Annotated in this window: 102 protein-coding genes, 1 tRNA gene and 1 pseudogene (1 of these 104 running past the window's edge); 61 read left to right on the forward strand and 43 right to left on the reverse strand. The window is 65.9% G+C overall.

Going from position 1 to position 113,994, the window contains the following annotated elements; all coding sequences use genetic code 11:
- The 10 genes from pdxA to IB273_RS26700 all read left to right on the forward strand — a co-directional run.
- Positions 1-703, forward strand: partial view of a 4-hydroxythreonine-4-phosphate dehydrogenase PdxA gene (pdxA, locus tag IB273_RS26655; RefSeq protein WP_151189146.1) — the 3' portion only. 299 nt of this gene lie to the left of the window's left edge; only the last 703 of its 1,002 coding nucleotides appear in the window; its start codon lies beyond the left edge, outside the window; it ends in the stop codon at positions 701-703.
- A gap of 116 nt (positions 704-819) precedes the next feature.
- Positions 820-1,647: a 16S rRNA (adenine(1518)-N(6)/adenine(1519)-N(6))-dimethyltransferase RsmA gene (rsmA, locus tag IB273_RS26660; RefSeq protein WP_081520795.1), complete on the forward strand. Its 828-nt coding sequence runs from the start codon at positions 820-822 to the stop codon at positions 1,645-1,647.
- The gene (gene apaG, locus IB273_RS26665) at positions 1,644-2,024 is read left to right on the forward strand and encodes a Co2+/Mg2+ efflux protein ApaG (RefSeq protein ID WP_054908027.1); all 381 of its coding nucleotides are present in this window, start codon (positions 1,644-1,646) and stop codon (positions 2,022-2,024) included. The genes rsmA and apaG overlap by 4 nt, the downstream gene beginning before the upstream one ends.
- Positions 2,024-2,848 carry a symmetrical bis(5'-nucleosyl)-tetraphosphatase gene (locus IB273_RS26670; protein ID WP_081520796.1) on the forward strand — a complete coding sequence of 275 codons (825 nt, stop codon included), beginning with the start codon at positions 2,024-2,026 and terminating at the stop codon, positions 2,846-2,848. The genes apaG and IB273_RS26670 overlap by 1 nt, the downstream gene beginning before the upstream one ends.
- A gap of 46 nt (positions 2,849-2,894) precedes the next feature.
- The gene (gene glpE / locus IB273_RS26675; protein ID WP_081520797.1) at positions 2,895-3,224 is read left to right on the forward strand and encodes a thiosulfate sulfurtransferase GlpE; all 330 of its coding nucleotides are present in this window, start codon (positions 2,895-2,897) and stop codon (positions 3,222-3,224) included.
- 288 nt (positions 3,225-3,512) lie between these two features.
- Positions 3,513-5,435: a PrkA family serine protein kinase gene (locus IB273_RS26680; protein WP_045212719.1), complete on the forward strand. Its 1,923-nt coding sequence runs from the start codon at positions 3,513-3,515 to the stop codon at positions 5,433-5,435.
- Between the two features lie 104 nt (positions 5,436-5,539).
- Complete coding sequence (locus tag IB273_RS26685) at positions 5,540-6,811, forward strand: YeaH/YhbH family protein (RefSeq protein ID WP_045212721.1); 1,272 nt, start codon at positions 5,540-5,542, stop codon at positions 6,809-6,811.
- Entirely contained in the window at positions 6,808-8,361 is a 1,554-nt protein-coding gene (locus IB273_RS26690; RefSeq protein WP_081520798.1) for a SpoVR family protein, read from the forward strand. The genes IB273_RS26685 and IB273_RS26690 overlap by 4 nt, the downstream gene beginning before the upstream one ends.
- 58 nt (positions 8,362-8,419) lie before the next feature.
- Entirely contained in the window at positions 8,420-8,929 is a 510-nt protein-coding gene (locus tag IB273_RS26695; protein ID WP_081520799.1) for a DUF4136 domain-containing protein, read from the forward strand.
- A gap of 210 nt (positions 8,930-9,139) precedes the next feature.
- The gene (locus IB273_RS26700; protein WP_151189145.1) at positions 9,140-10,369 is read left to right on the forward strand and encodes a multifunctional CCA addition/repair protein; all 1,230 of its coding nucleotides are present in this window, start codon (positions 9,140-9,142) and stop codon (positions 10,367-10,369) included.
- Positions 10,370-10,511: 142 nt separating this feature from the next.
- On the opposite strand, the gene folK is transcribed toward IB273_RS26700, so the two are convergent.
- Together folK and folB are read right to left on the reverse strand one after the other, a co-directional pair.
- Entirely contained in the window at positions 10,512-11,048 is a 537-nt protein-coding gene (folK, locus tag IB273_RS26705; protein WP_081520801.1) for a 2-amino-4-hydroxy-6-hydroxymethyldihydropteridine diphosphokinase, read from the reverse strand.
- Positions 11,039-11,392 carry a dihydroneopterin aldolase gene (gene folB, locus IB273_RS26710; protein WP_192225430.1) on the reverse strand — a complete coding sequence of 118 codons (354 nt, stop codon included), beginning with the start codon at positions 11,390-11,392 and terminating at the stop codon, positions 11,039-11,041. Before folB ends, folK begins: the two co-directional genes overlap by 10 nt.
- Before the next feature lie 80 nt (positions 11,393-11,472).
- Between folB and plsY the strand changes: the two genes are divergently transcribed.
- Positions 11,473-12,042, forward strand: coding sequence for a glycerol-3-phosphate 1-O-acyltransferase PlsY (gene plsY, locus IB273_RS26715; RefSeq protein ID WP_081520802.1), 570 nt, complete (start codon positions 11,473-11,475; stop codon positions 12,040-12,042).
- Positions 12,043-12,136: 94 nt separating this feature from the next.
- On the opposite strand, the gene tsaD is transcribed toward plsY, so the two are convergent.
- Complete coding sequence (gene tsaD, locus IB273_RS26720; RefSeq protein WP_151189144.1) at positions 12,137-13,162, reverse strand: tRNA (adenosine(37)-N6)-threonylcarbamoyltransferase complex transferase subunit TsaD; 1,026 nt, start codon at positions 13,160-13,162, stop codon at positions 12,137-12,139.
- Positions 13,163-13,362: 200 nt separating this feature from the next.
- On the opposite strand from tsaD, the gene rpsU reads away from it, so the two are divergent.
- The 9 genes from rpsU to IB273_RS26765 all read left to right on the forward strand — a co-directional run bounded on the left by rpsU (position 13,363) and on the right by IB273_RS26765 (position 27,272).
- Entirely contained in the window at positions 13,363-13,578 is a 216-nt protein-coding gene (gene rpsU / locus IB273_RS26725; protein WP_003085057.1) for a 30S ribosomal protein S21, read from the forward strand.
- 200 nt (positions 13,579-13,778) lie between these two features.
- On the forward strand, positions 13,779-15,815 hold the full coding sequence (gene dnaG, locus IB273_RS26730; RefSeq protein WP_192225431.1) for a DNA primase: 2,037 nt from the start codon (positions 13,779-13,781) through the stop codon (positions 15,813-15,815).
- Positions 15,816-15,893: 78 nt separating this feature from the next.
- Positions 15,894-17,747, forward strand: coding sequence for an RNA polymerase sigma factor RpoD (rpoD, locus tag IB273_RS26735; RefSeq protein ID WP_054908018.1), 1,854 nt, complete (start codon positions 15,894-15,896; stop codon positions 17,745-17,747).
- Between the two features lie 103 nt (positions 17,748-17,850).
- Complete coding sequence (locus IB273_RS26740; RefSeq protein WP_192225432.1) at positions 17,851-21,585, forward strand: bifunctional diguanylate cyclase/phosphodiesterase; 3,735 nt, start codon at positions 17,851-17,853, stop codon at positions 21,583-21,585.
- Positions 21,586-21,601: 16 nt separating this feature from the next.
- Positions 21,602-21,678, forward strand: a tRNA-Ile gene (locus tag IB273_RS26745).
- Positions 21,679-22,103: 425 nt separating this feature from the next.
- Positions 22,104-22,589 (forward strand): Bro-N domain-containing protein, encoded by a 486-nt coding sequence (locus IB273_RS26750; protein WP_174824615.1) that lies wholly within the window; start codon positions 22,104-22,106, stop codon positions 22,587-22,589.
- Between the two features lie 432 nt (positions 22,590-23,021).
- Positions 23,022-23,360, forward strand: a complete 339-nt coding sequence (locus tag IB273_RS26755) for a hypothetical protein (protein WP_225610310.1) — start codon at positions 23,022-23,024, stop codon at positions 23,358-23,360.
- A gap of 166 nt (positions 23,361-23,526) precedes the next feature.
- Positions 23,527-25,707: a putative bifunctional diguanylate cyclase/phosphodiesterase gene (locus tag IB273_RS26760; protein WP_192225433.1), complete on the forward strand. Its 2,181-nt coding sequence runs from the start codon at positions 23,527-23,529 to the stop codon at positions 25,705-25,707.
- On the forward strand, positions 25,704-27,272 hold the full coding sequence (locus tag IB273_RS26765; protein ID WP_192225434.1) for a PAS domain-containing methyl-accepting chemotaxis protein: 1,569 nt from the start codon (positions 25,704-25,706) through the stop codon (positions 27,270-27,272). The genes IB273_RS26760 and IB273_RS26765 overlap by 4 nt, the downstream gene beginning before the upstream one ends.
- Here the strand turns inward: IB273_RS26765 and IB273_RS26770 are convergent.
- The 5 genes from IB273_RS26770 to IB273_RS26790 all read right to left on the reverse strand — a co-directional run bounded on the left by IB273_RS26770 (position 27,269) and on the right by IB273_RS26790 (position 31,692).
- The gene (locus IB273_RS26770) at positions 27,269-27,427 is read right to left on the reverse strand and encodes a YqaE/Pmp3 family membrane protein (protein WP_003084988.1); all 159 of its coding nucleotides are present in this window, start codon (positions 27,425-27,427) and stop codon (positions 27,269-27,271) included. The two genes, IB273_RS26765 and IB273_RS26770, sit on opposite strands and share 4 nt — an antisense overlap.
- Before the next feature lie 143 nt (positions 27,428-27,570).
- The gene (locus IB273_RS26775; RefSeq protein ID WP_192225435.1) at positions 27,571-28,920 is read right to left on the reverse strand and encodes a glutamine synthetase family protein; all 1,350 of its coding nucleotides are present in this window, start codon (positions 28,918-28,920) and stop codon (positions 27,571-27,573) included.
- Positions 28,921-28,996: 76 nt separating this feature from the next.
- Positions 28,997-29,548, reverse strand: coding sequence for a helix-turn-helix domain-containing protein (locus IB273_RS26780; protein ID WP_081520812.1), 552 nt, complete (start codon positions 29,546-29,548; stop codon positions 28,997-28,999).
- A gap of 14 nt (positions 29,549-29,562) precedes the next feature.
- On the reverse strand, positions 29,563-30,867 hold the full coding sequence (locus IB273_RS26785) for an NAD(P)/FAD-dependent oxidoreductase (protein ID WP_192225436.1): 1,305 nt from the start codon (positions 30,865-30,867) through the stop codon (positions 29,563-29,565).
- 105 nt (positions 30,868-30,972) lie between these two features.
- The gene (locus tag IB273_RS26790) at positions 30,973-31,692 is read right to left on the reverse strand and encodes a hypothetical protein (RefSeq protein ID WP_192225734.1); all 720 of its coding nucleotides are present in this window, start codon (positions 31,690-31,692) and stop codon (positions 30,973-30,975) included.
- A 323-nt stretch (positions 31,693-32,015) separates the two neighbouring features.
- On the opposite strand from IB273_RS26790, the gene fnr reads away from it, so the two are divergent.
- Entirely contained in the window at positions 32,016-32,717 is a 702-nt protein-coding gene (gene fnr / locus IB273_RS26795) for a fumarate/nitrate reduction transcriptional regulator Fnr (protein ID WP_139791708.1), read from the forward strand.
- 347 nt (positions 32,718-33,064) lie between these two features.
- On the opposite strand, the gene IB273_RS26800 is transcribed toward fnr, so the two are convergent.
- Together IB273_RS26800 and IB273_RS26805 are read right to left on the reverse strand one after the other, a co-directional pair.
- Positions 33,065-35,038 (reverse strand): PhoX family protein, encoded by a 1,974-nt coding sequence (locus IB273_RS26800; RefSeq protein WP_192225437.1) that lies wholly within the window; start codon positions 35,036-35,038, stop codon positions 33,065-33,067.
- A 206-nt stretch (positions 35,039-35,244) separates the two neighbouring features.
- Positions 35,245-35,952 (reverse strand): MOSC domain-containing protein, encoded by a 708-nt coding sequence (locus IB273_RS26805; protein ID WP_192225438.1) that lies wholly within the window; start codon positions 35,950-35,952, stop codon positions 35,245-35,247.
- A 100-nt stretch (positions 35,953-36,052) separates the two neighbouring features.
- On the opposite strand from IB273_RS26805, the gene IB273_RS26810 reads away from it, so the two are divergent.
- Positions 36,053-36,931, forward strand: a complete 879-nt coding sequence (locus tag IB273_RS26810) for a LysR family transcriptional regulator (protein WP_081519682.1) — start codon at positions 36,053-36,055, stop codon at positions 36,929-36,931.
- Between the two features lie 530 nt (positions 36,932-37,461).
- Here IB273_RS26810 and IB273_RS26815 read toward each other — a convergent pair.
- From IB273_RS26815 to bioB, 10 genes are all read right to left on the reverse strand, one after another.
- A complete protein-coding gene (locus tag IB273_RS26815) occupies positions 37,462-39,240 on the reverse strand; it encodes an acyl-CoA dehydrogenase C-terminal domain-containing protein (protein ID WP_081519681.1) in 1,779 nt (592 codons plus the stop codon).
- A 208-nt stretch (positions 39,241-39,448) separates the two neighbouring features.
- Entirely contained in the window at positions 39,449-41,245 is a 1,797-nt protein-coding gene (locus IB273_RS26820; protein WP_192225439.1) for an acyl-CoA dehydrogenase C-terminal domain-containing protein, read from the reverse strand.
- Between the two features lie 119 nt (positions 41,246-41,364).
- A complete protein-coding gene (locus IB273_RS26825) occupies positions 41,365-42,645 on the reverse strand; it encodes a sensor domain-containing diguanylate cyclase (protein ID WP_192225440.1) in 1,281 nt (426 codons plus the stop codon).
- A gap of 171 nt (positions 42,646-42,816) precedes the next feature.
- Positions 42,817-44,622 carry a phenylacyl-CoA dehydrogenase gene (locus IB273_RS26830; protein ID WP_081519678.1) on the reverse strand — a complete coding sequence of 602 codons (1,806 nt, stop codon included), beginning with the start codon at positions 44,620-44,622 and terminating at the stop codon, positions 42,817-42,819.
- Between the two features lie 309 nt (positions 44,623-44,931).
- A complete protein-coding gene (locus IB273_RS26835; protein WP_081519677.1) occupies positions 44,932-45,162 on the reverse strand; it encodes a hypothetical protein in 231 nt (76 codons plus the stop codon).
- Positions 45,163-45,236: 74 nt separating this feature from the next.
- Complete coding sequence (gene bioD / locus IB273_RS26840) at positions 45,237-45,920, reverse strand: dethiobiotin synthase (protein ID WP_192225441.1); 684 nt, start codon at positions 45,918-45,920, stop codon at positions 45,237-45,239.
- An 11-nt stretch (positions 45,921-45,931) separates the two neighbouring features.
- Entirely contained in the window at positions 45,932-46,729 is a 798-nt protein-coding gene (gene bioC / locus IB273_RS26845) for a malonyl-ACP O-methyltransferase BioC (protein WP_192225442.1), read from the reverse strand.
- Positions 46,722-47,447: an alpha/beta fold hydrolase gene (locus IB273_RS26850; RefSeq protein ID WP_081519674.1), complete on the reverse strand. Its 726-nt coding sequence runs from the start codon at positions 47,445-47,447 to the stop codon at positions 46,722-46,724. Before IB273_RS26850 ends, bioC begins: the two co-directional genes overlap by 8 nt.
- Positions 47,440-48,645: an 8-amino-7-oxononanoate synthase gene (bioF, locus tag IB273_RS26855; protein WP_192225443.1), complete on the reverse strand. Its 1,206-nt coding sequence runs from the start codon at positions 48,643-48,645 to the stop codon at positions 47,440-47,442. Before bioF ends, IB273_RS26850 begins: the two co-directional genes overlap by 8 nt.
- Before the next feature lie 97 nt (positions 48,646-48,742).
- Positions 48,743-49,798 (reverse strand): biotin synthase BioB, encoded by a 1,056-nt coding sequence (gene bioB / locus IB273_RS26860; RefSeq protein WP_192225444.1) that lies wholly within the window; start codon positions 49,796-49,798, stop codon positions 48,743-48,745.
- 241 nt (positions 49,799-50,039) lie between these two features.
- On the opposite strand from bioB, the gene IB273_RS26865 reads away from it, so the two are divergent.
- From IB273_RS26865 to rarD, 6 genes are all read left to right on the forward strand, one after another.
- Positions 50,040-50,333: a hypothetical protein gene (locus IB273_RS26865; RefSeq protein WP_081519671.1), complete on the forward strand. Its 294-nt coding sequence runs from the start codon at positions 50,040-50,042 to the stop codon at positions 50,331-50,333.
- A 39-nt stretch (positions 50,334-50,372) separates the two neighbouring features.
- On the forward strand, positions 50,373-51,095 hold the full coding sequence (locus IB273_RS26870) for a ComF family protein (protein WP_192225445.1): 723 nt from the start codon (positions 50,373-50,375) through the stop codon (positions 51,093-51,095).
- A gap of 93 nt (positions 51,096-51,188) precedes the next feature.
- Positions 51,189-51,953 (forward strand): TOBE domain-containing protein, encoded by a 765-nt coding sequence (locus tag IB273_RS26875; protein ID WP_138213040.1) that lies wholly within the window; start codon positions 51,189-51,191, stop codon positions 51,951-51,953.
- A 121-nt stretch (positions 51,954-52,074) separates the two neighbouring features.
- Positions 52,075-52,455, forward strand: a complete 381-nt coding sequence (locus IB273_RS26880) for a substrate-binding domain-containing protein (protein ID WP_192225446.1) — start codon at positions 52,075-52,077, stop codon at positions 52,453-52,455.
- Positions 52,456-52,523: 68 nt separating this feature from the next.
- A complete protein-coding gene (locus tag IB273_RS26885; protein WP_192225447.1) occupies positions 52,524-53,498 on the forward strand; it encodes a serine/threonine protein kinase in 975 nt (324 codons plus the stop codon).
- Positions 53,499-53,750: 252 nt separating this feature from the next.
- A complete protein-coding gene (gene rarD / locus IB273_RS26890; RefSeq protein ID WP_081519666.1) occupies positions 53,751-54,638 on the forward strand; it encodes an EamA family transporter RarD in 888 nt (295 codons plus the stop codon).
- A 647-nt stretch (positions 54,639-55,285) separates the two neighbouring features.
- Here the strand turns inward: rarD and IB273_RS26895 are convergent.
- Positions 55,286-55,804: a glycine cleavage system protein R gene (locus IB273_RS26895; RefSeq protein WP_045212798.1), complete on the reverse strand. Its 519-nt coding sequence runs from the start codon at positions 55,802-55,804 to the stop codon at positions 55,286-55,288.
- A gap of 19 nt (positions 55,805-55,823) precedes the next feature.
- Positions 55,824-56,273 carry a GNAT family N-acetyltransferase gene (locus IB273_RS26900; protein WP_081519665.1) on the reverse strand — a complete coding sequence of 150 codons (450 nt, stop codon included), beginning with the start codon at positions 56,271-56,273 and terminating at the stop codon, positions 55,824-55,826.
- A gap of 294 nt (positions 56,274-56,567) precedes the next feature.
- Here IB273_RS26900 and IB273_RS26905 point away from each other — a divergent pair, with 294 nt between their 5' ends.
- Together IB273_RS26905 and IB273_RS26910 are read left to right on the forward strand one after the other, a co-directional pair.
- Complete coding sequence (locus tag IB273_RS26905) at positions 56,568-58,745, forward strand: malate synthase G (RefSeq protein ID WP_192225448.1); 2,178 nt, start codon at positions 56,568-56,570, stop codon at positions 58,743-58,745.
- A gap of 407 nt (positions 58,746-59,152) precedes the next feature.
- Positions 59,153-60,682: an NCS1 family nucleobase:cation symporter-1 gene (locus tag IB273_RS26910; RefSeq protein WP_192225449.1), complete on the forward strand. Its 1,530-nt coding sequence runs from the start codon at positions 59,153-59,155 to the stop codon at positions 60,680-60,682.
- 46 nt (positions 60,683-60,728) lie between these two features.
- Here IB273_RS26910 and pcaD read toward each other — a convergent pair whose 3' ends face one another.
- Positions 60,729-61,526 carry a 3-oxoadipate enol-lactonase gene (pcaD, locus tag IB273_RS26915; protein WP_192225450.1) on the reverse strand — a complete coding sequence of 266 codons (798 nt, stop codon included), beginning with the start codon at positions 61,524-61,526 and terminating at the stop codon, positions 60,729-60,731.
- Positions 61,527-61,621: 95 nt separating this feature from the next.
- Between pcaD and IB273_RS26920 the strand changes: the two genes are divergently transcribed.
- A complete protein-coding gene (locus IB273_RS26920) occupies positions 61,622-62,497 on the forward strand; it encodes a LysR family transcriptional regulator (protein ID WP_192225451.1) in 876 nt (291 codons plus the stop codon).
- On the opposite strand, the gene IB273_RS26925 is transcribed toward IB273_RS26920, so the two are convergent.
- Complete coding sequence (locus IB273_RS26925; protein WP_192225452.1) at positions 62,498-63,250, reverse strand: glutathione S-transferase family protein; 753 nt, start codon at positions 63,248-63,250, stop codon at positions 62,498-62,500.
- A 187-nt stretch (positions 63,251-63,437) separates the two neighbouring features.
- Here IB273_RS26925 and IB273_RS26930 point away from each other — a divergent pair, with 187 nt between their 5' ends.
- The 3 genes from IB273_RS26930 to IB273_RS26940 all read left to right on the forward strand — a co-directional run bounded on the left by IB273_RS26930 (position 63,438) and on the right by IB273_RS26940 (position 67,492).
- Positions 63,438-63,941 (forward strand): RNA polymerase sigma factor, encoded by a 504-nt coding sequence (locus IB273_RS26930; protein WP_412548100.1) that lies wholly within the window; start codon positions 63,438-63,440, stop codon positions 63,939-63,941.
- A complete protein-coding gene (locus IB273_RS26935) occupies positions 63,938-64,900 on the forward strand; it encodes a FecR domain-containing protein (RefSeq protein WP_081519658.1) in 963 nt (320 codons plus the stop codon). Before IB273_RS26930 ends, IB273_RS26935 begins: the two co-directional genes overlap by 4 nt.
- 192 nt (positions 64,901-65,092) lie before the next feature.
- On the forward strand, positions 65,093-67,492 hold the full coding sequence (locus IB273_RS26940; protein ID WP_192225453.1) for a TonB-dependent siderophore receptor: 2,400 nt from the start codon (positions 65,093-65,095) through the stop codon (positions 67,490-67,492).
- Positions 67,493-67,630: 138 nt separating this feature from the next.
- Here IB273_RS26940 and IB273_RS26945 read toward each other — a convergent pair whose 3' ends face one another.
- Positions 67,631-68,488, reverse strand: a complete 858-nt coding sequence (locus tag IB273_RS26945; protein WP_192225454.1) for a protein phosphatase 2C domain-containing protein — start codon at positions 68,486-68,488, stop codon at positions 67,631-67,633.
- Between the two features lie 81 nt (positions 68,489-68,569).
- Here IB273_RS26945 and IB273_RS26950 point away from each other — a divergent pair, with 81 nt between their 5' ends.
- Together IB273_RS26950 and IB273_RS26955 are read left to right on the forward strand one after the other, a co-directional pair.
- The gene (locus IB273_RS26950) at positions 68,570-69,535 is read left to right on the forward strand and encodes an SMP-30/gluconolactonase/LRE family protein (RefSeq protein WP_151189086.1); all 966 of its coding nucleotides are present in this window, start codon (positions 68,570-68,572) and stop codon (positions 69,533-69,535) included.
- 31 nt (positions 69,536-69,566) lie between these two features.
- Positions 69,567-70,190 carry a glutathione S-transferase family protein gene (locus IB273_RS26955; RefSeq protein ID WP_192225455.1) on the forward strand — a complete coding sequence of 208 codons (624 nt, stop codon included), beginning with the start codon at positions 69,567-69,569 and terminating at the stop codon, positions 70,188-70,190.
- A 290-nt stretch (positions 70,191-70,480) separates the two neighbouring features.
- Here IB273_RS26955 and IB273_RS26960 read toward each other — a convergent pair whose 3' ends face one another.
- The 5 genes from IB273_RS26960 to IB273_RS26980 all read right to left on the reverse strand — a co-directional run bounded on the left by IB273_RS26960 (position 70,481) and on the right by IB273_RS26980 (position 75,141).
- Positions 70,481-70,777: a hypothetical protein gene (locus IB273_RS26960; protein ID WP_192225456.1), complete on the reverse strand. Its 297-nt coding sequence runs from the start codon at positions 70,775-70,777 to the stop codon at positions 70,481-70,483.
- An 11-nt stretch (positions 70,778-70,788) separates the two neighbouring features.
- Entirely contained in the window at positions 70,789-72,231 is a 1,443-nt protein-coding gene (gene creD, locus IB273_RS26965) for a cell envelope integrity protein CreD (protein WP_192225457.1), read from the reverse strand.
- A 200-nt stretch (positions 72,232-72,431) separates the two neighbouring features.
- Positions 72,432-73,850, reverse strand: coding sequence for a two-component system sensor histidine kinase CreC (creC, locus tag IB273_RS26970; RefSeq protein WP_192225458.1), 1,419 nt, complete (start codon positions 73,848-73,850; stop codon positions 72,432-72,434).
- Positions 73,850-74,539 carry a two-component system response regulator CreB gene (creB, locus tag IB273_RS26975; protein ID WP_192225459.1) on the reverse strand — a complete coding sequence of 230 codons (690 nt, stop codon included), beginning with the start codon at positions 74,537-74,539 and terminating at the stop codon, positions 73,850-73,852. The genes creC and creB overlap by 1 nt, the downstream gene beginning before the upstream one ends.
- A 65-nt stretch (positions 74,540-74,604) precedes the next feature.
- On the reverse strand, positions 74,605-75,141 hold the full coding sequence (locus tag IB273_RS26980) for an ATP-dependent zinc protease (protein WP_081519648.1): 537 nt from the start codon (positions 75,139-75,141) through the stop codon (positions 74,605-74,607).
- Between the two features lie 134 nt (positions 75,142-75,275).
- On the opposite strand from IB273_RS26980, the gene IB273_RS26985 reads away from it, so the two are divergent.
- Positions 75,276-76,160, forward strand: a complete 885-nt coding sequence (locus tag IB273_RS26985; protein ID WP_192225460.1) for an acyltransferase — start codon at positions 75,276-75,278, stop codon at positions 76,158-76,160.
- A 6-nt stretch (positions 76,161-76,166) separates the two neighbouring features.
- Here IB273_RS26985 and IB273_RS26990 read toward each other — a convergent pair whose 3' ends face one another.
- On the reverse strand, positions 76,167-76,727 hold the full coding sequence (locus tag IB273_RS26990) for a DUF2780 domain-containing protein (protein ID WP_192225461.1): 561 nt from the start codon (positions 76,725-76,727) through the stop codon (positions 76,167-76,169).
- 97 nt (positions 76,728-76,824) lie between these two features.
- Positions 76,825-77,367, reverse strand: a complete 543-nt coding sequence (locus IB273_RS26995; protein WP_081519645.1) for a DUF2780 domain-containing protein — start codon at positions 77,365-77,367, stop codon at positions 76,825-76,827.
- Between the two features lie 286 nt (positions 77,368-77,653).
- Between IB273_RS26995 and mdtD the strand changes: the two genes are divergently transcribed.
- Positions 77,654-79,090, forward strand: a complete 1,437-nt coding sequence (gene mdtD, locus IB273_RS27000; RefSeq protein ID WP_081519644.1) for a multidrug transporter subunit MdtD — start codon at positions 77,654-77,656, stop codon at positions 79,088-79,090.
- Here the strand turns inward: mdtD and IB273_RS27005 are convergent, their stop codons facing one another.
- Positions 79,091-79,600: an ATP-dependent zinc protease gene (locus IB273_RS27005; RefSeq protein ID WP_192225462.1), complete on the reverse strand. Its 510-nt coding sequence runs from the start codon at positions 79,598-79,600 to the stop codon at positions 79,091-79,093.
- A 95-nt stretch (positions 79,601-79,695) separates the two neighbouring features.
- The gene (locus tag IB273_RS27010) at positions 79,696-79,905 is read right to left on the reverse strand and encodes a cold-shock protein (protein WP_081519642.1); all 210 of its coding nucleotides are present in this window, start codon (positions 79,903-79,905) and stop codon (positions 79,696-79,698) included.
- 321 nt (positions 79,906-80,226) lie between these two features.
- Here IB273_RS27010 and dbpA point away from each other — a divergent pair, with 321 nt between their 5' ends.
- Positions 80,227-81,603, forward strand: a complete 1,377-nt coding sequence (gene dbpA, locus IB273_RS27015) for an ATP-dependent RNA helicase DbpA (protein ID WP_192225463.1) — start codon at positions 80,227-80,229, stop codon at positions 81,601-81,603.
- A 186-nt stretch (positions 81,604-81,789) separates the two neighbouring features.
- A complete protein-coding gene (yccS, locus tag IB273_RS27020) occupies positions 81,790-83,985 on the forward strand; it encodes a YccS family putative transporter (protein WP_192225464.1) in 2,196 nt (731 codons plus the stop codon).
- 185 nt (positions 83,986-84,170) lie between these two features.
- Here yccS and IB273_RS27025 read toward each other — a convergent pair whose 3' ends face one another.
- The 6 genes from IB273_RS27025 to rpmE all read right to left on the reverse strand — a co-directional run bounded on the left by IB273_RS27025 (position 84,171) and on the right by rpmE (position 89,786).
- Positions 84,171-84,905 (reverse strand): substrate-binding periplasmic protein, encoded by a 735-nt coding sequence (locus IB273_RS27025; RefSeq protein ID WP_192225465.1) that lies wholly within the window; start codon positions 84,903-84,905, stop codon positions 84,171-84,173.
- A 62-nt stretch (positions 84,906-84,967) separates the two neighbouring features.
- Positions 84,968-85,741, reverse strand: coding sequence for a phosphatase PAP2 family protein (locus IB273_RS27030; RefSeq protein WP_167523250.1), 774 nt, complete (start codon positions 85,739-85,741; stop codon positions 84,968-84,970).
- 180 nt (positions 85,742-85,921) lie between these two features.
- Entirely contained in the window at positions 85,922-87,190 is a 1,269-nt protein-coding gene (locus IB273_RS27035) for a malic enzyme-like NAD(P)-binding protein (protein ID WP_045212856.1), read from the reverse strand.
- A gap of 103 nt (positions 87,191-87,293) precedes the next feature.
- Positions 87,294-88,745 carry a M48 family metalloprotease gene (locus IB273_RS27040; RefSeq protein WP_081519638.1) on the reverse strand — a complete coding sequence of 484 codons (1,452 nt, stop codon included), beginning with the start codon at positions 88,743-88,745 and terminating at the stop codon, positions 87,294-87,296.
- Positions 88,742-89,494, reverse strand: a complete 753-nt coding sequence (locus IB273_RS27045) for a thermonuclease family protein (protein ID WP_225610311.1) — start codon at positions 89,492-89,494, stop codon at positions 88,742-88,744. The genes IB273_RS27040 and IB273_RS27045 overlap by 4 nt, the downstream gene beginning before the upstream one ends.
- A 76-nt stretch (positions 89,495-89,570) precedes the next feature.
- A complete protein-coding gene (gene rpmE, locus IB273_RS27050; protein WP_024766509.1) occupies positions 89,571-89,786 on the reverse strand; it encodes a 50S ribosomal protein L31 in 216 nt (71 codons plus the stop codon).
- 175 nt (positions 89,787-89,961) lie between these two features.
- Here rpmE and IB273_RS27055 point away from each other — a divergent pair, with 175 nt between their 5' ends.
- From IB273_RS27055 to IB273_RS27100, 10 genes are all read left to right on the forward strand, one after another.
- A complete protein-coding gene (locus IB273_RS27055; protein WP_151189075.1) occupies positions 89,962-92,223 on the forward strand; it encodes a primosomal protein N' in 2,262 nt (753 codons plus the stop codon).
- Positions 92,224-92,426: 203 nt separating this feature from the next.
- Positions 92,427-94,166 carry an arginine--tRNA ligase gene (gene argS / locus IB273_RS27060; protein WP_081519635.1) on the forward strand — a complete coding sequence of 580 codons (1,740 nt, stop codon included), beginning with the start codon at positions 92,427-92,429 and terminating at the stop codon, positions 94,164-94,166.
- A gap of 6 nt (positions 94,167-94,172) precedes the next feature.
- Positions 94,173-94,985, forward strand: a complete 813-nt coding sequence (locus IB273_RS27065) for an SPOR domain-containing protein (RefSeq protein ID WP_192225467.1) — start codon at positions 94,173-94,175, stop codon at positions 94,983-94,985.
- 144 nt (positions 94,986-95,129) lie between these two features.
- Positions 95,130-95,666 (forward strand): ATP-dependent protease subunit HslV, encoded by a 537-nt coding sequence (gene hslV / locus IB273_RS27070; RefSeq protein WP_017520170.1) that lies wholly within the window; start codon positions 95,130-95,132, stop codon positions 95,664-95,666.
- A 28-nt stretch (positions 95,667-95,694) separates the two neighbouring features.
- The gene (gene hslU / locus IB273_RS27075) at positions 95,695-97,035 is read left to right on the forward strand and encodes an ATP-dependent protease ATPase subunit HslU (protein WP_045212875.1); all 1,341 of its coding nucleotides are present in this window, start codon (positions 95,695-95,697) and stop codon (positions 97,033-97,035) included.
- Between the two features lie 92 nt (positions 97,036-97,127).
- Entirely contained in the window at positions 97,128-97,499 is a 372-nt protein-coding gene (locus IB273_RS27080; protein ID WP_081519633.1) for a gamma-butyrobetaine hydroxylase-like domain-containing protein, read from the forward strand.
- Between the two features lie 644 nt (positions 97,500-98,143).
- Entirely contained in the window at positions 98,144-99,823 is a 1,680-nt protein-coding gene (gene phaC / locus IB273_RS27085) for a class II poly(R)-hydroxyalkanoic acid synthase (protein ID WP_081519632.1), read from the forward strand.
- Positions 99,820-100,824 carry a poly(3-hydroxyalkanoate) depolymerase gene (gene phaZ, locus IB273_RS27090; RefSeq protein WP_225594821.1) on the forward strand — a complete coding sequence of 335 codons (1,005 nt, stop codon included), beginning with the start codon at positions 99,820-99,822 and terminating at the stop codon, positions 100,822-100,824. The genes phaC (IB273_RS27085) and phaZ overlap by 4 nt, the downstream gene beginning before the upstream one ends.
- 333 nt (positions 100,825-101,157) lie before the next feature.
- Positions 101,158-102,840: a class II poly(R)-hydroxyalkanoic acid synthase gene (phaC, locus tag IB273_RS27095; RefSeq protein ID WP_192225468.1), complete on the forward strand. Its 1,683-nt coding sequence runs from the start codon at positions 101,158-101,160 to the stop codon at positions 102,838-102,840.
- A gap of 274 nt (positions 102,841-103,114) precedes the next feature.
- Positions 103,115-103,729 (forward strand): TetR/AcrR family transcriptional regulator, encoded by a 615-nt coding sequence (locus IB273_RS27100; RefSeq protein ID WP_081519630.1) that lies wholly within the window; start codon positions 103,115-103,117, stop codon positions 103,727-103,729.
- A gap of 78 nt (positions 103,730-103,807) precedes the next feature.
- Here IB273_RS27100 and IB273_RS27105 read toward each other — a convergent pair whose 3' ends face one another.
- The 3 genes from IB273_RS27105 to IB273_RS27115 all read right to left on the reverse strand — a co-directional run bounded on the left by IB273_RS27105 (position 103,808) and on the right by IB273_RS27115 (position 105,621).
- Positions 103,808-104,755 (reverse strand): phasin family protein, encoded by a 948-nt coding sequence (locus IB273_RS27105; RefSeq protein ID WP_151189073.1) that lies wholly within the window; start codon positions 104,753-104,755, stop codon positions 103,808-103,810.
- Between the two features lie 10 nt (positions 104,756-104,765).
- Positions 104,766-105,176 (reverse strand): phasin family protein, encoded by a 411-nt coding sequence (locus IB273_RS27110; protein ID WP_192225469.1) that lies wholly within the window; start codon positions 105,174-105,176, stop codon positions 104,766-104,768.
- Positions 105,177-105,345: 169 nt separating this feature from the next.
- Positions 105,346-105,621 carry a polyhydroxyalkanoic acid system family protein gene (locus tag IB273_RS27115; RefSeq protein ID WP_138213081.1) on the reverse strand — a complete coding sequence of 92 codons (276 nt, stop codon included), beginning with the start codon at positions 105,619-105,621 and terminating at the stop codon, positions 105,346-105,348.
- Between the two features lie 141 nt (positions 105,622-105,762).
- On the opposite strand from IB273_RS27115, the gene ubiE reads away from it, so the two are divergent.
- The 11 genes and pseudogenes from ubiE to IB273_RS32025 all read left to right on the forward strand — a co-directional run bounded on the left by ubiE (position 105,763) and on the right by IB273_RS32025 (position 113,985).
- A complete protein-coding gene (gene ubiE, locus IB273_RS27120; RefSeq protein ID WP_151189072.1) occupies positions 105,763-106,545 on the forward strand; it encodes a bifunctional demethylmenaquinone methyltransferase/2-methoxy-6-polyprenyl-1,4-benzoquinol methylase UbiE in 783 nt (260 codons plus the stop codon).
- Positions 106,545-107,168 carry an SCP2 domain-containing protein gene (locus IB273_RS27125; protein ID WP_081519625.1) on the forward strand — a complete coding sequence of 208 codons (624 nt, stop codon included), beginning with the start codon at positions 106,545-106,547 and terminating at the stop codon, positions 107,166-107,168. Before ubiE ends, IB273_RS27125 begins: the two co-directional genes overlap by 1 nt.
- A complete protein-coding gene (gene ubiB / locus IB273_RS27130; RefSeq protein WP_192225470.1) occupies positions 107,165-108,772 on the forward strand; it encodes a ubiquinone biosynthesis regulatory protein kinase UbiB in 1,608 nt (535 codons plus the stop codon). The genes IB273_RS27125 and ubiB overlap by 4 nt, the downstream gene beginning before the upstream one ends.
- A gap of 95 nt (positions 108,773-108,867) precedes the next feature.
- A complete protein-coding gene (hisI, locus tag IB273_RS27135; protein ID WP_045212898.1) occupies positions 108,868-109,281 on the forward strand; it encodes a phosphoribosyl-AMP cyclohydrolase in 414 nt (137 codons plus the stop codon).
- On the forward strand, positions 109,271-109,609 hold the full coding sequence (locus tag IB273_RS27140; protein WP_192225471.1) for a phosphoribosyl-ATP diphosphatase: 339 nt from the start codon (positions 109,271-109,273) through the stop codon (positions 109,607-109,609). The genes hisI and IB273_RS27140 overlap by 11 nt, the downstream gene beginning before the upstream one ends.
- A 27-nt stretch (positions 109,610-109,636) precedes the next feature.
- Positions 109,637-109,885: a twin-arginine translocase TatA/TatE family subunit gene (locus IB273_RS27145; protein WP_017520155.1), complete on the forward strand. Its 249-nt coding sequence runs from the start codon at positions 109,637-109,639 to the stop codon at positions 109,883-109,885.
- Positions 109,886-109,888: 3 nt separating this feature from the next.
- Entirely contained in the window at positions 109,889-110,392 is a 504-nt protein-coding gene (gene tatB / locus IB273_RS27150; RefSeq protein ID WP_192225472.1) for a Sec-independent protein translocase protein TatB, read from the forward strand.
- Positions 110,389-111,183 carry a twin-arginine translocase subunit TatC gene (tatC, locus tag IB273_RS27155; protein ID WP_045212907.1) on the forward strand — a complete coding sequence of 265 codons (795 nt, stop codon included), beginning with the start codon at positions 110,389-110,391 and terminating at the stop codon, positions 111,181-111,183. The genes tatB and tatC overlap by 4 nt, the downstream gene beginning before the upstream one ends.
- Positions 111,180-111,887, forward strand: a complete 708-nt coding sequence (locus tag IB273_RS27160) for a 16S rRNA (uracil(1498)-N(3))-methyltransferase (RefSeq protein WP_192225473.1) — start codon at positions 111,180-111,182, stop codon at positions 111,885-111,887. Before tatC ends, IB273_RS27160 begins: the two co-directional genes overlap by 4 nt.
- 184 nt (positions 111,888-112,071) lie before the next feature.
- A pseudogene (locus IB273_RS32020) lies at positions 112,072-113,112 on the forward strand (methyl-accepting chemotaxis protein); the annotation flags it as partial.
- A 159-nt stretch (positions 113,113-113,271) separates the two neighbouring features.
- Positions 113,272-113,985, forward strand: a complete 714-nt coding sequence (locus IB273_RS32025; protein WP_412547965.1) for a methyl-accepting chemotaxis protein — start codon at positions 113,272-113,274, stop codon at positions 113,983-113,985.
- The last annotated feature ends 9 nt before the right edge of the window (positions 113,986-113,994 follow it).

Consider the following 113,994-nt stretch of genomic DNA (forward strand, 5'->3'; position numbering starts at 1 on the left):
GACCCTGACCCGCGCCGGCCAGGGCTGCCTGGACGGGCATTTCGCGGGGATGATCACCGCGCCGGTGCACAAGGGTGTGATCAACGAAGCCGGAATCGCCTTCTCCGGCCACACCGAATTCCTCGCCGACCTCACCCGCACCGCCCAGGTGGTAATGATGCTCGCCACCCGCGGCCTGCGCGTCGCGCTGGTGACCACCCACCTGCCGCTTCGGCAGATCGCCGATGCCATCACTCCGGATCGCCTGGAGCGTGTCACCCGCATCCTGCACGCCGACCTGCGCGACAAGTTCGGCCTGGCCAATCCGCGCATCCTGGTCTGCGGCCTGAACCCCCATGCCGGCGAGGGCGGCCACCTCGGCCATGAAGAAATCGACGTGATCGAACCGACCCTGGAACGCCTGCGCACCGAGGGCATGCAACTGATCGGCCCGCTACCGGCCGACACACTGTTCACCCCCAAGCACCTGGAACATTGCGATGCCGTGCTGGCGATGTACCACGACCAGGGCCTGCCGGTGCTCAAGTACAAGGGCTTCGGCGCGGCGGTGAACGTGACGCTGGGCCTGCCGATCATCCGCACCTCGGTGGACCACGGCACGGCGCTGGATCTGGCCGGCACCGGTCGGATCGACAGCGGCAGCCTGCAGGTCGCCCTGGAAACCGCCTACCAGATGGCCGAAGCCGGCGCTGGCGCGCGCTGATCGGGGGCATTCCGTTCGACCAGCGTTTCGTGCTGGCCGCGCCGGACTGGTAAACTGATGGTTTTTCCGCCTCCAGCCGGCCGCCACAGGCGCCCGGCTGCTCTCCGGAGCCTTCGATGTCCGAACTCTTCCAGCACCGCGCCCGTAAACGCTTTGGGCAGAACTTCCTGCATGACGCCGGGGTGATTCACAAGATCCTGCGCGCCATCGCCGCCAAGGAAGGCCAGCACCTGCTGGAAATCGGCCCGGGCCAGGGTGCCCTGACCGAAGGCCTGGTGGACAGCGGCGCGAAGCTCGACGTGATCGAGCTCGACCTGGACCTGATCCCGCAACTGAAATGGCGCTTCGGCCTTAAGCCCAACTTCAGCCTGCACCAGGGCGACGCCATGAAGTTCGACTTCGCAACCCTCATGGCCTCTCCGGAGGACAAGCTGCGCGTGGTCGGCAACCTGCCCTACAACATCTCCACCCCGCTGATCTTCCACCTCCTGGACCATGCCTCGCTGATCCAGGACATGCACTTCATGCTGCAGAAGGAAGTGGTGGAGCGCCTGGCCGCCGAGCCGGGCAACGGCGACTGGGGCCGTCTGTCGATCATGGTGCAGTACTTCTGCCGCGTAGATTACCTGTTCACCGTCGGCCCCGGCGCGTTCAACCCGCCGCCCAAGGTGGAGTCGGCCATCGTCCGCCTGGTGCCCTACGCCGAACCGCCGCATCCGGCCAAGGATCACCGAGTGCTGGAGCGCATCGTCCGCGAAGCCTTCAACCAGCGCCGCAAAACCCTGCGTAATACCCTGCGCACGCTGATGAGCGTCGAGGACATCGAAGCCGCCGGCGTCGACCCGACTCTGCGCCCCGAGCAGCTGAGCGTTGCCGACTTCGTCAGCCTGGCCAACCGCTACAGCGAAACCAACCCGGAAGCCGAGCAAGGACCGAGCGCATGAGCGACCCCCGCTACCAGGTCAGCGTCAGCGTCACCACCCGCCACCTGCCCGAGCAATCCCAGCCGGAACAGCAGCGCTACGTGTTCGCCTACACCGTGACCATCCACAACCACGGCGAACTGGCCGCCAAGCTGCTGACCCGCCACTGGATCATCACAGACGGTGACGGCCATGTGCAGGAAGTGCGCGGCGCCGGGGTAGTTGGCGAGAAGCCGCTGATCGAGCCGGGCGCCAGCCACACCTACACCAGCGGCACCGTGATGGCGACCAAGGTCGGCAGCATGCATGGCAGCTACCAGATGGTCGCCACCGACGGGCACCACTTCGATGCCGAGATCCCGGCGTTCCGCCTCGCCGTACCGGGGGCGCTGCACTGATGGCCACTTACGCCGTCGGCGACTTGCAGGGCTGCCTGGAACCGCTCAAGTGCCTCCTGGAGCAGGTGAAGTTCGACCCGTCCCGGGACAAGCTGTGGCTGGTGGGCGACCTGGTCAACCGCGGCCCGGCGTCGCTGGAGACCCTGCGCTTCCTTTATGGCATGCGCGATTCGCTGGTCTGCGTGCTGGGCAACCATGACCTGCACCTGATCGCCGTCGCCTACAACGCCGAGCGCCTGAAGAAGAACGACACCCTGCGCGAGATCGTCGAGGCGCCGGACTGCGCGCAACTGATCGAATGGCTGCGGCAGATGCCGCTGGTGCACCACGACGCCCAGCGCGACATGACTCTGGTGCACGCGGGCATCCCGCCGCAATGGGACATCGACAAGGCCCTGCAGCGCGCCGCCGAAGTCGAAGCTGCCCTGCGCGACGACGCCCAGCTACCGATGTTCCTCGATGGCATGTACGGCAACGAGCCCGCCAAGTGGGACAAGAAACTCACCGGCATCGCGCGCCTGCGGGTGATCACCAACTACTTCACGCGCATGCGTTTCTGCACGCCCGACGGCAAGCTCGACCTGAAATCCAAGGAAGGCCTGGACACCGCGCCCCCCGGCTACGCCCCCTGGTTCAGCTACGCCGAGCGCAAGGCCGCCGGGCGCAAGATCATCTTCGGCCACTGGGCCGCGCTGGAAGGCCAGTGCGACGTCCCCGGCCTGTTCGCACTCGACACCGGCTGCGTGTGGGGCGGCAGCATGACGCTGATGAACATCGATACCCTTGAGCGCATCCACTGCAGCTGCGCCGATAAACCAGAATGAATGATTGCAGCGCAGCCACAGGCTGCGCGCCTTGCGAGGTAACCCCATGAGCGACTTCAAGCGCATCGCCCCCGACCAGGCCCAGCAACTGCGCGAAAGCGGCGCCCAGGTCGTCGACATCCGCGACCCGCAAAGCTACGCGACGGGCCACATCAGCGGCTCGCGGCACATCGACAACTACTCGGTGGCCGACTTCATCCGCGAGGCCGACATGGACGCACCGCTGGTCGTGGTCTGCTACCACGGCAACTCCAGCCAGAGTGCGGCAGCCTATTTCGTCCAGCAGGGCTTCTCCGAGGTCTACAGCCTCGATGGCGGCTTCGAACTGTGGCGCAACGTCTATCCCGCGGATACCAGCGCTGGCGGCTCTGACTGAAAGCCCCTACGAAAGGGGCGGATTAGCCCCTTCAAAAAATCTGTAACTTCTCGCTCTTTCGTCCTTTACACACCGAAGAACGAACTATCCTTTCCCTCAGGCCATCCAAAAAAGGGAGAGCCGGCACACCGGCTTCCGGTTAATCGGCAGTGACCATTGGGGCGGATCAGGGCAGTGGCCAGGTTCCGTTGGAGTTCTGGGGGATTCTCGCCGGTAAGCACTGGCAGCCCGACCGCACCCGCACAGACCGATCCGGCGCCGGCTCCATGCATCGAGCGAGGAGACGTCATGAGCATTTTCAGTCACTTCCAGGAACGCTTCGAAGCGACCCGTCAAGAAGAGTACTCCCTCCAGGAGTACCTGGATCTCTGCAAGCAGGACAAGATCGCCTACGCCACCGCCGCCGAGCGGATACTGATGGCCATCGGCGAGCCTGAACTACTCGACACATCCGTCGATTCCCGCCTGTCGCGAATATTCTCCAACAAGGTGATCCGCCGTTACCCGGCCTTTGCCGACTTCCATGGCATGGAAGAGTGCATCGACCAGATCGTCTCTTTCTTCCGCCACGCCGCCCAAGGCCTGGAAGAGAAGAAACAGATCCTTTACCTCCTGGGCCCGGTCGGTGGCGGTAAATCCTCCCTCGCCGAGAAGCTCAAGCAATTGATGGAGCACGTGCCCTTCTACGCCATCAAGGGCTCACCGGTGTTCGAATCGCCCCTGGGGCTGTTCAACCCGGACGAAGACGGCGCCATCCTCGAGGAAGACTACGGCATCCCGCGCCGCTACCTGCGCTCGGTGATGTCGCCCTGGGCAACCAAGCGCCTCAACGAATTCGGCGGCGACATCAGCCAGTTCCGCGTGGTCAAGCTGCACCCCTCGATCCTCAACCAGATCGCCATCGCCAAGACCGAACCGGGCGATGAGAACAACCAGGACATCTCCGCGCTGGTCGGCAAGGTGGATATCCGCAAGCTGGAAGAATTCCCGCAGAACGACGCCGACGCCTACAGCTACTCGGGCGCGCTGTGCCGGGCCAACCAGGGCCTGATGGAATTCGTCGAGATGTTCAAGGCGCCGATCAAGGTCCTGCACCCCTTGCTCACCGCGACCCAGGAAGGCAACTACAACAGCACCGAAGGCCTCGGTTCTCTGCCCTACAGCGGCATCATCCTCGCCCACTCCAACGAATCGGAATGGCACAGCTTCCGCAACAACAAGAACAACGAGGCCTTCATCGACCGTATCTACATCGTCAAGGTGCCGTACTGCCTGCGCGTCTCCGACGAGATCAAGATCTACGACAAGCTGCTCATCAACAGCTCGCTGGCGCACGCCCACTGCGCGCCGGACACCCTGAAGATGCTCTCGCAGTTCTCCGTGCTGTCGCGTCTGAAGGAGCCGGAAAACTCCAACATCTACTCGAAGATGCGCGTCTACGACGGCGAAAACCTCAAGGACACCGATCCCAAGGCCAAGTCCATCCAGGAATACCGCGACACCGCCGGTGTGGACGAGGGCATGTCCGGGCTTTCCACCCGCTTCGCCTTCAAGATCCTTTCCAAGGTGTTCAACTTCGACCCGCATGAAGTCGCCGCCAACCCGGTGCACCTGCTCTACGTGCTGGAACAGCAGATCGAGCAGGAGCAGTTCCCGCCGGAGACCCGCGAGCGCTACCTGCGCTTCCTGAAGGAATACCTGGCCCCGCGCTACGTCGAGTTCATCGGCAAGGAAATCCAGACCGCGTACCTGGAGTCCTACAGCGAGTACGGCCAGAACATCTTCGACCGCTACGTGCTGTATGCCGACTTCTGGATCCAGGACCAGGAATACCGCGACCCGGAGACCGGCGAAATCCTCAACCGCGCCGCCCTCAACGAGGAGCTGGAGAAGATCGAGAAACCGGCTGGCATCAGCAACCCGAAGGATTTCCGCAACGAAATCGTCAACTTCGTGCTGCGCGCCCGCGCCGGCAACAACGGCAAGAACCCCAGCTGGCTGTCGTACGAGAAGCTGCGTGTGGTGATCGAGAAGAAAATGTTCTCCAACACCGAGGACCTGCTGCCAGTCATCAGCTTCAACGCCAAGGCGAGCAAGGAGGATCAGCAGAAGCACAACGACTTCGTCAAACGCATGGTCGAGCGCGGCTACACCGAGAAGCAGGTGCGCCTGCTGTCGGAATGGTATCTGCGGGTTCGCAAGTCGCAGTAGTCTGCCATCGGCGCGGCGGCATTCCCGCCGCGCCGGTCGCCGTCGCATTCGGACCTGTCCGTGGCGGCTCCACGCCGCTGCGCAGTAGGTCCTGAGGAGCATTCATGAGCTACGTCATCGACCGGCGTCTGAACGGCAAGAACAAGAGCACGGTGAATCGCCAGCGCTTCCTGCGGCGTTACCGTGAGCACATCAAGAAGGCCGTCGAAGAGGCCGTCAGCCGCCGCTCCATCACCGACATGGAACACGGCGAGCAGATCAGTATTCCTGGCCGCGATATCGACGAGCCGGTTCTGCATCATGGCCGTGGCGGTCGCCAGACGGTGATCCACCCCGGCAACAAGGAATTCACCACCGGCGAACACATCCCGCGCCCCCAGGGCGGCGGCGGTGGCCGTGGCGCCGGCAAGGCCAGCAACCAGGGCGACGGGATGGACGACTTCGTCTTCCAGATCACCCAGGAGGAATTCCTCGACTTCATGTTCGAGGACCTGGAGTTGCCCAACCTGGTCAAGCGCCACCTTACCGGCAGCGACACCTTCAAGACCGTGCGCGCCGGCATCAGCAACGAGGGCAACCCCTCGCGCATCAACATCGTGCGCACCCTGCGCTCGGCCCACGCACGGCGCATTGCCCTCTCCGGCTCCACCCGCGGCAAGCTGCGCGCAGCGATAGCGGAGCTGGATCGCCTGAAACGCGAGGAACCGGACAACCTCGGCGACATCCAGGAGCTGGAGCAGAAGATCGCCGGCATGCGCGCGCGCATCGACAAGGTGCCGTTCCTCGACACCTTCGACCTCAAGTACAACCTGCTGGTGAAGCAGCCCAACCCGACCTCCAAGGCCGTGATGTTCTGCCTGATGGACGTCTCCGGCTCCATGACCCAGGCCACCAAGGACATTGCCAAGCGCTTCTTCATCCTTCTCTACCTGTTCCTCAAGCGGAACTACGAGAAGATCGAGGTGGTGTTCATCCGCCACCACACCAGCGCCCGCGAGGTGGACGAGGAAGAGTTCTTCTATTCCCGCGAGACCGGCGGGACCATCGTCTCCAGCGCCCTGAAACTCATGCAGGAGGTGATGGCCGAGCGTTATCCCACCAACGAGTGGAACATCTACGCCGCCCAGGCCTCGGACGGCGACAACTGGAACGACGACTCGCCGGTCTGCCGCGACATCCTGATGAAGCAGATCATGCCCTTCGTCCAGTACTACACCTACGTCGAGATCACCCCGCGCGAGCACCAGGCGCTGTGGTTCGAGTACGAGAAGATCCGCGATACCTTCGAAGACAGCTTCGCCCAGCAGCAGATCGTCTCCGCCTCGGACATCTACCCGGTGTTCCGCGAGCTGTTCCAGAGGAGGCTAGTCGCATGAGCAAGCGCCAGCCGATCGCCACCGGCTCGGAGTGGACCTTCGAGCTGATCCAGCAGTACGACCGCGAAATCAGTCGCCTCGCCGAGCGCTACGCGCTGGACACCTACCCCAACCAGATCGAAGTGATAACCGCCGAGCAGATGATGGATGCCTATGCCTCCGTCGGCATGCCCATCGGTTACAACCACTGGTCCTACGGCAAGCACTTCCTCAGCACGGAAAAGAACTACAAGCGCGGTCAGATGGGCCTGGCCTACGAGATCGTGATCAACTCCGACCCGTGCATCGCCTACCTGATGGAAGAAAACACCCAGTGCATGCAGGCGCTGGTGATCGCCCACGCCTGCTACGGGCACAACAGCTTCTTCAAGGGCAACTACCTGTTCCGCACCTGGACCGACGCCACCTCGATCATCGACTACCTGGTGTTCGCCAAGTCCTACATCAACAAGTGCGAGGAACGCTACGGCATCGACGCCGTGGAAGACCTGCTGGACTCCTGCCACGCCCTGATGAACTACGGCGTGGACCGCTACAAGCGGCCCTACCCGATCTCCGCCGAAGAAGAGAAGCAGCGCCAGAAGGAACGCGAGGAACAGATCCAGCGCCAGGTCAACGACCTCTGGCGGACCATTCCCAAGGCCGGCGGCAAGGACAAGGAACAGGGCCTGGCCCGCTACCCCAGCGAGCCGCAGGAAAACATCCTCTACTTCATCGAGAAGAACGCCCCGCTGCTTGAGCCCTGGCAGCGCGAAGTGGTGCGCATCGTGCGCAAGGTGGCGCAGTACTTCTACCCGCAGCGCCAGACCCAGGTCATGAACGAAGGCTGGGCGACCTTCTGGCACTACACCCTGATCAACGACCTCTACGACGAAGGCCTGGTCAGCGATGGCTTCATGATGGAGTTCCTCCAGTACCACACCAGCGTGGTCTACCAGCCCGGCTTCGACAGCCCCTACTACAGCGGCATCAACCCCTACGCGCTGGGCTTCGCCATGTACCGCGACATCCGCCGCATCTGCGAGAACCCCACCGAGGAAGACAAGCGCTGGTTCCCGGACATCGCCGGCAGCGACTGGTTGGCCACCATCAAGTTCGCCATGAAGAGCTTCAAGGACGAGAGCTTCGTCCTGCAGTTCCTCTCGCCCAAGGTGATCCGCGAATTCAAGCTGTTCAGCATCCTCGACGACGACCAGAAGGACGACATGCTGGTCGACGCCATCCACGACGACGACGGCTACCGCAAGATCCGCGAAACCCTGGCTGCGCAGTACAACCTCGGCAACCGCGAGCCGAACATCCAGATCTGGGACGTCGACCGTCGTGGCGACCGCTCGCTGACCCTGCGCCACCAGCAGCACGACCGCAAACCGCTGGGCGAATCCACCGACGACGTGCTCAAGCACCTGCACCGCCTGTGGGGCTTCGACATCCACCTGGAGACCCTGCAGGGCGAGAACATCGTCAACACCTTCCACATGCCCCCAAAGGGTGAACGCGACAGCGAGGAGGGCTACCCGCGTCTCGACCTGATCATCCCACCCATTTGATCGGTTGACCGTGGCAGCAGGCGTGACAAGCATGGCGGCAACCCCGCTGGAGACCGCCATGCGTCTGTTCGCCATTCTCCTGCTTTGCCTTGCTGTCGCGACCTGCAGCAACCCCGTCCCGCACGCCCAGGTCGCGCATCCCGCCGATGCGCGCCTGGCCGGGCTGCGCGACTTCCAGCTGATGCCCCCGGAAAACGCCGTCGACGCCCTGCCCTACCGCAGCCGTTACCCCCTGATCAACGCCCAGGTGCGCCAGGGCCTGATCGAGCGCGGCTACCGCGAAAGCGCCACTCCGCAGCTGCGCGTCTACTACTGGCTGGCGCTGCAGGACGCGCCGCTGGAATTCAAGGTCGACGTACCGCCGCCCGATCCGCTCGGCCCCTATCTCGCCATCCACCGTCTGCGCGATGAGACGGGCACCCTGCGCCTGCGCCTGACCGATGCGCAGGAGCAGACGTTGTGGGAAGGCACCGTCAGCACCGGCCTGAGCCCCGCGCACTCCAGCGCCGCCCTGCTGCAGGACGCCATCGGCGCGTTGCTCCAGCAGGTCCCCGTCGCCGCGCCGTAATTCCAGATGTCGCAGGAGCGGACTCCGTCCGCGATTGGCCCGCATCGCGCCGGAAAGCATCGCGGACGAAGTCCACTCCTGCGCAAATCCTGGCCGCACTTGGAGGAGCGGGCCATGCCCGCGATCGGCGCCGCAGGCGCCCCTTCCCTGCCGAGCTTGCCCCACCCGCCGCAAACCCCGAAGCTATCCCCCAGAACAGGAGACAGCTTCATGCAGATCTACAAGGTGGGCGGCGCCGTGCGCGACCGCCTGCTCGGCATCCCCTTCAGCGACACCGACTGGGTGGTGGTCGGCGCCAGCGCCGACGAGATGCTCACCCAGGGCTACCGCCCGGTGGGCGCCGACTTCCCGGTCTTCCTCCACCCCAAGACCGGCGAGGAATACGCCCTCGCCCGCACCGAGCGCAAAAGCGGGCACGGCTATGGCGGCTTCACCTTCTACGCCAGCCCCGACGTCACCCTGGAAGAAGACCTGATCCGCCGCGACCTGACCATCAACGCCATGGCCGAGGACAATGACGGCCAGATCGTCGATCCCTACCACGGCCAGAAAGACCTCGAAGCCCGCCTGCTGCGCCACGTCTCCCCGGCCTTCGCCGAAGACCCGTTGCGCGTGCTGCGTGTCGCGCGCTTCGCCGCCCGCTATGCGCCGATGGGCTTCAGCGTGGCGCCGGAAACCCTGGCACTGATGCGCGAGCTGTCGGAATCCGGCGAACTGGAAGCGCTGACCGCCGAACGCAGCTGGAAGGAAATCTCCCGCGCCCTGATGGAATCGCGCCCGGACGTGTTCATCCAGGTCCTGCGCGACTGTGGCGCCCTGGCCGTGCTGATGCCGGAAGTCGACACGCTGTTCGGCGTACCGCAACCGCCGCAGCACCATCCCGAGGTGGATACCGGCGAGCATGTACTGGCCGTGCTGCGCGAGTGTGCCAGGTACGATCAGCCGCTGAGCGTGCGCTGGGCCTGCCTGGTGCATGACGTAGGCAAGGGCGAGACGCGCGAGGAAGAATGGCCCAAACACCACGCCCACGAACATCTGGGCCTGCCGCTGATCGACGCGATCAACGCACGCTTCAAGGTCCCGCGGGAATGCCAGGAACTGGCGCGACTGGTCGGCGAGTACCACACCCACTGCCACCGCGCGCTGGAGCTGCGGCCGAACACCATCCTCGAGCTGCTGCAATCCTTCGACGTCTACCGCCGGCCGCAGCGCTTCGAAGAGTTTCTCGCCGCCAGCGAGATGGACGCCCGCGGCCGCCATGGACTGGAGGACCGCGAATACCCGCAAGCCGAGTACCTGCGCGGTGCAGCACAGGCTGCCCGCTCGGTCGCGGTGCAGCCATTGCTGGAAAAGGGATACAAGGGTGCCGAGCTGGGCGAAGCGCTCAAGCGTGAGCGGCTGACAGCACTGAAGGCCTACAAGGAAAGCCACGCCGCCTGACAGCACTGCGGAGGGACCGCACCTCTAACGACAGGCTCTCACTGTAGGAGCGGGCCATGCCCGCGATCGCGCCCATCGGGCGCTCCTACAGGTGGCGATCAGGCCGCAGCGCTTACCGAGGCCCGGAGAGACCCGAACCCCATCAAGCCGCCGGATGCGCCTCGATCAGCGCCGCCGGTGTCAGCTCCACACCGCGCCACTGGAAGGGCACCGGCCAGAGCTTCTGCGCGATCTGCGCGTCCGCCCACAGTTCGGCAAACGAACGCTGCGCTCCCGGATGCTTCACCTCGGGGGCCAGCAACGCCAGCGGCCAGAGTACGAAGGCATTCTTCAGCACCTCCGCGCGCGGCAGCGTCAGGCCGTCGAACTCCCCGTGCAGGTCGCCATACAGCAGCACGTCGATATCCAGCGGCAGACCCTTGCGCTCCGGCGCATAGCGACCGTTGTCCGCCTCGATGTGCTTGAGCCGCAGGCTCAGCTCCGCCAATGGCAGATCGGTACGTGCGACGATCACGAAGTTGTAGAAGGGGCCGCTGCGGATGCCCACCGGCTCGCTCTCGAACACCGGCGAGCAGTGGATGTCCTCGAGGAAGCCGTCCAGCGCCTCCAATCCGGCGAGCAGATGGCGCTCACGGTCGAAGTTGCTGCCCAACCCGAGGTAGACCGTCGTCAGCGGCATCCGCGTTCGATCTCCACACCCACGCCGATGGCAGCCGCGACGGCGCCGGGCTTGGTGACTTTCAGGCGCAGCCACTGAATGCCGAATTCCGCCATCAGCAGCTCGGCCAGGCGCTCGGCGAAGGTTTCCACCAGCTGGAAATGCGCGTCACGGGCGAAAGCCATGACCCGCTCGGAGAGCACGGCGTAGTCCAGGGCCTTGGCAATATCGTCGTCGGCCGCCGCCGGGCGGTTCTCCCAACCCAGCGTCAGGTCCAGGCGCAGGCACTGCCGGATACCCCTTTCCCAGTCGTAGACGCCGATCACGGTGTCCACTTCCAGCCCCTCGATGAAAACTCTGTCCACTGACTGCATGCTCCAAGGCGACACGACAAGCGGCCGGCGCCCCGTTAGAATCGGAAACGACCTCGTCTCCGGTGGAAACCATGTTCTGGTTCTTGGCGATCCTCGCCTACCTGCTCGGATCACTGTCCTTCGCGGTACTCCTCAGCCGCCTGTTCGGCACGGCCGACCCGCGCGCCAGCGGCTCGGGCAATCCCGGCGCCACCAACATGCTGCGCCTGGCCGGGAAGAAGATCGCCATCCTCACCCTGCTCGGCGATCTCGCCAAGGGGCTGGTTCCGGTTCTTTTCGCCCGGATGATCGGCCTGTCCGACGTTGAGCAGGCGTGGATCGGGCTGGCAGCGGTGATCGGCCACCTCTACCCGCTGTACTTCAACTTCCGTGGCGGCAAGGGCGTCGCCACCGCCGCCGGCATGCTGCTGGCGCTGTACCCGCCGGCCGCCCTGCTTGCGGCAGTGGCCTGGCTGGTGACCTTCAAGCTGTCGCGCACCAGTTCGCTGGCTTCCCTGGTGGCCACGCCACTGACCCTGCCGCTGCTGGCCTGGCAGGAGCCTTCGGCGCTGCTGCCGATGACTGTGCTCACCGGTCTGATCGTCTGGCGCCACCGCAGCAACCTGCGCGACCTGATCGCCGGACGCGAACGTCACTTCTAAAGCCGCGAGCTTCCCGGCCCGCGTAACGCGCTGCAAGCGAAAAAACGGCCCATGCCGCTCAGAGCATGGGCCGCGTCGTTTGCAGCTTCATTATTCAGATCGCTGGCAGCGACTCCATTGGCCAACGCGCCTGGACGCCGATCGACGGGCCGTCCTGCTGCCCGGCCACCAGCCGCTGGCAGCCAGCATAGGCGATCATCGCGCCGTTATCGGTGCAGAAGCGCGGGCGGGCGTAGAACACCTGGCCCTTCATCTCGCCGAGCATCTTTTCCAGATGCTGGCGCAAGGCCTGGTTGGCGCTGACGCCACCGGCGATCACCAGGCTCTTCAGGTGAGTCTGCTTGAGCGCGCGCTTGCACTTGATGGTCAGGGTCTCGACCACCGCCGTCTGGAACGCCAGGGCGATGTCGCAGCGGGTCTGCTCGCTGTCGTCACCTTCGGCCACGCAGCGCTGCCAGGTGTTCAGGGCGAAAGTCTTGAGGCCGCTGAAGCTGAAATCCAGGCCCGGACGGTCGGTCATCGGGCGCGGGAAGACGAAGCGACCAGCGGTACCGCTCTCGGCCAGACGTGCGATCTCCGGACCACCGGGATAGGCCAGGCCGAGCAGTTTGGCGGTCTTGTCGAAGGCTTCGCCGGCCGCGTCGTCCACCGACTCGCCGAGCACCTGGTACTGGCCGATGCCATCCACCCGCACCAGTTGGGTGTGGCCGCCGGACACCAGCAAGGCGACGAACGGGAACTGCGGCGGCTGCTCTTCGAGCATCGGCGCCAGCAGGTGGCCTTCCATATGGTGTACGCCGACAGCCGGTATGCCCCAGGCGAACGCCATGGCCTGGGCGCAGGAAGCACCGACCAGCAGTGCGCCCACCAGGCCGGGGCCAGCGGTGTAGGCGATGGCGTCGATGTCTTCGGCGGTGCGGCCGGAGTCGGCCAGCACCTGGCGAATCAGCGGCAGCATGCGCTTGACGTGATCACGGGAGGCCAGCTCGGGAACCACGCCGCCGTATACGCGGTGCAGGTCGATCTGGCTGAACAGCGCGTCGGCCAGCAGGCCTTTTTCGCTGTCGTACAGGGCGACGCCGGTCTCGTCGCAGGAGGTTTCCAACCCCAGCACTAGCATGGGTTTGAGCCTTTACTCTGGGCAAAATTGAAGCCGCGCATCATAATCGCCGGCTGGGCTTCGGACCAGTGCTTTTCGATCGGAGGCTTTGCATTCCTCCTTCCGAACGTTTAATATCCGCAACCCTTGAAAACCGCCGACTCCGAACAACCGTCAGGAGCGCGATAAATCCTCCGGTAATCATTGAAGGTACGACCTGGATGCCCGCCGTCAAAGTTAAAGAGAACGAACCCTTCGACGTAGCTCTGCGTCGTTTCAAGCGCTCCTGCGAAAAAGCAGGCGTACTGGCCGAAGTCCGTAGCCGTGAGTTCTACGAAAAGCCGACCGCCGAGCGTAAGCGCAAGGCCGCTGCCGCTGTTAAGCGTCACGCCAAGAAAGTGCAGCGCGAACAGCGCCGCCGCGAGCGCCTGTACTGAGTTACAGCGCCTCGTCGCACGCTTTCCGCATCGCCCGGCCCACTCGCCGGGCGAGTGCCTGAAACCAGGCACCCCACTCCGATTCGCATTCGCGGACTTCGGAGTTTTTGCTTTTCCAGCCCCATGCTTAGCCTCAAGCCTCGCTAGCGGCCTCAACGCCCCGCGCTATGCTTGGGTCCACCCTGCGTCCCGATGAGTCTATGGCCGGCCTGATTCCACAATCCTTCATCGATGACCTGCTCAACCGCACCGACATTCTCGATGTGGTGAGTTCGCGCATCCAGCTGAAGAAGACCGGCAAGAACTACAGCGCGTGCTGCCCATTCCACAAGGAGAAGACACCCTCCTTCACCGTCAGCCCGGACAAGCAGTTCTATTACTGCTTCGGCTGTGGCGCCGGCGGCAACGCGCTCGGCTTCATCATGGACCACGACCAGCTGGACTTCGTCCAGGCGGTCGAGGACCTGGCCAAGCGCGCCGGCATGGACATCCCCCGCGAGGAAGGCCGGCGCGGCAACAAGCCCCGACAGCCGGTCGACTCGCCGCTCTACCCACTGCTGGCTGCCTCCGCCGAGTTCTACCGCCAGGCGCTGAAAGGCCACCCCGCGCGCAAGGCCGCGGTGGAGTACCTCAAGGGCCGCGGCCTCACCGGCGAGATCGCCCGCGACTTCGGCCTGGGCTTCGCCCCGCCGGGCTGGGACAACCTGCTGAAGAACCTGGGTGGCGACAACCTGCAGCTCAAGGCCATGCTCGACGCAGGCCTTTTGGTGGAGAACCCCGACAGCGGCAAGCGCTACGACCGCTTCCGCGACCGGGTGATCTTCCCCATCCGCGACAGCCGCGGCCGGGTGATCGCCTTCGGCGGCCGGGTGCTGGGCGACGACAAGCCGAAGTACCTGAACTCGCCGGAAACCCCGGTCTTCCATAAAGGGCAGGAGCTCTACGGCCTGTACGAGGCACGGAAGAACAACCGGGATCTCGACGAGATCATGGTGGTCGAAGGCTACATGGACGTCATCGCGCTGGCCCAGCAAGGCATCCGCAATGCGGTCGCCACGCTGGGCACGGCCACCAGCGAAGAACACATCAAGCGGCTGTTCCGCATCGTGCCGAACATCCTCTTCTGCTTCGACGGCGACCAGGCCGGCCGCAATGCTGCCTGGCGCGCACTGGAGTCGGCGCTGAGCAACCTGCAGGACGGGCGCAAGGTGCGCTTCCTGTTCCTGCCCGAGGGCGAGGACCCGGACAGCCTGGTACGCGCCGAAGGCCCGGACGCGTTCCGCGCACGCCTCGCCCACCAGGCCCAGCCGCTGGCGGACTACTTCTTCCAGCAACTGACCCAGGAAGCCGACCCCAGCACGCTGGAAGGCAAGGCGCACCTGGCGACCCTGGCCGGGCCGTTGCTGGAAAAAATTCCCGGCAACACCCTGCGCCTGCTGATGCGCCAGCGCCTGGGCGAGATCACCGGGCTGTCCGCCGAGGCGCTCAGCCAGATCAGCGCGCCGCGCTCGGGCCTCACCGGCCAGGGCAAGCCCAGCCATGCGCCCGCTCCGGCCAAGGCACAAGGCACGGATCAGCACGCCCACGAGTACGCCGACTACGACATGGGCCAGTTCGCCGGCCAGTTCGCAGAGCATGGCGACAGTCATTACCAGGATGCTTCGAACTACTTCGAGGCGCCGCAGGAATTTTCCGCCGGCAACGGCGGCGCCAAGCAGGGCAAGAAGCCCTGGAAGGGCGATCGCAAATGGGACGGCAAGGGCAAGAAAGGCGACTTTACGCCGCGCCAGCCACGTACCGAGATCAGCGTCGAATCGCCGACGCTGATCGCGCTGCGCACCCTGCTGCACCATCCTCAACTGGCGCAGAGCGTCGAGGATGCGAGCCACTTCTCCAACGAGGGACAGACCTACTCGCAACTGCTCGCGGCCCTGGTCGAAGCGTTGCAGAAGAATCCGAAACAGAGCTCGATGCACCTCATCGCGCGCTGGCACGGAACACCCCAAGGGCGCCTGCTGCAGGTGCTGGCGGGGAAAGAATGGCTGATCGATGACGGCAATCTTGAAAAGCAGTTCGTCGACACCATTACTACACTTGCACACAACCAACTGCTCAGCAGCCGCGAAGCCCGCCTGCACAGTGTGCTGCGAAAGAACCCCAGTGAACTGACCGACGAAGAGAAAGCGTTACTGCGGGAGCACTACAGCACCCCCTCTTCAACAGGCAGCCAGAGCTGAACTGGCGCCTGAAGCCTCGAATCTGGTATAATCCTCGGCTTATTTCAGCCCGCCAAGACCTTCAGTGGATAGGGTGTTATGTCCGGAAAAGCGCAACAGCAATCTCGTCTCAAAGAGTTGATCACCCGTGGTCGTGAGCAGGGTTACCTGACTTACGCGGAGGTCAACGACCACCTGCCGGAGGATATCTCTGATCCGGAACAGGTAGAAGACATCATCCGCATGATCAACGACATGGGGATCAACGTATTCGAGACAGCCCCGGATGCGGATGCCCTGCTGCTGGCGGAAACCGATACCGATGAAGCTGCCGCCGAAGAAGCTGCTGCCGCCCTCGCTGCGGTAGAGAGCGACGTTGGCCGCACGACCGACCCGGTGCGCATGTACATGCGTGAAATGGGTACCGTGGAACTGCTGACCCGCGAAGGCGAGATCGAAATCGCCAAACGCATCGAGGAAGGCATCCGCGAGGTCATGAGCGCCATCGCCCAGTTCCCGGGCGCGGTGGACGGCATTCTCGAAGAGTACAACCGCATCGTCGCCGAAGGCGGCCGCCTGTCTGACGTCCTCAGTGGCTATATCGACCCGGATGACGGCACCCTGCCGGCCGAAGAAGTCGAGCCGGTCGGTCTGAAAGACGACGCCGAAGCCAAGGACAAGGATAAGGACGAAGAGGACGAAGAGTCCGACGGCGACAGCGAGGAAGAAGAAGGCGACGGCGGTCCGGATCCGGAAGAAGCCGCTCGTCGTTTCGGCGCCGTTTCCGAGCAGCTGGAAAAAGCCAAGAAGGCCCTGAAGAAGCACGGCCGTGGCAGCAAGCAGGCGACCGAAGAACTGGTCGCCCTGGCCGAACTGTTCATGCCGATCAAGCTCGTGCCCAAGCAGTTCGACGTGCTGGTCGCCAAGGTCCGCGATGCGCTGGACAGCGTCCGCCGCCAGGAACGCGCCATCATGCAGCTGTGCGTGCGTGATGCCCGCATGCCGCGTGCCGACTTCCTGCGCCAGTTCCCCGGCCACGAAACCGACACCGCCTGGGTCGACTCCGTACTCAAGGGCAAGCCCAAGTACGCCGAGGCCATCGAGCGCCTGCGTGACGACATCCTGCGCAACCAGCAGAAGCTGGTCGACCTGGAAACCAGCTCGCAGCTGACCGTTGCCGAGATCAAGGACGTCAACCGCTCCATGTCCATCGGCGAGGCGAAAGCCCGTCGTGCGAAGAAGGAGATGGTGGAGGCGAACCTGCGTCTGGTGATCTCCATCGCCAAGAAGTACACCAACCGCGGTCTGCAGTTCCTCGACCTGATCCAGGAAGGCAACATCGGCCTGATGAAGGCGGTGGACAAGTTCGAATACCGTCGCGGCTACAAGTTCTCGACCTATGCCACCTGGTGGATTCGCCAGGCGATCACCCGTTCGATCGCCGACCAGGCCCGCACCATCCGTATTCCGGTGCACATGATCGAGACGATCAACAAGCTCAACCGTATCTCCCGCCAGATGCTGCAGGAGATGGGCCGTGAACCGACCCCGGAAGAGCTGGGCGAACGCATGGACATGCCGGAAGACAAGATCCGCAAGGTCCTGAAGATCGCCAAGGAACCGATCTCCATGGAAACGCCGATCGGTGACGACGAAGACTCGCACCTGGGCGACTTCATCGAGGACTCCACCATGCAGTCGCCGATCGAAGTGGCGACCAGCGAGAGCCTCAAGGAAGCCACCCGCGAAGTCCTCGCCGGCCTCACAGCTCGCGAAGCCAAGGTCCTGCGCATGCGCTTCGGCATCGACATGAATACCGACCACACCCTCGAGGAAGTCGGCAAGCAGTTCGATGTAACCCGTGAGCGTATCCGCCAGATCGAAGCCAAGGCGCTGCGCAAGCTGCGCCACCCGTCGCGAAGCGAGCATCTGCGCTCCTTCCTCGACGAGTGACGAAGAACCCCCGGCCAAAACCGGGGGTTTTTCTTTGGGCCTTCCATCGGGCAAAGTGCCACGTCTACACTTCGGCATAGTCCCCCCTGGAATGAGGCCCTTCATGCCGCGTCTGCAGGCAGTTCTACTGTGGTGCCTCGCATTCTGGGCGGGACAGGCATTCGCCCTGAGCCTCACGCCCGAGGAGCAGCAGTGGCTGCAGGCACATCCCAGCCTGCGCCTGGGCGTCGATACCTCCTGGCCACCCTTTGAATTCCGTGACACCGAGGGCCGCTACCAGGGGCTCGCTGCCAGCTATGTGCAGCTCATCAGCCAACAACTCAAGATGAAGTTGCAGCCGGTCGAACCGGCCAGCTGGAGCGAAGTCCTGCAACAGGCGCGCGACAACCGCATCGACCTGCTGCCCGGCGTCATGGCTACGCCCAAGCGCCTCGACTACCTGACCTTCACCCGCCCCTACCTCGACTTTCCGATCATCATCCTCGCCCGCAAGGACGGCCCGGCCCCCGGCGGCCTCAAGGAACTCTACGGGCTCAAGGTCGGCGTCGTGGCCAACTACGCGGCTCACGAACTGTTGACCGCCAAGCACCCCGACCTGAACCTGCAACCCTTGCCGAGCGTCGCCGCCGGCCTGCAGGCCCTGGCCACCGGGCAGGTGGATGCATTCGTCGGCGATCTCGCCTCTGCCGTCTGGAACCTGCGCCAGCTCAAGCTCGACGGCCTGCAGATCAGCGGCGAAACGCCCTATCGCTACCAACTGGCAATGGGCGTGCCGAAGGACCAGGCGATCTTCGCCGGCATCATCGACAAGGTACTGGCCGACCTGACCGTCGAGCAGATCGATGCCCTCCAGGCGCCCTGGGTCGGGGGCCTGCTGGATCGCCGCTCGGTGTGGCGCGAAGTCCTGGAAATCGCCGTCCCCATTGCCCTCCTGACCGCCATCACCCTGCTGGTGCTGTTCACCATGAACCGCCGCCTGCGCGGCGAGATGCAGCGCCGCGAGAAGCTCGAACAGGCCCTGCGCGACAGCGAACAGCACTACCGCGGCCTGGTGGAAAGCCTCACCGCCATCGCCTGGGAAATGCGCCTGGCGGAAAACCGCTTCACCTACGTCTCGCCTCACGCCCAGCGGCTGCTCGGCTACCCGATCAAGGACTGGCTGGAACCCGGCTTCTGGCAGCGCACCCTGCACCCGGAAGACGCCGAGCGCGCCATCCACTTCTGCCTGAGCGAAAGCCAGGCCGGGCGCAACCACAGCTTCGACTACCGCATGCTCGCCGCCGACGGGCGGATCGTCTGGATTCGCGACATCGTCACGCTGATCCACCATGACGACGAAATGATCCTGCGCGGCCTGATGATCGACATCACCGACGCCATGCACACCGAGCAGGCGCTGCGCCTGTCCGAACAGAAATTCGCCTCGGTGTTCCACCACTGCCCGGACATCATCGTCCTCGCCCGCCGCGTCGACGGGCAGCTGCTCGCGGTGAACAGCACCTTCGAACAGCAGATCGGCATCCCCGCCAGCGAGGCGCTGGGCAAGACCTCCACCGAGCTGGGCATCTGGGGCGAACCGGGCATGGGCCCGGCGATGCTCGCGCGCCTGCAGGGCGAGCCGCTGAACAACGTCGAGATTCCGCTCAACCGCCGCGACGGCACGCGCTTCACCGCCCTGCTCTCGGCCCAGCACATCGTCCTCGACGACACCCCGGCGCTGGTGGTGGTGGTGCGCAACATCTCCCAGGTCAAGGAAACCCAGGAACAACTGCGCGTCTCCGAGGAAAAGTTCGCCAAGGCCTTCCACGCCTCCCCCGACGGCATGCTCATCTCGCGCATCAGCGACGGCCGGCTGGTGGAAGTGAACCAGGGCTTCACCCGCATCACCGGGTACAGTCGCGAAGAAGCCGCCGAGCGCTCCACACTGGACCTGCGCCTGTGGGCCAACCCGGCCGACCGCAGCAAGCTGCTGGGCATCCTCGACAACGCTTCCAGCGCCCCGGACTTCACCGCGCAGATTCGCACCCGCGACGGCAGCCTGCGCCTGTGCGAGCTGTCCGCCCACCGCATCACCATCGGCAACGACGACTGCATGCTGACCATCGCCCGGGACATCACCGAGCAGCAGCAGATGCAGGAAAAACTGCGCCTCGCCGCCACCGTCTTCGAAAGCACCGCCGAAGGCGTGATGATCACCGACGCGCACCAGCAGATAGTCGCGGTCAACCGCGCCTTCAGCGAAATCACCGGCTACAGCGAACAGGAAGCCCTCGGCAACTCGCCGCGCCTGCTTGCCTCCGGCCAGCATGACACCAGCTTCTACGTCGCCCTCTGGCACCAGCTCAACGCCGAAGGCCACTGGCAGGGCGAGATCTGGAACCGGCGGAAGAACCAGGAACTGTACCCGGAGTGGCTGACCGTCAGCGCCGTGCGCAACGCCGACGGCGAGCTGACCCACTACGTCGGCGTGTTCGCCGACATCTCCACCCTCAAGTACGCCCAGGCGCGGCTCGACTACCAGGCCCACCATGACCCGCTCACCGGCCTGCCCAACCGCCTGCTGTTCGAAAGCCGCCTGAACGCCTCGCTCAAGGAAGCCCAGGAAGACGATCACCAGGGCGCCGTACTGTTCCTCGACCTCGACCGCTTCAAGCACATCAACGACAGCCTCGGCCACCCGGTGGGCGACCTGCTGCTGAAATCCATCGCCACCCGCCTGCGCGAGCAACTGCGCGACGTCGACACCGTGGCCCGCCAGGGCGGCGACGAATTCATCATCCTGCTGCCCGGCCTGCACCACGCGCTGGACGCCGAGCACGTGGCGAACAAGCTGCTGGTCTGCTTCGACAAACCGTTCATCGCCGGCGAACAGGAGTTCTTCGTCAGCGCCAGCATCGGAATCTGCCTCTACCCCAGCGACGGTGGCGACGTCGCCACCCTGGTGAAGAACGCCGATGCCGCCATGTACCGGGCCAAGGCCCAGGGCCGCAACCGCGTCGAGTTCTACACCCGCGAACTGACCTTCCAGGCCACCGAACGCATGGCCCTGGAGCACGAACTGCGCCGCGCCCTGGAAAGCGACCAGCTCCAGCTCTACTACCAACCCAAACTGTCCCTCGCGAGCGGGCAGCTTGTAGGAGCAGAAGCGCTGATCCGCTGGAAACACCCGCAATTCGGCGCGATTTCTCCGGATCGCTTCATCCCTCTGGCCGAGGAAAACGGCCTGATCCTGCCGCTGGGCGACTGGGTGCTGCGCGAAGCCTGCCGGCAGATGAGCCGCTGGCAGGACAGCCACGCCGCCTTCGGCCCGCTCTCGGTCAACCTCGCCGGCGCCCAGCTGCGCCAGACCAACCTTGTCGAACGCATCCGCGAACTGCTCGCCCACTACAACCTGCAGTCCTCGCGCCTGCAACTGGAGATCACCGAAAGCTTCCTCATGCACCAGACCGAGGAAGCCCTGTCGATCCTGCACAGCCTCAAGCACCTGGGCGTGCAACTGGCCATCGACGACTTCGGCACCGGCTACTCCTCGCTCAGCTACCTGAAGCAGCTGCCACTGGACACCCTGAAGATCGACCAGTCCTTCGTCCACGGCCTGCCGGACGACCCCCACGACGCCGCCATCGCCCGCGCCATCATCGCCCTGGGCCGCAGCATGAACCTCACGGTGATCGCCGAAGGCGTGGAGCACGAAGCCCAGGAACGCTTCCTAGAAGCCGAAGGTTGCGACCAGATCCAGGGTTACGCGCTGAGCGCGCCGCTACCGGCCGACGCCTTTGCCAACCGCTTCCTGGTCCCGCTGCATCCGGTTGGCGCAAGCCAGAACGCCCCGGTATAATCCGCCCGCCTTCTGGGGGCCTATAGCTCAGTTGGTTAGAGCAGAGGACTCATAATCCTTTGGTCCACGGTTCAAGTCCGTGTGGGCCCACCACCCTTTCAGCAAAAAGCCGCGCGAATGCGCGGCTTTTTCGTTTCTGGCATCTGTGAGCCGATTAGGCGCGCTATTCGGCTCACGACATGAGCCGAATAACCATCGCAGCAACTTGCGAATCGCCCTACGCCCCAACTGCGTTGCTGTCCTACAAGGGCTCTGCGTAGCGTTCCGAGTGCCGCGGTTCGCTGTGGCCAGGAGTGGAATCCTGAAGACATGGGAGGACGGCAATGCACACGCCATGGCGGATAACGCTGCCTGCAAGAATCAGCGTCTTCCGGCAGTCCATGGCGGACCGTGTAAGGCGGGCTTCGGCTCGGCCGGGTTTTTCGTCCTCTCGATGTCTCGGTATTCCACCCTTGCACGGTCCGCCTCCCTCTGTGGTTGTTCGGGCGGCGGCTTCTGGACGTACATGGAGAGACAGCATGAAGTTTTCCGATTCGATGTCGGCCGACGAAGGCCTGATTCCCACTGTGTTCCAACGCTACAACCGTCGTCTGCGCGGGCTGCTCATCGAGCGCCAAGCGTGGTTCGTCCTGCGCGATCTGGCCAAGCTGACCAACAGCCATCTGGGCGAACGAGTCACCAGTAAGCTCGATCCGGACCAGCTTCGTCATGAGCACCTCGCCGGGTGCGAAGAAAAGCTCTATCTGGTCAGTGAAAGCGGCCTCTATGCGCTGCTGCTGGTGCACTTCTATCACCCGGAGAATCGCAGCCTTCGCCAGTGGATCAGCACCGAGGTGTTGCCGGCCCTGCGCGATGCGCAGCAGCACAACCCGCACCTGCCGCGCCGACGCATGGAGCAGATCGAGGGCCAGCCAACCAGCGTGATGGACTGGCAGGGCAAGGTCTGGGTGCGCTGGACCGATGCGGTGCGCATCATGGAAAACCAGGTGCGTTCGCTGCACTGATACCACCTCGGTACACTTCGCAGGATGGCGTGGAGCGGAGCGATACCCATCGCTTCACGCCCTTGCCCAATGAGCATCGCGGACAAGGTCCGCTCCTACGCGATCAAGAGCCCCTCACCCTGGCCCTCTCCCGCAAGCGGGAGAGGGGACCGTTCGGAGCGAGAAGTAACCTCGGTGTCAGCCGGTACGTTTTCCCTGCTCTCCCTGCCTGTAGGGCGCATAACGCGGCAGCGTTATCCGCCGCCAAGGGTCTGGCGGATAACCTGTCCCAGGTTATCCGCCCCGCGTTTACCGCGCGTTTCTGGCAGTTTCCCGGCAGCGCAATGCGAGCCACTTCACACCAGCCGTCGACTCCCTGGCGCAAGCCGCCTCAGCCTATGACAGGGGTCAATATCAGATAGCCATTAGCCATTAAATTGGCATCTCCCTGATATGAGTGATCCCCTCATGACTCTCCACCGGCATCCCGTCCAATTGCTTGTCGCGTCCGAGGACCCGGCGCTGGCCCGTCAGGTTCGTGCCCTGCTGGCCGCCTATGAGTTGCGCTGCGGCGTGATGGAAGGCCCTTGTGACTGCCAGCAGGCGCCGCTGTGCCGCTGGTTCCAGGACGCACCGCTGGGCGAGACAGGGAAGATCACCGCGCTGCTGGCCGATGCCATCGGCGTGCTGGAGCGCACCCGGCATGCCTTCCGCTCCCGCGAACTGGGCGAGCTGCGCCAGCGCCTGAGCGGCGCGCTGCAAGAGTTGTCGGGGCCCCGCCCCCTGGTGTAAAAGACAAACCACCCGCGTTCCGCCATTGCGGAAGCTGGCTTTGCCGGGCAGGACTTGTGGGCCTGCAAGACAAAGCGCCGAGTTGGTCGCCGTCGATTTCGACGGGACGACGAGCCGGCGCTTTTTTCATGCCCGACAAAAACAGCAGACCCGCAAGGAGCCGAACATGGGCCTGGGACCGAAGCTCGAGAGCGTGCTCGAGCGCATCGGCCTGTCGACGATGGAAGTCGATCAGCGCCTGAGTTACCTGGAGTGGCGCGAGGAGGATGGCTGCCATCTCCATGGCCGCGCCGCCGAACTGGAAGGCTGCCACCAGCGCTTCATCGAGCAGCTCTACGACCACCTGCGCCACTACCCGCCGCTGGGAGCGATCCTCGCCGAGCCGGTGACGCTGGCGCGGCTGAAATGCAGCCAGTTCGAGTACTACCGCCAGCTCTGGGATGCCCCGCAGGACGCCGACTATGTGCGCGACCGCCTGCGCATCGGGCTGGTGCACCAGCAGGTCGGCGTTGAGCTGAAGTGGTACCTGGGTGCGTATCGCCTGTACCTGGACCAGATGCTCGCCGACCTGATGGGCGATGCCCCGGAAGCCAGGACCTACGCCAGCCTGCTCAAGCGGGTGTTCTTTGATATGTCGCTGGCCATCGACACATACGGTGCCGCCCAGCGCCAGGCGCTGGAGGACAGCGAGGCGCGCTATGCCCGCGCCCTGCGTGGCGCCAACGACGGTATCTGGGACTGGGACCTGGGCAACGACCGCCTCTACGTCTCCGAGCGCTGGGCGCGCATGCTCGGCCTGACCCGCGACAACCTCGGCGAAGGCAGCACCAGCTGGTTCGCCCGCGTGCACCCGGACGACCTGCCCGGCCTGCGCAAGGCCATCGACACGCACCTGCGCGGCAGCAGCGCGCTGCTCAGCCACGAGTACCGCATCCGCCAGCGCGACGGCAATTACCTCTGGGTGTTGGCGCGCGGCGTGGTCACCGACGGGCGCATGGCCGGCTCGCAGACCGACATCAGCCAGCACAAGGCCAGCGAGCACCAGCTCAGCCACGCGGCGCGGCACGACCCGCTCACCGGCCTGGGCAACCGCCTGCGCCTGGACGAACTGCTGCAACAGGCCCTGATGCGCCAGCGCCGCCCCGGCGCACGCGAGTCCGGCCTGCTGTTCATCGACCTGGACCGCTTCAAGCTGATCAACGACAGCCTCGGCCACGCCGTCGGTGACCGCGTACTGGTGGAAGTCTCCCAGCGCCTGCTGCGCTGTCTGCGGCCGGGCGATCACCTGGCGCGCTTCGGCGGCGACGAGTTCGTCGTGCTGCTGGACGACCTGGCCAGCCTGGTCGACGCCGAGCAGGTCGCGCAACGCATGCTCGACTGCCTGCGCCAGCCGCTGCACGTAGATGGCCGCACACTGGTGGTCAGCGCCAGCATCGGCATCACCGGGCTGATGACCGACGGCCAGGCCATCGACACCCTGCAGGCCGCGGACCTCGCGCTGTACCGCGCCAAGGAAGCCGGCAAGGCACAGTACGCGCGCTTCAGCCTGGAGCTGCAGGCCGAGGCGCAGCGCCGGCTGGACCTGGAAAGCGCGCTGGCCCAGGCACTGCGCCGCGAGGAATTCAGCCTGCACTACCAGCCCATCGTCCGCCTCGACCGCGACTCGCCGCACTGGGAAGCGGTGGAGGTGCTGCTGCGCTGGAAGCACAACGGCCAGTCGATCTCGCCGCTGGACTTCATTCCGGCGCTGGAGGAATCCGGCGAGATCGTCCCGGTGGGCGACTGGGTGCTGCGCCAGGCTTGCCGGCAGACGGCGCTGTGGCAGAGCCAGGGGCATCGCAGCCTGTACTGCTCGGTCAATCTGTCGAGCCGGCAACTGCAGCAGCCGGGATTCGCCGCGCGGGTGCAGCAGATTCTCGCGGAGAGCGGCCTGTCGCCGCGCAGCCTGGTGCTGGAAATCACTGAAAGCCTGCTGATGCAGGACGGCGCGGAAACCCTCGCCTGCCTGCGCGAACTGGCCGCAGAGGGCGTGCGCCTGGCGCTGGACGACTTCGGCACCGGCTATTCCTCGCTGGGCTATCTCAAGCGCTACCCGCTGCACATCCTCAAGGTCGACCGCAGCTTCATCACCCGCGTGCCGGACGACCCGGAGCTCAGCGCCATCTGCCGGGCGATCATCGGCCTGGGCCACAGCCTCGGCCTGGAAGTGGTGGCCGAGGGCGTGGAGCGCCAGGAGCACCTGGACTTCCTGCGCGCCGAAGGCTGCCGCCACGCCCAGGGCTTCCTGTTCAGCAAGCCGCTGGCACCGGAGCAACTCTTCCAGACCCGCCTGGAGCACCAGCGATGAAGCTCAACATGCCCGTCACCGGGCGCCAGGTAGACGTGCCAGTCAATGCCAACATCCTCTCCACTACCGACCTCAAGGGCGCGGTCACCCATGTGAACCCGGACTTCATTCAGGTCAGCGGCTTCGAGGCCGAGGAGCTGGTGGGCTTCAACCACAACCGCGTGCGCCATCCGGACATGCCGCCCGCCGCCTTCGCCCACCTCTGGCAGACCTTGCAGGCCGGGCGCAGCTGGATGGGCCTGGTGAAGAACCGCTGCAAGAACGGCGACCACTATTGGGTCAGCGCCTTCGTCACGCCGATCCGCCATGGCGGCAAGGTCGTGGAGTACCAGTCGGTGCGCACCCGTCCAGGTGCCAAGCAGATCGACGCGGCGGAGCGCCTTTATGCGCGCATGCGCCAGGGCAGGACATTGCGTCGCCCGCGCGTGCCGCTGGTGCTCCAGTTGCTGCTCGGCCTGTTGCTGGCGCAGGCCGGCGGCGCTCTTCTCGCGCTGCTGCTGCCCAAGCTGACCGCGCTGGCCTTCCTGCTGGCGCTGGGCGCATCAGGCACTTGGCTGGTACTGCGCCTGCAACCGCTGGGCGCGCTGCTCGGGCGCGCACGGAAGATTGCCGACAACCCGCTGAGCCAGCAGCTCTATTCGGGCCGTGCGGACGAGTTCGGCGAGCTGGATTTCGCCTTGCGCATGCTGGAGGCGGAGACCGCCGCGGTGGTCGGGCGCATGGCCGACGCGTCCCAGCAACTGGCCGAGCACTCCGCCGCGCTCGCCGACGCCATGGCCGGCGGCAGCGCGGCTTCGCAGTTGCAGCAACGCGAGACCGAACAGGTCGCCAGCGCCATGCAGCAGTTGGCGCAGAGCGTCCAGGAAGTGGCCCGTCACGCGCAGCACAGCGCGGTGGCGGCGCAGTGCAGCGAGCGCATCACCCAGTCAGGGCATCAGGATGTGCACGGCACGCGCGGGCAACTCGCTGCGCTGGAAGCCGGCGTGCGCGCGGCCAGTGCCGCAGTGGAGCAACAGAAGGAACACAGCGAGGCGATCTCGCGGATGCTCGAGGTGATCCGCGACGTCGCCGGGCAGACCAACCTGCTGGCGCTGAACGCCGCCATCGAGGCGGCGCGCGCCGGGGAAAGCGGACGCGGTTTCGCGGTGGTCGCCGACGAGGTTCGCGCGCTGGCTTCGCGCACGGAGCATTCCGCGCGGGACATCCAGTCGCTGGTCGGCAACCTTCAGCAGGGCGCCGAGGATTCGGTGCGGGCGCTATGGCATTGCTGCGACCAGGCGGTGGCCAGCCTGGCCCAGGCTGGCCAGGCGGCGGGCACGCTGGAGAAGATCAGTGAGCAGGTCTCGGCGATCCAGCGCATGAGCCTGGAGATCGCCGAGGCCATCGAAGAACAGGGCGCCGCCAGCGAGGACGTGCAGCGCAGCCTGCACGCCATCCGCGGTTCGGCCGACAGCAACGCGGCGAAGGTCGGCACCTGCCAGCGCAGCGCCGCGCGCATGGCGGAACTGTCGGCGGAGCTGCGGATGCTGGCGGAGCATTTCTGGGAGGGCAGCCGGGCGGGTTAGCGCTTGGCGATGATGTACACGGCATGGACGATGCCGGGGATGTAGCCGAGCAGCGTCAGCAGGATGTTGAGCCAGAACGCTCCGCCGAAACCGACCTGGAGGAACACGCCCAGCGGCGGCAGAAGGATGGCGATGAGGATGCGGATGAGGTCCATGCGGTGGCTCCTTGTGAGATTGCCTCTTGCATGGAATGGACCGCCGGGCAGCGCAGCGGGTTCAGAGAATCTGGTGTTCCCTGCAGGAGCGGGCCATGCCCGCGATCGCATCCATGGAACGCTCCTACAGGGTGCATTGGCCGTTACAGGAACCAGCGGTACTCCCGCGCGCTGACTTCGTTCATGAAGTCCAGGTGGTCGTGGCGTTTGTTCTCGCAGTAGACGAAGACGAACTCGCTGCCCAGGCCTTCCTTGACCACCGGGTGGTCTTCCATCTCGGCGACGGCGCCGAGCATGTCGCGGGGGAAGTCGATGCCGCTGGCGCGGTCTTCGTTCAGCGGCGGGATCGGCTCCTGGCGGGATTCCAGCCCGTGCTCCATGCCGGTGAGGATCGCCGCGAGCACCAGGTAGGGGTTGGCGTCGGCGCCGGCCAGGCGGTGCTCGATGCGCAGGTTCCTGCCATCGGATTCGGGAATGCGGATGCATGCATCGCGGTCCTCGAAGCCCCAGCTGGCCTTGCTCGCGGCGTTCACGCGGGAGCCGTAGCGGCGGTAGGCGTTGTGGTTGGCGGCGAAGATCGGCATGCAGTGCGGCAGCAGTTCCAGGCAGCCGGCCACGGCATGGCGCAGGGCCTGCTGGTTGTCGCGGTCGAGCAGGTTGTTGCCGTCACGGTCGTACAGGCTGACGTGCACGTGCATGCCGCTGCCCGGCGCATGCAGGTAGGGCTTGCTCATGAAGCTGGCGCGGTAGCCGTGCTTGAGTGCCACGCCACGGGTGGCGCGGGTGAACAGCGCAGCCTGGTCGGCGGCGTGCAGGCCGTCGTCGCAGTGGGCGAAGTTGATCTCGAACTGCCCCGGGCCGATCTCGGCAGTGATGACGTTGGCGTCCACGCCCTGCTCGCGGGAGGCTTCGACGATCTCATGGAGCACATCCGAGAAGCGCGACAGGCGCTCGATGTGCATGTTTGGCTGGTCGTCCTCGTCGTCGCTCAGCGGGTCGCGCGGGTACTGCGGCAGGCCGGCATCCAGCTTCTTGTCGAACAGGTAGAACTCCAGCTCGAAGGCCACCACCGGGCGAATGCCCTTGGACTCCAGGCGCTGCATGACGCGGGCGAGCACTTCGCGCGGCTCGAATTCGATGGGCGCCTCGGTGCCGTCGGAGCTGATCAGCATCTGCCCCAGCGGCTGGTTCTCCCAGCGCACCGGCTTGAGCGAGCCGGGGATCAGGCGGCGCGGGGCATCCGGATCGCCGTCGTTGAAGCAGTAGTCGCCGATGGGGTGCAGGCCACCTTGTACGCCCAGCAGCACGCAGTTCTGCGGCAGTTTCAGCGGGCTGCCGGCGGCGACTTTTTCCAGCATGTCCACGGGGTAGCGCTTGCCGTAGAAGTGGCCGGGAATGTCCAGGCAGATCAGGTCGACGTAGCGGATGTCCGGGTATTGCTGGCGGAAGGCGCGGACTTCGCTGAGCAGGTCGGGATGCATCGGGCGGTTCATGATGTTCTCTGGGGCCTTTGTGCGGGAGCGGCCGGATCGTTTTCCCAAGCCAACCCTCGCGGGCTGGCTTGGGAAATCAGGTGAAGATCCACAGCACCCTGGTTGGTTTATCGGTGAGGTTGCCGTAGCGGAACTGGCTGTGCGGCGGCAGCTGGAAACTGTCGTTGGGGTAGAGGGTGACGGTGTCGTCCTCGTACCAGAGGGTCAGCTCGCCTTCGAGGACGAAACCGCCCTGCTCCGAGCTGTCGTCCAGGTGGCCTTCGCCGCTGGTGGCGCCGGGGGCGAGGATGCTGTCGAGCATGGAGAAGCCGCCGGACATGTTCGGCGAGGCGAGGATGTCGGTGACGCCGCCGGCGTAGTACAGGGTGCGGCGGTCGTTTGGCCGGGTCACCCAGTCGCGCTCGCGGCGGGTGTCGCCGGCGTAGAAGTAGGTGGTCGGTACGCCCAGGGCTTCGCTGATGGCAGTGAGGTCGGCGACGGTGGGTTGCGACAGGCCACGCTCGACCTGGGACAGGAAGCCCACCGAGCGGCCGATCTGCTCGGCCAGCTCGCCCAGGGTGAGGTTCTTGTGCTTGCGCAGGTCGCGGATCAGCGTGGCAAGGTGTTCGTTGGCAACCGTCTGGGTCATGTCAGGGGTCCGGATCAGATGAAATCCCGTAATCGATACCAGGCCTTGCCGACGGCTTCCAGTGGCGCGGCGAAGCGCTGGCCGCCGGGGAACCCGGGATTGCGGATGCGTTGATAGAGGTCAAGCTCGTCGCTGCGGCCGCCCATGGCTTCGCTCACGGCGTGGGCCGCGGCCAGGCTCGGCAGTACGCCGTGGCCGGAATAGCCCTGCAGCCAGTAGAGGTCGCCGCGCCGGCCGATGTCCGGGGTGCGCCGCATGCTGCAGTCGATGTGCCCACCCCAGGCGTATTCCAGCTCCACACCCTTGAGCTGCGGGAACACCCGCTCGACATAGGGACGCGTGGCAGCGCGAATGTCCGAAGGCATGCCGCCCAGGTAGGTGCAGCCGCCGCCAAACAGCAGGCGATGATCGGGGGTCAGGCGGAAGTAGTCGAGGACGAACTGGTTGTCGGTGACGCAGCAGTTCTTCGGCAGCAGCGAGCGGGCCAGTTCCTCGCCCAGCGGCGCGGTGGCGACCTGGTAGGTGCCCACCGGCAGGATGCGTTCGGAGACGTCGCGGTCCAACCCGTCGATGTAGGCGTTGCAGGCCAGCACCAGGGAGGCGCAGCGCACGCTGCCCCGCTCGCCATTGGGAAGCTCGGTGGTCACTTCGTAGCCATTGCCGCTCTCGCGGAAGCTCAGCGCACGGGTCTGCTCGAAGATGCGGCCACCGGCGCGCTCGATGGCGCCCGCCAGGCCGTAGGCCAGTTTCAGCGGGTTGAGGTGCGCGGAGTTCGGGTCATACAGGCCGGCCTGGTAGCGGTCGCTGGCGATCCACTGCGGCAGGTCTTCACGGGGAATGAACTGCAGGCCTTCGTAGCCCCAGCGGCGATTGGCTTCGGCCTGCCAGTCGTAGAGCGAACCAACCCGGCGCGGCAGCACGGCGGTCCACAGGTGGCCGATGCGGTAGTCGCAGTCGAAGCCGTGGCGTTGCGGCAGGTCGCGCAGTTCGTGGGCAGCCCAGAGCATGCCCTGCCAGAGACGCAGCGCGCCTTCGTGGCCGAGGTCGTCCTCGATGGGGCCCAGGTCGCTGGACCAGCCCGGCAATGCCTGCCCGCCGTTGCGTCCGGAGGCGGCCCAGGCGATGCGGCTGGCCTCGATCATGCAGACCTGGCGGCCGCCTTCGACCAGTTGCAGCGCCGTGTGCAGGCCGCTGAAACCGGCACCGATCACCAGGACTTCGCACTCCAGCGGCTCGCGAAGGGCTTCGCGGGGCTGGATCAGCTCGGGGTTGGCGCCGGCGTAGTAGGTGCCGACCGGTTCGGGCGAACGCAGGAACATCGCTACCTCGTGAAATTGTTCTGGTTATTTTTCATGAAAAATAACAGAACAAATTTCACAAGGCTAGCCCGTCGCACTTTTGCGGACGGGGTGCGTTTCAGATCATCAGGAAGACAGCACCGCAGCGCTGCCCTGCTCCTCGCGCTTCTGCCGCACGCTGACCACCACCACCAGCGCCACCAGGATGGCGGCGAGGATGGCCGAGGAGCCGATGGTGCCGAAGTCCAGACCGCCCTTATCGTGGGACTTGGTCAGCACGTCGCCCAGGGTCGCGCCGAACGGACGGGTCAGCACGAAGGCCACCCAGAACAGCAGCACCGAGGACAACCTGGTGAAGTAGTGCAGCGCCACCACCACGGCGATCAGGCTACCGATCAGCAACGCGCCGCCGGCGAAGCCCAGGCCGGAGTCGTCGGCGAGGAAGTCGCCCAGCGCGGTGCCCAGGGTGTTGGAGAAGAGAATGGCGATCCAGTAGAACATCTCGCCCTTGAAGCTGCGGATGTTGTCCACCGACAGCGAGGTGCCGCTGAAGCGCCAGGCCGCGAAGATCGCCACCAGGATGCTGATAAGGATCGCCGAACCGGTGGCGTAGCCCAGGCCCAGCGTGCGGTCCATGAAGTCCGACATGGTGGTGCCGGCGGTGCTGGTGGAAAGGATCACCAGCCAGTACAGCCAGGGCACGTAGCGCTTGCTGGCAAGCTGGCCGACCAGGGTGACGAGGAACAGGCTGATGAGGATCAGCGAACTGATCGCATAGCCGACATTGAGGGTCATCGACAGCAGGTCGCCGGCGGTTTCCCCCAGGGTGGTGGCGCAGATCTTCATCACCCAGAAGGCCAGGGTGATCTGTGGCAGTTTGTTGTTCACAGGTTTGTCTCCGGAAGTGAGCGGGATCGACGCGCGTCGGTCACGTCGCTGCACCCGGAGTTGACGGTCTCCCCCGATACCCCCTGGCGCATGGTCGTGGAGACTGAGGGCGGCGCGGTGAAGAAAGGGTCAAGCCGGTATGAAAAAACCATTGGCCATCGTCGTTTCGGGCCAACCGACGGATGACAGATCACATTGAGTTGCTATGGTTTTACGTGGGGGCGATGCGCCCGAGGACCGCTTCACTTCGCGCGCGGCGCATGGGGACAGGAATGAATCAGATGATCAAACCGCAACCGTACTGCAAGAACTGCCGGCTGGCGCCGCCGACCCTGAGCGACGACAAGGTCATGGAGCTCGAGGCGATCATCAAGCCGGGGCACCTGCTGCACAAAGGGGACTTCGTATTCCGCCAGGGCGACCCGTTCCACAGCGTGTACCTGGTGCGCTCCGGTTCGATCAAGACCTTCACCACCAACGAACAGGGGCTGGAGAAGATCACCGGCTTCTACTTCGCCACCGAGATCTTCGGCTTCTCCGGGATGGGCGAAGGCAGCTACCCGGTGTCCGCGCAGGCGCTGGAAAGCACGCTGTGCAGCGAGATTCCGTTCAGCCAGCTGGAGGAGCTGTCGCTGCAGATTCCGGGGCTGTCGCACCAGATCATGCTGATGATGAGCCGCAAGATTCGCGAGGATCAGCAGATGAAGCTGCTGCTCTCGCGGCTGAACTCCGACTCGCGCATCGCCGCCTTCCTGCTGAACATTTCCGCGCACTTCCGCGAGCGCGGCTTCTCCGCCACGCGATTCCGCCTGAGCATGTCGCGCAACGAGATCGGCGATTACCTGGGGCTGGCAGTGGAGACCGTATCGCGCAGCTTCACCCGCCTGCAGAAGCACGGGTTGATCCGGGTGGATGGGCGGGAGACGGAGATCGTCGACTTCACCGAGCTGTGCGCGCTGGCCGGGGGTGAGGTCGAGCTTTGAGTTTCCACGTGGGGACGGGGTTCGCGAGCAAGCTCGGTCCTGCGAAGATCAATTTGGTGCCAGACCTGTAGGAAAGGCGGGGCGCCTGGCCCATGCCCGCGACCAGCCCCGCGCTGTCTTTCAGGCCGGCGCAGGGCAGATTCCGGCCTGCCGGCCGGTTCGCGGGCATGGCCCGCTCCTACAAGACCAAGAGCCCCTCTCCCTAACCCTCTCCCGTAAGCGGGAGAGGGGACTGATCGGCGCACGATGAAACAGCGCCGTCAGCCGGCACGGATGGCTCCCTCTCCCCCTGGGAGAGGGCTGGGGTGAGGGGAAAGCCCTGGTGCCAGGCCTCCCCTCAGTTGCCATCAGGTACCGATCACACCGCCATCATCCTTGGTGATCACCAGCGTCGTGGAACGCGGGATGCTCTTGCCGTCGCTGGCCGGGAAGCTCAGCGTCGGGTGCTGGATGTTCACCCACAGTGTCTTGCCGTCCGGGGTCTGGGTGATGCCGGTCAGCTCGCAGCCGCGCGGGCCGACCAGGAAGCGCCGCACTTCGCGGCTGTGCGGGTCGGCGCAGAGCAGCTGGTTGCAGCCCATGGCCTGCATCGCCGGGACGTCATCGTCGTAGTCGGTTTCGATCCACAGGCGCCCGGCGGTGTCGAAGTACAGGCCATCCGGCGAGGAGAAGATGTCGCCGTTGATGGTACCGATCAGGTTCTCCGGCGCGCTGGAGCCCTTGTGCTCGCCGGCCAGCAGGAAGATTTCCCATTGGAAGCTGGTGGCGGTCGGGTCGCCGCCTGCCTCGTTCCAGCGCAGGATCTGCCCGTGGAGGTTTTCCTTGCGCGGGTTGGCGGCGTCCACCGGCTGCTTCTTGCCGCGGGCATCGTTGTTGGTGAGGCTGACGTAGACCTCGCGGGTGGTCTGCTGCACGGCGACCCACTCGGGGCGGTCCATCGGCGTGGCGCCCAGCTTGTCGGCGGCGGCGCGGGCGTTGACCAGCACCTCGGCCTGGCTGGCGAAGCCGTTCTCGGCGCTCAGGCCATTCTGCCCGTGCACCAGCGGCAGCCACTGGCCGCTGCCATCGGCATTGAAGCGGGCGACGTAGAGGGTGCCTTCATCGAGCAGGTCGACGTTCGCCGCGCGGTTGTTCGCGTCGTATCGGCCGGCCGGGACGAACTTGTAGATGTACTCGCCCTTGGTGTCGTCGCCGTAATAGAACGCCATGCGGTTGTCGGCGCCCAGCGAGAGGGTCGAGCACTCGCGGCAGAAGCGGCCCACGGCGGTGCGTTTCTTCGGCGTGGAGGTCGGGTCGAACGGGTCGATCTCCACCACCCAGCCGAAGCGGTTCGGTTCGTTGACGTGGCCGCCATGGGGCTGGTCGGCCTTGGGCGTGGCGTCGAAGCGCGCATCCACCGCTTCCCAGGCGTAGTAGTTGCTGAACTGGCCGTTGGACAGGCCGTAGCGCTTGTGCGAGACGCGCTTGGCGTAGTCGTCCTTGTCGCGGTTGACGAAGTACTGGTGCCAGTTCTCTTCGCAGGCCAGGTAGGTGCCCCAGGGCGTGACGCCCATGGAGCAGTTGTTCAGGGTGCCGAGCACCTGTTTCGCCGCGGGGTCGCTGGCGGTGCGCAGCAGGTCGTGGCCGGCCAGCGGGCCGGACAGGTCCAGCGGCGAGCTGCCGGTGATGCGACGGTTGTAGCTCGAGCCCTCGACGCGTTGCCACTGACCGCCGGCGTCCTTCTTCACCTCGATGACGCTCAGGCCATGGGCGGCGATTTCCTTGCGTACCTCGCCTTCCGGGCGGCCGCGCGAACCATCGGGGCGGTCCTCGAAGGTCTGGCCTTTGGGGTGCAGCGTCGGGTTGATGTACTCGTGGTTGATGACCAGCAGGCCGTGGTTGTCCGGCGCATCGGGGAAGGGGAAGTAGTGCATGCCGTCATGGTTGTCGCCGGCCTGCAGTTCCTGGGCTTTCCAGTCTTCGCTGGCGTCGCCTTTCCAGGCCGGCGAGCCGCTCACCACGGCATCACCCCAGGAGAAGAACGGCCGCGCGCTGTAGCCTTCGGCGACGATCACCCGGTCGAATTTCGGGTCCTGTTGCACCGGCACGCCCTTGAAGCCCAGCAGCGCGGTGGGCACCGGGGCGTCGGCGGCGAACAGCGAGCGGCCGGGGAACAGGCCGCCGCCGAGGAAGCCGACGGCGCCCAGCACCAGGCTGTTCTTCAGCAGGCGGCGGCGCGAGGCGTCGATGATCTCGCTCATCGGCAGGTTGCCGGAGGGGTTGATCGCCTGGTCGTCGAAGGCGGCCAGTCGGTCGTGGAAATCCTGGAAACGCTCGCTCATCAGATGGTTCCTTCCGCGCGGCCGTCTTTCTGACGGCTCGGGTTGTCAGTAGAAGCTATCGGCGGAAGGTTAGGAACGCGGTGTTACGTCGGCATGACAACGCCGCCGAGCCCTGTGACAGGCTCGGCGGCGAGGATAAAAGCCGCCCCGCAGGACCAAGACGACGTCCGGGGGCGGGCGCGAGGGCATTTGCGGAATAGCGCGGCTCAGCTTTGCAGGCCGCCCTGCTCCGAACATTCGGGGCCCGCCAGGCGGGCCGTCCAGTCTTCCAGCACGCCACTGGTGAGGCGTTGCGCGGCAGTCTTGCGCCAGCGCAGGGAGAGCGCGTCGCACGCCATCATCAGGCGCAGGCCGGTACGTTCCAGCGGGTGGCCGAAGTACCAGTCCAGCAGGCTCGCCACGCTGAGCTGCGGGTAGTGCCGCTGCACCAGCTCCAGCGGTGCGTCGGGGGCGACCATGCCGGAGCGGCGCACCCGGTAGAACCAGCCGCAGCGCCCCTGCTCCTGCACTTGCTGCGGCAGCTCGGGGAGATTCCAGCGACGCGCCAGGCGGTAGCTGGGCGAGCGCGGCTGGCTCACTTCGATCAGCGCTTCGCCCCAGCGGAACAGGTCGCCGATGCAGGCCTCCTGCTCATTGAGGCCGAAGGTCGACAGGTTTTCGCCGAAGGCCGGCTGTCGCCAGCGCGTCTGCGGGTGCTGCTTGCGCCAGTGGCGGTAGTGCTCGGCCGGGTAGTGGTGCAATGCGCGGTCCAGGCCGCCGTCGCGGCGCAGGTCGGGCCGTGCGTCCCCCGGCAATCCTTCGGCGCCGAGCCAGACTTCCTGATGCGCTTCCAGCTTGTCGATATCGCTGAGCAGACCTCCCCAGCTTTCTTCGACTTTTCCTATGAAAACGCCCTGGATGACGATGCTTTCCACCTTTGTCTACCCATCTGAGACAGCGGACAAGCGCTAGAGTAGTGGCCTGGATAGCTGACTATCCATTTCGATTTTCCAGTTTCGTTGATAAGTAGACCTTATGGATTTCCGCCAGCTCCGCTATTTCGTCGCGCTCTACGAGGAAGGCCATGTCGGGCGCGCGGCCGAACGCCTGGCGATTTCCCAGCCGGCACTGTCGCAGCAGATACGCCAACTGGAGCAGAACCTCGACGTGGCGCTGTTCCAGCGCAGCGGCAAGCGCCTGCTGCCGACCGCCGCCGCACACACGCTGTACAACCATGCGGTGCCGCTGCTGGAAGGCCTGGAGCGCGCCCGCGAGGCGCTGCGGGGTTTCCGTGGGCAGAGTGCGCGCAGCCTGGCCATTGGCGTACTGCAGACGGTCAATGCGAGCCTGGTACCGCATCTGGTGGAACGCCTGCACGCTGCGCAGCCGCACGTGCAGGTGCGCATCTACGAACTCTCCGGAGTGGAGATCGAGCGCCGCCTGCTGATCGGCCAGCTGGATATCGGCATCGGCTTCCTGCCGCCGCGCCAGCCGGCGTTGCACGGCGTGGAGCTGTACCCGGACGAGCTGCAACTGGTGATCCCGGCGGAGCATCCGCTGAAGGACTTCAAGAAGGTCTCGCTGGCCCAGGCCGCGGAACTGCCGATGCTGCTGCTCGGCGAGGAATTCCGTGCCCGGCAGATCTGGCAGGAACAACTGGCGGCCATCGGCCGGCGGCCACGGGTACAGGCGGAGCTGAACCACATGGGCGGCATCCTCGACAGCCTGCCGCAGAGCCGCTTCGCCACCGTGCTGCCGGGGCGTGCGCGACAGATGCATGCGCACAAGGACCTGCTCTGGAAGCCATTGAGCGAACCGCGCATTCCACTGAGCGTGGGGCTGGTGTATCGCGATGCACAACGGCAGCAGCCGACGGTGGAGCTGCTGCGCTCGTTGCTGGATGGGGCGGTGTGACGCCCAACATCGCTGATGGGTATCGCTGCGCTCCACACCAGCCTAGGTTTGTGCTCGATGGTTATTCCGTCACGGGGTGTAGGATGGGTGGAGCGCAGCGATACCCATGCGGTCGCACGCCCGCACGGAGTTTCTACGTAGGACGCATAACCTGGAACAGGTTATCCGCCGTCCCGACAACCAGCGGCGGATAACGCTGGCGCGTTATTCGCCCTACGGGAAGCCAATCCAAATCGCAGGCAAGAAAAAACCCCGCTTCTTGCGAAGCGGGGTTTTGCAGACCGATATCCTGACGTCCATGCAGGCCACCATCCATGGTGGAATCCCTATATTTCCGTGTTGTCTTTGGCGCTTCCTGCGCAATGTCCTGACTGAGGAGAAGGTTACCGCCGGAAGCCTTTATCAGAAAGACGCCGATCACCACCGCTGTTTGTAAGCTTTGGCTTACACGGATTCGTACTAGCGTCCTTCGGAAAGGAAATATCCCCATAAAAAAGCCCCGCCGGAGCGGGGCTTTTCAGAGCGAGCGCTTAGAACTGCGCGGCGTCCAGCAGGTACAGCGACTCGCTGCCGGCCTTCACCGAGGCACTCAGCGAGTGGATGCGCGGCAGCAGGCGGGCGAAGTAGAAGCGCGCGGTGCCGAGCTTGCTGGCGTAGAACTCGTCCTGGCCTTCCTTGCCCAGCGAAGCGCGAGCCATCAGGGCCCACATGTACGCGTAGGCGGTGTAGCCGAAGGCGTGCAGGTACTCGACCGAGGCGGCGCCGATTTCGTTCGGGTTGCCCTTGGCGCGGTCCAGGACCCAGGCGGTCAGCTCGTCGAGGTTCTGCACGGCGGCGTTCAGCGGGCCGGTGAATTCGGCCAGCTCGGCGGACGCCGAGGCGGTGAAGGCACGGATCTCGTCGGTGAACAGCTTGCAGTAGGCGCCGCCGCTGCCGACGATCTTGCGGCCCATCAGGTCCAGCGCCTGGATGCCGTTGGTGCCTTCGTAGATCTGGGTGATGCGGCAGTCGCGTACCAGCTGCTCCTGGCCCCACTCGCGGATGAAGCCGTGGCCGCCGAAGATCTGCTGGCCGTGGATGGTGGTTTCCAGGCCCATGTCGGTAAGGAAGGCCTTGGCCACCGGGGTCAGCAGGGCGACCAGTTCCTCGGCGCGCTTGCGGGTGGTCGGCTCTTCGCTGTACTTGGCGGTGTCCAGTTGCATGGCGACGTAGCTGGAGAAGGCACGACCGCCTTCGTTCAGCGCCTTCATGGTCAGCAGCATGCGACGCACGTCCGGGTGGACGATGATCGGGTCGGCAGCCTTGTCCTTGGCGACCGGGCCGGTCGGCGCGCGGCTCTGGATACGCTCGCGGGCGTATTCCACGGCGCTCTGGTAGGAGCGCTCGCCGGTAGCCAGGCCCTGGATGCCAACGCCCAGGCGCTCGTAGTTCATCATGGTGAACATGGCGGCCAGGCCCTTGTTCGGCGCATCGACGATCCAGCCGGTGGCGCCGTCGAAGTTCATCACGCAGGTGGCGGAGCCCTTGATGCCCATCTTGTGCTCGATGGAGCCACAGGACACGGCATTGCGCTCGGCCAGGGAGCCGTCGGCGTTGACCATCACCTTCGGCACCAGGAACAGCGAGATGCCCTTGGAACCAGCCGGCGCGTCGGGCAGCTTGGCCAGGACCAGGTGGATGATGTTCTCGGTCAGGTCGTGCTCGCCGCCGGTGATGAAGATCTTGGTGCCGGAAATCTTGAAGCTGCCGTCGGCCTGGGGTTCGGCCTTGGTGCGGATGATGCCCAGGTCGGTGCCGGCGTGCGGCTCGGTCAGGCACATGGAACCGGCCCAGGTGCCGGCGTACATGTTCGGCAGGTACTTGGCCTTCAATTCTTCGCTGGCGTGGTTGAGCAGCGACAGGCAGGCGCCGGCGGTCAGCATCGGGTACAGGCCGAAGGACAGGTTGGCCGAGTTGACCATTTCCTCGACCTGGGCGCCGATCACCTTGGGCATGCCCATGCCGCCGAATTCCGGCGCGCCGCCCACGCCCACCCAGCCGCCTTCGGCGTAGGTGCGGTAGGCTTCGGGGAAGCCGGCCGGGGTCTTCACGCCCTCGGCGCTCCAGCTGCAGCCTTCTTCGTCGCCGCTGCGGTTCAGCGGGGCGATCACGCCGCCGGTGACCTTGCCGGCCTCTTCGAGGATCGCGGACGCGGTCTCGGCATCGACGGTCTCGGCCAGGGCGGGCAGTTCGGCCCACAGGTTGGCGACCTCGAAGACTTCATTGAGGACGAATTGCATGTCGCGCAGGGGAGCTTTGTAGTCAGCCATGATGGATCCTCGAACGAAAACGACGGCTGATCAGGCAGCCAGCGGTATCAGAATAGGAGGTACACGAAGGTACGCCGCCGGAGTTTACTCCAACAACTTTTCAGACTTTAAGCGTCATGTTGTGACCGCACAACTATATATTGGTCACAATATGTAGCGAAAAACGAGGAGGCCCGCGCGAAGCGGGCCTCCTTGTCTGGCACGCGGATTACAGGGCGAACTGCTCTGCCGACAGGCGCATCAGCACCTCGGAACCGGCTTCCGCCGCTGCAACGTGAGCCTGCGCGCGCGGCAGCAGGCGGCTGAAGTAGAACTCGGCGGTGGCCAGCTTGGTCTGGTAGTAGGCCGCCTCGCTGGCGCCCTGCTCCAGCTTCTGCTGGGCGACGAGCGCCATGCGCAGCCAGAAGTAGCCGAGGGTGACGTAGCCGGAGAACATCAGGTAGTCGACCGAGGCCGCGCCGACTTCGTCCGGGTTCTTCATGGCGGCCATGCCGACTTTCTGGGTCAGCTCGCCCCACTGCTTGTTCAGCGTCGACAGCTGGGCAACCTGTGCCTTCAGTTGCGGGTGCTCCGCGTGCTGCTGGCAGAGCTGATGGACGAGCTTGGTGAAGCCCATCAGCAACTTGCCCTGGCTGCCGAGGACCTTGCGGCCCAGCAGGTCCAGTGCCTGGATGCCGTTGGTGCCCTCGTAGATCGGCGCGATGCGGCAGTCACGCACCAGCTGCTCCATGCCCCACTCGCGGATGAACCCGTGGCCACCGAATACCTGCATGCCGATGTTGGTGACTTCCAGGCCGGTCTCGGTCATGAAGGCCTTGCAGATCGGGGTGAGGAAGGCCAGCAGGCTGGCGGCGCGTTCGCGCTCCTCGGCGTCCTGGGACAGGTGCTCGATGTCCAGCAGTTGCGCGGTGAAGTAGGCCAGCGCGCGGTTGCCTTCGTTGAACGCCTTCATGGTCAGCAGCATGCGGCGCACGTCCGGGTGGACGATGATCGGGTCGGCGGGCTTCTCCGGCGCCTTCGGGCCGGTCAGCGAACGCATCTGCAGGCGGTCCTGGGCGTAGCGTACGGCGCCCTGGTAGCTGGTCTCGCCGAGGCAGAGGCCCTGCATGCCGGTGCCCAGGCGCGCGTGGTTCATCATGGTGAACATGCAGGCCAGGCCCTTGTTGGCCTCGCCGATGAGGAAGCCGCGGGCGCCGTCGAAGTTCATCACGCAGGTGGCGGACGCCTTGATGCCCATCTTGTGCTCGATGGAGCCGCAGGCCACGGCGTTGCGCTCGCCAGCCTCGCCGTTCGCATCGAGGTTGAACTTCGGCACGATGAACAGCGAGATGCCCTTGGTGCCGGCCGGCGCATCGGGCAGCTTGGCCAGGACCAGGTGGATGATGTTCTCGCTCATGTCGTGTTCACCGGCGGAGATGAAGATCTTGGTGCCGGTGATCGCGTAGCTGCCGTCCGCATTGGGCACGGCGCGGGTCTTGATGATGCCCAGGTCCGTGCCGCAGTGCGGCTCGGTGAGGCACATGGTGCCGGTCCAGACCGCGCTGGTCATGCGCGGCAGGTAAGTGTCCTTCTGCTCCTGCGTGCCGTGGGCGTGGATGGCGGCCATGGCGCCCTTGGTCAAGCCGGGGTACATGCCCCAGGAACAGTTGGACGCGCCGATCATCTCGCTGACCAGCAGGCCGAGAGACGGCGGCAGACCCTGGCCACCGAATTCCGGGTCGCTGGAAACGCCGTTCCAGCCGGCCTCGACGTACTGCGCGAAGGCTTCCTTGAAGCCCTTGGGCGTGGTCACCACACCGTTGTCGAAGTGGCAGCCTTCCTCGTCGCCGGAGCGGTTCAGCGGGGCGATGACCTGCTCGCAGAACTTCGCGCCTTCCTCGAGGATGGCGGCGAACATGTCCGGGGTGGCGTCGGTGGCGCCGAGGGCTTCGTAGCGGCCGGTGAAGTCGAAGACTTCGTCGGTGAGGAAGCGCACGTCGCGCAGGGGGGCCTTGTACTCGGGCATCGCGAATCTCCGTTCGGTTCAGGGCGCCAGCGTGGCGCGGAAAACTCGAACCTAACGGCCCGCCACGATGCGGACAATCACGCTGCACGCGCTGAATGCGCGGTCATAACGCAGGCCGCTCAGGCGGTGCGCACCGCTCCGCGACGCGACTGCCCGTGCACGGCCACGCGGTTGCGCCCGCCGCTCTTGGCCGAGTACATCGCCTCATCGGCGCCCTTGATGACTTCCTCGGGGCTGCGCCGCTCGCCGTCGCGCTCGGCGACGCCGACGCTGATGGTCACCGAGACCGTCTGCGCCTCCTTGCCGGCGCGCTTGCCGCGGCCCTGGCGGTCGTCCTTGGGGCGGTTGCCACGGTCGCGCAGGTGCATGGCGTAACCCTCGATGGCCTGGCGCACGCCATCGAGGTAAGGCAGGCACTGCTCCACAGTCTTGCCGGCGAACACCACGGTGAATTCCTCGCCGCCATAGCGATACGCCTTGCCGCCGCCACCGGTACGACGCAACTGGCTGGCGACCATGCGCAGCACCTGGTCGCCGACGTCGTGGCCGTGGCTATCGTTGAATTTCTTGAAATGGTCCACGTCGATCATCGCCAGCACGTACTGCTGGCCCAGGCGCTGGAAGCGCTCGTTCAGCGCGCGGCGTCCGGGCAGGCCGGTGAGTTCGTCGCGGAAGGCCATCTGGTACGCCTCGTGGGCCACCGCGCCGGCCAGGGTGAGCATCACCAGGCTGGTCATCACGGTCAGCGCGTGGGGCAGGATGAACACCTTGGGCAGCATCCACAGCAGCCCGAGCAGGCCCAGCAGTTGCGCGGCGTGCAACGGCCGCGGCTGGCGCACGTAGGCGGAGACCAGGGCGACGAAGGCCATCAGGAAACCGAAGTAGGACAGCTGCGCCAGGCTCATCCAGTGGCCATGCAAAGCCGGCCAGTAGGTGTCGCTGAGCAGCTCTGCCAGCCCCTGCGGGAAGCGCTTGGCCAGTGCTGTCGCCACCCCGGCCACGGCGACCAGCGCGGCGCTGCGGGCGAGCAGGTCCTGCAGCATGTGCATGCGCTCCTGCCAGATGCCGTAAAGGCCGTAGAGCAGCGGCAGCAGCACGCAACACAGGTGGAACACCAGCGCCGCGTCCGGCATCACCACGCGGTGCGCCTGGAAGTAGTCGACCTGGGTATCGAGCAGGAAATAGGCGATGTACACCACCGTCAGCATGAACAGCTGGCGCTGGCGGCCATAGACCATGCACAGCGCGCCGCCGAGCAGCAGCAGCAGGGTCGGCAGGACGTTGAACAGGGAGATGAAGAAGTCAGACAGTTCGCCCAGGGAGCCGGCGGCGATGCCGGCCGGAATCAGCAACAGGGGCGTGAGGAAATGGCTGATCCGGTAAGGGGCCGTGGGTCGCACAAAGGGTTCCGCAGAGTGGGTGCCGGTCTTGCCGTCAGTCGATCGGCAAGTGGCGTAATGATGGCATTTTCTGCGGCGTTTTGTGTGGATTCGGATACGAAAAAGCCCGCCTTGCGGCGGGCTTCCTGCTGTTCAGCAGACGGACGGCGAACCGTCCGTCCAAGGCGCTGATCAGTAACCGAGGGCGAAATCTTCCTCGGCCAGGTCCATCAGGTTGTTGGCGCCGGACAGCATGGAGCCAACGTGCGCGCGGGTGCGCGGCAGGATACGCTGGAAGTAGAAGCGCGCGGTCTTCAGCTTGGCCTGGTAGAAGGCCTCTTCGCTGGTACCGGCAGCCAGCTTCTCGGCAGCCAGGCGAGCCATGTCGGCCCAGAAGTAGGCCAGGCAGGCGTAGCCGGAGAACATCAGGTAATCGACCGATGCAGCGCCGACTTCCTCGCGGTCCTTCATGGCAGCCATGCCGACCTTCATGGTCAGGTCGCCCCACTCCTTGTTCAGCGCAGCCAGCGGTGCAACGAACTCCTTGACGGCTTCGTTGGCTTCGTTGGCCTGGCAGAACTTGTGCACGATCTTGGTGAAGCCCTTGAGCGCTTCGCCCTGGGTCATGAGGATCTTGCGGCCCAGCAGGTCCAGCGCCTGAACGCCAGTGGTGCCTTCGTACAGCATGGAGATACGGCTGTCGCGGACGTTCTGTTCCATGCCGTGCTCGGCGATGAAGCCGTGGCCGCCATAGATCTGCACGCCGTGGTTGGCGGCTTCGAAGCCCACTTCGGTCATGAACGCCTTGGCGATCGGGGTGAGGAAGGCCAGCATCGCGTCAGCGGCTTTCTTCTCTTCTTCGTCCTGGCTGCGCTGGACGATGTCGACCTGCTTGGCAGCGAAGTACAGCATGGCGCGGTTGCCTTCGGCGAAAGCCTTGGCAGTCAGCAGCATGCGACGTACGTCCGGGTGCACGATGATCGGGTCAGCGGCTTTTTCCGGAGCTTTCGGGCCGGTCAGCGAACGCATCTGCAGACGCTCGCGAGCGTAGGCGATGCCACCCTGGAAACCGATTTCGGCGTGGGCCAGGCCTTGCAGCGCGGTACCCAGGCGAGCAGTGTTCATGAAGGTGAACATGCAGTTCAGGCCCTTGTTCGGCGGGCCGATCAGGAAGCCGGTGGCGGCGTCGAAGTTCATCACGCAGGTGGCGTTGCCGTGGATGCCCATCTTGTGCTCGATGGAGCCACAGGAAACGGCGTTGCGCTCACCCACGTTGCCTTCGGCGTTGGGCAGGAACTTCGGCACGATGAACAGCGAGATGCCCTTGGTGCCCTGCGGGGCGTCGGGCAGGCGGGCCAGCACGATGTGGACGATGTTGTCGGCCATGTCGTGTTCGCCAGCGGAGATGAAGATCTTGGTGCCGGTGATCTTGTAGGTGCCGTCAGCCTGCGGCTCGGCCTTGGTGCGCAGCATGCCCAGGTCGGTGCCGCAATGCGGCTCGGTCAGGCACATGGTGCCGGTCCACTCGCCGGAAACCAGCTTGGTCAGGTAGGCGTGCTGCTGCTCCGGAGTACCGTGGGCGTGCAGGGTGTTCATGGCGCCGTGGGACAGGCCCGGGTACATGCCCCAGGACCAGTTGGCCTGGCCGACCATTTCGCTGATGGCCAGACCCAGGGATTCGGGCAGACCCTGACCGCCGTGCTCGACGTCATGGGCCAGGCTCGGCCAGCCGCCTTCGACGAACTGCTGGTAGGCCTCTTTGAAGCCGGTCGGAGTCTTGACGCCTTCCGGGCTCCATTTGCAGCCTTCCAGGTCGCCAGTGCGGTTCAGCGGAGCGATTACCTGTTCGCAGAACTTCGCACCCTCTTCGAGGATGGCATTGACCATGTCCGGGGTGGCGTCTTCGGCGCCCGGCAGGTTCTGGTAGTGCGCTTCGTAGCCCAGCAGCTCGTCGCGAACGAAACGGATATCACGCAAGGGGGCCTTGTAATCAGGCATAGCGGTAAACCTCTACGAAGGGTTCTGGTTAATGGGCGACCGGTTGCTGCGGTCGCAGTGCGGGAGCATTCCCGGCCGCCCAGTCGGTGCGCGTGCGCATCCGGACAGTCAAACAGGCGTTTGAAACATACGTTTACGCCATACCCTTGTCAAGCGTGCAAACCGACCGCCTGGTCACGCTCGCAGGGCTGTCCGCGGGGTGTATTGGCAGCGAGGCCCTGAGGCTAATTAAAGCCCATGGCAGAGCGGCCGGCGTGTCACAAGGACAGCCGGCCGCGCGGAAGAATTCAGGGTGGGGAAAGCGTCGCGTCAGGCGCGGATATCGATGAGGGTGCCGAGCGTTTCGTCGGCAGCCTGGATGACCTTGGCGTTGGCCTTTACCTCGTGCTCGCCGCGGCGCAGGTCCACCAGACGGTCGTTGAGCACTTCGCTGGGCGCGCTGCCCGCGGTAGCGATGTCGGTGCTGGCGCGGTCGACGCGGCGCTGGCCGTTCTGCACGCCGTACAGGCCCGCAGAGAAAGCATTACCGGAGATTTCCATCGACACGCCTCCACAGCAAAAAGCAGCAAGTGGCCACTATTCAAGCAGACGGAGTCCGCCAGGCCAAGGCCCGGTTACAAATCGAGGATGCCCAGGTCCAGGTGCGCGGCCACTGCCGCCGGAGTCGCGTGGACCAGGCGCGGCACGCGTCCGATGCAGGGTGCGGGCAGGCGTTCGGCGAGGGTCGCGAGGTTTTCTTCCAGACGGGAGGTCTGCGGGTCGACGATGTTCGCCACCCAGCCGGCCAGCACCAGGCCGTCGCGCTGGATCGCCTCGGCGCTGAGCACCGCATGGTTGATGCAACCCAGGCGCACGCCGACGACGAGGATCACCGGCAACTCCAGGGCGATGGCCAGGTCGGAAAGGTTCTCCTCCCCCGCCAGCGGCACGCGCCAGCCCCCGGCGCCTTCCACCAGGGTGAAATCGGCGCCCAGCTCCAGCACCGAACGAACCGGCCCCTTGAGCGCTTCCACTGTCAGCTTCACGCCCATTTCGCGGGCAGCGAGGTGCGGCGCAATGGCCGGCTCAAAGGCGAAGGGGTTCACCTGTTCGTAGGCCAGCGGCACGCTGCATTCACCCAGCAGCGCCAGCGCATCCGAATTGCGCAGGCCCTCGGGGCTGCGCTCGCAACCGGAAGCCACCGGCTTGGCAGCCGCCGTGGACAACCCGGCCAGCCGCGCCGCATGCAGCAGGCCGGAGGCGATGGTGGTCTTGCCGATTTCGGTGTCGGTGCCGGTGACGAAGTAGGCGTGGGACATGGTTTCCTCGGTCAGTGCTTGCGCAGGACGGCGTAGACCACCCGGTAGGTCGCCGGCAACCCTTCGGGCTGGCGGAAGCGCTCGTAGGCGGCGATCAGCGCACGCACCCGCTCGCGCCCGGTGAGGCCGTCTGGCCGGCCGGGATTGAGGTTGTGCGCGCCGAGCGCCTTGAGTTCATGGGTCAGGCTGCGCAGGTCGGGGAAGTGCAGGACACGGTCCTCGGTGCGCAGCTCCAGCACTTGCAGGCCGCTGCCTGCGCAGTGCTGCTGATACTGCTCGAAGGCGCGGAAGCGATTCACGTGGACGAAGCCGTCCACCGCTTCCCAGCTCTGCCGCAGCTCGCCCAGCGTGCCGATGCACAGGCTACTGAACGCCGCGACGCCACCAGGACGCAGCACGCGGCGCGCCTCGTCCAGCACCGCCGGCAAGTCCCCGCACCACTGGATCGCCAGGCTGGAGAACAGCAGGTCAGTGGCGCCATCGCGCAACGGCAGCCGTTCGGCATCGCCGCCGATGAAGTGCTGCGCACCGCCCTGCTCGCGGGCGTGGCGCAGCATGCCTTCGGCGATATCGACGGACAGGCCCTGCGCCTGTGGATAACGCGCCGCCAGGGCGCGGGTGAAATAACCGGTGCCGCTGCCCAGGTCGATCCAGCGCTGCAGCGCGACCTGCGCCGGCAGCAGCTCCAGCAGACGACCGCCGACGGCGCGCTGCAGTTCGGCCACCGCGTCGTAAGTCGACGCGGCGCGGGAGAAGGAGGCGGCTACCTGGCGTTTGTCGGGCAGCGCGCTGGTACTGCAATCAGGCATCGTCGCCCTCGTGGATGAACTTCAGGATGGCGCTCGCCACTTCGTCGGGCTGCTCCAGCGGCAGGCCGTGACTGGCACCGGGCAACAGGCTGACTTCGACGTCCGGCAGCCACTCCAGCAGCGCATCGGCGGCGCTGGCAGGGACCAGCGCATCGTTGGCGGCGAACAGGTGCAGTTGCGGGCCGGGATAGCGACCAAGGGCGGCGCGGGTATCGAGCTGCCCCAGCAGTTGCAGGCCGGCGGTCAGACCTTCGGCGTTCAATTGCGGCAGCGCCACCTGCAGCTGGCGTGCGAGGGTGCGCGGGTCACGGGCGCCCTGGCTGACCAGCAGCGTGAAGCGCTTGCGTACCAGGTGCGGCTCCAGCAGGAAGGCCTCGAAGAAATCCTCGAAGACGTCATTGGCCATCGCGTCCGGCCAGTCCTCGCGGCGGCGGAAGCAGAGGTTGCTGGCGATGGTCACCAGCCCCCGACAGGACTCGCCCCGACGCGCCGCCAGTTCGGCACCCAGCATGCCGCCCAGCGACCATCCGGCGATCCAGGCGTCGTGAGCGACGTTGTCGTCCAGTTCGTCGAGCCAGGCATTGGGATCGGTATCCGCCGGCAGCGGCTCGATCTGCACATTCAAATGCGGTGCCTGCTCCAGCAGCGCATCGCGCAGCGGCTCCAGCGGCGCACTCCCCAGGCCCCAGCCCGGCAGCAGGATCAGTTGGTCACGCATCATCGCCCTCCTCGGCATCGATCTCTGCCAGAAGGCTAGACGACACGCGCTGCCAGCTTTCAGCGAGCGCCAGCAACAGGCGGTCAACCTGCGCCTCGGTGTGCGAGGCGGACAGGGTCACGCGCAGGCGCGCGGTGCCGGCCGGCACGGTGGGCGGGCGGATCGCGCCGACGAGGATGCCGCGCTGGCGCAGCTCCGCCGACAACGCCATGGCCTGGGCGCTGCCGCCGATGAGGATCGGCTGGATCGGCGTCGGGCTGTCCATCAGGCTCAGGCCGATGGCCTCGGCGCCGGCGCGGAAGCGCGCGATCAGCGCATTCAGGTGATCGCGGCGCCAGCTCTCGGCGCGCAGCAGCTCCAGGCTTTTCAGCGTGGCGCAGGCCACCGCGGGCGGCTGGCTGGTGGTGTAGATGTAGGGGCGGGCGAACTGGATCAGCGTCTCGATCAGCTCCTCGCTGCCGGCAACGAAGGCGCCAGCGGTGCCGAAGGCCTTGCCGAGGGTGCCGACCAGCACGGGCACATCATCCATCCCCAGGCCGAAGTGCTCGACGATGCCGCCACCGTTCGCGCCCAGCGGGCCGAAACCATGGGCGTCGTCGACCATCACCCAGGCGCCCTTCTCCCTGGCCCTGGCGCAGAGCGCGGGCAGGTCGGCCAAGTCGCCGTCCATGCTGAACACGCCGTCGGTGACCACCAGCGTGTTGCCTTCAGCCTTATCAAGGCGGGAAGCGAGGCTGGCGGCGTCGTTGTGCAGGTAGCGCGAGAAGCGCGCACCGGAAAGCAGGCCGGCGTCCAGCAGCGAGGCGTGGTTGAGGCGGTCCTCCAGCACGCTGTCGCCTTTACCGACGAGGGCGGTGACGGTGCCGAGGTTGGCCATATAGCCGGTGGAGAACAGCAGCGCGCGCGGGCGGCCGGTGAACTCGGCGAGCGCCAGCTCCAGCTCGTGGTGCGGGCCGCAGTGGCCGTTGACCAGGTGCGAGGCACCGCCGCCGACGCCCCAGCGCTCGGCGCCGGCACGCAGGGCGGCAATCACCTCGGGGTGATTGGCCAGGCCCAGGTAATCGTTGGAACAGAAGGCCAGCATCGGCTGGCCGTCGATGACCACTTCCGGCCCCTGCGGCGATTCCAGCAGCGGACGGCGGCGGTAGAGGTCCTCCGCCTGGCGCAGGGCCAGGCGGGCGGCGAGATCGAAAGGCATGAAGCAGGCTCCAGGCGGCAGGCTATAGGCAGCAGGCTAAGCCACAGCAGGCGGCGACACTCCGCCTGCGGCCTACCGCCTGTAGCCTGCAGCGGCTTTAAACAGCCGCGTTATAGAACAGCTGGGAGTCGCGTTGTTCCACCAGTGCCTGCTCGATGGCGGCCTGGTGCACCTCGTCGGCGTGCTCCTCGCGCTCTTCGGGCTTGATGCCCAGACGCGCGAACAGCTGCATGTCCTTCTCGGCCTGCGGGTTGGTGGTGGTCAGCAGCTTCTCGCCGTAGAAAATCGAGTTGGCGCCGGCCATGAAGGCCAGGGCCTGCATCTGCTCGTTCATCTGCTCGCGACCGGCGGACAGGCGCACGTGGGATTTCGGCATCATGAGGCGGGCGACCGCCAGGGTGCGGATGAAGTCGAACGGATCGACATCCTTCTCTTCGGCCAGCGGGGTGCCCTTCACTTTCACCAGCATGTTGATCGGCACCGATTCCGGGTGCTCGGGCAGGTTGGCCAGCTGGATCAGCAGGCCGGCGCGGTCGTCCACCGACTCGCCCATGCCGAGGATGCCGCCGGAGCAGATCTTCATCCCCGCCTCGCGCACGTAGGCCAGGGTCTGCAGGCGCTCGCCGTAGGTGCGGGTGGTGATGATGTTGCCGTAGAACTCCGGCGAGGTATCGAGGTTGTGGTTGTAGTAGTCCAGGCCCGCTTCAGCCAGCGACTGGGTCTGCTCCTGAGTCAGCTTGCCCAGGGTCATGCAGGTTTCCAGGCCAAGCTTCTTCACGCCCTTGACCATTTCCAGCACGTAGGGCATGTCCTTGGCCGACGGATGCTTCCAGGCGGCGCCCATGCAGAAGCGCGTGGAGCCGATGGCCTTGGCTTCGGCAGCGGCCTGCAGCACCTTCTGCACTTCCATCAGCTTTTCCTTGTCCAGACCAGTGTTGTAGTGGCCGGACTGCGGGCAATATTTGCAGTCTTCCGGGCAGGCGCCGGTCTTGATCGACAGCAGGGTGGACACCTGTACGCGGTTCGGGTCGAAATGCGCGCGGTGCATGGTCTGCGCCTGGAACAGCAGGTCATTGAAGGGCTGTTCGAACAGGGCGCGGACTTCGGCAAGGGTCCAGTCGTGGCGGGTTACTTGGGCTGCGGTGGCACTCATCGGCAAAGTCCTTCGACGCTTGGGGGCGCCTCTTGTCTAGGGTGCCCCGGCGGCGCGCCACCGGGGAAATCAGGCTCAAGGCATCATATGTGGAGCTGTGACGCTGTCAACCACTCTCGCGACACAGGTCGACAAGTGACCATTTATTGATCAGCCACGACGATCTCGTTGCGGCTGCGGCTGAACCGATCCGCCCCATTGCCGCTCCAATCAGGCAGAACACTCAGGAGTCAGACCCCAGATGGGAACAGAAGGATTCTTCGACGGCCTTGGCCAGATGGTCGGCAAGGCCATCCGCTTCATCGTCGATCTGCTATCGGGCGTGCTCGGCGGCCTGTGGCGCGCCATGGACGACTTCTTCCACGGCCTGGCGCGGGCTGTGGGAATCGACGTCTCGATCTTCAGCTTCGTCCTGCTCTTCATCGGCCTGCTGCTGCTCTACAGTGGCATCCGCGCCTTCCTGCGGCGCTCGATCTTCGGCGGGCTGATCTGGACGGTGCTGGGCCTGGTGGTATTGAGCTGGCTGATTCACTGAGCCGCTAACCCCTGAACGCCCCGCCCATGGAGGGGCTGAATGTGGATATCTCAATGGCGCCCCGTCTGGTGGCGCCCTCGCGTGCAATGTCTTCTTTGCGGCGGGGCGGCGGAACAGGCCGCCCTGCCCCTCTGCGCCGGCTGCGACGATGACCTGCCGTGGCTCGCCGGGCACTGCGCGGTCTGCGCCCTTCCCCTCCCAGCTTCCGGACTGACCTGCGGCCAGTGTTTGCGCCACGCTCCGGCTTTTCACCGGGTCGAGACACCGCTGCGCTACGGCTTCCCCGTCGATGCGCTGGTCACCCGCTTCAAGCACCAGACCAATGCCCCGCTCGGACGCCTGCTCGGCCAGTTGCTCGAACGCCACCTGCTGCATGCCTTTGATGAAGGATTGCCGCGCCCGGACCGGCTGATCCCCGTGCCACTGTCGCGCCGGCGCGAGCGGCAACGGGGCTTCAACCAGGCGCAACTGTTGGCCGACTGGCTGGCCGCGCCGCTGCATCTGCCTGTGGATAACCAGCTCGTCCGCCGCACGCAGGACACCCCGGCCCAGCAAGGCCTGGACGCCGTCACCCGCAAGAAGAACCTGCGCAACGCCTTCACCCTGGCCGCTGGCGCGAGCGTCGAAGGCCTGCACCTGGCGCTGGTGGACGACGTGCTGACCACTGGCGCCACCGCCGAGCGCATCGCCCGCCTGTTGCGTCGTGCTGGTGCGCGGCGGGTCGACGTCTATTGCCTGGCACGCACACCAGCCCCGGAATAGACGACCGTTGGACCACATTCCCGACATCTGCCCCTTGCGTTTTGCACGCCAGCAACGGAGCCTCGTCGCATACCAATAAGTACTCGCGAAACCATGACCACCCTCAGCCTGTTGACCCAACACGTTACCCGCCGCCCGCAGCGCATCGCCCTGCTGGCGCAGATCGCCCAGCTCGGCTCGATCACCCACGCCGCCAAGGCCGCCGGGATGAGCTACAAGACCGCCTGGGACGCCATCGATGAACTGAACAACCTCTCCGACCGGCCGCTGGTGGAACGCAGCGTCGGCGGCAAGGGCGGTGGAGGCGCGCGCCTGACCGCCGAGGGCGAACGCCTGCTGGCGCTCTACCAGCGCCTGGAAGCCCTGCGCGAGCACATTGTCGAGCACGTCGAGCACCAGGCCGACCTGGAACTGATCGGCCGCCTGATGATGCGCACCAGCGCGCGCAACCAGCTTCACGGGCGCGTCTGCTCGGTGGAGCCGTCCGGCCTGAACGACCTGGTGTGCATCGAACTGCCTGGCGGCTCGCGCATCCAGGCGCGGGTCACCCGCGAAAGCACCGAGAAGCTGGAACTGGCCGACGGCGTGCCGGTGGTGGCGCTGATGAAGGCCGGCTGGCTCTACGTCGACCTGCCGCACATCCCCTGCCCGGAGGGCCTGAACGCGCTGGAAGGCCACGTCGATGACATCCGCGAAGCCGAAGACGGCCCCAGCGAAGTGCGCATCCAGCTGCCCAGCGGCCAGATGCTCTGCGCCCTGACCGACCCGGAGCGCATCGAAATCCTCGGCCTGCAAGCCGGTTCGGCGGTGCGCGCGCAGTTCTCCCCGGCGCAGGTGATCCTCGGCACGCCGCTGTAGTCGCCCCGGCAAATGGGTTTCCCTGCCTCATATCAAGCCCGACGAGTGCGCGGCGCGCTCCAATAACCGCCTGTGTCCCGCCCGAGGTCGGGCGGGGCCGTGGTCAATCGGAGCTCCCACCATGCGCCGCTCGCTCGCCCTGCTTGCCCTGCCGTTCCTGCTTTCCCTGCCCCTGGTCAGCCAGGCCGGCCCCGATGTCCTGCGGGTCGGCGCCAGCACCGAACTGATGCCGACGCTGGAACCACTGGTTGACCAGTACCAGCTCGCCACCCACAACAAGGTCCTGCTGATCGGCGGCGGCGAAGGCGAACTCGCCGAACAGGTCCGCCAGGGCACACCCTACGACCTGCTGCTGACGCCGCTGCACAATACCGACAAGCCCTCGCAAAGGCTCGAGTGCAAAGCCCGCACGATGCAGAAGCTGACCCTGGTGAAGGGCGAGCGCCGGGCGCTCGCCACGGACTTCGTCGAGTACCTGAAAAAACACTGCGCCGACCACTGAGGCGACTGCGCACCCAAACAGGGCGGACTGGGTAAACTAGGCAGCTTTACCATTGCCGGAACGTCGCCATGTCCCATCCCTTTTCCGACCTCACCCCCGACCTGGTGCTGGATGCGGTGGAAAGCATCGGTTTCCTCAGCGACGCTCGCGTACTCGCGCTCAACAGCTACGAGAACCGCGTCTACCAGGTAGGCATCGAGGACAGCGAGCCGCTGATCGCCAAGTTCTACCGCCCCGGCCGCTGGACCACCGAGGCGATCCTCGAGGAGCACGCCTTCTCCGCCGAACTGGCCGAATGTGAAGTCCCGGTGGTGGCGCCGCTGGTGCACGAGGGCATGACCCTCTTCGAACACGCCGGCTTTCGCTTCACCCTGTTCCCCCGTCGTGGCGGCCGCGCGCCGGAGCCGGGCAACCTCGACCAGTTGTATCGCCTCGGCCAACTGCTCGGCCGCCTGCACGCCGTGGGCGCCAATCGCCCGTTCGAGCACCGCGAGGCGCTGACGCCACAGAACTTCGGCCACCAGTCCCTGGCCACCCTGCTGGACGGCAACTTCATTCCCAGGAGCCTGCTGCCGGCCTACGAGTCCGTGGCCCGCGACCTGCTGAAGAAGATCGACGACCTCTACGCCCGGACGAAGTACTCGCCCATCCGCATGCACGGCGACTGCCACCCCGGCAACCTGCTGTGCCGCGACGAGACCTTCCACGTCGTCGACCTCGACGACTGCCGCATGGGTCCGGCCGTGCAGGACCTGTGGATGATGCTCGCCGGCGAGCGCCAGGAGCGCCTCGGACAGCTCTCGGAACTGGTCGACGGCTACCAGGAATTCCACGACTTCGACCCGCGCGAGCTGCCGCTGATCGAGGGCCTGCGCGCCCTGCGCCTGATGCACTACAGCGCCTGGCTGGCGCGCCGCTGGGACGACCCGGCATTCCCGCCGAGCTTCCCCTGGTTCGGCACCGAGCGTTACTGGGGCGAACAGGTGCTGGTGCTGCGCGAGCAGCTGGCAGCGCTGGATGAGGAACCGTTGCGGCTGTTCTGATTTCCGCATTTCGTCACCCAATCGTGGATATCCGACTGACTCCCTGCAGGAGTGCCCCATGGGCGCGATCGCGGCCATGGCCCGCTCCTACAGGTCGACTTCGCTGGCGTGGCGTTATCCACAACCCGTAACGGCATCGTTACGCACATTCGCCAGCGCCACCGGGACATCCAGCGAAGCGGCACAGACAAGCCAGCACGAGCGCCCTAGAATTGTGCAGCCACTCATTAGCTGCCTAACCAAGGATGTTCCATGGCCACCGCCAACCCCCGCCGGGGCTACGCCCTGGGCTTGACTGCCTACGTCATCTGGGGACTCTTCCCGATCTACTTCAAGCTGCTCGAACGCATCCCCGCCCTGGAAATCATCACCCACCGGGCCATCTGGTCGGCGGTGTTCGGCGCCCTGCTCCTGCTGGTGTGGAAACACCCCGGCTGGTGGCGCGAGCTGCGCGAGAACCCCAAGCGCATCGCGGTGCTCACCGCCAGCGGCCTGCTGATCGCCAGCAACTGGCTGGTCTACGTCTGGGCGGTGAACAACGGCCACATGATCGAGGCCAGCCTGGGCTACTACATCAACCCGCTGATCAACGTATTGCTGGGCCTGGTGATCCTGCGCGAACGCCTGCGCCCGCTGCAGTGGGTCGCGGTCGGCCTCGCCGCGCTGGGCGTGGCGCAGCAGCTGTGGCAACTGGGCAGCCTGCCCTGGGTATCCCTGGCGCTGGCGCTGACCTTCGGCTTCTACGGGCTGATCCGCAAGCAGGCGCCAGTCGCCGCGCTGCCGGGGCTGGTGGTGGAAACCTGGATCCTGCTGCCGCTGGCGATCGGCTACCTCGTGCTGTTCGCCGATGGCCCGAGCGTGCATGCGGACTTCTGGACCACCAAGGACGCCATCTGGCTCGCCGCCGCCGGCCCGATCACCCTGGTGCCGCTGGTGTGCTTCAACGCCGCCGCACGCCACCTTCCTTATGCAACCCTCGGCTTCCTGCAGTACCTGGCGCCGACCCTGGTGCTGCTGCAGGCGATCCTGCTGTTCGGCGAACATCTGGACACCACACGGCTGATTTCCCTCTGCTGCATCTGGGCAGGCCTGGTCGTCTACAGCGTGGACATCTGGTACCGCCTCGCCCGCGGAGACTGATCATTAATTGATCCACTGCCTGAAAGCCACGCCAGCCGTGACTTGCAGGCAGTCACCCGCAGATTGTCCACAGCTCTATCCCGCGATTGCGGGGATAACGGCCAGCTCTTCCACAGGCCGTCCTGCCAAGCGTTTCACACCGCCCCTTTCCCCAGGCGCGAGCCGGCCACTGATCAAGAATTGATCAACACCTCAGAAGCCCCGCAAGCTCTGGCCTGCATGAATATTCCCCCGGCTTTTCCACAGGCTGATCCCCGCTTCGTGTGGATGCAGCAGAGCCGTCTGCGCAGAAAGTGGACAACCCTGTGAAACCCAGAGCCAACGTGCCCTGCAGCGTTTCATGAACGGTTTCTCCACAGATTCTTCCAGTGTATTTGTGCACAGCGGTTGCCTGGCCCGCAGCGCCCTATTCGTCGCGCGCCATCTGTACGAAAAATGACCACATCGCCCAAGACCACGGTAATAGCGGGATGCAGAGACTTATCAACAAAATGCCCACGGCGCGACCCCCGCAATCTGTGCACAGCCGCGAAGCAGGAAGTGGATAAACGGATTGGCGTGAAGCCCATGTAAAATGGGCCCTATGTCGATCCATCAACAGAGAGCCCACAGGTTTTTCCACAAGAATCGTACTCAGAGTGAGGCCGTCATTCCCCGCTGTGGAAATTCAGCTCCACCATCAGGTCATCGGCCAGCTCTTCCAGCTTCTGCTGCAGGGTTTCCAACGGCAGGGTCAGCGGCACGGCCAGCAGCGCCTCGGCATGGAACAGCGGCTCGCTGCTCATGGGCGCGGGGAGCACCTCGGTGGTCAGGCTCTCCAGGTTCACGCCATGCTCGGCCAGCAGCTGGGTGATATCGCGGACGATGCCGGGGCGGTCGTTGCCCACCAGGTCGAGATGGATCGGCTTCCAGTTGCAGGCCGGCTCGATGCCGCTCTCCGCCAGCAGCACGCGGATGCCGTGCTCGCTCAGCTCCTGCAGACCTTCCACCAGCTCGTCATAGCCCTCGGCAGGCACTGCTACGCGAAGGATCCCGGCGAACTGCCCGGCCATGCGCGACATGCGGCTTTCCAGCCAGTTGCCGCCGTGGGCGGCGATGCATTTGGCCACGCGCTCCACCAGACCGGGCTGGTCCTGGGCGATGACGGTCAATACGAGGTGGTCCATGAGCAGTCTCCGCGAAGGGCTAGGCCGTGAGGTCCAGCCAATAGGTGTAGAACTTGTCGTCCCGCTTGTAGCCCAGGCGCTCGTACAGCGACTGGCCAGCGTGGTTGGTCTTCGCCGTCTCCAGCATCAGGCCGCAGGCGCCGGTGGCTTCGCCGTGGGCGCGGGCGGCGTTCATCAGCGCCTCGCCATAGCCATCGCGGCGCGCAGCGGGCAGCACGTAGAGGTCACTGATCAACCACGACGCCTGCAGCGCCAGGGAAGCGAAGAACGGGTACAGCTGCACGAAGCCTACCGCCAACCCATCGATGCTGCGCGCGATGAATACCGTGGACTGCCCGCTGCCGATGCGCGCCCCGAGAAACTCGCGAATCCTCGCGTGGGGCGCGGGCACCTCGTAGAAATCGAGGTAGCCGGAAAACAGCGGAACCAGGTCATCCAGATCGGTGGGGGTGGCAAGCGTCACGGACATGCGGGATTCTCCAGGAGGGAAGAAGCAGTATAGGCACGGCGAGGTTAGCCGGCTGCGACGGGCTGCCACAGGTACCCATCCGGGGAATGCGTGTACAGTTTTAAGATTTATCTGGAACAATCCAGATAATATTTGCGAACATAAGACCTGCTACGTGACTGATATGCGTACTTTGGTCTAACCGCGACGCTAGCCCACTGATTTTTCCCACGGCATCATGTAGTATTCCGCGGCTCGGACTACAAGGCGTTTTGCCTGTGTCCAGAGCTGGTCCTGAGCAGAGTGAGGCAAGCAATGACTGAACGCGTTCAAGTCGGTGGCCTGCAGGTCGCCAAAGTCCTTTTCGACTTCGTGAACAACGAAGCCATTCCCGGCACCGGCATCGAGTCCGGCAAGTTCTGGGCGGGCGTAGAAACCGTAATCAACGACCTGGCCCCCAAGAACAAGGCCCTGCTCGCCAAGCGCGATGACATCCAGGCGAAAGTCGATGGCTGGCACCAGGCCCGCGCCGGCAAGCCGCATGATGCGGTCGCCTACAAGGCCTTCCTGCAGGAAATCGGTTACCTGCTGCCCGAGCCGGCCGACTTCCAGGCCAGCCCGCAGAACGTCGACGACGAAATCGCCCGCATGGCCGGCCCGCAGCTGGTAGTGCCGGTGATGAACGCGCGCTTCGCCCTGAACGCCGCCAACGCCCGCTGGGGCTCGCTGTACGACGCACTGTACGGCACCGACGCGATCAGCGAAGAGAACGGCGCCGAGAAGGGCAAGGGCTACAACAAGGTCCGCGGTGACAAGGTGATCGCCTTCGCCCGCGCCTTCCTCGACGAAGCCGCCGCACTGGAATCCGGCTCCCACGTCGACGCCACCGCCTACGTCGTGAAGAACGGCGCACTGGCCGTGACCCTGAAGAACGGCAGCGAGACCGGCCTGAAGAACGCCGCTCAGTTCCTCGCCTTCCAGGGCGAAGCCGCCAAGCCGAAGGCCGTGCTGCTCAAGCACAACGGCCTGCACTTCGAAATCCAGATCGACCCGACCAGCCCGATCGGCCAGACCGATGCCGCTGGCGTGAAAGACGTCCTGATGGAGTCCGCGCTGACCACCATCATGGACTGCGAAGACTCCGTGGCCGCCGTCGACGCCGACGACAAGGTCGTGGTCTACCGTAACTGGCTGGGCCTGATGAAAGGCGACCTCGCCGAGCAGGTTTCCAAGGGCGGCAGCACCTTCACCCGTACCATGAACCCCGACCGCGTCTACACCAGGGCCGACGGTTCCGAGCTGAGCCTGCATGGCCGCTCCCTGCTGTTCGTGCGTAACGTTGGCCACCTGATGACCAACCCGGCGATCCTCGACGCCCAGGGCAACGAAGTGCCCGAAGGTATCCAGGACGGCCTGTTCACCAGCCTGATCGCCATTCACAACCTGAACGGCAGCGCGACCCGCAAGAACAGCCGCACCGGCAGCGTGTACATCGTGAAGCCGAAGATGCACGGCCCGGAAGAAGTCGCCTTCGCCGCCGAGATCTTCAGCCGCGTCGAGGACCTGCTGGGCCTGCCGCGCAACACGCTGAAAGTCGGCATCATGGACGAAGAGCGCCGCACCACCGTCAACCTGAAGGCCTGCATCAAGGCCGCCGCCGAGCGCGTGGTGTTCATCAACACCGGCTTCCTCGACCGCACCGGTGACGAAATCCACACCTCCATGGAAGCCGGCGCCATGGTGCGCAAGGGCGCCATGAAGACCGAGACGTGGATCGGTTCCTACGAAAACAACAACGTCGACGTCGGCCTGGCCACCGGCCTGCAGGGCAAGGCCCAGATCGGCAAGGGCATGTGGGCCATGCCCGACCTGATGGCCGCCATGCTCGAGCAGAAGATCGCTCACCCGCTGGCCGGCGCCAACACCGCCTGGGTTCCGTCGCCGACCGCCGCCACCCTGCATGCGCTGCACTACCACAAGGTCGACGTGTTCGCTCGTCAGGCCGAACTGGCCAAGCGCGCGCCGGCTTCGGTGGACGACATCCTGACCATTCCGCTCGCCCCCAACACCAACTGGAGCGCGGAAGAGATCAAGAACGAGCTGGACAACAACGCCCAGGGCATCCTCGGCTACGTGGTCCGCTGGATCGACCAGGGCGTCGGCTGCTCCAAGGTGCCGGACATCAATGACGTCGGCCTGATGGAAGACCGCGCCACCCTGCGTATCTCCAGCCAGCTGCTGGCCAACTGGCTGCGCCACGGCGTAGTCACCCAGGAGCAGGTGCTGGAAAGCCTCAAGCGCATGGCGTCGGTGGTGGATCGCCAGAACGCCGGTGACGCCCAGTACCGCGCGATGGCGCCGAACTTCGACGACAACGTGGCGTTCCAGGCTGCACTGGAACTGGTCCTCGAAGGTGCCAAGCAGCCCAACGGCTACACCGAGCCGGTCCTGCACCGCCGCCGCCGCGAGTTCAAGGCCAAGAACGGTCTGTAAGAACATCGCCAAGCGTTGAAGAAACCGCCCTCCGGGGCGGTTTTTTTATGGCTGCTGATCGGGAATCGACACTACGCCCAGCCAATGGTGGACGCCCCCCCCCCCCCCCGCGAGGCATTCCGACCACAGGGAATCGGACACGTAACGCATGTGCACAATTATTGTGTACAAAATCCCCACCCCGCACATCCGAGAATCACAACCAACCTGACTCGCAAGTCAATGATTGCTATGGAAATTTAATTTCCTGACCACCTGGACAGCCACCAAGACCGCACCAATAAAGGGCTCAAGCGGGATTCGAAGCTGCCTGCAGCGGGGTCTGGAAGGCGGCGGAGCGTTGCACTGGCATGGAATTGGCTTTGAACACAAACCACAAAAAGCCGTGCATACAAACCGAGCAGCCCATGAACTCCAGCCCTACCCACCTGTCCGGCGTTTCCCCTGCCCAACCTGTCGATGGCGCGGCCTGCGCGAAGACTGCCGCGCCAACCCTGAGCCCGCGCCTGTACAGCGCCGACCTGGCCCCGACCAGGGCCGCCGGCCGCAACTGGGGGCGCTACAGCCTGTTCGCACTGTGGACCAACGATGTACACAACATCGCCAACTATTCCTTCGCCATCGGCCTCTTCGCGCTGGGCATGAGCGGCGCGCAGATCCTCGCCGCCTTCGCCCTCGGCGCGCTGGTGATCTACGGCCTGATGAACCTGTCCGGCTACATGGGCCAGAAGACCGGCCTGCCCTATCCGGTGATGTGCCGCATCAGCTTCGGCATCCACGGCGCGCAGTTGCCGGCGCTGATCCGAGCGGTGATCGCCATCGCCTGGTTCGGCATCCAGACCTACCTCGCCTCGGTGGTCCTGCGCGTGCTGCTCAGCACCATCGCGCCGAGCCTTGCGGCCTACGACCAGGACTCGATCCTCGGCCTGTCGACCCTCGGCTGGATCACCTTCCTCGGCATCTGGTGCGTGCAGCTGGTGATCTTCGCCTACGGCATGGAGATGGTGCGCCGCTACGAATCCTTCGCCGGTCCTATCATTCTGGTGGCCTTCGCCAGCCTCGCCGGCTGGATGTACTGGCGCGCCGGCCTGTCGATCTCCTGGTCCAGCGGCAACGCGCCGACCGGCTCGGCCATGTGGCTGAAAGTCCTGGGCGCCGCCGCGCTGTGGGTCTCGCTATACGGCACCATGATCCTGAATTTCTGCGACTTCACCCGCAACTGCCCGGACCGCCGCACCATCAGCGTCGGCAACTTCTGGGGCCTGCCGGTGAACATGCTGGGCTTCGCGCTGATCGCCGTGGTGCTGGCCGGCGCGCAGTTCAGCATCGACGGCAAGCTCGTGCAGAACCCCACGGAAATCGTCGCCGCGATCCCCAACACCTTCGGCCTGGTGCTGGCCTGCCTGGCCTTCCTGATCGTCACCGTGGCGGTGAATATCATGGCCAACTTCGTCGCCCCGGCCTACGTGCTCACCAACCTCGCGCCGAACCTGCTGAACTTCCGGCGCGCCGGCCTGCTCAGCGCCACCATCGCGGTGCTGATCCTGCCCTGGCACCTGTACAACAGCCCGGCGGTGATCGTGTATTTCCTCGGCGGCCTGGGCGCGCTGCTCGGCCCGCTGTACGGGATCATCGTCACCGACTACTACCTGGTGCGCCGCAGCCGGGTGAACCTGCCCGAGCTGTACAGCGAGAGCCGCGACGCCAGCTACCACTACAGCGGCGGCGTGAACCTGCGCGCCGTGGCGGCGTTCGTCCCGGCCGCGCTGATCGCCATCGTGCTGGCACTGATTCCGGCGTTCGATGCGCTGTCGCAGTTCTCCTGGTTCTTCGGCGCCGGCCTCGGCGCGCTGATCCACTACACCCTGGCCGATCGCAAGCGCCGCTACGCGGACGTCTCCGGCGAGCCCATCGCGGTGGATGCTGCACATCACTGATGCTTGTGGACAAACGACAAGGCCGCCCTCGGGCGGCCTTGTTCGTTCAGGGCGCCAGCAGGAAATCCAGCACCGCCCCTTCGAACTCGCGGGGAAACTCGATGTTCGACAGGTGCACCGCCGGCAGCGTGAACAGGCGCGCGCCGGGGATCGCCCGGGCTATCAGCTCGCTGTGGTCCGCGGCGGTCACCGTGTCGAACTGACCGGCGATCACCAGCGTGGGCAGGCGCACGTCACGCAAGGCGCTGCGCAGATCGGTTTCCTGCACAGCAGCAAAGGAGCCGGCCAGCCCATGTCGGTTGGTCGCCAGCAGCGTGGCACGGAACGGCTCCACCTCCGGCCGCCGCGAATCCAGCCAGGCTGCCGGGAACCAGTTGGTGAGGAAGATAGCCGCGGTGCCCTGCATATCCTCCGCCGCCAGTACCTCGGCGATGCGCTCATCCCACTGATCCTGCGGCCCGAGCCAGGCGGAGGTGTTCGCCAGCACCAATCGCCCGATGCGCTGCGGAGCATTCAGCGCCAGCCACTGGCCGACGAAACCGCCGAGGGAAAGGCCGAGGAAATGCGCACGCTGAACGCCGAGCGAATCGAGCAGCTCGATCACGTCTTCTCCCAACCGCGCCAGTGAATAGGGACCCGCGGGAACGCTGGAGGCGCCGTGCCCGCGAGCGTCGTAGCGCAGCACGCGGAAGTGTTCGCTCAACGCAGCGACCTGCCCGCCCCACATGTGCAGGTCGGTGCCGATGGAGTTGGACAGCACCAGCAGGGGGCGTTCGGCGGGGCCGTCCAGGCGATAGGCGATGCGGGCGCTGTCGCGGGTAGTCAGATAGTGCAGCGGGCTCATGGCAGCCTCTCCTCAAGGGGTGTGAGACGAGGCTAGTTGCAGCGCACTCTGGAAGAAATTACAAAGACCGGACGATCTCTGTCAGGAAAGCTGACATGCACGACTTCACCCTGCACGACCTGCAGTGCTTCGACGCGGTGGTCGAAGCCGGCGGCTTCCAGGCCGCCGCCCTGCAATTGCATCGTTCTCACCCGGCGGTTTTCGCCGCCTTGGCCCGCCTGGAGCGCCAGCTCGGCTTCGAGCTGCTGGACCGCAGCGGCTACCGCGTCGCCCTGACCGCCGCCGGCGAATCCTTCCACCGCCGCGCCCGAGGCCTGCTGCGCGAGCTGGGCAGCCTGCGCGACCACGCTGCGCACCTGGCAGCCGGTGAAGAAAGCGAACTACGGGTGGTGCTCGGCGACTTCTGCCCGCGCCCCTCCCTGCTGGAAAAGCTTGCACGCTTCTTCGCCACGCAACCCCGCACGCGGCTGCAGCTGTACTTCGAAAGCGTCAGCGGGCCACTGGAGCGGCTGCTCGATGGCGAGGCCGAATTGGTCCTGCACCGCGTGGACAAGGCCGACCCACGCCTGGAGTGGCTGGACCTGGGCGAAGTGGACTTCATCCCGGTGATAGCGCCGGGGCTGCTGACGGACATCACGGACCTCCGCCCGGAGCACCTGCGTTCGCTCACCCAGTGCGTGATGCGCGACAGCGCCCGGCACTCGCCGCCGGTGGACTTCTTCACCCTGGAAGGTGCGCCGCAATGCACGGTGCCGGACCAGGCGATGAAGAAGGAGCTGGTGCTGCACGGCCTCGCCTGGGGCCATCTGCCGCGCCACCTGATTGCCGAGGAGCTGGCCGACGGTCGCCTGCGCGATCTCAGCGGCCCCCACCTGCCCGGCCGTCGCGAGGAGCTGGTCGCCGCGCGCCTGCGCGACCGCGCCCACGGCCCGGTCGCGCAACGACTCTGGAGCTTTCTGCAGCAGGCCTGATCAGCTGCGGCTCATCGGCCCGCGCACCGGCTGTTCGCGCATATGGCTGACTTCACTGACCGGCGCGCCGGCGGCAATCAGCGCCTCGCGCTGCTGGGCGATGGGCGTGCGGGCGATGGCGCGTTCGAACTGGTTGAGCTTCTGGAACGCCGGCAGCGCGAAGGCCGCGGCAAGCATGGCCGCCAGTTTCGGCCAGCGCCGGGCATCCAGCTCGTAGCGGGCGAACTGCGCGTTGCGCATGAAGCAGGCGACGCTGATGTCGGCGATGGACAGCTCACCGAACAACCAGCCGTTCTCCGGCAACTGCGCCTCCAGGTAATCGAATACTGCCGGCAGGTCGTGCTGGTAGGTCTTCTCCAACACGGCGGCGTCCGGCTCACGGCCCCACACGCCGCGACCGATCACCAACTGGTCGAACAGCTGCCAGATCAACACCTGGCCCATGCGGCTGTCGGCGAACTCCTCGATCCAGCGCGCACGGGCGCGAACGGCGATATCCACCGGGTACAGCGCCGGCTGTGGATAACGCTCTTCCAGGTACTGGCAGATCACCGAGGAGTCGTTCAGCACCAGCTCGCCGTCCACCAGCACCGGCACCTGGCGAAGCGGGCTGAGGCGCTCGAAGGCCTCGTTGCCGAAGAACGGCACGACGGAGTCGACGCGGTAATCGACGCCCTTCATTTCCAGCAGGACCAGCGCCTTGCGCACATAGGGCGAGAGGAAGGAACCGATGATCAGCACAGGGTCGGACATGGCGAGGCTTTCCGCGAAAAGGGTCGTCCGATTGTAGAACGACGCCGAAAAGCGGGCGACCGGCAGCAAAAGCCGACGGGTGCCAATTGCGCGCATGACTGCACTTTGCGATCATTTGCGAATGGTTATCGTTTTTTAACTTGATCCCATTCGAGATCATTGGGGGAGTAGCTTGTCGGCCATCCAGATGGGTAGCGGCGAACTCGTTGGCGCCTTGTATCGCGATCACCGCGACTGGCTGACTGCCTGGCTGAATCGCAGTCTGGGCTGTCCGCAGCGCGCCGAAGACCTGAGCCAGGACACCTTCGTTCGCGTGCTCGGCCGTCGCGAGCTGCCCTCCCTGCGCGAACCGCGCGCCTTCCTGGTGACCGTCGCCAAGGGCCTGCTGGTGGACCACTGGCGCCGCGTGGCGCTCGAACAGGCCTACCTCGACGAACTGAAATGCCTGCCCGAAGCAGTGCAGCCCTCCGCCGAAGACCACTGCCTGATCCTCGCCGACCTGCGCGAGATCGACCGTCTGCTGGGCAAGCTGTCCACCCGCGCGCGCAGCGCCTTCCTGCTCAACCGCCTGGACGGCCTGGGCCACGCCGAAATCGCCGAGCAACTGGGCGTTTCCGTACCGCGCGTGCGCCAGTACATCGCCCAGGGCCTGCGCCAGTGCTACATCGCGCTGTACGGCGAGCCGACGTGAAGGGACCGGTTTCCCTGCAGATACTGGACGAGGCGATCAGCTGGCAGCTGCGCCTGGGCTCCGGCGAATCGCGTCCGGACGATGAAGCCGCTTTTGCCCGCTGGCACTCGGCCCACAGCGAACACGCCCGCGCCTGGAGCCAGCTGGGCATGCTCGACCGCAGCCTCGCCGGCGCCGCGCCCAAGGCGGCACGCAACGCCTTGCTGCGCTCGCCGGGCGAATCCCGGCGCAAGGTCCGTCGCCTGGCCGGCACCGGCTTGTCGTTGCTGCTGGTCGGCGCGCTGGCGCTGGGTGTCGGCAACCGCTACACGCCGGTGCGCTATGCCTTCTCCGACCTGGTGACAGCCACCGGCGAGCAACGCGAACTGCGCCTGCCGGACAACACCCGGCTGGTGCTCAACAGCCGCACCGCCGTCGATGTGCGCTTTGACGCCGAGCAGCGGCGCATTGTCCTGCTCAGCGGCGAAATCCTGGTGGAGACCGCCCACGGCGACAGCCGCCCGTTCATCGTCGAAACCGACGAAGGCCGCCTGCGCGCCCTCGGCACGCGCTTCCTGGTGGAGCGCGACGACAGCGACAGCACCTTGCTGAGCGTCCTGCAGTCCGCCGTGGCCGCACGCCCGGAGCGACTGCCGGATGAACGCGTGGTCAACCAGGGCCAGCAGGTGCGTGTGCGCGCCGATGGATTCGGCGCGCTAGAGGCCAACAGCGCCACTGCCGATGCCTGGACCCACGGCATGCTGGTGGTGGACAACGTCCGCCTGGGCGAGCTGATCGACCAGCTGGCGCGCTACAGCCCCGGCTACCTGGCGGTGGATCCGGCGCTGGCGAACCTGCGCATCACCGGCAGCTTCCCGCTGAAGAACATCGACCTGGCGCTCAGCTCGCTGGAGCCGACGCTGCCGGTGCGCATAGAGAAGCACGGCCAGTGGTGGTCGCGCGTGGTGCCGCGCGGCTGAATCCCCTGCAGGAGCGGGCCATGCCCGCGATGACATCCAGCGCGATATGGACCTGTGGCGGGCGGAGTCCACTCCTGGGAAAAGCTGCCTCGGCGAATACACGAAAAATTATTTTCACCCAGCCCTATCACTTTTCAATTCTCGTCCGGCAAGGAGGCATCGAGAACCGTTTTCATTCAGGAGTCGTTTTCAATGCGCCGCCCGTTCGAACTGTCGTTCCGCCCCTGCCTGTTGGCCACCGCCATCCTGCTGGCCACCTCTTCGGCCGTCGCCGCCGAAGCCGTGCGTGACTACCAGGTACCCGCCGGCCCGCTCGCCAGCACCCTCAACCGCATCGCCGCCGAAGCCGGCCTGTCGCTGAGCCTCGACCCGGCGCTGGCCCAGGGCCGCAGCGCACACGCCGTGCAGGGTCGCTACGATGCCGCCGGCGCGCTGCGCCAGGCGCTGCAGGGCAGCGGGCTGGAACTGGTGGAAAGCGAATCGGGCAGCTACAGCCTGCGCCCGGTGCCCAGCGACACCCTGTCGATGTCGGCCACCACCATCAGCGCTGCCCAGGAAGACCCGGACGGCCCGGCGGTGGGTTACGTGGCCACCCGTTCACGCATCGGCACCAAGACCGACACGCCGATCCTGGAGACCGCCAAGTCCATTTCCGTGGCCACCCGCGAGCAGATGCAGGACCGTGGCGTGCAGAACATCGACGACGCCGTGCGCTACATGCCCGGCACGGTCGCCAGCAGCTACGGCAGCGACACGCGCTCCGACTGGTTGCGCATCCGTGGCTTCGAACCGACCCAGTTCCTCGACGGCCTGCCGATGGCCACCGGCGTCTACGCCAACCCGAAACTCGATACCTGGGACCTGGAGCGTGTGGCTGCCCTGCGTGGCCCGGCCTCCTCGGTCTATGGTCAGACCCCGCCCGGCGGCCTGCTCGACATGACCAGCCTGCGCCCGCAGGCCGAACAGGCCAGCGCCGTGCAACTGCAGGCGGGCAACTACAACCACAAGCAGATCAACTTCGACAGCACCGGCCCGCTGGACGATGAAGGTCGCTTCCTATACCGCGTCAGCGGCGTGGTGCGCGACAGCAACACGCAGATCGATCACATTCCGGACAAGCGCTACAACCTGGCGCCGAGCCTGACCTGGAACATCGACGACGACACCAAGCTGACCTTCCTCAGCCAGTTCACCCGCGACGACACCGGCATCACCAGTGCCTTCCTGCCGCTCAAGGGCACCAAGTACGACGCACCGTTCGGCGACATTTCGCACCACAAGAACCTGGGTGACCCGGACTGGGAAAACTATGACCGCACCACCTGGTGGCTGGGCTACGCCTTCGAGCACCGCCTGAATGACGTCTGGCAGTTCCGCCAGAACCTGCGCTACATGAAGAACGACCTGTCGTTCGATGCGCTGACTCCGGGCGGCTACCTCGACACTGTCAGCGACGACGGCACCCTCAACCGCGTCAGCACCTCGGTGGACGAAGACCTCGACCAGTTCGTGGTGGACAACAACTTCCAGGCCGACTTCGACACCGGTGAACTCAAGCACACCGTGCTGCTGGGTCTGGACCACAACCGCATGGACACCAGCTACACCTCGATCTACGGCTACAACGTGCCGCCGACCAACGTGGTGCACCCGATCTACGGCCAGCCGATCGTCACGCCACCGCGTTCGGACGCGTTCTACGACTATCGCCAGAAGATCAACCAGACCGGCGCCTACGTGCAGGATCAGATCGCCCTGGACAACTGGCGCCTGACGCTGGGTGGCCGCTATGACTGGGTACACACCGATACCAAATTCCGCAACAAGGGCGATGCCACCACCTCCGGCACCGACCGCCAGTTCAGCGGCAACGCAGCGCTGAGCTATATCTTCGACAACGGCATCGCACCCTACCTGTCGTACTCCGAGTCGTTCCAGCCCGCCACCGGCGCGGACGTCTCCAGCACCGAGTCGTTCAAGCCGACCGAAGGCAAGCAGTGGGAACTGGGCGTGAAGTATCAGCCGATCGGCAGCGATACCCTGCTGACCGCCGCCGTGTATGACTTGCGCCAGGAAAACGTGAGTGTCTCCGAGAACATCGGCGGTGTGCCGGTCACCAGCCAGACCGGCGAAGTGAAAGTTACCGGCCTGGAGCTGGAAGCCAACTCCAACCTGACCGAGAACCTCAAGCTGATCGGCAGCTACAGCTACACCGACACCGAGGTGAAGAAGGGCCAGTACGCCGGCAACCGCCTGCAGCTGATCCCGCGCAACGCCGCCTCCCTGTGGGCCGACTACACCTGGCACGCCGGCATGCTCAACGGCTTCGGCGTCGGCTATGGCGTGCGCTACGTGGGCGACACCTACGGCGACCAGGCCAACACCTTCGACGGCTACGCGGGCTCCTACACCGTGTACGACGCCGCGGTGCACTACGACCTGGGCAAGCTGGACAGCAGCCTCAATGGCGCATCGGTGGCGGTCAATGCCACCAACCTGTTCAACAAGGACTACATCTCCACCTGCGACGGTTACTACTGCTACTACGGCGACCAGCGCAAAGTGGTGGCGAGTGTGACCTACAAGTGGTGATGAACCGGGCGGGATCGAACGCCTGATAGTTCCGGCCCACAGTTCGCCCTGCTGCCAGCTTCAGCGCAAAGCCCCGCTCCGACAGGAGTGGGGCTTTTGCTTTTGGGCGTGCCCGCTCCTGCAGGGAAACTCCGGCGTTCAACGCACCACCTCTCCCCAGACCACGCTCGCATCGTCATGGATCTTCAGACGCGGATAATCCAGCGCCTGGTCATCGGCGCTTTCCAGCGCGCGCAGTTCATCGATCAGCGCCTCTACGCCCCGCTCGGGCAATGCTGCGAACAGCGCATCCAGATCGTAGCGACGGAAATCCAGCAACCGGTCGAAGCCATCGGTGACCAGCATGAACGCCTTCAGCCCCGCAGGGGCGAGCACCCGGCGTTGCACGTGGGGAATCCAGCGCTCGCTCGGGTCGAGGCACCAGTAGCCTTCCGGCGTGTTGGCCAGCGCACGGTTGCGCCGCACCCATTCGCGACTGGCCTGCCAGAGTTGCGCATGGCTCCAGTCCGGATTCGCCTCGCGCAGCGCCAGCAGGCGCTGAACCGACTGGCGATCAATCTCTTCCAGCGGCGTGTCGCCGAAGCTCTCGACGCGGCCATCGTCCCAGGCCAGGTGGATGCAGGTATCGCAGAGATTGAGCAACTCCAGCGAGCCGTCGCCCAGTACCCGCAGCAGGCTCAGGCAAGCGGTGGGCAGGTTGAGATCCAGGCTCACGGCCACGCCGGAGTCACGCTGGAAGTCCGCAGCGATGCCCGCCTGCAATTGCGCCAGCAGCTCGTCGGTCGGTCGATACGGCTGCTCCTCCAGCAAGCGCTGCAGGTGCGCATTGGCGCTCTGCGCCAGCCAGCGCGCGTCACTCTCGCCACCCACCAGCCCCTTCCCGAGACTGGTCGCACCATCCAGCACCCAGGCCGCCTGCGCGGTGTAGCCGATGGCATCGTCGTTCACCGGCGAACCCTGGCGGCAGGCCGCCCCGCGTACGGAAATCGTCGTCACAAGCCCTTCTCCTTCGTTTCGTCGGCCACACTGACCGGCGTACAGTCTCACCTGAATCCGGACCCTGCCAAGGAGAGCCCCATGCTTCGCGTCCTGTCCCGTCCCCTGAGCAGCTTGCTCCTGACCGGCCTGCTGCTGGCCACCGGCGCCCATGCCGCCGAGGTGAAGTACTTCGACCTGCCCAAGGGCTCCGGCCCGCACGATGTAGCGCCCACCGAGGACGGCAAGGTCTGGTACACCGCGCAGAAGCTCGGCGTGCTCGGCCGGCTCGATCCGCAGACCGGGCAGACCGAACAGATCAGCCTGGGCAAGGGTTCCAGCCCCCATGGCGTGATTGCCGATGGCGACGGCGACGCCTGGATCACCGACAGCGGCCAGAACGCCATCGTCCACGTGGACGCGCAGCGCCTGGGTGTGGAAGTCATACCGCTGCCCAAGGAAGCGGCCAATGCCAACCTCAACACTGCGGTATTCGATGACGACGGCGTGCTGTGGTTCACCGGGCAGAACGGATTCTACGGCCGCCTCGACCCGGGCAGCCGCGACCTGAAGGTCTGGCCGGCGCCGCGCGGCAAGGGCCCGTACGGCATCGCAGTGGCTCCGGATGGCGGCCTCTGGTACGCCTCCCTGGCGGGCAACTACATCGGCCAGATCGACGGCATCGAAGGCAGCGCCACCCCCTTCGATGCGCCAAGCAAGGACGGCGGCCCGCGCCGGCTCTGGGCGGATTCCGTGGGGCGACTCTGGGTCAGCCAGTGGAACGCCGGGAGCCTGGCGCGCTTCGACCCCAGCGACAACCAGTGGAAAACCTGGAAGCTGCCGGGTGATCATCCGCAGCCTTATGCGGTCTACGTCGATGCCATGGACCAGGTATGGCTGAGCGATTTTTCCGCCAATGCGCTGCTGCGCTTCGACCCGCAGAGCGAGAAATTCACGGCCTTCCCCAGCGATCACGAACACGCCAACGTCCGCCAGCTGCTTGGCCGCCCCGGCGAAGTGTGGGGCGCCGAATCCGGCACCGATCGCCTGGTGCTGATCCGCGATTGAACCGATGACCGAACCCCAGGAGTTGCTGTCGATGAGTACCCGCCCCGTCCTGTTCCACGCCGCCGCTTCGCCCTTCGTGCGCAAGGTCATGGTCCTGCTGCACGAGACCGGCCAGGTCGATAGCGTGGAGCTGTACGCCGCCGTCCACACGCCTATCGCGCCGGACGCCGGCGTGCTGCACGACAACCCTGCCGGCAAGATTCCCGCCCTGCACCTGGCCGATGGCCAGAGCCTGCACGACAGCCGGGTGATCCTCGAATACCTCGACCAGCAGCATAGTGGCGAGCCGCTGATCCCCCGCGAGGGCGCAGCACGCTGGCGTCGCCTCACCCTCGCCTCGCTGGCCGATGCGGTGCTCGATGCGGCCGTGCTGATCCGCTACGAAACCGCCATGCGCCCGCAGGAAAAACACTGGGACAAATGGCTGGACAACCAGCAGCTGAAGATAGTCCGCACCCTCGCCTACTTCGATGGCCCGGCCCACGCCGAACTGGCCGGGCGCTTCGACATTGCCGCCATCGGCGTGGCCTGCGCCCTGGGCTACCTGGACTTCCGCCAGCCGCACTGGGACTGGCGCGCCGACCACCCACAGCTGGCCCAGTGGTTCGCCGAGGTCAGCCAGCGGCCGTCGATGCAGGCGACGGTGCCGGGCTGACGCTCGCCGCTACAGAGAACAACGCCAGCTCCGGCTAATCGAGCTATCAGGCGCAGGCCACACTCGCCAGCCTGCGCCCCCCAGCCCCCTCTCCCTCTGGGAGAGGGTTGGGGTGAGGGGGAAGGCTCCGCAGAAACCACGGTGAGCTACCGACCGCCGCACTACCCTGCGCTCAAACCGCTCATCACGCACCACTCGCCGCTCCAGCCCCTGCTCGAACAACCCGGCGATCTGCCGCGCCAGCCGCCGGCCCACTTCGCGCTCCTCGCGCAGTCCGCTCCACGCACTCATCACTTCTTCCCCCATCTGTAGATCGGCAGCGCCAGCAGCAGGCCGAGTTGTGCCACACCCAGGCACATTTCCAGGAAGGAACGCACATGGGGATTGTTCGCCGCGTCCTCGATACCCGTGAGTTGAGTCCACAGCTCACCCGGCAGCATCAGCGCCAGGTGCGCTAGCGGCTTGCCGGTGGCCACCAGCAGGGCGATCCAGTCGAAGCGGCCGAGCAGCATCAGCACCGGCAGGCACAGGCCACTGACCAGCAGGCCGGCGAACAGACACAGGGAAAAACGCATCAGGTTGGGCATTTGTCTTCTCCTCAGCGCTGCACGCGCACGTCTTCCAGGGAAAATTCCAGGTCGTCTGCGCGGGGCTTGCCGATGCCGTACCAGTCCAGGTGACGGGTCAGCACCATCACGCCACCGAGCACGCCGAACAGCAGCAGCGAACCCATCAGCAACGCGTAGTCCTCGGCGCTGAGCAGCGCGTAGAGCATCCCGTAGAGCCCGGCCAGCCCGAGGCTGAACCCGGCTCCGCGCCACAGGCTGCGCAGCACGTGGCAGAGGTAGAAGCCGATCAGCCCGACGCACGCGCCAGCTGACAGCAGGTAGGCCAGCTCGAAGCCGACATGCTCGGAGAGCGACAGCAGCAGCAGGTAGAACAGCGCCAGCGCCATGCCCACCAGGGCGTACTGGATCGGGTGCATCGACAGGCGCTTGAGCACTTCGAAGAGGAAGAAGCCAGCGAAGGTGAGGACGATGAACAGCAGCGCGTACTTCACCGCGCGGTCGGTCTTCAGGTACTGGTCCACCGGGTCCACCAGCGCCACGCCGAAGCGGTGCTGGCCGAACTCGCTGCACTCCGCCGAACTGGCACGGGAGGCATCCGGGTCGACCGCTTCGACCGCACGGGCGACATCGGCCTGGGCCGGCGCGGTGCAGGCACGCAGCTGGTCCTCCAGGTTGGTGGCGAAGAAGCTGGTGCGCCAGCGTGCGCTGAAGCCCTGGTCGGTGACGCTGCGTTCGGTGGGCAGGAACTCGCCGCCGAAGCTGGGGTGCGGCCAGTCCGAGACCAGGTTGACCTGGCTGTCGCGGCCGACCGGGGTGATGTCCAGGCGGCTGCTGCCCAGCAGCGACAGTTCGAAGGCGTAGTCGAATCGCTGCTCGTGATCGCTGGCCTTGAGTGGCAGCACCGCATGCACGCCGTTGCCGAGGAACTGGCTCTGGGTGCCCGGCTGGAAGTCGCGCAGTTCGTCACCGACCTTCAGCTTCGGTGCGTTCTCGATACCGCGCACGTCACTGATGCCCACCGCCAGCAGCGGGTCGTCGAAACGGTAGCTGCCCAGGTCGCTGGTGATGCCGTAGTTGGCCGGCAGGACGAAGCTGCCGCTGACCTGGCTCTCGGCATGGAACAGGCGCGCCTCGTAGATGCCGCGATGGCGCAGCTCGGTGCGCATCTGCCCATCGAGACTGAAGACTTCCGGCAGGAAGTACAGGCGTCCACGTACCTCGCGTTCCTGCAGCACGCGCTGCTGGCTCGCCTTGTCCAGGCGCCAGCCACGGATGGTGCGGGTGTAGGGCACGACCACCAGCGGGCCGGTGAGCTGCTGGCTGTAGCTGGCGCTGCGGGCGATGTCCTGAAGGACTTCGTCGCGGTAGTTCTGACGCTCGTCGACGAGGCCGTCGATCATCAGCAGGGGTATCAGCAAGAGGACGATCAGCAGCGCAATGGCGCCGAGCTTGATGCCGAGGTGGCGATTCATCGAAGGCTTCTCCGTAGGTGGACGACGGAGCAAGCCTGGGGCCCGCGCGTGGGAACGCTCGGGGCGGAGTGTGGAGACTGTGTGGGTTTTATGTGGCGGCGGCGCAACCTGTAGGAGCGGGCCATGCCCGCGATCACGCCCATGGGGCGCTCCTGCAGGATGCGTCGAACCTCCCGACGCGGGCGATCCTTGCCGATGTTCTACCCCTGCGGCAACGAAAGACTCGCGCGCACACCACCCTCGATGTTCTCGACGCTCAGCTCACCGCCATGCAGCGCCGCCACCTCGGCAACGAAATTGAGGCCCAGGCCGGTGCTCTTGCGTCCACTCAGCGGGCGCGGCAGCGAGTAGAAACGCTCGGTCAGGCGCGGCAGGGCAAACTCCGGAATCGCTTCGCCCTGGTTGAACAACTCCACACGCCAGCCTTCGCCGTCAGGCTGCGCATCGAAGCGAATCAGGCCACCGGCCGGGGTGAAATCCAGCGCATTGTCCAGCAGGTTGCCCAGCGCCTGGCGCAGCAGGAAACGCTCGCCCACCACGCTTGCCTGCTGTGGAATCGCGTTCTCCAGCAGCACGCCCTGCACACGGGCCATGCGCTCGTCGATCAGCTCATTCGCCAGCTCGTGCAACGCCACCGGCACATGCTCCTCCAGTCCCTGGCGCTGCTCCACCTGGGCGAGGTTCAGCAGGCGCTCGATCAGTTGTTGCAGGCGCTCACTCTCCCCGGCGATGTTGCCGACGAAGCGCGCACGCTGCTCGGCAGGCATCTCGCCTTCGAGCAGTTCCGCCGCTCCGCGAATCGCCGCCAGCGGGCTCTTCAATTCGTGGGTCAGGGTATGCACGTAGCGCTCGACGTAATCCTTGCCCTCCAGCTGCACGCGCATGCGCTCCACCGCGCCAGCCAGCTGCGCCATCTCGCCACCGCGGTAGCGCGGCAGCTCGGCGCGCCGGCCCTCGCTCACCGCCTGGGCGTAGCGGGTCAGGCGATCCAGTGAGCGGCTCAGCCACCAGGACAGCCCCGCGCCCACCAGCAGGCCGAGCACGATCAGCCCGGCGCCGAGCCACGCCAACCGGCGCTGCGAGCGGTCGATGTAGGGCTGCAGTGTGCGGTTTGGCTTGGAGACCGAGACCACGCCGATGATCCTTTCGCCGTCGCGGATCGGCGCGGCGACGTACATCACCGAGGACTCCGGATCGTCCGCCGACTCGCGGCTGGAGCGCGCACCGTACTCGCCATTGAGCGTCCGATAGACGTCATTCCAGCGCGAATAGTCCTGGCCCACCGCCTTGCCGAGGGAGTCCAGCAGGACGATGCCGCGCGCATCGGTGACGTAGATGCGGTGGTTCACCGCCGTCTTGTTCACGCCCCAGATGTCGGCCCGCGGGCTGCGCGCGCCGTAGGCGCGGAGCATGTCGGGCAGCCGGCTCTGGTCGAGGGTGCCACTCTTCACGTCGGCCTGGAGAATCTCGGCCAGCAGGTTGGCGGTATCCACCAGCGTCTCTTCGCTGGACTGGCGCACGCCGGGGCGAATCTCGTCCATAACCGTGCGCAGGACGAACCAGCCGGTCAGCCCGACGAAAAAGAAGTAGACCAGGAAGATCCGCAGCGACAGGCGCATCAGCTCTTGTCCGGCGCGTAGCTGTAGCCCAGGCCGCGATGGGTCTGGATCGGTTCGGCGGCGGGGACGACCTGGCGCAGCTTGGCGCGCAGGCTCTTGATGTGGCTGTCGACGTTGCGCTCATAGCCCGCATCGGCGGCGACGCCCAGCGCATCGAGCAACTGCTCGCGGCTGAAGACGCGTTCGGGGCGCGCCAGCAGCGTTTGCAGCAGGCGGAATTCGTGGCGGGTCAGGGCCAGCGAGTGGCCGTGGTAGCGAATCTGGAAGCGCTCTTCGTCCACCTCGAACGGGCCGTTGCCGGCGGGCACCGTGGCCGGCGCCTCACGCGGCGCGGTGCGCTTGAGGATGGCTTTCACCCGCGCGGCGACTTCGCGCGGGCTGAAGGGCTTGACCACATAGTCGTCCGCGCCGATCTCCAGGCCCACCACGCGATCGATCTCGGCGTTGCGCGCGGTGAGGAAGATCACCGGCACCTCGGAGAAGCGCCGCAGTTGCTTGCAGGCTTCGAAGCCGCTGATGTCGGGCAGGCCGACGTCGAGGATGACCAGGTCGAATGCGTCACGCTGCAGGCGTTCGAGGGCGGGGCCGGCGAGGTTCAGCCAGGTGGTCTCGAAGCCCTCGGCCTGCAGGGCATAGAGCAGCGTGTCGGCGATGGCGGCTTCATCTTCGACGATGAGGATGTGGGGCATGGGATTCCGATTCCCGGGAAAGTTCCGGAAGGGTCCATCATGCCCCGCGCCGCGTCAATCGAGGATCAGGAGCAGCTCGGCTTGCCGGCGACGAAGCGCTCGCCCGGGTCCACCGCGACGTGGAATTTGCGCAGGCCCTTGGTGCCCATCAGGAACGGGTAGTTGAAGTGGCTGCGATCGGTGAGGTTGACCTCGATGGTGCGCTGGTCGCCACCCAGGCACACCGGCAGCTCGATCACCGGGCGCTGGCTGAGGCCGGGGCTGGCCTCTTCCTCTTCGTCCTCGCCGGCGGATTCGGTGCGGTTCTTGATCTTCGAGATGCGCGAGAGCTTGTGCTCGTACACCGAGTCGCCGCCGTCCTTGGTGGCCAGCTTGAAGCGCACCCAGTCCTCGCCGTCGCGCTGGAAGATCTGGATGTCCTTGGCCGACAGCGACGAGGTGTAGGCGCCGGTGTCCATCTTGGCCTGCAGGGTCTGGTCGAGTTCGGGCAGGCTGACCCATTCGTAGCGGCCGTAGAGCTTGGTCTCGGCGGCCAGGGCGAGGCCGGGCAGTGCGATGCCGGCCACAGAGAGAAGCGAAAGCAGAGCGAGGGCGCGTTTCACGCGAAATCTCCGGGGTGGAATACGTCGCATAGGACTAGCACGGCGGCCATTGGTTCGCCATACCCGCGCCGCTTGGGCCGGGACAATTGTCTGCGTATCATGGCCGCGCCACCGTCGCACAAGGAATGGACCCCATGCCGGCAGTCAAAGGCGTCATCGCCAGCCTCCTGCTGTTGCTCAATACCCTGATCCTGATCGGGCCGATGATGCTGATCGCGCTGCTCAAGCTGGTGATTCCCGGCCAGGCAGCGAAGGACGCCTGCTCGCGCGGGGTGATGTGGATCGCCGAGACCTGGGCGGAGATCGACAAGGCTATCTTCGCCCTGATGACCCCGACCGTGTGGGACATCCGCGGCGCCGCCCAACTGCGCGGCGACACTTCCTACCTGGTGATCAGCAACCACCAGTCCTGGGTCGACATTCCGGCGCTGGTGCAGGCGTTCAACCGCAAGACGCCCTACTTCAAGTTCTTCCTGAAGAAGGAGCTGATCTGGGTGCCCTTCCTCGGCCTGGCCTTCTGGGCGCTCGACTATCCCTTCATGAAGCGTTACAGCAAGGCCTTCCTGGAGAAGCACCCGGAGCTCAAGGGCAAGGACCTGGAGATCACCAAGGCGGCCTGCGAGAAGTTCAAGCGCATGCCGGTGACCGTGGTGAACTACCTCGAAGGCACGCGCTTCACCCCGGCCAAGCAGGCCCAGCAGCAGTCGCCTTACCAGAACCTGCTCAAGCCCAAGGCCGGCGGCGTGGCCTTCGTCCTGGCGGCACTGGGCGAGCAGTTGGACACCCTGCTGGACGTCACCCTGGTCTATCCGAAGGGCCCGCGACCGGGCTTCTGGGACCTGCTGTGCGGACGCGTGCCGCGCGTCATCGTCGATATCCAGGCGCGCGAGATCGACCCCGCGCTCTGGCAGGGCGATTACGAGAGCGACCCGGAATTCCGCCAGTACGTGCAGCACTGGGTGTCGCAGTTGTGGGAACAGAAGGATGCGCGCATCGAACAGCTGCGCCAGGAGTTCTGACGCTCCCTACGCGCCCCGTCCGGAGACCGGCGCAGCCGGCGTCAGCGGGGCCGCCGGCGTCCCCCAGAGTCCGCCGAGCGTCCCCAGCAACTGGCTGCTCAGGCCCTGCTCGGTGAAGTAGTCGAGGATCACCCCGGCGAAGCGGCCGATCATCGACTGGTCCATGCCCAGTACGCCGAAGATCTGGTCGACGTCCTGCAGGTTGTTGATCCCGCCGAGCAGCGCCGCGGCGTTGCCCAGTCCACCGAAACCGCCCAGCGCCCCGCCCAGATCGCCCAGCGAGCTGTTGCCGGCGAGCTGGTCGAGGTTCGGCAGGGATTTCTGCAGTTGCGCCGTGTCGGTTTCCTTCAGGCTGTTCATTGCCATCGCCAGCATGGCGCCGGTGCCGCCGATAGCCTGCTGCTCGCTGACACCCAGCTGCCTGGTGAGGTTGCCCAGCAGCGCACTGGCGGCCGGCGGCACGCTCTGCGCCTGCGTGGTGGGCTCGCTGGTGTCGGTGAAGGTGGCGGCGAACACGGGGGAAACGGCCAGGCAGGCGGCCAGGAAGACGACGGAACGGGTGGGCATCGACGGCTCCGGAAAACGGATGTCCGGCCCCAGGGCGGGGCCGGATCGTCGATAGGACCGGGGCGCGGCGCGGCGGTTCCGCGCCGGCTGGCGGATATCAGGCGCCGGTGCCCCAGAGGCTGCCCAGGGTGCCGAGCAGGTTGCTGTTCAGGCCCTGCTTGCCGAGGTAATCCAGCAGCACGCTGGAGAATTTGCCGGTCATCTCCTGGTCCATGCCCAGCGCGCCGAAGGCCTTGCTCACGTCGCCCATGCTGCTGACGTTGCCCAGCAGACCGCTGGAAGCGCCGCCACCCAGGTCGCCCAGCTGGCCACCGAGGCCGCCCAGGGCATTGCTGCCGGTGAGCTTGTCGAGGCCGGGAACGGTCTTCGCCAGCTGCGAGTAATCGGCGGTGCTCAGTTTGTTCTTCGCCAGGCCCAACAGTGCGCCGGTACCGCCGAGCGCCTGTTCGTCGCTGACGCCGAGCTGGCCGGTCAGGGCGCCGAGCAGGCCGCTGGTCTGCGGCGTGGATGCCACGCGCGAGGTGTCGGCGCCGGTCGCGCCGGACACCGCCTTGGCGGCATCGCCCAGGTTGAAGGCGAACGCGGAGGAAGTCGCCAGCAGGGCGGCCAGTGCTAGGGTGACACGGGGTTTGACGGACATCGCTGTCTCCTGGGGGTTCCGGACGCCATATCGACCGGGAGGCAGGGCCATTGTTCCGCCCTGGAAGGCGCAGCGGAGGAAAAACGCGCTCCGTTCACAGGGACAGAAATGTCCGGCGTCATCGGGCTGCGCCAGGGAACTCCTGGCCTGCCGGCAACGAAAGGTCATTCGTCCAATCACTCCGGCTGGCGACGAGGGAGAATCGTCTGGCCACTGCCGCGGCGATTTTCCCCGCGATCGGCAAAGATTCCCTAAGCTAGAGCCATCCCCGCCCGACGGACCGACCATGAGCGAACCCTTCATCCTCACGCCCCGAGTGGCCCGCCTGCTGCCCTGGCTGGTGGCCATCGCCTTCTTCATGCAGGCCCTGGACGGCACCATCCTCAACACCGCGCTGCCGAGCATGGCCCGCTCGCTGGAAGAAGACCCGCTGCGCATGCAGGGCGTGGTGATCGCCTACCTGCTCACGGTGGCGCTGCTGATCCCCTCCTCCGGCTGGATTTCCGACCGCTTCGGCACCCGCCGGGTATTCCTCTTTGCGATCTTCCTGTTCAGCCTCGGCTCGCTGCTCTGCGCGCTCTCGCCCAGCCTCGGCGCCCTGGTCGGCGCCCGCGTGGTGCAAGGCATCGGCGGCGCGCTGATGATGCCGGTGGGGCGCCTGGTGATCCTGCGCGTGTACCCGCGCACGGAGCTGGTGCGCATCCTCAGCTTCGTCACCATCCCCGGCCTGCTCGGTCCACTGGCCGGACCGACCCTGGGTGGCTGGCTGGTGGAGTACGCCAGCTGGCACTGGATCTTCCTGATCAACCTGCCGGTGGGGCTGGTCGGCTTCATCGTCGCCCTGCGCCTGATGCCGGACCTGCGCGGCGTGCGCGCAACGCGTTTCGACTCGATCGGCTTCCTGCTGTTCGGCGGCGCCATGGTACTGATCACCATCGCCCTGGAGGGGCTGGGCGAGCTGCACATGCCCCATGTGCGCGTGGTCCTGCTGCTGGTGGGCGGGCTGGTGCTGCTGGCGGCTTACTGGCTGCGCGCGCTGCGCATCGAAGCGCCACTGTTCCCGCCCTCGCTGTTCGCCACGCGAACCTTTGCCGTGGGCGTCCTGGGCAATCTGTTCGCCCGACTGGGCAGCGGCTCCCTGCCCTTCCTCACGCCCCTGCTGCTGCAGATCGGCCTGGGCTTCTCGCCGTCGCGGGCGGGCATGACCATGATCCCGATGGCGCTGGCGGCCATGGTCATCAAATCGCTGGCGCGACCACTGCTGGACCTGTTCGGCTACCGCAAGCTGCTGGTCGGCAACACGTTGTTGCTGGGCGCGATGATCGCCAGCCTCGGCCTGGTGGACCAGAACACTCCCTACGCGCTGCTGCTGGTGCAACTGGCAGTCCTGGGCGGGATCAACTCGCTGCAGTTCACCGCGATGAACACCCTCTCGCTGATCGACCTGCGCGATGACAACGCCAGCGCCGGCAACAGCCTGCTCTCGGTGGTCATGCAGCTGTCCATCGGCATGGGCATCGCCTGCGCGGCGGCGCTGCTGGGCGGCTTCAACGGCGATCAGGAAAGTGCGCAGGGCGACGTGCTGTCAGCCTTCCACGCGACCTACTTCAGCGTCGGCATCCTCTCGATGCTGGCGGCGGCGATCTTCTTCCAGCTCAATGCCGACGACGGTCGCACCACGCCACGCCGGGTCGAGCCGGAGCATGGCGTCGACGAACACTGATCAGGGCTTGCAGGTGGGCGCGACGGTCTGGGTTTTCGAGGCGTCCACCGCGCCCAGGTGTTCCAGGGTGCGGCGGCCAAGCAGTACCGGGTAGTCCAGGGTCTGGCGGTCACGCAGGGTGAACTGCTCGCGGTAGACCTTGCCACCCAGGCACACGTCCATCAGCACCACCGGGCTGCGCTCGACGCCGCTCTCGTTCTTGAACTTGAGCACGCGCTCGACGCGCCGCTCGAAGGGCAGGCGCTGCTCCTTGCCGGTGGCCGGGTCGGTGAGCATCACGTCGTACTGCACCCAGCGCTCGCCGTTCTTCTTGATCCGGACGATGTTGCGCGCATCCATCACCGAGGTCTGCGCGCCGGTGTCCAGCTTGGCCTTGAGCGGCGCCTGCTCGGGCATCAGCATGAGCGTTTCCACCCAGCCCCAGGTAGCGGGCTGCGCGGGGGCGTCGGCGGCAAGGACACTGCCCGGAATGAGCAGGCCGGCGAGCAGCAGGCGGAAGGCGAATGGCATGGATGGCGGCTCCGGAAAGGCTATGGCGGCACTATAGGCAATAAAAAACCCCGGATGTTTCCACCCGGGGTTTCTTGGCTGACGCCAGGAAGCGTTTAGGCTACCTGTACGCGCTCGGCCTGCATGCCTTTCTGGCCCTGCACGACTTCGAAGGTGACTTTCTGGCCTTCGGCCAGAGTCTTGAAGCCGTTACCTTCGATAGCGCGGAAGTGTACGAACACGTCCGGACCGCTTTCCGGGGTAATGAAGCCGTAGCCTTTGGTCTCGTTGAACCACTTGACGGTGCCGTTCTGACGATTCGACATGGTGTTCTCCTTGGAACGTATTTTTAAAATTAGCCACGAATGGCCAGGAACTGAGTTGCAAGGAGTTACAAGGAGTCGAGCAGGACGGGGTGGAATAACCGACCGCATCAGGTCACGATCGACGGCGACCCATGCAAACACAGTCCGGAAACTCTACGACAAAAATCTGCGGAAAGCGAATCTCTTGAAAAAACCGCGGATCAGCACCTGGAGAAAATCGGACGAGTGGCCTCAAACCCTTGCCATATCAGCTTCTCAGCCCTCCTGAGGGTGCTCTCCTGCTACACTGCGCGGCCATATGGATTCACCCGGGCTCCCTTCGTGACCACCTCTGCATTTTCCAGCCTCGCGCTGTCGGCCGACCTGCTGGCCAACCTCGACTCTCTCGGCTATCGCGAGATGACGCCGATCCAGGCCGCCGCCCTGCCGGCGGTCCTCAAGGGCCGCGACCTGATCGCCCAGGCCAAGACCGGCAGCGGCAAGACCGCCGCCTTCGGCATCGGTCTGCTCAGCCCGCTGAATCCGCGCTACTTCGGCTGCCAGGCACTGGTGCTGTGCCCGACCCGCGAGCTGGCCGACCAGGTGGCCAAGGAAATCCGCCGCCTGGCCCGCGCCGCCGACAACATCAAGGTACTGACCCTCTGCGGTGGCACGCCTTTCGGCCCGCAGATCGGCTCGCTGGAGCACGGCGCCCACGTGGTGGTCGGCACGCCCGGCCGCATCCAGGAACACCTGCGCCGCGGCACCCTGAAGCTCGATGGCCTGAACACCCTGGTACTCGACGAAGCCGACCGCATGCTCGACATGGGCTTCTACGACAGCATCGCCGACATCATCGGTCAGGCGCCGGCGCGCCGGCAGACCCTGCTGTTCTCTGCCACCTACCCCGAGGGTATCGACCAACTGGCGGCGAAGTTCCTGAAGAATCCCGAGCGCGTGGAAGTGGAAGCCCTGCACGACGACAGCCAGATCGAGCAGCACTTCTACGAGATCGATCCCAAGCAGCGCCTCGATGCCGTCGTCCGCCTGCTTCAGCATTTCCGCCCGCAGTCCTGCGTCGCGTTCTGCCATACCCGCCAGCAGTGCATGGAAGTGGTCGAGCAGCTCAATGCCCGGAAGATTTCCGCCCTGGCGCTGCACGGCGATCTGGAGCAGCGCGAGCGCGACCAGGTGCTGACCATGTTCGCCAACCGCAGCTGCAGCGTGCTGGTGGCCACCGACGTGGCCGCCCGCGGGCTGGACATTGCCGCACTGGAAGCGGTGATCAACGTCGAACTGTCGCGCGATGCGCAGATCCACATTCATCGGATCGGTCGCAGCGGACGTGCCGGCGAAAAGGGCCTGGCGCTGTCGCTGGTCACCCCCGCCGAAGCCAACCGCGCGCAGGCCATCGAAGACCTGCAGGGTGCACCGCTGAACTGGGAGCGCATCGACTTCCTCAAGGCCAACGACACCCCGCTGCTGCCGCCGATGACCACCCTGGCCATCGCCGGCGGGCGCAAGGACAAGCTGCGTCCCGGTGACATCCTCGGCGCGCTGACCGGCGACGCGGGGCTCAAGGGCACCCAGGTCGGCAAGATCGCCATCTTCGACTTCCAGGCCTTTGTCGCCGTGGAACGCGACATCGCCAAGCAGGCGCTGAAGCACTTCAACGAAGGCAAGATCAAGGGCCGCTCGTTCAAGGCGCGCATCCTCTGACTTCGGCATTCATCTGCAGGAGCGCGCCATGCGCGCTATCGCGGGCATGGCCCGCTCCTGCTGGGACCTGCGGTGCGGATTTCCGCACTCGACGTCACCAACACCAAGGTCTGTCGCGCTCGCGATAGCCGCGCCCGGAGCGATCCGCTAGTCTGAGCGGCAGACATCCGGAAGTCCCGCACGCGCATGCTCTCCTCCCCACTGCTCCAGTCTCTGCGGCGCCTCTGGGCGCTGGACAAGTTCGCCTACAGCCTGCGGGTGTTCGTCGCCCTCAGCGGGGTCATGCTCGCGTGCTGGCTGCAGGGTCGGCCGGAGCTGGTGATCCCGCTGTTCCTCGGGGTCATCGCCAGCGCCCTGGCGGAAACCGACGACCACTGGCTGGGCCGCCTGCAGGCGTTGCTGGTGACCCTCGCGTGCTTCACCATCGCCTCGCTGGCAGTGGAACTGCTGTTCCCCTACCCGCCGCTGTTCGTCGCCGGGCTCGCGCTCTCGACCTTCGCCATGACCCTGCTCGGCGCCCTCGGCGAGCGCTATGCGGCGATCGCCTCGGCGACCCTGATCCTGTCGATCTACACCATGATCGGCGTCGACCAGCGCGGCGGCACGCCCACCGACTTCTGGCACGAACCACTGCTGCTGGTGGCCGGCGCGCTCTGGTACGGCTTGCTCTCGGTGCTGTGGAACGCACTGTTCGCCAACCAGCCGGTGCAACAGAGCCTGGCCAGACTGTTCCTCGAACTGGGCGAGTACCTGAAGATCAAGTCGACCCTGCTGGAGCCGCTGCGCCAGCTCGACGTCGAAGCCCAGCGCCTGGCGCTGGCGCGGCAGAACGGGCGGGTCGTGGTGGCGCTCAACCAGGCCAAGGAAACCATCCTCGCGCGCCTGTCCCACGGCAGGCCGAGCCCGAAGATCAGCCGTTACCTGAAGCTCTACTTCATCGCCCAGGACGTCCACGAGCGCGCCAGCTCCTCGCACTACCCCTACAACCAGTTGGCCGAAGCCTTCTTCCACAGCGACGTGCTGTTCCGCTGCCAGCGCCTGCTCAACCAGCAGGGCAAGGCGTGCAAGGCACTGGCGAAGGCGATCCAGCTGCGCCACCCGTTCGACTACAACGACAGCGAACTGGCCCTGGCCGACCTCAACGCCTCGCTGGAGTACCTGCGCCAGCAGGGCAACCCGGCCTGGCGCGGACTGCTGCGCTCGCTCGGCGCGCTGGCGGCCAACCTCACCACCCTGGACCGCAAGCTCAGCGGCGCGAGCAACCCGGACATGCTCGACGACGAGCAGGACAGCACGCTGCTGGACCGCTCGCCACGCTCGTTCAAGGACGCGCTGGAGCGCATCCGCCTGCAGGTCTCGCCGACCTCACTGCTGTTCCGCCACGCCCTGCGCCTGTCGCTGGCACTGGCCGCCGGCTACGGCATGCTGCACCTGATCCACCCGACCCAGGGCTACTGGATCATGCTCACCACGGTGTTCGTCTGCCAGCCGAACTACGGCGCCACGCGCATCCGCATGGTGCAGCGGATCCTCGGCACGCTGGTCGGCCTGGTGGCGGGCTGGGCACTGATCGACCTGTTCCCCAACCCGCTGATCCAGTCGCTGCTGGCAGTGGTTGCCGGGGTCGCCTTCTTCGCCACGCGGAGCACGCGCTACACCCTGGCGACGGCGGCGATCACCCTGCTGGTGCTGTTCTGCTTCAACCAGGTGGGCGACGGCTACGGGCTGATCCTGCCGCGCCTGTTCGATACCCTGCTCGGCGCGCTGATCGCCGGCATTGCGGTATTCCTGGTGCTGCCCGACTGGCACGGGCGCAGCCTGCACCGGCTGGTCGGCGGCACCCTGGCGTGCAACAGCCGCTACCTGCGGGAAATCATGCAGCAGTACGCCAACGGCAAGCGCGACGACCTCGCCTACCGCACCGCACGGCGCAACGCGCACAACGCCGACGCGACGCTCTCCACCACACTGTCGAACATGCTGCTGGAGCCCGGTCACTTCCGTAAGGACGCGGAGATCGGCTTCCGCTTCCTGGTGCTCTCGCACACCCTGCTCAGTTACCTCTCCGCCCTCGGCGCGCACCGCAACCAGCTGCCGCCGGACGTCAACGACGACCTCATCGCCGAGGCCGCCGAACGCCTGACCAGCAGCCTCGACGACATCGCCGTGCGCCTCAACGAACGACGCGCGGTGGAAATCTACAGCGACGAGGAAGACGCGCTGGCCAAGCGCCTGGAAGAACTGCCCGAGGAACAGGACGACGCCCACCGGCTGGTGCAGACCCAGCTGGCACTCATTTGCCGACAGCTCACGCCGCTGCGCACCCTGGCGGCGCACCTGCTGAAGAAGGACATCGGCGCGGAACAGATCGAGGCCGCCTGACGTCGAAACCTCCAGCTGCGTAGGAGCGGAATCCGTCCGCGAAACCCTTGTAGGGCGCATAACCCGGAACGGGTTATCCGCCAATGGCACCGCGGCGGATAACGCTGGCGCGTTATGCGACCTACGGTCCAAGGCCGATACGGTGGGGTAGACATTGAATCTCCTGCAAAGAGACGGAAAGCCCTTTACAGCCCGTGCTCGCGCATCAGCTCGTCGTAGCTGCCGTCCTCGTGCATCTCACGGATCGCCTTGTTGAACGCCGCTATGATTGCCGCGTGGTCGGGCACATGCCGGCCGACCAGAATGTGCAGGCCATTCTCGGTCAGCGGCACCGGCAGGAATTCCAGCTGGCCCTTGAGCTCGGCGAGGTCGCCATTGAAGTGCACGCGCGCGGTGATCTCGTCTTCCAGCGTCAGGTCCACCCGCCCGGCCTGCAGCATCAGCGCCGCGTTGACGAAGCTGAACACTGGCACCCGCTGCAGTTTCGGATCGTTGTTGAACGCCTCGGAATAGGCATACCCGCGCACCATGGCGATGCGGTAGGGGTAGAGATCGGCGAGCCTGGCGAAGGTGATGGGCGAGCCCTGGCGCTTGATCAGGCGTACGCGGTTGACCAGGTAGGGCTCGGAGTACACGGCGAAGGCTTCCCGCTCCGGCGAATACCAGGCATCCGCCACCAGGTCGTACTCGCCATTCGCCACGCCGTGCAGCACGCGCGGCCAGGGCACTTCGATGTACTCGCTGGCGTACCCGGCGCGCTTGAGGGCAGCCTGCACCAGGTGCACCGCCACGCCGTTGCCGGGCAGTTGGCGATCGGCGTAGGGCGGCCAGCGGTCCGCCGCGATGCGCAGCACTTCCCCGGCCCGCGCCGCGCTGGTAACGCACAGGAACAAGAGGATCAGCAACAGGCGCAACGGCATCGGGCTTGTCGTCCAGAGAGAAGCTTTCAAGACTAGACGCTGCCCACGGCGTCGCGCCAACCTCAGAACAGCATCGCCGCGCGCAGGCTCATCCCGCCGCCGGTTTCCGGCACCACGGTCACGTTGTAGCGCTCGCTTTCCGGGCCTTCGAGGAACAGGTTGTAGGTGAAGTTGGCGAAGAAGTTGCCCACCGCCATCCCCACCAGCACATCGGTGGGATAGTGCTTGTCGCCTTCCACGCGCGACAGCGCGGTCAGCCCGTCAAGGGTGTAGAGGCCGGCCTTGGCGGTGTAGCGCCAGGTCGGGTCCATGTCGATGTAGTCCAGGTTGCGGCGGGTGAAACTGGTGTGCACGGCGGTAACGGCAGTGTGCTTGGACGGGAAGGAGTCGTCGGGAATCCCGTCCGGCCGCTCGCGCCCGGACCATTCCTTGGCTTCCTCGACGAAGCCGGTCACAGCGTAGCGGTCCGCCGCCAGCAGCGTCAGGTTGCGCCCGCGCCAGCTCCACTTCTCCTCGCTGCTCACGTCCTTGGGCGAAGCCACCAGGGCGGTGACGACGCTCAGGCCGGTGGCGAGGTTGAGCATGCGGTCGGCCGCCTGGTTGGCGTCGCCGCCGAAGAACCAGTCGTGGTTGCTCGCCGACTTCTGCCACTGATGGTCCCAGCCACCGGCAGCGATCACCGCCGCGCCGGCCACCGGGGCCCAGACGTCGGCACTGGTGACCGCGCGCTGCGCCGAATCCCCTACCCGATCCCAGCTCATTTGCGGTGCCCCTGCGCAACCGATGAGCGCGGCGCTGGCCGCCAGGGTGGCGACTGCCAGCAAAGTCCGATTCATGATGCTCCCCCATGCGCCCGGCCCGCTCCAGGGCAGCGGACGCGTCAATGCATGAGCGGGGAAGGATAGTCCGGTACGTTCCGAAGGCCTCTGCCTTCAGTCATTAATCGGTAACTCTTCGTTTCCTTCAGCGGAAAAAGAAAAACCCCGCCGAGGCGGGGTTCTTCAAATCAGACGGAATCAGCCTTTGAAGACGTCTTCCACCGACTGCAGCGGGTAGTGCTTCGGATACGGCAGGGTCGCCACGCCAGTCTCGATGGCAGCCTTGGCTACGGCATCGGAAACGACGGTGATCAGGCGCTTGTCCATCGGCTTCGGAATGATGTACTCGCGGCCGAACTCGATGGCGCTCACGCCGTAGGCGTCGCACACGTCCTTGGGTACCGGCAGCTTGGCCAGGTCACGCAGGGCCAGGGCGGCGGCGATCTTCATCTCTTCGTTGATGCGGGTGGCGCGTACGTCCAGGGCACCGCGGAAGATGAAGGGGAAGCCCAGTACGTTGTTGACCTGGTTCGGGTAGTCCGAACGGCCGGTGGCCATGATCACGTCGTCGCGGGTGGCGTGGGCCAGTTCCGGCTTGATTTCCGGGTCCGGGTTGGAGCAGGCGAAGACGATCGGGTTCGGCGCCATGCGCTTGAGATCGTCCGGGCTCAGCAGGTTGGCGCCGGACAGGCCGACGAATACGTCGGCGCCTTCCAGGGCGTCAGCCAGGGTGCGCTTGTCGGTCTCGGTGGCGAACACGGCCTTGTACTGGTTCAGGTCGTTGCGGCCGGCGTGGATCACGCCCTGGCGGTCGATCATGTAGATGTTCTCGACCTTGCCACCCATGCTCACCAGCAGCTTCATGCAGGAGATGGCGGCGGCGCCGGCGCCCAGGCAGACGATCTTCGCGGTCTCCAGCTTCTTGCCGGCGATTTCCAGCGCGTTGAGCATGCCGGCGGCGGTCACGATGGCGGTGCCGTGCTGGTCATCGTGGAATACCGGGATGTCGCACTGCTCGATCAGCGCGCGCTCAATCTCGAAGCACTCGGGTGCCTTGATGTCTTCCAGGTTGATGCCGCCGAAGGTGATGGAGATGCGCTTGACGGTATCGATGAAGGCCTGCGGGCTCTCGGCGTCGACTTCGATGTCGAACACGTCGACACCGGCGAAGCGCTTGAACAGCACGCCCTTGCCTTCCATGACCGGCTTGGAGGCCAGCGGGCCGAGGTTGCCCAGGCCGAGAATGGCGGTGCCGTCGGAAATGACCGCGACCAGGTTGCCCTTGCCGGTGTACTTGAAGGCCAGTTCCGGATCACGCGCGATTTCGCGCACCGGCTCGGCGACGCCCGGGCTGTATGCCAGCGACAGGTCGCGGGCGGTGGCGGTCGGCTTGGTCAGCTCGACGCTCAGTTTACCGGGGCGGGGTTGGGCGTGATATTCGAGGGCAGCGGTCTTGAGATCAGACATTTGGGCACTTCCGCTTTTGTTGCTTGTTGGACAGACGGGGGTCCGAGCATACGCACAAACCCCGCACCTGCCAAGGTAGCCCAAGCCCCTGCTGTCAAGACCTCTAGCGTACGACTTTCAGCCAGTCGCCAGCTTTTGGCTGACCAGTTGGATACAAGTCATTCAATAAACGTATACGATTTATCGAGTCAGATTCCGGACCGGATTCAGCCTTCGCGAACTGCTCGACAGTCTGCCCGGATTTGACCTGAATGACGGCGATCCGGCGCGGTTGTGCGAGTTTCTGCTCGTCGGCGCGCATCGGCCGGAAGCTGCGGATGACCTGCATGAAGTGGTCGTCTTCGCTTTCCAGCGAGGCGCGACCTTTGACCACACCGATGAACAGGTAGGCGCGGTCCTTCTGGTAGATCACCGCGGCGCGGCGGGCGGGCGAGCCGGGCACCACGCCGGTGGCGACGTCGAGACCGGCTTGCTGGAAACTTTCTTCGTTCGATAACCGCCCGCCAGCGCCCTTGCGCAGGTATTCCGCCGGGGTCAGCTGGCCTTCGCGGGGCACCAGCTTCATGCCGATGTAGGCCTGCTGGTCGGCGGTGTAGCCCACCAGCGCGGTCGGCTGGTTGAGGATGCCCCAGCCCGACGGGTAGGTCAGGGTGAAGTCCAGCTCCGAGTGGTAGAAGCTCTGCCCACGGCGCACACCACTGGAGGCGGAGTCGCCGAAGGGCATGCCGTCGATGGCCTTCAGGTAGCGCTCGGCGCCGATCTCGTGCTGGCTGTTACCAGCCAGGGCCTGGGCCGGGCCGATGACCTGCTTGAGGCGCTGGTCGTTGTCCGGGTGGGTGTCGAACAACCCGTGGTAGCCGACCGGCTGAGCCGCCTGGCCCTTGCGCGCGGCCTCGTCGCGGGCGAAGTCTTCCTGGTTCTTCAGCACCCGCACCACCTGGATCATGGCGGTGGGGTCATAGCCCGCACGGGCCAGGTACTTGGCGCCCAGGCCGTCGGCCTCCAGCTCCATGTCGCGGCCATAGCCGCGCACGAAGGCGGTGCCGAGCACGTTGGTCAAGTCCGCCGCCGCGCCGACACCAGTGCCGATGGCCACGGCCTGACCGAGGATGCCCCAGGCGCTGGACTGGCTCTGCTGGCGCACGCTGTGGCGCGCGGTGACGTGGCCGACCTCGTGCCCCAGCACGGCGGCCAGTTCCGCTTCGGAGCCCAGGTACGCCATCAGCCCGCGGTGGATATAGATGTAGCCGCCGGGCAGGGCGAAGGCGTTGATGTCGGGGGTGTCGATGACCGTGAAGTGATATTGCAGGTTGGGCCGGTCGCCAGCGCGGGCGACGCGCTCGCCGACCTGCTGAACGTAGGCCTGCAACTTGCCGTCCTCATAGCGCGGATACTGCTGGGCGATCTGCTGGCTGTACTTCTGCCCCATCTCCAGCTCGCTCTGCTCGCTCATCATCACGAAGTCAGACTTGCCGGTGGCCGGGTTGGTGGCGCAGCCGCCGAGAACGCTCAGCAGCGCCAGCAGGGTCAGAATTCCGAACGAGCGCAAGCTCATGGCAATACCTCCATCATCGCCGGGTCGGTCACAGGCAGCATCCAGCGCGCCTGTCCGGGTTTCACGCCACCACGCTCGGCGCGGTCGATGACCCAGCCGCGCGCCTCCACCTGTCGACCCTTGAGATCGCGCAGGGTTGCATCGTCGAAACGCTTCACGAGTCGCGCCTCGATCCGCAGCACCAGCGGGCCATCGAGATCGATCCACAGCCCGCCGCGATTGCGTTGTACCTGCTCGACCCGTCCGCGAACCACTGCGAATCCGCTTTCGTGAAGTTGTTCCGCCATCTGTACCGGAGAGCGCTTCCACAGACCGAGCCCGGCGCTGCGGGCTTGCCGCTCGGCAGCCTGCTGGCAGACGGTGAGGTCAGTGTTGGGGGCGATAGCTACAAGGTAGCCCAGGCCTTCGGCGAGCAGGCGGGATTCGAGGTTGTTGCCGTGGGCGTCATAGGCGTGGGCCAGGGTGCGGCCGTACTTGTCCATGCCCTGCTGGCCGGCAACCAGGCCGACCTCGCCGTCATTGGCCGCCACCAGTTGCTGCAGACGGCGCTGGGCGGCGACCGCGAAGGCTTCTTCGGAGCGGCCATGATGGGCCAGTTCCGGGGCATTGACGCCGATCAGGCGGACGCTGCGGCCGTCGGCCAGCTTGAGCGTGTCGCCGTCCACCACCCGCGCCACGCGCACCGTTTCGGCCGACGAAGGCTGCGGGCAGGCAGCGGCGCTGGCATCCAGGGAAAAAAGGACGGCCATAAAAAAGGCGCCCACGAGGGACGCCTTTTTCGAATTACCGTGAAAAACCATCGTCGGCCTTTCCCGGAAATCGATCTTACTTCTTGCCGCCGAACATGGCGAAGCGCTGGTTGAAGCGGTCGATACGGCCGCCGGTGTCCAGAACTTTCTGCTTACCGGTGTAGAAGGGGTGGCACTCGGAGCAGACGTCCAGGTGAATGCCCTTGCACAGGGTGGAACGGGTCTTGATCACGTTGCCACAGCTGCAGGTAGCTTCGATGTCTTCGTACGCGGGATGGATTTCCGGTTTCATGGTCTCTTCCTCTCGGTGGTGTGCCGCCACCCAGTCTCTGGCAGAAGCCGAGCCACGGTCATCGAGGACCGCAGGCGGGATCTTTTACCGGGCACCGCACGGAAATTAAGGGCGTGGATCATACCAGAGAACGCTTTCAACGCAAGATCAGGCATGACCGACCGTCGCATCGCCCATGCTACCATCCGACGCTCCCCGCCGCCCCGGAATCCGTCGCGTGCCGTCACCGTCCATCCTGCGTCTCGCCCTGCCCTCGCCGCTGCGCCGCCTGTTCGATTACCTGCCTCCGCGCGGGGTCGACGTCGCACGCCTGCAGCCCGGCGTGCGCCTGCGCGTCCCCTTCGGCCGTCGCGAGATGGTCGGCGTGCTGGTGGACAAGGTGGAAAGCTCCGAGGTCCCGGCAGACAAGCTGCGCCCGGCCCTGGCCGTGCTCGACCGCGAGCCGCCGATGCCAGCGCACCTGCTGGAGCTGTGCCGCTGGACAGCGCAGTACTACCAGCACAGCCTGGGCGATACCTTCTCCTGGGCGCTGCCCAACCTGCTGCGCCAGGGCGACCCGGCCGAGGCGCGCCAGCAGCGCTTCTGGCATGCCGAACCCGGCGCCCGCGAGGAAGACCCGCGACTTGCCCGCGCGCCGCGCCAGCGCGAGACGCTGAAGATCCTCAAGCAGCATCCCCATGGTGTCGCCCACGACCTGCTCAGCCAGTTGCAGATCAACAAGGACAGCCTCGACCTGCTGCAGGAAAAGGGGCTGGTCACGCTGGAGGTGCGCGTCCACAGCGTGCCGCCGCACCACGGCCCGTGGCTGGCGCAGGCGGAACTGCCGCTGAACGCCGAGCAGCGCGCCGCCTTCGAGGCCGTGCGCGCAGGCTTCGGCAGCTTCCACAGTTTCCTGCTGGCGGGCGTCACCGGCAGCGGCAAGACCGAGGTCTACCTGCAGCTGATCCGCGAGACCCTGGAAGCCGGCAAGCAGGCGCTGGTGCTGATCCCCGAGATCAACCTCGGCCCGCAGACCCTTTCGCGCTTCGAGCGCCGCTTCAACGCGCGCATCGCCCTGCTGCACTCCGCGCTGACCGACCGCGAGCGCCTCGACGCCTGGCTGGCCGCCCGCGACGGCGAGGCGGACATCATCATCGGCACCCGCTCGGCGCTGTTCACCCCCATGAAGAATCCGGGGCTGATCATCATCGACGAAGAGCACGACGCTTCCTATAAACAGCAGGAAGGCCTGCGCTACCACGCCCGCGACCTGGCCATGGTGCGTGCGCGGCTGGAGAACGTGCCGATCCTGCTCGGCTCCGCCACCCCCGCGCTGGAGAGCCTGCACAACGCCCAGAGCGGCCGCTACGGCCTGCTGCGCCTGACCCAGCGCGCCGGCGGCGCACACCAGCCGAAGTTCCACCGCCTGGACGTGAAGAGCCTGCCGCTGGACTCGGGCATCTCCATGCCGCTGCAGCGTTCGATCAAGGAAACCCTGGCCGCCGGCCAGCAAGTGCTGGTCTACCTGAACCGCCGCGGCTTCGCCCCGACCCTGCTGTGCCACGACTGCGGGTGGATCAGCCAGTGCCCGCGCTGCGACGCGCGGATGACCGTGCACCAGGGCAGCGGCGAGCTGCGCTGCCACCACTGCGACCACCGCGAGCGGCCGCCGCGCAACTGCCCTAAATGTGGCACGGTAGACCTGCGCCCGGTCGGCGCTGGCACCGAGCGCGCCGAGGAACGCCTGCGCATCCTCTTCCCGGATTACCCGGTGCTGCGCATCGACCGCGACAGCACCTCGCGCAAGAACGCCATGCGCGACCTGTTCGCCACTATCAATAAAGGTGAGCCGTGCATCCTGGTGGGCACGCAGATGCTCGCCAAGGGGCACCACTTCCCGCGCGTCACCCTGGTGGCGATCCTCGATGCCGACGGCGGGCTGTTCTCCGCCGACTTCCGCGCCAGCGAACGCATGGCCCAGCAGATCGTCCAGGTCGCCGGCCGCGCCGGGCGCGCCGAGGAACCGGGTCGTGTGCTGATCCAGACCCACCTGGCCGACCACCCATTGCTGGTGCAGCTCACCGAGCAAGGCTACTTCGCCTTCGCCGATCAGGCCCTTACCGAGCGCCGCTCCGCCGGCCTGCCGCCCTTCTCGCACCTCGCCCTGCTGCGTGCCGAGGCGCACAAGCCGGGGCAGGCCGAAGGCTTCCTCGACGAAGCCTGTGCCGAGGCCGAACGCCTGCAGGCGACCCTCGGCCACGACGTCGACCTCCTCGGCCCGGTGCCAGCGCCCATGGAGCGCCGCGCCGGCCGCTACCGCGCGCAGCTGCTGCTGATGAGCACCGCCCGCGCCCCCCTGCACCGCCTGCTCACGCCCTGGCTGCAGACGCTCGAAGGCATGCCCAGCGGACGCCAGGTGCGCTGGTCGCTGGACGTGGACCCGATTGACCTGTTCTGACAGATGCGCCGCACGGATAAAACCCTCCGGGCTTGCGCATCCGTCCTACATTGACTTCCATCAGCCGCGACGGATGGCACAGCGGCGAGACTGATCAAGGAGCGCTCCGCGGTTGGCAAGCCATGCCCGGCCACGGATAATGCGCGGTTCTGAGCCCGATAACCGGTCGCGCGCGCCGGATGCACGCGAGCACGGAGAAAACCATGAAAGACACGATTCGCCACCTGATCCAGCAAGCCCTTGTCAGCCTCACCGAAGACGGCACGCTGCCGGCCGGCCTGACGCCCGACATCCAGGTGGAGAACACCAAGGACCGAACCCACGGTGACTTCGCCAGCAACATCGCCATGATGCTGGCCAAGCCGGCCGGCATGAAGCCGCGCGACCTCGCGACCAAGCTGGTCGCCGCGCTGCCGCAGAGCCCGGAAGTGGCCAAGGTCGAGATCGCCGGCCCCGGCTTCCTGAACTTCTTCCAGGACCAGGCCTGGCTCGCCGCCAGCCTCGACAAGGCCCTGGCCGACGGCCACATCGGCGTACGCAAGGCCGGCGCCGCCCAGCGCGTGGTGGTGGACCTGTCCTCGCCGAACCTGGCGAAGGAGATGCACGTCGGCCACCTGCGCTCGACCATCATCGGCGACGCCGTCAGCCGCGTGCTGGAGTTCCTCGGCGACACCGTGATCCGCCAGAACCACGTGGGCGACTGGGGCACCCAGTTCGGCATGCTGCTGGCCTACCTGGAAGAACAACCGGTGGATGCCCAGGCCGAACTGCACGACCTGGAAGTCTTCTACCGCGCCGCCAAGAAGCGCTTCGACGAGTCCGCCGAGTTCGCCGACCGCGCCCGCGAGCTGGTGGTGAAACTGCAGGCCAACGATCCCAAGTGCATCGCCCTGTGGACCCGTTTCAACGACATCTCCCTGTCGCACTGCCAGAAGGTCTACGACCTGCTGGGTGTGAAGCTGACCATGGCCGACGTGAAGGGCGAGAGCGCCTACAACGACGACCTCGCGCAGGTGGTGGCCGACCTCACCGCCAAGGGCCTGCTGGTCGAGAGCGACGGTGCGCTGTGCGTGTTCCTCGATGAATTCAAGAACGCCGAAGGCGAGCCGTTGCCGGTGATCGTGCAGAAGGCCGGCGGTGGCTACCTCTACGCCACTACCGACCTCGCCGCCATGCGCTACCGCCACAAGGTGCTGCACGCCGACCGCGTGCTGTACTTCGTCGACCAGCGCCAGGCCCTGCACTTCCAGCAGGTGTTCGAAGTCGCCCGCCGCGCCGGTTTCGTCCCGGCCAGCATGGAACTGGAGCACATGGGCTTCGGCACCATGAACGGCGCCGACGGCAAGCCGTTCAAGACCCGCGATGGCGGCACCGTGAAGCTGATCGACCTGCTGATCGAAGCCGAAGAGCGCGCCTACACCCTGGTGAAAGGCAAGAACCCGGACTTCAGCGAGCAGGACCTGCGCCAGATAGCCCACGCCGTCGGCATTGGCGCGGTGAAGTACGCCGACCTGTCCAAGCACCGCACCAGCGACTACAGCTTCAACTTCGACCTGATGCTGAGCTTCGAGGGCAACACCGCGCCGTACCTGCTGTATGCGTACACCCGCGTGGCGAGCATCTTCCGCAAGCTGGGCAAGACCTATGACGAAGTGGGCGGCAGCATCCACCTGCAGCAACCCCAGGAAATTGCCCTGGCCGCGCAGCTGGCGCAGTTCACCGACCTGCTCAACAACGTCGCCGTGAAGGGTGTCCCGCACATCCTCTGCGCCTACCTGTACGAGCTGGCCGGCCTGTTCTCCAGCTTCTACGAGCACTGCCCGATCCTCACCGCCGAAGACCCGGCGCAACAGGAAAGCCGCCTGCGCCTTGCCGCGCTGACCGGCCGCACCCTCAAGCAGGGCCTGGAGCTGCTGGGCCTGGAAACCCTGGAGCGCATGTAAGCACCCATGGCGAAGAAGAAACCCGCTCCCAAGCGCGGCGCCAGCCGCTACCAGGCCCCGGCCAAGAAGACGTCGGTCCCCGGCTGGGTCTGGCTGGTCGCAGGCCTCGCCATCGGCGGCTTCATCATGTTCCTGATGAAGCTGGAGCCGGGTCGCAACGACGTCAAACGCGAGAAAGCGGAGGCGCCCAAGACCGTGGTCGGCTCCAACAAGCCTTCCGGCACCGTGCAGCCGCAGCAACCGGCCGCACCGACCGGGGTGAAGCCCAAGTACGACTTCTACACCCTGCTGCCGGGCTCGGAAGTCGCCGTGCCGCCCGAAGCCGTGCCGCCGCCGGCCAAGCCGCAGCAACCGGCGACCGTGGTCGCGACCAAGGAAGAAGCCGAGAAGATCGACACCCAGCGCGCCCTGGCGGCGCTGAGTGGGCAGAATCCGCCGCCGCCCGCGGTGGTCAAGCCGGCAACGCCTGCCACGCCGCCCACAACCCAGGTCGCCAGTGCGCAGAAGCAGGCGCTGCCGCAGGCCCCGGCCAGCGACACCGCGCCAGCCAAGCCGACGCCGCCACCGGCGGTGGCCGCAACCCAGTACTACCTGCAGGCCGGCTCGTTCCGCAAACAGACCGACGCCGACCACCTGCGCGCGCAGATCATCATGATGGGCCAGAACGCCCGCGTGGAGTCCGGCACCGTCCGCGACGAAACCTGGTACCGCATCATGGTCGGCCCCTACGGCGACCGCGCCAAGGCCTCCGCGGCGCAGAAACAACTCGCCGGCAACGGTTTCAGCAACCTGCTGTTACAGCAGCGCCAGACCCGCTGAACCCCGGCCATTCCAAGGCTTGCGCCGACGGGTGGCGCGCGAAATGCGCGCTACTCGTCCGGCGCAGGACTTGAACCCCGCCTTCCTAGTCCCCATCTGACTCTGCATTCGGGCACATCGCCCCGCTAGTGTGGAGTAAGACCCTTGACCACCATCGTATCTGTCCGCCGCAATGGCAAAGTCGTCATGGGCGGCGACGGCCAGGTTTCCCTGGGCAACACCGTGATGAAAGGCAACGCGAAGAAAGTCCGTCGCCTGTACCACGGTGAAGTACTGGCCGGCTTCGCCGGCGCCACCGCCGATGCCTTCACCCTCTTCGAACGCTTCGAGCAGCAGCTGGAAAAACACCAGGGCCACCTGGTGCGCGCCGCTGTCGAGCTGGCCAAGGACTGGCGTACCGACCGTTCCCTGAGCCGTCTGGAAGCCATGCTGGCGGTCGCCAACAAGGACGCCTCGCTGATCATCACCGGCAACGGTGACGTGGTCGAACCCGAGCACGGCCTGATCGCCATGGGCTCGGGCGGCGGCTTCGCCCAGGCGGCGGCCCTGGCCCTGCTACAGAAAGGCAGCGACGACATGAGCGCCCGCGAGATCGCCGAGACCGCACTGAACATCGCCGGCTCCATCTGCGTGTTCACCAACCAGAACCTGACCCTTGAGGAGCTCGACAGCGCCGTCTAAGGGCTGTCGTTCCGGAGTAGCACGTCAAATGTCCATGACTCCCCGCGAGATCGTCCACGAACTCAACCGTCACATCATCGGCCAGGACGACGCCAAGCGCGCCGTCGCCATCGCCCTGCGCAACCGCTGGCGGCGCATGCAGCTGCCGGCCGAGCTGCGCGCCGAAGTGACGCCGAAGAACATCCTGATGATCGGCCCGACCGGCGTCGGCAAGACTGAGATCGCCCGTCGCCTGGCCAAGCTGGCCAACGCCCCCTTCATCAAGGTCGAAGCGACCAAGTTCACCGAAGTCGGCTACGTCGGCCGTGACGTCGAGTCGATCATCCGCGACCTCGCCGATGCCGCGATCAAGATGCTCCGCGAGCAGGAAGTGCAGAAGGTGAAGTACCGCGCCGAAGACGCCGCCGAAGAGCGCATCCTCGACGCCCTGCTGCCGCCCGCGCGCACCACCGGCTTCGGTGACGAACCGGCGCGCGAGGATTCCAACACCCGCCAGCTGTTCCGCAAGCGCCTGCGCGAAGGCCAGCTGGATGACAAGGAAATCGACATCGAGGTCGCCGACATTCCTTCGGGCGTGGAAATCATGGCCCCGCCCGGCATGGAAGAGATGACCAACCAGCTGCAGAGCCTGTTCTCCAACATGGGCAAGGGCAAGCGCAAGAGCCGCAAGCTGAAGGTCGCCGAGGCCATGAAGCTGATCCGCGACGAAGAAGCCCAGCGTCTGGTCAACGAAGAAGACCTCAAGGCCCGCGCCCTGGAAGCCGTGGAGCAGAACGGCATCGTCTTCATCGACGAGATCGACAAGATCGCCAAGCGCGGCAACGTGGGCGGCGCCGACGTCTCCCGCGAGGGCGTGCAGCGTGACCTGCTGCCGCTGATCGAGGGCTGCACCGTGAACACCAAGCTGGGCATGGTGAAGACCGACCACATCCTGTTCATCGCCTCGGGCGCATTCCACCTGTCCAAGCCCAGCGACCTGGTGCCGGAACTGCAGGGCCGCCTGCCGATCCGCGTCGAGCTGAAAGCCCTGAGCCCGAGCGACTTCGAGCGCATCCTCAGCGAGCCGCACGCGTCGCTGACCGAGCAGTACACCGCGCTGCTGAAGACCGAAGGCCTGGACATCGAGTTTGCCGCCGACGGCATCAAGCGCCTCGCGGAGATCGCCTTCCAGGTCAACGAGAAGACCGAGAACATCGGTGCCCGTCGCCTGCACACCCTGCTCGAGCGCCTGCTCGAAGAGGTGTCCTTCGATGCCGCCGACCTCGCCAGCGAGCACAGTGACAAGGCCATCGTGATCGACGCGGCCTACGTCAACGGCCACCTGGGCGAGCTGGCCCAGGACGAAGACCTGTCCCGCTACATCCTCTAAGCGATCCCTATCGCTGCGACGGGGCGCCTCAGGGCGCCCCGCTGTTTTTCTGCCGGCGCTACAATGCCGGAATCGCCGTCCAGGAGCCGTCCATGCGCATTCCTTCCGCCATCAAGCTGCACAAGGCCTCGAAGAAGCTTTCGCTGACCTACGGGGAACAGTCCTTTGATCTGTCCGCCGAGTTCCTGCGCGTGCATTCGCCATCGGCGGAAGTCCAGGGCCACGGCAACCCGGTGCTGCAGGTGGGCAAGCTGAATGTCGGTCTGAACAACATCGAGCCGGCCGGGCAATACGCGCTCAAGCTGACCTTCGATGACGGCCACGACAGCGGCCTGTTCACCTGGGACTACCTCTACGAGCTGTGCATGCGCCAGGATGAGATGTGGACCGACTACCTGGCGCAACTGGAGAAGGCCGGCAAGTCGCGCGATCCGTCGGAGTCCGTGGTCAAGCTGATGCTGTAAGCAGCTAATGCCGAAATGCCGCCTGCGCAGGAGCGGGCTCCGCACCTCGCAATACCGTGTAGGGCGCATAACGCCTAAGGCGTTATCCGCCATTGATGCCATCGGCGGATAACCCGTTCCGGGTTATCCGCCCTACGCGCGGGCTCTGCAGCGGGGTCGGTTGGCGAGCAGGCTCGCTCCTACAAGATCAGGAGCGCTTCCCGCACATCTCTTCACCGCCCCCTCCAACTCGTTCGATCTTTCCTCCCCGCCTCCCCCGGCGCACCAACCTTCGTCGGGCAATCGCTCCAGGGCACGCCATTTGCAATATTCCCGTTGCAGACTGCTGCGTGCAGGTCGGTCACCCCGGGTTTGGCGAGATGCCCCCGCTCTAGGGCGCGTTTTCTAACTTTTCCCGACATACTCCTAGGAGTTGGCCCACGCTGCACCAGCTTGCGCGGCGAAGGAAACTCGGGTAACCAAGGCAGTGCAATGTACGGAACTACAGTGCACAGAGCGTGGTTTCCTGAACTTCCAGTGATGCCGCCAAGTAGATGAATCGCGTGGAGCCCTCTCCACGTTCCGCAACCCCGAGAAGTACTTGGCCTTACGTCACGAAAGGTGAGCCCCGCCAGTATGTGTCTCAGGACAATGGAGCGTCGCCGATGACCCAGAAGAACAACAGCGATCTACCCCAGCAAGCCGCGGAAAATACCCTGAACCTCAGCCCGGTGATCGGCATTCAGGGCAAGGACCTGCTCACCTCTGCCCGCATGGTGCTGCTGCAAGCGGTCAAGCAGCCGTTCCACAGCGCCAAGCACGTGGCCCATTTCGGCCTCGAGCTGAAGAACGTGCTGCTCGGTAAATCCGACCTCAAGCCGTCGGACGACGACCGCCGCTTCAACGACCCGGCCTGGAGCCAGAACCCGCTCTACCGCCGCTACCTGCAGACCTACCTGGCCTGGCGCAAGGAGCTGCACACCTGGATCGGCGACAGCGACCTGTCCAGCCAGGACATCAGCCGCGGCCAGTTCGTCATCAACCTGATGACCGAGGCCATGGCGCCGACCAACACGCTGTCCAACCCGGCAGCGGTCAAACGCTTCTTCGAGACCGGCGGCAAGAGCCTGCTCGACGGTCTTACCCATCTGGCCAAGGACCTGGTGAACAACGGCGGCATGCCCAGCCAGGTCAACATGGAAGCCTTCGAGGTCGGCAAGAACCTGGCCGTGACCGAAGGCGCGGTGGTGTTCCGCAACGACGTGCTGGAAGTCATCCAGTACAAGCCGATCACCGAGAGCGTGCATGAGCGCCCGCTGCTGGTGGTGCCGCCGCAGATCAACAAGTTCTACGTCTTCGACCTGTCGCCGGAGAAGAGCCTGGCGCGCTTCTGCCTGCGCAACCAGGTGCAGACCTTCATCGTCAGCTGGCGCAACCCGACCAAGGCACAGCGCGAGTGGGGCCTGACCACCTACATCGAGGCGCTGAAGGAAGCCATCGACGCGGTCCTGGCCATCACCGGCGCCAAGGACCTGAACATGCTCGGCGCCTGCTCCGGCGGCATCACCACCGTCACCCTGCTCGGCCATTACGCCGCCCTGGGCGAGAAGAAGGTCCACGCCTTCACCCAGATGGTCAGCGTGCTGGACTTCGAGATGAACACCCAGATCGCCCTGTTCGCCGACGAGAAGACCCTGGAAGCCGCCAAGCGCCGCTCGTACCAGTCCGGCGTGCTCGAAGGCAAGGACATGGCCAAGGTGTTCGCCTGGATGCGCCCCAACGATCTGATCTGGAACTACTGGGTCAACAACTACCTGCTGGGCAACGAGCCGCCGGCTTTCGACATCCTGTTCTGGAACAACGACACCACGCGCCTGCCGGCCGCGCTGCACGGCGAGCTGGTGGAGATGTTCAAGACCAACCCGCTGACCCGCGCAGGCGCCCTGGAGGTCTCCGGCACCGCCATCGACCTCAAGCAGATCACCTGCGACTTCTACTGCGTGGCCGGCCTGTCCGACCACATCACGCCCTGGGAAGCCTGCTATCGCTCCGCTCGTCTGCTGGGCGGCAAGTGTGAATTCATCCTGTCCAACAGCGGACACATCCAGAGCATCCTCAACCCGCCAGGCAACCCCAAGGCCCGCTTCATGACCGGCCCTGAACTCTCGGCCGATCCGAAGGCCTGGCAGGAAAACGCCAGCAAGCACGCCGACTCTTGGTGGCTGCACTGGCAGAACTGGCTCGCCGAGCGCTCGGGCAAGACGCGCAAGGCACCGACCGCCCTGGGCAACAAGGCCCACCCGGCCGGCGAAGCCGCCCCTGGAACCTACGTACACGAACGATGAAAACAGAACTCCTCCCGCAAGCCGGCGCCGTGGACGACGCCAACACCCCAGAATCGTCGCAGGCCGTGGAAGTGGCCGCGCCGACGAGCCGGCGCGCGCGCAGCAAGCGCAGCGCGGAGGAGATTCTGCCGAGCAAGGCGCCGGCGGCGCAGCCCTTCGAGTTCCGCACCATCGAGCTCGACGGGCAGACCATCCGCACCGCCGTGCGTCCGGGCAAGAGGCACATGACGCCGCTGCTGATCTTCAACGGCATCGGCGCCAACCTGGAACTGGTCTTCCCCTTCGTCGCCGCGCTGGACCCGGACCTGGAGGTGATAGCCTTCGACGTCCCCGGCGTCGGCGGCTCGTCCACGCCCAGCACGCCGTACCGTTTCCCCGGCCTGGCGAAGCTGGCCGCGCGGATGCTCGATTACCTGGACTACGGCCAGGTGACGGCCATCGGCGTGTCCTGGGGCGGCGCCCTGGCGCAGCAGTTCGCCCATGACTACCCCGAGCGCTGCAAGAAGCTGATCCTCGCCGCCACCGCCGCCGGCGCGGTGATGGTGCCGGGCAAGCCGCGGGTGCTCTGGCGCATGGCCAGCCCGCGGCGCTACATCCAGCCGTCCTATGGCGTGCACATCGCCCCGGACATCTACGGCGGCGCCTTCCGCCGCGATCCGAAGCTGGCCATGGCCTTCGCCAGCAAGGTGCGCTCGTCCGGCAAGATGGGCTACTACTGGCAACTGTTCGCCGGCCTGGGCTGGACCAGCATCCACTGGCTGCACAAGATCCGTCAGCCGACGCTGATCCTGGCCGGCGACGACGACCCGATCATCCCGCTGATCAACATGCGCATGATCGCCTGGCGCATCCCCAACTCCGAGCTGCACGTGATCGACGACGGCCACCTGTTCCTGGTGACCCGCGCGGAAACCGTGGCGCCGATCATCATGAAGTTCCTCCAGGAAGAACGGCAGCGCGCGATCATCCATCCCCGGCCTTTCGCTCCGAAAGCCAGCTGAAGCATCACAGCTTCGTCACAGTCGGCGGGCATCCTGCCTTGACCGATCGCTGCGCAGGCACTTTTTTTAAAGAGCCGAACAACAAACAGGCGTGTTCACGGGTATCGACACGTAGCGCCTGATTCGGGACCCGCGCTGCGGCCACCTTCGAAAGTGACCGCAGGGCAGCCCGGCTGCTGATCCGCTGCCCTGTTTTCGGGCAGTTGCCCTCTCGCGTCGATACCCGTGCACACCCCTCGAACCGGCGGCAGGCGTCTGGAACGGGAGTTTCCCGATTCTGGTACAGGCCTTGCGTCGCCATTGTCAGGTCGGACCCTTTACGGAGTGCTGTTCATGCGAGAGAAAGCTGAGCCTGGTAGCGTCCCCGTCCCCACCCAATACATGAATGCGCAGAGTGCGATGGTCGGCCTGCGCGGCAAGGACATGCTGTCCACCCTGCGCATGCTGGCGCTGCAGGGCGTGCGTCGGCCGGTCCATTCGGCGAAGCACCTGGCGGCCTTCGGCAAGCAGGTGGGCAAGGTGCTGATCGGCGACTCGCCGCTGCAGCCCAACCCGCAGGACGCACGCTTCCAGGACCCGTCCTGGCGACTGAACCCCTTCTACCGGCGCACCGTACAGGCCTACCTGGCGTGGCAGAAGCAACTGCTGGCCTGGGTCGACGAGAGCGACCTGAACAGCGACGACCGCGCCCGCGCGCGCTTCCTCTTGTCGATACTCTCCGACGCCGCCTCGCCATCGAACACCCTGCTCAACCCGCTGGCGGTGAAAGAGCTTTTCAACACCGGAGGGCAGAGCCTGCTCAAGGGCGCGCAGCACCTGCTCGACGACCTGATGCACAACGGCGGCATGCCCAGCCAGGTCAACCGCAGCGCCTTCGAGATCGGCCAGAACCTGGCCACCACGCCCGGCGCGGTGGTGTTCCGCAACGAGGTGCTGGAACTGATCCAGTACAAGCCGATGGGCGAGCATCTGCATGCCAAGCCGCTGCTGATCGTGCCGCCGCAGATCAACAAGTTCTACATCTTCGACCTGACCAGCGAGAAGAGCTTCGTCCAGTACGCCCTGAAGAACAATCTGCAGCTGTTCATGGTGAGCTGGCGCAACCCCGACGCGCGCCACCGCGAGTGGGGCCTGTCGACCTACGTCACCGCGCTGGACGAAGCCATCGACGTATGCCGCTCCATCAGCGGCAGCCGCAGCGTCAACCTGATGGGCGCCTGCTCCGGCGGGCTGACCATCGCCGCGCTGCAGGGCCACCTGCAGGCGCGCCGACAACTGCGCAAGGTCGCCAGCGCCACCTACCTGGTGAGCCTGCTGGACAGCCAGGTGGAGACCCCGGCCGCGCTGTTCGCCGACGAGCAGACCCTGGAGAGCAGCAAGCGCCGCTCCTACCAGCACGGAGTGCTGGACGGCCGCGACATGGCGAAGATCTTCGCCTGGATGCGCCCCAACGACCTGATCTGGAACTACTGGGTCAACAACTACCTGCTGGGCAAGCAGCCGCCGGCCTTCGACATCCTCTACTGGAACAATGACAACACACGGCTGCCCGCCGCACTGCACGGCGACTTCCTAGACTTCTTCAAGCACAACCCGCTGGCCCGCCCCGGTGCCATGGAAGTCAACGGCAGCGCCATCGACCTGAAGAAGGTCGCGGTGGACAACTTCCACGTCGCCGGCATCACCGACCACATCACCCCGTGGGACGCGGTGTACCGCTCGGCCCAGTTGCTGGGCGGCGAGACGCGCTTCGTGCTGTCCAACAGCGGGCACATCCAGAGCATCCTCAACCCGCCGGGCAACCCCAAGGCCTGCTACTTCGAGAACAGCAAGATCAGCTCCGACCCACGCGCCTGGTACTACGACACCAAGCGCCAGGAAGGCAGCTGGTGGCCGCTGTGGCTGGAGTGGATCCAGGAGCGCTCGGGCGAACGCCGGCCGGTGAACTTCGAGCTGGGCAACGCCGACTATCCGGCCAAGGAAGCCGCGCCGGGCACCTACGTGCACGTACGTTGAGGCAAGCATGGATCGGGCAACCCGTTGCGGGTTGTTCGCTCCGCGCCTTCCACTGGCACCGTAGAACGCTCTCGTAGGATGGGTGGAGCGCAGCGATACCCATGCTGAAGGCGCGCTGAGTCGATGGGTATCGCTACGCTCCACACCATCCTGCGTAGATGCCCTGGCAACCCACGGCGCGGAGGCGCCATGCGGAAGTTTGCCGCGAAGCCATTGGCAGCCAACTCCCCGGAAGGCTATCGTCGGCCCCACTGCGGCTGGAACCTGAACACGGATGAAAACGCGCGACCGGATTCTCGAATGCGCCCTGCAGCTGTTCAACGAGCAGGGCGAGCCCAACGTTTCAACCCTGGAGATCGCCACCGAACTGGGCATCAGCCCGGGCAATCTCTATTACCACTTCCACGGCAAGGAACCGCTGGTGCTGGCGCTGTTCGAGCGCTTCCAGGATGAGCTGGCACCGCTGCTCGACCCGCCCGAAGACGTGCAACTGGGCGCCGAGGACTACTGGCTGTTCCTGCACCTGATCGTCGAGCGCCTGGCGCACTACCGCTTCCTCTTCCAGGACCTCTCCAACCTCGCCGGGCGCCTGCCCAAGCTCGCCCGTGGCGTGCGGGCCTGGCTCAACCAGCTCAAGCGCACCCTGGCCACCCTGCTGGCGCAACTCAAGGCGCAGGACGAACTGGCCAGCGACACCGAAGCCCTCGGCCAGCTGGTGGAGCAGATCACCCTGACGCTGCTGTTCTCCCTCGACTACCAGCGCATCCTCGGCCACGAGGGCGACGTCCGCCAGGTGGTGTTCCAGGTCATGATGCTGGTAGCGCCGCATCTGCGCCCGGACTCGCAGCTGATCGCCGAGCGACTCGCCAAGCGCTACCTCGCCCCCTGACTTATCCCTGCAGGCTTTTGTCTTGAGAGAATGAAAACGCCCGGCGCGAGGCCGGGCGTGGGTGTTGCAGCAGACCGGTCAGGCCTGGGACGGCGGCGGCGTTGCCGGAGCAGCGGCGGACGGCGTCACGGCCGGCGCGGCGGCGGGAGCCGACGGTGCCGGAGTGGCGGCCGGAGCGGTTGCCGGTTTCGCAGCAGCCGGCTTGGCGGCGGCCTTGGGCGCAGCGGGCTTCTTCACGGCAGGCTTCTTCGCCGCGGCCGGCTTGGCTGCAGGTTTCGCAGCGGCAGGCTTGGCGGTGGCAGCCGGTTTTGCAGCGGGCTTGGCAGCAGGCTTCGCGGCGGCTTTCGCAGCAGCGGGCTTGGCAGCCGGTTTCGCGGCGGGCTTGGCCGCAGCCTTGGCAGCCGGCTTCGCGGCAGGCTTGGCAGCGGGTTTCGCGGCAGCCTTGGCAGCCGGTTTGGCGGCGGCTTTGGCAGCGGGCTTGGCGGCCGGCTTCGCTGCAGGTTTGGCAGCAGCCTTGGCAACCGGTTTGGAAGCCGCGGTCTTCACAGCGGGTTTCGCGGCCGGTTTGGCGGCGGCTTTCGCTGCGGGTTTGGCGGCGGCCTTGGCGGCCGGTTTGGCGACGCTGACGCCGGTGAGCTTCTCGATCTGCTTGGTGAGGCTGTCGACCTTGCTGTGCAGGTCTTTCACTTCACGGCTGCTCGGCACGCCCAGGCGCGAGATCGCACTGTTCAGGCGCTTGTCGAAGGCCTCTTCCAGCTCGCCCCACTTGCCGATCGCGGCGCCCTTGACGGCATCCACGCGCGCCTTCGCGGAACGGGTGGAGGTCTTCACCGCACCCTCGACTTCGGTCTTGGCCAGTTTCTCAGCCTTCTCGCCGTCCTTGACCAGGGTCTCGAACACCTTGCTGCCGTCCTTGCTGACCTTCGAGTAGGCCCCCAAGCCAGCCAGCCAGATCTGCCGCGAGTATTTCTCGATCTCGCCGATCCAACTGGACTCTTTTTTATCGGTAGTTTTTTTGCCAGCCATCCTGCTCTCCTTATTGGGTTCTCGCGACACGCTCGAGCACTGCGCTCAGCTCATCCAGCTTAGCAGAGAGCGCCTCCACATCACGCCTGGAGGGAATTCCGATTCGGTTGAGGGCGGAGGACACGCGCGCATCGAACGCCTCTTCGATCCTGTCGAAGTTCAGCTTGGCCTTGACGCTGTGCAGACGACCCTTGACGGTGTCGTTGGCGGCGTCGATCTGGGTGCTCACCAGGTCACGGCCTTTCTTCTCGACGGACTCGCCGGACTTGACCAGTTCCTTGAAGTACTCGCTGCCTTCCTGGCCAACCTTGGCGTAGGTGCCCAGGCTCGCGAGCCAGATCTGCCGCGCGTAGTGCTTGGCATCGGAGTAGAGGGAGGATTCGAGTTCTACGACTTTCTTCTTGCTGACAGCCTTGGCCATGGTGGCACCTCACAGATTCGGATTCGATGATGTCGAATAGCTGCCCGCGAAAGGCGGGACTGCGAGCCAAGGTATCGGGGAAAATTAGAAAACACATACCAGGCTTTGTAGGAAAGCCGGCGCCGCCCGAAAACGGCATGGCCCCGCGGGGAGCGGGGCCGGCAGGGAATCAGGCCAGCGCCTTGTCCAGCGCGCGCTCGATCTCGCCCTTGAGCAGGCCGCCCATGGCCGAGAGCATCAGGCCCAGCTTCACGTCCACCGCGACCTTGTCCGCGCCCACTTCGATGCGCCCATCCACGCCGCTGCGCTTGAACAGCAGGGTGTCGCCCTGCCACTCGCTGCTCACGCCGTGCTCGCGGGTGAGCTTGTCGGCAAGCTTTTCCGCCTTGGCGCGGGCGGCCTCGAGGCCGAGGGAGTGGGAACGTTCGACGTGGATACGGGACATGCTGGAACTCCGCAGTTGACTGACCCCGCCGATCATACGCGCCGCGCCGTATCGCCGCACCCCGCCGGCGGCGTGACCGGGGCGGCGTTTTCTCTGCATCCTGTTAGAATGCCCGCCACTGACTTCCAGGGTACAAACGCCATGAGCGAACCGCGCAAGCCCCAAGCCGGCCAGGACAGCGCCGATCCCACCACGCACTTCGGCTACAAGACCGTGCGCGAGAGCGAGAAGGCCGAGAAGGTCGCCGAGGTATTCCACTCGGTCGCCGCCAAGTACGACCTGATGAACGACCTGATGTCCGGTGGCGTCCACCGTCTGTGGAAGCGCTTCACCATCGAGCTGTCCGGCGTGCGCGCCGGCAACCGGGTGCTGGACATCGCCGGCGGTACCGGCGACCTGACCCGCCAGTTCTCCCGCCTGGTCGGCCCGACCGGCGAAGTGGTGCTGGCCGACATCAACGCCTCGATGCTCAAGGTCGGCCGCGACAAGCTGCTCGACAGCGGCGTCGCCGGCAACGTCAACTTCGTCCAGGCCGATGCCGAGAAGCTGCCGTTCCCCGACAACTACTTCGACGCGGTGACCATCGCCTTCGGCCTGCGCAACGTCACCCACAAGGACGAAGCGATCCGCTCCATGCTGCGGGTACTCAAGCCCGGCGGCCGCCTGCTCGTGCTGGAATTCTCCAAGCCCACCAGCAGCCTGCTGTCCAAGGCCTACGACGCCTACTCCTTCACCCTGCTGCCGCTGATGGGCAAGCTGGTGACCAACGATTCCGAGAGCTATCGCTACCTCGCCGAATCGATCCGCATGCACCCCGACCAGGAAACGCTGAAGTCGATGATGGTGGAGGCCGGCTTCGACCGCGTCACCTACCACAACATGACCGGCGGCGTGGTCGCCCTGCACCGCGGCATCAAGCCCTGATGACCCTGCTCCTGCAGGCCGCCCTGGCCAGCGCCGAAGCCACCGTCAACCGCGTGCTGCGGCTCGATGGCGTGGCCCTGCGGCGTCTCGGCCGGCTCGCCGGCAAGGTGCTGGAAGTGGACTGCCAGGCGCCCGCGCTGCGGCTGTTCATCCTGCCCGACGCCGACGGCCTGCACCTGGCCGCGCACCACGAGGCGCCAGCCGACTGCACCCTCGTCGCCCCTGCCGGCAGCCTGCTGCAACTGGCGCTGGCCAAGGACAAGACCCGCGTCCTGCACAGCCCTGAAGTGACCATGGGCGGCGACAGCGCGATGCTGCTGGAGCTGGCCGATATCCTCCAGAGCCTGGAGCTGGACTGGGAATACGAAGTCTCCCGCTGGCTCGGCCCGGTGCCCGCGCACCTGCTCGGCGCGCGTTTGCGCGGCGGCATGGCCTGGGCCGGCGACAGCCTGGAAAGCCTGCGCCTGAGCCTCGCCGACTACCTCGCCGAGGAAAGCCGCAGCCTGGTCGGCCAGCACGAAGCCGAAGCGCGCTTCGCCGAGCTGGACCAGTTGAAGATGTCCCTCGACCGCCTCGACGCGCGGATCAACCGCCTGACCCAGAAGATCAAGCCTGACGCATGAAGCTGCTCGCCTTCCGCCGCCTGCTGCGCATCCAGCGCGTAGCCATCCGCTACCGTCTGGACGACATGGTCCTCGAACTGCCCTTCCTGCCCTGGTGGCTGCGCCTGCTCGGCGGGCTGCTGCCCTGGCGCTGGCTGCCGCGCAAGCCGCTGGACCTCAGCCGTGGCGCGCGCATCCGGCTGGCGCTGGAGGACCTCGGACCGATCTTCATCAAGTTCGGCCAGATACTCTCCACCCGCCGCGACCTGCTCCCCGACGACATCGCCCTGGAGCTGGCTTTCCTGCAGGACAAGGTGCCGCCCTTCCCGCCGGAACAGGCCGTGGCGCTCATCGAGCAGCAGCTGGGCGCGAAGATCGAGCAGGTGTTCTCCCGCTTCGAGCGCGAACCGCTGGCCTCCGCCTCGGTGGCGCAGGTGCACACTGCGCAGCTCAAGAGCGGCGAGGAAGTGGTGGTGAAGGTCATCCGCCCTAACCTGGAGCCGGTGATCCGCTCCGACATCGCCTGGCTGCACATCCTCGCCCGCACCGCCGAGCGCATCTCCGCCGACGCCCGCCGCCTGCACCCGGCCGAAGTGGTCAGCGACTACGAGAAGACCATCTACGACGAGCTGGATCTGCTGCGTGAAGCGGCCAACTCCTCTCAGCTGCGGCGCAACTTCGAAGGCTCGCCGCTGCTCTACGTGCCCCAGGTCTACTGGGACTGGTGCCGCCCCAAGGTACTGGTGATGGAGCGCATCTACGGCATTCCGGTCACCGACCTGGACACCCTGCGCGACCAGCGCACCGACTTCAAGGCGCTGGCCGAGCGTGGCGTGGAGATCTTCTTCACCCAGGTGTTCCGCGACAGCTTCTTCCACGCCGACATGCACCCCGGCAACATCTTCGTCAGCACCCGCACGCCGTGGAGCCCGCAGTACATCGCGGTGGACTGCGGCATCGTCGGCAGCCTCACCGACGAGGACCAGGATTACCTGGCACGCAACCTGATCGCCTTCTTCAAGCGCGATTACCGCAAGGTCGCCCAACTGCACATCGACTCGGGCTGGGTACCGGCCCAAACCAAGGTCAATGATTTCGAAGCGGCGATCCGCACCGTGTGCGAGCCGATCTTCGAGAAACCGCTCAAGGACATTTCCTTCGGCCAGGTGCTGCTGCGCCTGTTCCAGACCGCGCGGCGCTTCAACATGGAAGTGCAGCCGCAACTGGTGCTGCTGCAGAAGACCCTGCTGAACATCGAAGGCCTGGGCCGCCAGCTCTACCCGGAGCTGGACCTGTGGACCACCGCGCAGCCGTTCCTGGAACGCTGGATGCGCGAGCGCGTCAGCCCCGGCACCCTGCTGCGCAACGCCCAGCAGCACATCGAACAACTGCCGCACCTGGCGCAGATGACCCGCGACACGCTCGAGCGCCTGTCGCGCGAGCCGCAGCCCGAAGCGCGCCTGAGCGGCACCCCGGTCGGCGGGGCCGGCGCCTGGCCGGCGCGGCTGATTGGCGCAGTGCTGGTCGCCGGTGCCGCCGAAACCGGCCTCGCCACCCACAGCCTCGCGGCCTGGCCGGCCTGGGCGATGCTGGCCGGTGGTCTGTATCTGATTCTGCGCCGATAGCCAGTCGCCGCACTGGCTGGCACACTTAACCGCTATACGAAGTGGCTTACGAAGTGGCTCTGGGCACCGCGAGTGCCCGCTGTACGGAACCCGAGATGAAAGACTGGCTGGACGAAATCAAGTGGAATGCCGATGGACTGGTGCCGGCGATCGCCCAGGACCATCGCACCGGCCGCGTGCTGATGATGGCCTGGATGAACCGCGAGGCCCTCACCCTCACCGCCGCCGAGAACCGCGCCATCTACTGGTCGCGCTCGCGCGGCAAGCTCTGGCGCAAGGGCGAGGACTCCGGCCACGTGCAGAAGCTGCATGAGCTGCGCCTGGACTGCGACGCCGACGTGGTGATCCTGATGGTCGAACAGCTGGGCGGCATCGCCTGCCACACCGGCCGCGAGAGCTGCTTCTACCGGGTGTTCGAGAACGGCGCCTGGCAGACCGTCGACCCGGTCCTGAAAGATCCGGATGCCATCTACTCCCACGTAGGTACAGGAAAACCCCATGAGCACTGATACCCTCGCCCGTCTGGCGGAAGTCCTCGAAGCGCGCAAGAATGCCGCACCGGACAGCTCCTACGTGGCCAGCCTGTATCACAAGGGCCTGAACAAGATCCTGGAGAAGGTTGGCGAAGAGTCGGTGGAAACCATTCTCGCCGCCAAGGACGCCGCCGCCAGCGGTGACTGCACGGACCTGATCTACGAAACGGCCGACCTCTGGTTCCACTCCCTGGTGATGCTCGCCGCCCTCGGCCAGCACCCGCAGGCGGTACTGGACGAGCTGGACCGCCGCTTCGGCCTTTCCGGGCACGACGAGAAAGCCACGCGCCAACCGTCTGCCTGAACCCGACAACTTTGCGAGGAAAACAAGATGGGCATCTTTGACTGGAAACACTGGGTCGTCATCCTGATCGTCGTCGTCCTGGTCTTCGGCACCAAGCGCCTGAAGAACCTCGGTTCGGACGTCGGCGAAGCCATCAAGGGCTTCAAGAAGGCGATGAACACCGAGGAAGACGAGAAGAAGGACCCGAACGCCGCTGCCGGCAACCCGCCGCTGAACCAGCCGCACACCATCGACGCCCAGGCGCAGAAGGTCGAAGAGCCGGCGCGCAAGGACTGATTCATGTTCGGTATCAGCTTCAGCGAACTGCTGCTGGTGGGCCTCGTCGCCCTGCTGGTGCTCGGCCCCGACCGCCTGCCGGGCGCCGCGCGCACGGCAGGCCTGTGGATCGGCCGGCTCAAGCGCAGCTTCAACGCCATCAAGACGGAAGTGGAGCGCGAGCTGGGCGCGGATGAAATCCGCCGCCAGCTGCACAACGAGCACATCCTGCAGATGGAACAGGAAGCCAAGAAGCTGATGGCGCCGCTGACCGACCTGCAGGAGCAGGCCCGGGAAACCTTCAATCCGCAGCAGCCGGCCCAGTCCGACGGCCATAGCGCGCCTGCCCAGCCGCCCGCGGCGCCGAGCATCGCGCCCAACAGCCGCCTGAACAGCCTGCCGGGCGCGGGCCTCGCGCCAGCCCCCGCGGAGGCCGCCGCACCGCAGGCGCCGGAAGCCGGCCAGCCGAGCCAACCGACCGCTGCGAGCCAGCCGCCCGCTTCGCCCGAGACGCCGCGTACCCCATGAGCGCCGAAAAACCCGACCAGCCCGAACACGACCAGGAAATGCCCCTGGTCTCCCACCTGACCGAGCTGCGCACGCGCCTGCTGCGCTGCGTGGTTGCGATCTTCGTGATCTTCATCGGCCTGCTGTACTTCTCGCAGAAGATCTACGCACTGGCTTCCGAGCCGCTGCGCCGCTTCCTGCCCGAAGGCGCGACCATGATCGCCATCGACCCGGCGTCGGCCTTCCTCGCGCCGCTGAAGCTGACCATGATCGTCGCCGTGCTGTTCGCCATGCCGGTGATCCTCGCCCAGGTCTGGGGCTTCATCGCGCCGGGCCTGTACAAGCACGAGAAGCGCGTCGCCCTGCCGCTGCTGGCCTCCAGCATCGTGCTGTTCTACGCCGGCATGGCCTTCGCCTACTTCCTGGTGTTCCCGTTGATGTTCCACTTCTTCCTTGGCTCGGCCCCGGAAGGCGTGACACCGATGACCGACATCAACAGCTACCTGGACTTCCTCACCCTGCTGTTCGCCTTCGGCGTGGCCTTCGAGATTCCCGTGGCCACCGTGCTGCTGGTGTGGATCGGGGTGGTCAACGTGGCTTACCTGAAGAAAATCCGCCCCTACGTGATCATCGGCTGCTTCGTCGTCGGCATGATCCTCACCCCGCCGGACCCGCTTTCGCAGACCCTGCTGGCCGTGCCGATGTGGTTGCTGTTCGAGGCCGGCGTGCTGTTCAGCCACCTGATCCGCAAGCGCGGCCCGGAAGAGGAAGAAGAGTCCAAGGGCGACCAGCCTCCGGCTACCCGCTCGTGAACCTGCTGCTCCTCGACGACGCCGACTTCGTGGCGGCGGATCGCGTGATCCTGCGCGACCGCCGCCTGACCCACCTGCAGGACGTCCACCGCGCCGAAAGCGGCGACCGGATGCGCGTCGGCCGCCTTGGCGGCCTGATGGGCGAGGGCCGCCTGCTGCGCCTGGAAGCCAACGAGGCCGAATTGCAGGTCAGCTTCGACCAGCCCCCGCCGGCCAAGCTGCCGCTCACCCTGCTGCTCGCCCTGCCCCGCCCGAAGATGCTCCGCCGCGTGCTGCAGACCGTGGCCGCCATGGGCGTGCCGCGCCTGGTGCTGCTCAACAGCTACCGGGTGGAAAAGAGCTTCTGGCAGACCCCCTTCCTCGAACCTGACGCCGTGCGCGAGCAACTGATCCTGGGCCTGGAACAGGCGCGCGATACTGTGCTGCCCGAAGTGGTCATCGAGAAGCGCTTCAAGCCCTTCGTCGAAGACCGCCTGCCTGCGCTGGCCGCCGGCAGCCTCGGGCTGATCGGCCATCCCGGCCCGTGGCCCGAGTGCCCACGGGCGTTGAGCGAGCCGGTGACCCTGGCCATCGGCCCGGAAGGCGGCTGGATTCCCTACGAGGTCGACAAGCTGCGCGAAGCCGGTCTGAACCCCGTGCAACTGGGCGAGCGCATCCTGCGCGTCGAGACCGCCGTGACCGCGCTTTTGGCACGCCTGTACTAACGGTAAATGGCTAGAGGCCAGTAACCACGCGGCCTCCAGCGTGAACCACCAGTCAGAAAATTACCGCAAAACCCTTCAGTTCCCCGTAGCGAAGCCGATATCAGCGGTACCGGTCGTCCCCACTCTGCGCATTTCCTGCTCAGCCATGCGTACCGGCCCTGTTCATCGCTGGAGCGCCGCCTTCATGTTTCGCTGGTTCAATAACCTGACTGTCAAACTCAAACTCGCCTCGGGCTTCGGCCTGGTGCTGCTGCTCACCCTGCTGATCGCCCTCACCGGCTGGATCAACCTGGGCAACGTGATCGAACGGGGCGACAAGCTCGGCGAGATTTCCGAGCTGATCGCGATCGCCAAGGACCTGCGTATCGCCCGTCTGAAATTCCAGTCCACCCGCGCCCCGGAAGACGCCAAGGCGGTGCTCGATACGCTGGACAAGCTGGACCAGCGCCACCGCGCGCTGAACGAGCGGTTCACCGAGGCCGAGGACCGTCGCGTCATCGACCAGCAGCACGAACTGAGCGTGGAGTACCGCAAACTGTACGCCCAACTGCTGAAGTCCTTCGAAGAGCGCGACGCCGCCAAGCAGGTGCTGATCCAGGCCGCCGGCGCGGTCAGCGAAGGCATGCAGAAGGCCGAGCAGAAGCTGGTCAGCAACGGCAGTCCCGAAGGTCTGCAACATCTGCAGGACCTCTCCGGCCTCGGTCGCAGTGTCATGCAGGCGCGCCTGCAGGTCATGGCCTACACCAGCACCGACGCGCAGAACCTCGAGCAACCCGCCTTCGCTGCCCTGCAGAAGCTCATCGACGGCGTGAAGAGTGACATGAGCACCTCGCCGGCCGAGCTGAACGGCGAATTCCGCGCCACCCTCGACGCGCTGGAGACCTACCGCAACGCGCTGACCAATTACCGCAACGAGGTCAACGACAGCCAGGCTGCCCGCGACCGCATGCGCGATGCCGGCCAGCAGATCGAGAAGCTCAGCAACGAACTGACCTCCACCCAGACCGCCAAGCGCGACGCCGGCGTCGCCCAGGCCAAGACCCTGCTGGGCCTGGCCGCGCTGATCGCCCTGGTGCTGGGCAGCATCGCCGCCTGGATCATCACCGGGCAGATCGTCAATCCGCTGCGCGACGTGCTGGGCCACGCCGAGCGCATCGCCGACGGCGACCTCAGCCGTGACATCCCCACCAATCGTCACGACGAACTGGGCCAGTTGCAGAAGAGCATGCAGCGCATGAACCTGTCCCTGCGCGAGCTGATCGGCCGCATCCACGATGGCGTGACGCAGATCGCCAGCGCCGCCGAGGAGCTGTCCGCGGTGACCGAGCAGACCAGCGCCGGGGTGAACAATCAGAAGGTCGAGACCGACCAGGTCGCTACTGCCATGAACGAGATGGCCGCCACCGTGCAGGAAGTCGCGCGCAACGCCGAGGAGGCTTCCGAGGCCGCCTCCGCCGCCGACCGCCAGGCCCGTGACGGTGAAGGCGCGGTGACCGAAGCGGTGACCCAGATGGATCGCCTGGCCGGCGAAGTCGGCCGCACCAACGAGTCGGTGCTCAAGCTCAAGCGCGAAAGCGAGAAGATCGGCAGCGTGCTGGACGTGATCAAGGCGGTCGCCGAGCAGACCAACCTGCTGGCGCTCAACGCCGCCATCGAAGCCGCCCGCGCGGGCGATGCCGGCCGTGGCTTCGCCGTGGTGGCTGATGAGGTACGCGGCCTGGCGCAGCGCACCCAGTCCTCCACCGAGGAGATCGAGGAGCTGATCGCCGGCCTGCAGAGCGGTACCCAGCAGGCCGTGCAGATGATGGAAACCAGCCGCGACCTGACCGTCAGCACCGTCGACCTGACCCGCCGCGCCGGCGAGCGCCTGGGCGCCATCACCCGCACCGTGTCGACCATCCAGTCGATGAACCAGCAGATCGCCGCCGCTTCCGAGCAACAGAGCGCCGTGGCCGAAGAGATCAACCGCAGCGTGATGAACGTGCGCGACATCTCCGAGCAGACCGCCGCCGCCAGCGAGGAGACCGCCGCTTCCAGCGTCGAGCTGGCGCGCCTGGGCAATGAGCTGCAGGTGCTGGTCAGCCGCTTCCGCGTCTGATCCGGCCCC

The sequence above is a fragment of the Pseudomonas sp. PDM19 genome, assembly GCF_014852215.1.
Classification (GTDB): Bacteria; Pseudomonadota; Gammaproteobacteria; order Pseudomonadales; family Pseudomonadaceae; genus Pseudomonas.

Bases quoted from the DNA above. Each gene is read 5' to 3' on its own strand.
- rsmA (WP_081520795.1), top strand. From the start codon at position 820: ATGTCCGAACTCTTCCAGCACCGCGCCCGTAAACGCTTTGGGCAGAAC.
- apaG (WP_054908027.1), top strand. From the start codon at position 1,644: ATGAGCGACCCCCGCTACCAGGTCAGCGTCAGCGTCACCACCCGCCAC.
- IB273_RS26670 (WP_081520796.1), top strand. From the start codon at position 2,024: ATGGCCACTTACGCCGTCGGCGACTTGCAGGGCTGCCTGGAACCGCTC.
- glpE (WP_081520797.1), top strand. From the start codon at position 2,895: ATGAGCGACTTCAAGCGCATCGCCCCCGACCAGGCCCAGCAACTGCGC.
- IB273_RS26680 (WP_045212719.1), top strand. From the start codon at position 3,513: ATGAGCATTTTCAGTCACTTCCAGGAACGCTTCGAAGCGACCCGTCAA.
- IB273_RS26685 (WP_045212721.1), top strand. From the start codon at position 5,540: ATGAGCTACGTCATCGACCGGCGTCTGAACGGCAAGAACAAGAGCACG.
- IB273_RS26690 (WP_081520798.1), top strand. From the start codon at position 6,808: ATGAGCAAGCGCCAGCCGATCGCCACCGGCTCGGAGTGGACCTTCGAG.
- IB273_RS26695 (WP_081520799.1), top strand. From the start codon at position 8,420: ATGCGTCTGTTCGCCATTCTCCTGCTTTGCCTTGCTGTCGCGACCTGC.
- IB273_RS26700 (WP_151189145.1), top strand. From the start codon at position 9,140: ATGCAGATCTACAAGGTGGGCGGCGCCGTGCGCGACCGCCTGCTCGGC.
- folK (WP_081520801.1), bottom strand. From the start codon at position 11,048: ATGCCGCTGACGACGGTCTACCTCGGGTTGGGCAGCAACTTCGACCGT.
- plsY (WP_081520802.1), top strand. From the start codon at position 11,473: ATGTTCTGGTTCTTGGCGATCCTCGCCTACCTGCTCGGATCACTGTCC.
- tsaD (WP_151189144.1), bottom strand. From the start codon at position 13,162: ATGCTAGTGCTGGGGTTGGAAACCTCCTGCGACGAGACCGGCGTCGCC.
- rpsU (WP_003085057.1), top strand. From the start codon at position 13,363: ATGCCCGCCGTCAAAGTTAAAGAGAACGAACCCTTCGACGTAGCTCTG.
- dnaG (WP_192225431.1), top strand. From the start codon at position 13,779: ATGGCCGGCCTGATTCCACAATCCTTCATCGATGACCTGCTCAACCGC.
- rpoD (WP_054908018.1), top strand. From the start codon at position 15,894: ATGTCCGGAAAAGCGCAACAGCAATCTCGTCTCAAAGAGTTGATCACC.
- IB273_RS26740 (WP_192225432.1), top strand. From the start codon at position 17,851: ATGCCGCGTCTGCAGGCAGTTCTACTGTGGTGCCTCGCATTCTGGGCG.
- IB273_RS26750 (WP_174824615.1), top strand. From the start codon at position 22,104: ATGAAGTTTTCCGATTCGATGTCGGCCGACGAAGGCCTGATTCCCACT.
- IB273_RS26755 (WP_225610310.1), top strand. From the start codon at position 23,022: ATGAGTGATCCCCTCATGACTCTCCACCGGCATCCCGTCCAATTGCTT.
- IB273_RS26760 (WP_192225433.1), top strand. From the start codon at position 23,527: ATGGGCCTGGGACCGAAGCTCGAGAGCGTGCTCGAGCGCATCGGCCTG.
- IB273_RS26765 (WP_192225434.1), top strand. From the start codon at position 25,704: ATGAAGCTCAACATGCCCGTCACCGGGCGCCAGGTAGACGTGCCAGTC.
- IB273_RS26770 (WP_003084988.1), bottom strand. From the start codon at position 27,427: ATGGACCTCATCCGCATCCTCATCGCCATCCTTCTGCCGCCGCTGGGC.
- IB273_RS26775 (WP_192225435.1), bottom strand. From the start codon at position 28,920: ATGAACCGCCCGATGCATCCCGACCTGCTCAGCGAAGTCCGCGCCTTC.
- IB273_RS26780 (WP_081520812.1), bottom strand. From the start codon at position 29,548: ATGACCCAGACGGTTGCCAACGAACACCTTGCCACGCTGATCCGCGAC.
- IB273_RS26785 (WP_192225436.1), bottom strand. From the start codon at position 30,867: ATGTTCCTGCGTTCGCCCGAACCGGTCGGCACCTACTACGCCGGCGCC.
- IB273_RS26790 (WP_192225734.1), bottom strand. From the start codon at position 31,692: ATGAAGATCTGCGCCACCACCCTGGGGGAAACCGCCGGCGACCTGCTG.
- fnr (WP_139791708.1), top strand. From the start codon at position 32,016: ATGATCAAACCGCAACCGTACTGCAAGAACTGCCGGCTGGCGCCGCCG.
- IB273_RS26800 (WP_192225437.1), bottom strand. From the start codon at position 35,038: ATGAGCGAGCGTTTCCAGGATTTCCACGACCGACTGGCCGCCTTCGAC.
- IB273_RS26810 (WP_081519682.1), top strand. From the start codon at position 36,053: ATGGATTTCCGCCAGCTCCGCTATTTCGTCGCGCTCTACGAGGAAGGC.
- IB273_RS26815 (WP_081519681.1), bottom strand. From the start codon at position 39,240: ATGGCTGACTACAAAGCTCCCCTGCGCGACATGCAATTCGTCCTCAAT.
- IB273_RS26820 (WP_192225439.1), bottom strand. From the start codon at position 41,245: ATGCCCGAGTACAAGGCCCCCCTGCGCGACGTGCGCTTCCTCACCGAC.
- IB273_RS26830 (WP_081519678.1), bottom strand. From the start codon at position 44,622: ATGCCTGATTACAAGGCCCCCTTGCGTGATATCCGTTTCGTTCGCGAC.
- IB273_RS26835 (WP_081519677.1), bottom strand. From the start codon at position 45,162: ATGGAAATCTCCGGTAATGCTTTCTCTGCGGGCCTGTACGGCGTGCAG.
- bioD (WP_192225441.1), bottom strand. From the start codon at position 45,920: ATGTCCCACGCCTACTTCGTCACCGGCACCGACACCGAAATCGGCAAG.
- bioC (WP_192225442.1), bottom strand. From the start codon at position 46,729: ATGCCTGATTGCAGTACCAGCGCGCTGCCCGACAAACGCCAGGTAGCC.
- IB273_RS26850 (WP_081519674.1), bottom strand. From the start codon at position 47,447: ATGCGTGACCAACTGATCCTGCTGCCGGGCTGGGGCCTGGGGAGTGCG.
- bioF (WP_192225443.1), bottom strand. From the start codon at position 48,645: ATGCCTTTCGATCTCGCCGCCCGCCTGGCCCTGCGCCAGGCGGAGGAC.
- bioB (WP_192225444.1), bottom strand. From the start codon at position 49,798: ATGAGTGCCACCGCAGCCCAAGTAACCCGCCACGACTGGACCCTTGCC.
- IB273_RS26865 (WP_081519671.1), top strand. From the start codon at position 50,040: ATGGGAACAGAAGGATTCTTCGACGGCCTTGGCCAGATGGTCGGCAAG.
- IB273_RS26870 (WP_192225445.1), top strand. From the start codon at position 50,373: ATGTGGATATCTCAATGGCGCCCCGTCTGGTGGCGCCCTCGCGTGCAA.
- IB273_RS26875 (WP_138213040.1), top strand. From the start codon at position 51,189: ATGACCACCCTCAGCCTGTTGACCCAACACGTTACCCGCCGCCCGCAG.
- IB273_RS26880 (WP_192225446.1), top strand. From the start codon at position 52,075: ATGCGCCGCTCGCTCGCCCTGCTTGCCCTGCCGTTCCTGCTTTCCCTG.
- IB273_RS26885 (WP_192225447.1), top strand. From the start codon at position 52,524: ATGTCCCATCCCTTTTCCGACCTCACCCCCGACCTGGTGCTGGATGCG.
- rarD (WP_081519666.1), top strand. From the start codon at position 53,751: ATGGCCACCGCCAACCCCCGCCGGGGCTACGCCCTGGGCTTGACTGCC.
- IB273_RS26895 (WP_045212798.1), bottom strand. From the start codon at position 55,804: ATGGACCACCTCGTATTGACCGTCATCGCCCAGGACCAGCCCGGTCTG.
- IB273_RS26900 (WP_081519665.1), bottom strand. From the start codon at position 56,273: ATGTCCGTGACGCTTGCCACCCCCACCGATCTGGATGACCTGGTTCCG.
- IB273_RS26905 (WP_192225448.1), top strand. From the start codon at position 56,568: ATGACTGAACGCGTTCAAGTCGGTGGCCTGCAGGTCGCCAAAGTCCTT.
- IB273_RS26910 (WP_192225449.1), top strand. From the start codon at position 59,153: ATGAACTCCAGCCCTACCCACCTGTCCGGCGTTTCCCCTGCCCAACCT.
- pcaD (WP_192225450.1), bottom strand. From the start codon at position 61,526: ATGAGCCCGCTGCACTATCTGACTACCCGCGACAGCGCCCGCATCGCC.
- IB273_RS26920 (WP_192225451.1), top strand. From the start codon at position 61,622: ATGCACGACTTCACCCTGCACGACCTGCAGTGCTTCGACGCGGTGGTC.
- IB273_RS26925 (WP_192225452.1), bottom strand. From the start codon at position 63,250: ATGTCCGACCCTGTGCTGATCATCGGTTCCTTCCTCTCGCCCTATGTG.
- IB273_RS26930 (WP_412548100.1), top strand. From the start codon at position 63,438: ATGGGTAGCGGCGAACTCGTTGGCGCCTTGTATCGCGATCACCGCGAC.
- IB273_RS26940 (WP_192225453.1), top strand. From the start codon at position 65,093: ATGCGCCGCCCGTTCGAACTGTCGTTCCGCCCCTGCCTGTTGGCCACC.
- IB273_RS26950 (WP_151189086.1), top strand. From the start codon at position 68,570: ATGCTTCGCGTCCTGTCCCGTCCCCTGAGCAGCTTGCTCCTGACCGGC.
- IB273_RS26955 (WP_192225455.1), top strand. From the start codon at position 69,567: ATGAGTACCCGCCCCGTCCTGTTCCACGCCGCCGCTTCGCCCTTCGTG.
- IB273_RS26960 (WP_192225456.1), bottom strand. From the start codon at position 70,777: ATGCCCAACCTGATGCGTTTTTCCCTGTGTCTGTTCGCCGGCCTGCTG.
- creD (WP_192225457.1), bottom strand. From the start codon at position 72,231: ATGAATCGCCACCTCGGCATCAAGCTCGGCGCCATTGCGCTGCTGATC.
- creC (WP_192225458.1), bottom strand. From the start codon at position 73,850: ATGCGCCTGTCGCTGCGGATCTTCCTGGTCTACTTCTTTTTCGTCGGG.
- creB (WP_192225459.1), bottom strand. From the start codon at position 74,539: ATGCCCCACATCCTCATCGTCGAAGATGAAGCCGCCATCGCCGACACG.
- IB273_RS26985 (WP_192225460.1), top strand. From the start codon at position 75,276: ATGCCGGCAGTCAAAGGCGTCATCGCCAGCCTCCTGCTGTTGCTCAAT.
- IB273_RS26990 (WP_192225461.1), bottom strand. From the start codon at position 76,727: ATGCCCACCCGTTCCGTCGTCTTCCTGGCCGCCTGCCTGGCCGTTTCC.
- IB273_RS26995 (WP_081519645.1), bottom strand. From the start codon at position 77,367: ATGTCCGTCAAACCCCGTGTCACCCTAGCACTGGCCGCCCTGCTGGCG.
- mdtD (WP_081519644.1), top strand. From the start codon at position 77,654: ATGAGCGAACCCTTCATCCTCACGCCCCGAGTGGCCCGCCTGCTGCCC.
- IB273_RS27005 (WP_192225462.1), bottom strand. From the start codon at position 79,600: ATGCCATTCGCCTTCCGCCTGCTGCTCGCCGGCCTGCTCATTCCGGGC.
- IB273_RS27010 (WP_081519642.1), bottom strand. From the start codon at position 79,905: ATGTCGAATCGTCAGAACGGCACCGTCAAGTGGTTCAACGAGACCAAA.
- yccS (WP_192225464.1), top strand. From the start codon at position 81,790: ATGCTCTCCTCCCCACTGCTCCAGTCTCTGCGGCGCCTCTGGGCGCTG.
- IB273_RS27025 (WP_192225465.1), bottom strand. From the start codon at position 84,905: ATGCCGTTGCGCCTGTTGCTGATCCTCTTGTTCCTGTGCGTTACCAGC.
- IB273_RS27030 (WP_167523250.1), bottom strand. From the start codon at position 85,741: ATGAATCGGACTTTGCTGGCAGTCGCCACCCTGGCGGCCAGCGCCGCG.
- IB273_RS27035 (WP_045212856.1), bottom strand. From the start codon at position 87,190: ATGTCTGATCTCAAGACCGCTGCCCTCGAATATCACGCCCAACCCCGC.
- IB273_RS27040 (WP_081519638.1), bottom strand. From the start codon at position 88,745: ATGAGCTTGCGCTCGTTCGGAATTCTGACCCTGCTGGCGCTGCTGAGC.
- IB273_RS27045 (WP_225610311.1), bottom strand. From the start codon at position 89,494: ATGGCCGTCCTTTTTTCCCTGGATGCCAGCGCCGCTGCCTGCCCGCAG.
- rpmE (WP_024766509.1), bottom strand. From the start codon at position 89,786: ATGAAACCGGAAATCCATCCCGCGTACGAAGACATCGAAGCTACCTGC.
- IB273_RS27055 (WP_151189075.1), top strand. From the start codon at position 89,962: ATGCTACCATCCGACGCTCCCCGCCGCCCCGGAATCCGTCGCGTGCCG.
- argS (WP_081519635.1), top strand. From the start codon at position 92,427: ATGAAAGACACGATTCGCCACCTGATCCAGCAAGCCCTTGTCAGCCTC.
- IB273_RS27065 (WP_192225467.1), top strand. From the start codon at position 94,173: ATGGCGAAGAAGAAACCCGCTCCCAAGCGCGGCGCCAGCCGCTACCAG.
- hslU (WP_045212875.1), top strand. From the start codon at position 95,695: ATGTCCATGACTCCCCGCGAGATCGTCCACGAACTCAACCGTCACATC.
- IB273_RS27080 (WP_081519633.1), top strand. From the start codon at position 97,128: ATGCGCATTCCTTCCGCCATCAAGCTGCACAAGGCCTCGAAGAAGCTT.
- phaC (WP_081519632.1), top strand. From the start codon at position 98,144: ATGACCCAGAAGAACAACAGCGATCTACCCCAGCAAGCCGCGGAAAAT.
- phaZ (WP_225594821.1), top strand. From the start codon at position 99,820: ATGAAAACAGAACTCCTCCCGCAAGCCGGCGCCGTGGACGACGCCAAC.
- phaC (WP_192225468.1), top strand. From the start codon at position 101,158: ATGCGAGAGAAAGCTGAGCCTGGTAGCGTCCCCGTCCCCACCCAATAC.
- IB273_RS27100 (WP_081519630.1), top strand. From the start codon at position 103,115: ATGAAAACGCGCGACCGGATTCTCGAATGCGCCCTGCAGCTGTTCAAC.
- IB273_RS27105 (WP_151189073.1), bottom strand. From the start codon at position 104,755: ATGGCTGGCAAAAAAACTACCGATAAAAAAGAGTCCAGTTGGATCGGC.
- IB273_RS27110 (WP_192225469.1), bottom strand. From the start codon at position 105,176: ATGGCCAAGGCTGTCAGCAAGAAGAAAGTCGTAGAACTCGAATCCTCC.
- IB273_RS27115 (WP_138213081.1), bottom strand. From the start codon at position 105,621: ATGTCCCGTATCCACGTCGAACGTTCCCACTCCCTCGGCCTCGAGGCC.
- ubiE (WP_151189072.1), top strand. From the start codon at position 105,763: ATGAGCGAACCGCGCAAGCCCCAAGCCGGCCAGGACAGCGCCGATCCC.
- IB273_RS27125 (WP_081519625.1), top strand. From the start codon at position 106,545: ATGACCCTGCTCCTGCAGGCCGCCCTGGCCAGCGCCGAAGCCACCGTC.
- ubiB (WP_192225470.1), top strand. From the start codon at position 107,165: ATGAAGCTGCTCGCCTTCCGCCGCCTGCTGCGCATCCAGCGCGTAGCC.
- hisI (WP_045212898.1), top strand. From the start codon at position 108,868: ATGAAAGACTGGCTGGACGAAATCAAGTGGAATGCCGATGGACTGGTG.
- IB273_RS27140 (WP_192225471.1), top strand. From the start codon at position 109,271: ATGAGCACTGATACCCTCGCCCGTCTGGCGGAAGTCCTCGAAGCGCGC.
- IB273_RS27145 (WP_017520155.1), top strand. From the start codon at position 109,637: ATGGGCATCTTTGACTGGAAACACTGGGTCGTCATCCTGATCGTCGTC.
- tatB (WP_192225472.1), top strand. From the start codon at position 109,889: ATGTTCGGTATCAGCTTCAGCGAACTGCTGCTGGTGGGCCTCGTCGCC.
- tatC (WP_045212907.1), top strand. From the start codon at position 110,389: ATGAGCGCCGAAAAACCCGACCAGCCCGAACACGACCAGGAAATGCCC.
- IB273_RS32025 (WP_412547965.1), top strand. From the start codon at position 113,272: ATGAACGAGATGGCCGCCACCGTGCAGGAAGTCGCGCGCAACGCCGAG.